Origin of the sequence: Veillonella sp. S13054-11 (genome assembly GCF_002959795.1) — a bacterium.
GTDB lineage: Bacteria > Bacillota > Negativicutes > Veillonellales > Veillonellaceae > Veillonella > Veillonella parvula_E.
In genome coordinates, this window is record NZ_PPCY01000002.1 from 173,015 (window position 1) to 288,357 (window position 115,343).

The 115,343-nt window shown below is 38.7% G+C and carries 103 protein-coding genes and 2 tRNA genes (2 of these 105 running past the window's edge); 7 read left to right on the forward strand and 98 right to left on the reverse strand.

Translation table 11 applies throughout. The annotated features are described in order from the left end of the window. The 44 genes from clpP to thiT form a co-directional block, all read right to left on the reverse strand. Positions 1 to 268: the 5' portion of an ATP-dependent Clp endopeptidase proteolytic subunit ClpP gene (gene clpP, locus VPHSUH08_RS02840; protein WP_004696517.1), read on the reverse strand. It extends 326 nt beyond the left edge of the window; the window shows 268 of its 594 coding nt (coding positions 1-268); the start codon lies at positions 266 to 268; its stop codon lies beyond the left edge, outside the window. A 36-nt stretch (positions 269 to 304) separates the two neighbouring features. Continuing rightward, positions 305 to 1,609, reverse strand: coding sequence for a trigger factor (tig, locus tag VPHSUH08_RS02845; RefSeq protein WP_105086670.1), 1,305 nt, complete (start codon positions 1,607 to 1,609; stop codon positions 305 to 307). A 163-nt stretch (positions 1,610 to 1,772) separates the two neighbouring features. Continuing rightward, a complete protein-coding gene (locus tag VPHSUH08_RS02850) occupies positions 1,773 to 2,228 on the reverse strand; it encodes a CBS domain-containing protein (protein WP_004696521.1) in 456 nt (151 codons plus the stop codon). Between the two features lie 111 nt (positions 2,229 to 2,339). Beyond that, positions 2,340 to 2,819 carry a 23S rRNA (pseudouridine(1915)-N(3))-methyltransferase RlmH gene (rlmH, locus tag VPHSUH08_RS02855; protein WP_004698704.1) on the reverse strand — a complete coding sequence of 160 codons (480 nt, stop codon included), beginning with the start codon at positions 2,817 to 2,819 and terminating at the stop codon, positions 2,340 to 2,342. A 2-nt stretch (positions 2,820 to 2,821) separates the two neighbouring features. Beyond that, positions 2,822 to 3,628, reverse strand: a complete 807-nt coding sequence (locus tag VPHSUH08_RS02860; RefSeq protein WP_105086671.1) for an MBL fold metallo-hydrolase — start codon at positions 3,626 to 3,628, stop codon at positions 2,822 to 2,824. A gap of 105 nt (positions 3,629 to 3,733) precedes the next feature. Next, positions 3,734 to 4,921, reverse strand: coding sequence for a RuBisCO large subunit C-terminal-like domain-containing protein (locus tag VPHSUH08_RS02865; protein WP_105086672.1), 1,188 nt, complete (start codon positions 4,919 to 4,921; stop codon positions 3,734 to 3,736). A gap of 204 nt (positions 4,922 to 5,125) precedes the next feature. Next, positions 5,126 to 6,511 carry a nucleobase:cation symporter-2 family protein gene (locus VPHSUH08_RS02870; RefSeq protein ID WP_004698561.1) on the reverse strand — a complete coding sequence of 462 codons (1,386 nt, stop codon included), beginning with the start codon at positions 6,509 to 6,511 and terminating at the stop codon, positions 5,126 to 5,128. 145 nt (positions 6,512 to 6,656) lie between these two features. Beyond that, positions 6,657 to 9,206, reverse strand: coding sequence for a selenium-dependent xanthine dehydrogenase (gene xdh / locus VPHSUH08_RS02875; RefSeq protein WP_105086673.1), 2,550 nt, complete (start codon positions 9,204 to 9,206; stop codon positions 6,657 to 6,659). Between the two features lie 17 nt (positions 9,207 to 9,223). Next, positions 9,224 to 10,573, reverse strand: a complete 1,350-nt coding sequence (gene hydA, locus VPHSUH08_RS02880; protein WP_105086674.1) for a dihydropyrimidinase — start codon at positions 10,571 to 10,573, stop codon at positions 9,224 to 9,226. Further along, complete coding sequence (locus VPHSUH08_RS02885) at positions 10,570 to 12,261, reverse strand: selenate reductase (protein WP_105086675.1); 1,692 nt, start codon at positions 12,259 to 12,261, stop codon at positions 10,570 to 10,572. Before VPHSUH08_RS02885 ends, hydA begins: the two co-directional genes overlap by 4 nt. Before the next feature lie 28 nt (positions 12,262 to 12,289). Beyond that, a complete protein-coding gene (gene ssnA, locus VPHSUH08_RS02890; protein WP_105086676.1) occupies positions 12,290 to 13,618 on the reverse strand; it encodes a putative aminohydrolase SsnA in 1,329 nt (442 codons plus the stop codon). A 54-nt stretch (positions 13,619 to 13,672) separates the two neighbouring features. After that, a complete protein-coding gene (gene arcC / locus VPHSUH08_RS02895; RefSeq protein ID WP_004696535.1) occupies positions 13,673 to 14,608 on the reverse strand; it encodes a carbamate kinase in 936 nt (311 codons plus the stop codon). A 68-nt stretch (positions 14,609 to 14,676) separates the two neighbouring features. Next, complete coding sequence (gene ygeW / locus VPHSUH08_RS02900; protein ID WP_105086677.1) at positions 14,677 to 15,870, reverse strand: knotted carbamoyltransferase YgeW; 1,194 nt, start codon at positions 15,868 to 15,870, stop codon at positions 14,677 to 14,679. A gap of 152 nt (positions 15,871 to 16,022) precedes the next feature. Further along, positions 16,023 to 17,333 (reverse strand): YgeY family selenium metabolism-linked hydrolase, encoded by a 1,311-nt coding sequence (locus tag VPHSUH08_RS02905; RefSeq protein WP_105086678.1) that lies wholly within the window; start codon positions 17,331 to 17,333, stop codon positions 16,023 to 16,025. Between the two features lie 12 nt (positions 17,334 to 17,345). Beyond that, positions 17,346 to 18,557 (reverse strand): diaminopropionate ammonia-lyase, encoded by a 1,212-nt coding sequence (dpaL, locus tag VPHSUH08_RS02910; RefSeq protein ID WP_012864621.1) that lies wholly within the window; start codon positions 18,555 to 18,557, stop codon positions 17,346 to 17,348. Positions 18,558 to 18,566: 9 nt separating this feature from the next. After that, positions 18,567 to 19,199, reverse strand: coding sequence for a transcriptional regulator (locus VPHSUH08_RS02915; RefSeq protein ID WP_012864622.1), 633 nt, complete (start codon positions 19,197 to 19,199; stop codon positions 18,567 to 18,569). Positions 19,200 to 19,597: 398 nt separating this feature from the next. Next, the gene (locus tag VPHSUH08_RS02920) at positions 19,598 to 20,017 is read right to left on the reverse strand and encodes a flavodoxin (protein ID WP_004696544.1); all 420 of its coding nucleotides are present in this window, start codon (positions 20,015 to 20,017) and stop codon (positions 19,598 to 19,600) included. Between the two features lie 10 nt (positions 20,018 to 20,027). Beyond that, entirely contained in the window at positions 20,028 to 20,615 is a 588-nt protein-coding gene (locus VPHSUH08_RS02925; protein WP_008601461.1) for a DUF3793 family protein, read from the reverse strand. Between the two features lie 104 nt (positions 20,616 to 20,719). Beyond that, a complete protein-coding gene (locus tag VPHSUH08_RS02930) occupies positions 20,720 to 21,352 on the reverse strand; it encodes a hypothetical protein (RefSeq protein ID WP_004698726.1) in 633 nt (210 codons plus the stop codon). Positions 21,353 to 21,542: 190 nt separating this feature from the next. After that, a complete protein-coding gene (locus tag VPHSUH08_RS02935; protein ID WP_105086679.1) occupies positions 21,543 to 23,231 on the reverse strand; it encodes a glutamine--tRNA ligase/YqeY domain fusion protein in 1,689 nt (562 codons plus the stop codon). Between the two features lie 82 nt (positions 23,232 to 23,313). Then, a complete protein-coding gene (locus VPHSUH08_RS02940; RefSeq protein ID WP_077708594.1) occupies positions 23,314 to 24,363 on the reverse strand; it encodes a D-glycerate dehydrogenase in 1,050 nt (349 codons plus the stop codon). A gap of 123 nt (positions 24,364 to 24,486) precedes the next feature. Further along, a complete protein-coding gene (mscL, locus tag VPHSUH08_RS02945; protein WP_105086680.1) occupies positions 24,487 to 24,954 on the reverse strand; it encodes a large conductance mechanosensitive channel protein MscL in 468 nt (155 codons plus the stop codon). Between the two features lie 284 nt (positions 24,955 to 25,238). Continuing rightward, a complete protein-coding gene (locus VPHSUH08_RS02950; protein ID WP_105086681.1) occupies positions 25,239 to 26,906 on the reverse strand; it encodes an ATP-dependent endonuclease in 1,668 nt (555 codons plus the stop codon). A gap of 172 nt (positions 26,907 to 27,078) precedes the next feature. Next, entirely contained in the window at positions 27,079 to 27,966 is an 888-nt protein-coding gene (locus tag VPHSUH08_RS02955) for a DMT family transporter (RefSeq protein ID WP_008601469.1), read from the reverse strand. A gap of 210 nt (positions 27,967 to 28,176) precedes the next feature. Then, positions 28,177 to 29,676, reverse strand: coding sequence for a threonine synthase (thrC, locus tag VPHSUH08_RS02960; protein ID WP_012864628.1), 1,500 nt, complete (start codon positions 29,674 to 29,676; stop codon positions 28,177 to 28,179). Positions 29,677 to 29,858: 182 nt separating this feature from the next. Beyond that, positions 29,859 to 30,800: a Dyp-type peroxidase gene (locus VPHSUH08_RS02965; RefSeq protein WP_105086682.1), complete on the reverse strand. Its 942-nt coding sequence runs from the start codon at positions 30,798 to 30,800 to the stop codon at positions 29,859 to 29,861. A gap of 282 nt (positions 30,801 to 31,082) precedes the next feature. Then, a tRNA-Lys gene (locus VPHSUH08_RS02970) sits at positions 31,083 to 31,158 on the reverse strand. Between the two features lie 83 nt (positions 31,159 to 31,241). After that, entirely contained in the window at positions 31,242 to 31,544 is a 303-nt protein-coding gene (locus tag VPHSUH08_RS02975; protein WP_008601476.1) for a hypothetical protein, read from the reverse strand. Between the two features lies 1 nt (position 31,545). Next, positions 31,546 to 32,511, reverse strand: coding sequence for a GTP 3',8-cyclase MoaA (gene moaA / locus VPHSUH08_RS02980; RefSeq protein WP_105086683.1), 966 nt, complete (start codon positions 32,509 to 32,511; stop codon positions 31,546 to 31,548). A gap of 26 nt (positions 32,512 to 32,537) precedes the next feature. Continuing rightward, positions 32,538 to 32,978 (reverse strand): MOSC domain-containing protein, encoded by a 441-nt coding sequence (locus tag VPHSUH08_RS02985; protein ID WP_105086684.1) that lies wholly within the window; start codon positions 32,976 to 32,978, stop codon positions 32,538 to 32,540. A gap of 214 nt (positions 32,979 to 33,192) precedes the next feature. Next, positions 33,193 to 34,521, reverse strand: a complete 1,329-nt coding sequence (locus VPHSUH08_RS02990; RefSeq protein WP_105086685.1) for a nucleobase:cation symporter-2 family protein — start codon at positions 34,519 to 34,521, stop codon at positions 33,193 to 33,195. A gap of 181 nt (positions 34,522 to 34,702) precedes the next feature. After that, the gene (locus tag VPHSUH08_RS02995) at positions 34,703 to 35,320 is read right to left on the reverse strand and encodes a cyclodeaminase/cyclohydrolase family protein (RefSeq protein ID WP_105086686.1); all 618 of its coding nucleotides are present in this window, start codon (positions 35,318 to 35,320) and stop codon (positions 34,703 to 34,705) included. Positions 35,321 to 35,478: 158 nt separating this feature from the next. Beyond that, the gene (locus VPHSUH08_RS03000; protein WP_105086687.1) at positions 35,479 to 37,149 is read right to left on the reverse strand and encodes a formate--tetrahydrofolate ligase; all 1,671 of its coding nucleotides are present in this window, start codon (positions 37,147 to 37,149) and stop codon (positions 35,479 to 35,481) included. Between the two features lie 392 nt (positions 37,150 to 37,541). Continuing rightward, the gene (locus VPHSUH08_RS03005; RefSeq protein WP_077708600.1) at positions 37,542 to 38,816 is read right to left on the reverse strand and encodes an SLC13 family permease; all 1,275 of its coding nucleotides are present in this window, start codon (positions 38,814 to 38,816) and stop codon (positions 37,542 to 37,544) included. 165 nt (positions 38,817 to 38,981) lie between these two features. Further along, on the reverse strand, positions 38,982 to 39,593 hold the full coding sequence (gene ttdB, locus VPHSUH08_RS03010) for a L(+)-tartrate dehydratase subunit beta (protein ID WP_105086688.1): 612 nt from the start codon (positions 39,591 to 39,593) through the stop codon (positions 38,982 to 38,984). After that, on the reverse strand, positions 39,593 to 40,495 hold the full coding sequence (ttdA, locus tag VPHSUH08_RS03015; protein ID WP_012864637.1) for a L(+)-tartrate dehydratase subunit alpha: 903 nt from the start codon (positions 40,493 to 40,495) through the stop codon (positions 39,593 to 39,595). Before ttdA ends, ttdB begins: the two co-directional genes overlap by 1 nt. Before the next feature lie 383 nt (positions 40,496 to 40,878). Then, positions 40,879 to 41,907, reverse strand: a complete 1,029-nt coding sequence (locus VPHSUH08_RS03020; RefSeq protein ID WP_038150581.1) for an AraC family transcriptional regulator — start codon at positions 41,905 to 41,907, stop codon at positions 40,879 to 40,881. A 192-nt stretch (positions 41,908 to 42,099) separates the two neighbouring features. Then, positions 42,100 to 42,366: a SemiSWEET family transporter gene (locus VPHSUH08_RS03025; RefSeq protein WP_004698672.1), complete on the reverse strand. Its 267-nt coding sequence runs from the start codon at positions 42,364 to 42,366 to the stop codon at positions 42,100 to 42,102. Positions 42,367 to 42,765: 399 nt separating this feature from the next. Beyond that, a complete protein-coding gene (locus VPHSUH08_RS03030; RefSeq protein WP_101928829.1) occupies positions 42,766 to 43,788 on the reverse strand; it encodes an AraC family transcriptional regulator in 1,023 nt (340 codons plus the stop codon). A gap of 14 nt (positions 43,789 to 43,802) precedes the next feature. After that, positions 43,803 to 44,126, reverse strand: a complete 324-nt coding sequence (locus tag VPHSUH08_RS03035; RefSeq protein WP_314051296.1) for a zeta toxin family protein — start codon at positions 44,124 to 44,126, stop codon at positions 43,803 to 43,805. A gap of 4 nt (positions 44,127 to 44,130) precedes the next feature. Further along, the gene (locus VPHSUH08_RS03040; protein WP_021148395.1) at positions 44,131 to 44,466 is read right to left on the reverse strand and encodes a cupin domain-containing protein; all 336 of its coding nucleotides are present in this window, start codon (positions 44,464 to 44,466) and stop codon (positions 44,131 to 44,133) included. Between the two features lie 377 nt (positions 44,467 to 44,843). Continuing rightward, complete coding sequence (locus VPHSUH08_RS03045; protein WP_105086689.1) at positions 44,844 to 46,079, reverse strand: molybdopterin molybdotransferase MoeA; 1,236 nt, start codon at positions 46,077 to 46,079, stop codon at positions 44,844 to 44,846. After that, a complete protein-coding gene (mobB, locus tag VPHSUH08_RS03050) occupies positions 46,060 to 47,184 on the reverse strand; it encodes a molybdopterin-guanine dinucleotide biosynthesis protein B (RefSeq protein ID WP_105086690.1) in 1,125 nt (374 codons plus the stop codon). The genes VPHSUH08_RS03045 and mobB overlap by 20 nt, the downstream gene beginning before the upstream one ends. Further along, positions 47,177 to 47,707: an energy-coupled thiamine transporter ThiT gene (thiT, locus tag VPHSUH08_RS03055; protein WP_105086691.1), complete on the reverse strand. Its 531-nt coding sequence runs from the start codon at positions 47,705 to 47,707 to the stop codon at positions 47,177 to 47,179. The genes mobB and thiT overlap by 8 nt, the downstream gene beginning before the upstream one ends. A gap of 183 nt (positions 47,708 to 47,890) precedes the next feature. On the opposite strand from thiT, the gene VPHSUH08_RS03060 reads away from it, so the two are divergent. Next, the gene (locus VPHSUH08_RS03060; protein WP_004696596.1) at positions 47,891 to 48,877 is read left to right on the forward strand and encodes a GMP reductase; all 987 of its coding nucleotides are present in this window, start codon (positions 47,891 to 47,893) and stop codon (positions 48,875 to 48,877) included. 137 nt (positions 48,878 to 49,014) lie between these two features. Here VPHSUH08_RS03060 and VPHSUH08_RS03065 read toward each other — a convergent pair whose 3' ends face one another. The 13 genes from VPHSUH08_RS03065 to ilvB all read right to left on the reverse strand — a co-directional run bounded on the left by VPHSUH08_RS03065 (position 49,015) and on the right by ilvB (position 62,648). Continuing rightward, positions 49,015 to 50,208, reverse strand: a complete 1,194-nt coding sequence (locus VPHSUH08_RS03065; protein WP_105086692.1) for an MFS transporter — start codon at positions 50,206 to 50,208, stop codon at positions 49,015 to 49,017. 168 nt (positions 50,209 to 50,376) lie between these two features. Further along, positions 50,377 to 51,555, reverse strand: a complete 1,179-nt coding sequence (locus VPHSUH08_RS03070; protein WP_105086693.1) for a M20 family metallopeptidase — start codon at positions 51,553 to 51,555, stop codon at positions 50,377 to 50,379. A 190-nt stretch (positions 51,556 to 51,745) separates the two neighbouring features. Then, a complete protein-coding gene (locus tag VPHSUH08_RS03075) occupies positions 51,746 to 51,928 on the reverse strand; it encodes a hypothetical protein (protein ID WP_004696604.1) in 183 nt (60 codons plus the stop codon). Between the two features lie 137 nt (positions 51,929 to 52,065). Continuing rightward, positions 52,066 to 53,253 carry an aspartate aminotransferase family protein gene (locus VPHSUH08_RS03080; RefSeq protein ID WP_105086694.1) on the reverse strand — a complete coding sequence of 396 codons (1,188 nt, stop codon included), beginning with the start codon at positions 53,251 to 53,253 and terminating at the stop codon, positions 52,066 to 52,068. Positions 53,254 to 53,338: 85 nt separating this feature from the next. Further along, positions 53,339 to 54,196: an acetylglutamate kinase gene (gene argB / locus VPHSUH08_RS03085; RefSeq protein ID WP_105086695.1), complete on the reverse strand. Its 858-nt coding sequence runs from the start codon at positions 54,194 to 54,196 to the stop codon at positions 53,339 to 53,341. Positions 54,197 to 54,206: 10 nt separating this feature from the next. Then, complete coding sequence (argC, locus tag VPHSUH08_RS03090) at positions 54,207 to 55,157, reverse strand: N-acetyl-gamma-glutamyl-phosphate reductase (protein WP_101928821.1); 951 nt, start codon at positions 55,155 to 55,157, stop codon at positions 54,207 to 54,209. A 110-nt stretch (positions 55,158 to 55,267) separates the two neighbouring features. Further along, on the reverse strand, positions 55,268 to 56,278 hold the full coding sequence (gene argF, locus VPHSUH08_RS03095) for an ornithine carbamoyltransferase (RefSeq protein WP_105086696.1): 1,011 nt from the start codon (positions 56,276 to 56,278) through the stop codon (positions 55,268 to 55,270). 31 nt (positions 56,279 to 56,309) lie between these two features. Beyond that, entirely contained in the window at positions 56,310 to 57,494 is a 1,185-nt protein-coding gene (locus tag VPHSUH08_RS03100; protein ID WP_105086697.1) for a M20 family metallopeptidase, read from the reverse strand. 228 nt (positions 57,495 to 57,722) lie between these two features. Further along, a complete protein-coding gene (locus tag VPHSUH08_RS03105) occupies positions 57,723 to 59,045 on the reverse strand; it encodes a fibronectin type III domain-containing protein (RefSeq protein WP_105086698.1) in 1,323 nt (440 codons plus the stop codon). Between the two features lie 92 nt (positions 59,046 to 59,137). Continuing rightward, positions 59,138 to 59,596: a hypothetical protein gene (locus VPHSUH08_RS03110; protein WP_105086699.1), complete on the reverse strand. Its 459-nt coding sequence runs from the start codon at positions 59,594 to 59,596 to the stop codon at positions 59,138 to 59,140. A 31-nt stretch (positions 59,597 to 59,627) separates the two neighbouring features. Then, on the reverse strand, positions 59,628 to 60,215 hold the full coding sequence (locus VPHSUH08_RS03115) for a carbonic anhydrase (RefSeq protein WP_105086700.1): 588 nt from the start codon (positions 60,213 to 60,215) through the stop codon (positions 59,628 to 59,630). A 184-nt stretch (positions 60,216 to 60,399) separates the two neighbouring features. Continuing rightward, the gene (ilvN, locus tag VPHSUH08_RS03120; protein WP_004698541.1) at positions 60,400 to 60,912 is read right to left on the reverse strand and encodes an acetolactate synthase small subunit; all 513 of its coding nucleotides are present in this window, start codon (positions 60,910 to 60,912) and stop codon (positions 60,400 to 60,402) included. 8 nt (positions 60,913 to 60,920) lie between these two features. Next, positions 60,921 to 62,648: a biosynthetic-type acetolactate synthase large subunit gene (gene ilvB / locus VPHSUH08_RS03125; protein WP_004698611.1), complete on the reverse strand. Its 1,728-nt coding sequence runs from the start codon at positions 62,646 to 62,648 to the stop codon at positions 60,921 to 60,923. 192 nt (positions 62,649 to 62,840) lie between these two features. Between ilvB and VPHSUH08_RS03130 the strand changes: the two genes are divergently transcribed. Beyond that, positions 62,841 to 63,119: a hypothetical protein gene (locus VPHSUH08_RS03130; RefSeq protein ID WP_004696628.1), complete on the forward strand. Its 279-nt coding sequence runs from the start codon at positions 62,841 to 62,843 to the stop codon at positions 63,117 to 63,119. Between the two features lie 77 nt (positions 63,120 to 63,196). Here VPHSUH08_RS03130 and VPHSUH08_RS03135 read toward each other — a convergent pair whose 3' ends face one another. From VPHSUH08_RS03135 to moaC, 13 genes are all read right to left on the reverse strand, one after another. Then, entirely contained in the window at positions 63,197 to 63,697 is a 501-nt protein-coding gene (locus VPHSUH08_RS03135; protein ID WP_004696629.1) for a folate family ECF transporter S component, read from the reverse strand. Beyond that, a complete protein-coding gene (locus VPHSUH08_RS03140; protein ID WP_004696632.1) occupies positions 63,687 to 64,034 on the reverse strand; it encodes a nitrous oxide-stimulated promoter family protein in 348 nt (115 codons plus the stop codon). Before VPHSUH08_RS03140 ends, VPHSUH08_RS03135 begins: the two co-directional genes overlap by 11 nt. Before the next feature lie 9 nt (positions 64,035 to 64,043). After that, positions 64,044 to 64,859: a class I SAM-dependent methyltransferase gene (locus VPHSUH08_RS03145; RefSeq protein WP_004696635.1), complete on the reverse strand. Its 816-nt coding sequence runs from the start codon at positions 64,857 to 64,859 to the stop codon at positions 64,044 to 64,046. A gap of 371 nt (positions 64,860 to 65,230) precedes the next feature. Continuing rightward, a tRNA-Arg gene (locus tag VPHSUH08_RS03150) sits at positions 65,231 to 65,305 on the reverse strand. 107 nt (positions 65,306 to 65,412) lie between these two features. Continuing rightward, a complete protein-coding gene (locus VPHSUH08_RS03155) occupies positions 65,413 to 65,871 on the reverse strand; it encodes a low molecular weight protein-tyrosine-phosphatase (RefSeq protein WP_004696636.1) in 459 nt (152 codons plus the stop codon). A gap of 98 nt (positions 65,872 to 65,969) precedes the next feature. Beyond that, positions 65,970 to 68,213, reverse strand: coding sequence for an autotransporter outer membrane beta-barrel domain-containing protein (locus tag VPHSUH08_RS03160; RefSeq protein WP_105086701.1), 2,244 nt, complete (start codon positions 68,211 to 68,213; stop codon positions 65,970 to 65,972). 146 nt (positions 68,214 to 68,359) lie between these two features. Next, the gene (locus VPHSUH08_RS03165; RefSeq protein WP_004696641.1) at positions 68,360 to 69,079 is read right to left on the reverse strand and encodes a DUF4198 domain-containing protein; all 720 of its coding nucleotides are present in this window, start codon (positions 69,077 to 69,079) and stop codon (positions 68,360 to 68,362) included. A gap of 267 nt (positions 69,080 to 69,346) precedes the next feature. After that, entirely contained in the window at positions 69,347 to 71,158 is a 1,812-nt protein-coding gene (gene typA, locus VPHSUH08_RS03170; protein ID WP_105086702.1) for a translational GTPase TypA, read from the reverse strand. 197 nt (positions 71,159 to 71,355) lie between these two features. Next, positions 71,356 to 72,303 carry an epoxyqueuosine reductase gene (locus tag VPHSUH08_RS03175; protein WP_105086703.1) on the reverse strand — a complete coding sequence of 316 codons (948 nt, stop codon included), beginning with the start codon at positions 72,301 to 72,303 and terminating at the stop codon, positions 71,356 to 71,358. A 138-nt stretch (positions 72,304 to 72,441) separates the two neighbouring features. After that, positions 72,442 to 73,371, reverse strand: a complete 930-nt coding sequence (gene murB / locus VPHSUH08_RS03180) for a UDP-N-acetylmuramate dehydrogenase (protein WP_105086704.1) — start codon at positions 73,369 to 73,371, stop codon at positions 72,442 to 72,444. Beyond that, on the reverse strand, positions 73,346 to 73,711 hold the full coding sequence (locus tag VPHSUH08_RS03185; protein ID WP_105086705.1) for a YlbF family regulator: 366 nt from the start codon (positions 73,709 to 73,711) through the stop codon (positions 73,346 to 73,348). The genes murB and VPHSUH08_RS03185 overlap by 26 nt, the downstream gene beginning before the upstream one ends. Before the next feature lie 105 nt (positions 73,712 to 73,816). After that, entirely contained in the window at positions 73,817 to 74,302 is a 486-nt protein-coding gene (gene trmL / locus VPHSUH08_RS03190) for a tRNA (uridine(34)/cytosine(34)/5-carboxymethylaminomethyluridine(34)-2'-O)-methyltransferase TrmL (protein WP_004696651.1), read from the reverse strand. Positions 74,303 to 74,330: 28 nt separating this feature from the next. Further along, on the reverse strand, positions 74,331 to 74,843 hold the full coding sequence (gene moaC, locus VPHSUH08_RS03195; RefSeq protein WP_004696653.1) for a cyclic pyranopterin monophosphate synthase MoaC: 513 nt from the start codon (positions 74,841 to 74,843) through the stop codon (positions 74,331 to 74,333). A 108-nt stretch (positions 74,844 to 74,951) separates the two neighbouring features. On the opposite strand from moaC, the gene VPHSUH08_RS03200 reads away from it, so the two are divergent. Further along, positions 74,952 to 75,629 (forward strand): metal-dependent hydrolase, encoded by a 678-nt coding sequence (locus VPHSUH08_RS03200; protein ID WP_105086706.1) that lies wholly within the window; start codon positions 74,952 to 74,954, stop codon positions 75,627 to 75,629. A gap of 105 nt (positions 75,630 to 75,734) precedes the next feature. Here the strand turns inward: VPHSUH08_RS03200 and VPHSUH08_RS03205 are convergent, their stop codons facing one another. The 18 genes from VPHSUH08_RS03205 to VPHSUH08_RS03290 form a co-directional block, all read right to left on the reverse strand. Continuing rightward, positions 75,735 to 77,378, reverse strand: coding sequence for a VWA-like domain-containing protein (locus VPHSUH08_RS03205; protein ID WP_105086707.1), 1,644 nt, complete (start codon positions 77,376 to 77,378; stop codon positions 75,735 to 75,737). A 135-nt stretch (positions 77,379 to 77,513) separates the two neighbouring features. Further along, positions 77,514 to 78,614, reverse strand: coding sequence for an AAA family ATPase (locus tag VPHSUH08_RS03210; protein ID WP_105086708.1), 1,101 nt, complete (start codon positions 78,612 to 78,614; stop codon positions 77,514 to 77,516). Positions 78,615 to 78,626: 12 nt separating this feature from the next. Beyond that, positions 78,627 to 79,433 carry a hypothetical protein gene (locus tag VPHSUH08_RS03215; RefSeq protein WP_105086709.1) on the reverse strand — a complete coding sequence of 269 codons (807 nt, stop codon included), beginning with the start codon at positions 79,431 to 79,433 and terminating at the stop codon, positions 78,627 to 78,629. Between the two features lie 112 nt (positions 79,434 to 79,545). Then, positions 79,546 to 80,196, reverse strand: coding sequence for a TrkA family potassium uptake protein (locus VPHSUH08_RS03220; RefSeq protein WP_008714417.1), 651 nt, complete (start codon positions 80,194 to 80,196; stop codon positions 79,546 to 79,548). Between the two features lie 35 nt (positions 80,197 to 80,231). Continuing rightward, positions 80,232 to 81,593 (reverse strand): TrkH family potassium uptake protein, encoded by a 1,362-nt coding sequence (locus VPHSUH08_RS03225; RefSeq protein ID WP_008601570.1) that lies wholly within the window; start codon positions 81,591 to 81,593, stop codon positions 80,232 to 80,234. 6 nt (positions 81,594 to 81,599) lie between these two features. Then, positions 81,600 to 82,604 (reverse strand): carbohydrate kinase family protein, encoded by a 1,005-nt coding sequence (locus VPHSUH08_RS03230; RefSeq protein WP_105086710.1) that lies wholly within the window; start codon positions 82,602 to 82,604, stop codon positions 81,600 to 81,602. Positions 82,605 to 82,927: 323 nt separating this feature from the next. After that, positions 82,928 to 84,568 carry a heme anaerobic degradation radical SAM methyltransferase ChuW/HutW gene (hutW, locus tag VPHSUH08_RS03235; RefSeq protein ID WP_008601575.1) on the reverse strand — a complete coding sequence of 547 codons (1,641 nt, stop codon included), beginning with the start codon at positions 84,566 to 84,568 and terminating at the stop codon, positions 82,928 to 82,930. A 21-nt stretch (positions 84,569 to 84,589) separates the two neighbouring features. Then, complete coding sequence (locus VPHSUH08_RS03240; RefSeq protein ID WP_021148425.1) at positions 84,590 to 85,108, reverse strand: flavodoxin family protein; 519 nt, start codon at positions 85,106 to 85,108, stop codon at positions 84,590 to 84,592. A gap of 28 nt (positions 85,109 to 85,136) precedes the next feature. Then, positions 85,137 to 85,940, reverse strand: a complete 804-nt coding sequence (locus VPHSUH08_RS03245; RefSeq protein WP_004696671.1) for an energy transducer TonB — start codon at positions 85,938 to 85,940, stop codon at positions 85,137 to 85,139. Positions 85,941 to 85,942: 2 nt separating this feature from the next. Continuing rightward, on the reverse strand, positions 85,943 to 86,350 hold the full coding sequence (locus VPHSUH08_RS03250; protein ID WP_004698605.1) for a biopolymer transporter ExbD: 408 nt from the start codon (positions 86,348 to 86,350) through the stop codon (positions 85,943 to 85,945). Positions 86,351 to 86,352: 2 nt separating this feature from the next. Next, positions 86,353 to 86,970, reverse strand: a complete 618-nt coding sequence (locus tag VPHSUH08_RS03255) for a MotA/TolQ/ExbB proton channel family protein (RefSeq protein ID WP_004696674.1) — start codon at positions 86,968 to 86,970, stop codon at positions 86,353 to 86,355. Positions 86,971 to 87,005: 35 nt separating this feature from the next. Further along, positions 87,006 to 92,084: a TonB-dependent siderophore receptor gene (locus tag VPHSUH08_RS03260; protein ID WP_105086711.1), complete on the reverse strand. Its 5,079-nt coding sequence runs from the start codon at positions 92,082 to 92,084 to the stop codon at positions 87,006 to 87,008. Positions 92,085 to 92,269: 185 nt separating this feature from the next. Then, positions 92,270 to 97,291, reverse strand: a complete 5,022-nt coding sequence (locus VPHSUH08_RS03265; RefSeq protein WP_199176053.1) for a TonB-dependent siderophore receptor — start codon at positions 97,289 to 97,291, stop codon at positions 92,270 to 92,272. A 232-nt stretch (positions 97,292 to 97,523) separates the two neighbouring features. After that, positions 97,524 to 98,414: a helix-turn-helix transcriptional regulator gene (locus tag VPHSUH08_RS03270; RefSeq protein WP_105086712.1), complete on the reverse strand. Its 891-nt coding sequence runs from the start codon at positions 98,412 to 98,414 to the stop codon at positions 97,524 to 97,526. A 242-nt stretch (positions 98,415 to 98,656) separates the two neighbouring features. Next, a complete protein-coding gene (locus VPHSUH08_RS03275) occupies positions 98,657 to 99,067 on the reverse strand; it encodes a YbaN family protein (protein ID WP_105086713.1) in 411 nt (136 codons plus the stop codon). Beyond that, positions 99,067 to 100,434: a PTS ascorbate transporter subunit IIC gene (locus VPHSUH08_RS03280; protein ID WP_105086714.1), complete on the reverse strand. Its 1,368-nt coding sequence runs from the start codon at positions 100,432 to 100,434 to the stop codon at positions 99,067 to 99,069. Before VPHSUH08_RS03280 ends, VPHSUH08_RS03275 begins: the two co-directional genes overlap by 1 nt. Positions 100,435 to 100,465: 31 nt before the next feature. Beyond that, complete coding sequence (locus VPHSUH08_RS03285) at positions 100,466 to 100,741, reverse strand: PTS sugar transporter subunit IIB (RefSeq protein ID WP_199176054.1); 276 nt, start codon at positions 100,739 to 100,741, stop codon at positions 100,466 to 100,468. A 20-nt stretch (positions 100,742 to 100,761) separates the two neighbouring features. After that, a complete protein-coding gene (locus VPHSUH08_RS03290) occupies positions 100,762 to 101,217 on the reverse strand; it encodes a PTS sugar transporter subunit IIA (RefSeq protein WP_021148434.1) in 456 nt (151 codons plus the stop codon). A gap of 251 nt (positions 101,218 to 101,468) precedes the next feature. Here VPHSUH08_RS03290 and VPHSUH08_RS03295 point away from each other — a divergent pair, with 251 nt between their 5' ends. The 3 genes from VPHSUH08_RS03295 to VPHSUH08_RS03305 are packed head-to-tail and all read left to right on the forward strand — an operon-like array spanning position 101,469 to position 104,275. Continuing rightward, positions 101,469 to 102,476, forward strand: a complete 1,008-nt coding sequence (locus VPHSUH08_RS03295; protein WP_105086715.1) for an iron ABC transporter permease — start codon at positions 101,469 to 101,471, stop codon at positions 102,474 to 102,476. Positions 102,477 to 102,502: 26 nt separating this feature from the next. Next, entirely contained in the window at positions 102,503 to 103,249 is a 747-nt protein-coding gene (locus VPHSUH08_RS03300; RefSeq protein WP_105086716.1) for an ABC transporter ATP-binding protein, read from the forward strand. 21 nt (positions 103,250 to 103,270) lie between these two features. Continuing rightward, complete coding sequence (locus VPHSUH08_RS03305; RefSeq protein ID WP_105086717.1) at positions 103,271 to 104,275, forward strand: ABC transporter substrate-binding protein; 1,005 nt, start codon at positions 103,271 to 103,273, stop codon at positions 104,273 to 104,275. A gap of 231 nt (positions 104,276 to 104,506) precedes the next feature. On the opposite strand, the gene VPHSUH08_RS09545 is transcribed toward VPHSUH08_RS03305, so the two are convergent. From VPHSUH08_RS09545 to VPHSUH08_RS03325, 5 genes are all read right to left on the reverse strand, one after another. Beyond that, the gene (locus tag VPHSUH08_RS09545) at positions 104,507 to 104,680 is read right to left on the reverse strand and encodes a hypothetical protein (RefSeq protein WP_004697552.1); all 174 of its coding nucleotides are present in this window, start codon (positions 104,678 to 104,680) and stop codon (positions 104,507 to 104,509) included. A 429-nt stretch (positions 104,681 to 105,109) separates the two neighbouring features. After that, complete coding sequence (locus VPHSUH08_RS03310; RefSeq protein ID WP_008601598.1) at positions 105,110 to 106,108, reverse strand: inorganic phosphate transporter; 999 nt, start codon at positions 106,106 to 106,108, stop codon at positions 105,110 to 105,112. Then, a complete protein-coding gene (locus VPHSUH08_RS03315; protein ID WP_004697557.1) occupies positions 106,101 to 106,730 on the reverse strand; it encodes a DUF47 domain-containing protein in 630 nt (209 codons plus the stop codon). Before VPHSUH08_RS03315 ends, VPHSUH08_RS03310 begins: the two co-directional genes overlap by 8 nt. Before the next feature lie 230 nt (positions 106,731 to 106,960). Further along, positions 106,961 to 108,430, reverse strand: a complete 1,470-nt coding sequence (locus VPHSUH08_RS03320; RefSeq protein WP_008714435.1) for a [FeFe] hydrogenase, group A — start codon at positions 108,428 to 108,430, stop codon at positions 106,961 to 106,963. A gap of 132 nt (positions 108,431 to 108,562) precedes the next feature. Beyond that, on the reverse strand, positions 108,563 to 110,578 hold the full coding sequence (locus tag VPHSUH08_RS03325; protein ID WP_105086718.1) for an ABC-F family ATP-binding cassette domain-containing protein: 2,016 nt from the start codon (positions 110,576 to 110,578) through the stop codon (positions 108,563 to 108,565). Positions 110,579 to 110,690: 112 nt separating this feature from the next. Between VPHSUH08_RS03325 and VPHSUH08_RS03330 the strand changes: the two genes are divergently transcribed. Further along, positions 110,691 to 111,011 (forward strand): hypothetical protein, encoded by a 321-nt coding sequence (locus VPHSUH08_RS03330; RefSeq protein ID WP_008714437.1) that lies wholly within the window; start codon positions 110,691 to 110,693, stop codon positions 111,009 to 111,011. Positions 111,012 to 111,054: 43 nt separating this feature from the next. Here the strand turns inward: VPHSUH08_RS03330 and VPHSUH08_RS03335 are convergent, their stop codons facing one another. From VPHSUH08_RS03335 to mfd, 5 genes are all read right to left on the reverse strand, one after another. Next, positions 111,055 to 112,209 (reverse strand): glycosyltransferase, encoded by a 1,155-nt coding sequence (locus VPHSUH08_RS03335; RefSeq protein WP_008714438.1) that lies wholly within the window; start codon positions 112,207 to 112,209, stop codon positions 111,055 to 111,057. Positions 112,210 to 112,291: 82 nt separating this feature from the next. Further along, entirely contained in the window at positions 112,292 to 112,591 is a 300-nt protein-coding gene (locus tag VPHSUH08_RS03340; protein WP_004696710.1) for an HU family DNA-binding protein, read from the reverse strand. Positions 112,592 to 112,642: 51 nt separating this feature from the next. After that, on the reverse strand, positions 112,643 to 113,413 hold the full coding sequence (gene mazG, locus VPHSUH08_RS03345) for a nucleoside triphosphate pyrophosphohydrolase (protein ID WP_008601616.1): 771 nt from the start codon (positions 113,411 to 113,413) through the stop codon (positions 112,643 to 112,645). Continuing rightward, positions 113,397 to 115,004 (reverse strand): polysaccharide biosynthesis protein, encoded by a 1,608-nt coding sequence (locus tag VPHSUH08_RS03350; RefSeq protein ID WP_008601619.1) that lies wholly within the window; start codon positions 115,002 to 115,004, stop codon positions 113,397 to 113,399. Before VPHSUH08_RS03350 ends, mazG begins: the two co-directional genes overlap by 17 nt. Further along, positions 115,001 to 115,343 carry the 3' end of a transcription-repair coupling factor gene (gene mfd, locus VPHSUH08_RS03355; RefSeq protein WP_105086719.1) on the reverse strand. Its footprint extends 2,954 nt past the window's final position, so the window shows 343 of its 3,297 coding nt (coding positions 2,955-3,297); the start codon falls outside the window, past its right edge — the gene reads right to left on this strand; it ends in the stop codon at positions 115,001 to 115,003. The genes VPHSUH08_RS03350 and mfd overlap by 4 nt, the downstream gene beginning before the upstream one ends.

Below are 115,343 nucleotides of genomic sequence, written 5' to 3' on the forward strand. Positions count from 1 at the left end.
TAGTAGACACATCTGGTTTGATATATTGCATTGTATCATAAATAGCCATACCTGCGGTTACAACACCGCCAGGGCTATTGATATACAAATGGATATCCTTATCAGGATCCTCTGCTTCCAAGAATAACATTTGCGCAATAACCGCATTTGCCACATTATCATCGATGGGCCCACCAAGGAAAATAATGCGATCCTTTAACAAGCGAGAGTAAATATCATAGGAACGCTCTCCGCGTTCACCTTGTTCAACTACGATTGGTACATACATGTAATCACCTTTTCATGTACCTAGTTGAGCAAACTATTATTCTGCAGATTCAGCGCCTTTTGCATTATCAATAATGAATCGAGCTGCTTTTTTGCGAGCTACAGAGCCTGCCAACATAGCTACACGACCTTCTTTTGCAATAATATCCCAAACTTCTTTAGGATCTGCCCCAAAGTTTTGAGCCATAATGAAGATTTCACGGTTCATATCATCTGGAGTTACTTCGATACCTTCAGCAGTTGCAATAGCATCCAATACTAAATCAGCACGTACGTTTTCAGCTGCGGAATCTTTGTATTCAGAGCGTAAATCTTCGATAGTTTTATTGGAGAATTTCAAGTAGTCATCAAGTTTCAAGCCACGGCCTTCCATATTCATAGCCAATTCTTGAATCATTTGTTCTACGCGATCTTTAATCATTACTTCTGGGATTTCTACAGTTGCATTTTTAACAGCTGTTTGAATCAAGTCCGCATTGTAAGTATCGATTGCACGACGGGAAGCTTCTTCTTCCATTTTAGTGCGAAGATCTTTTTTCAATTCTTCAATAGTTTCGTAAGAGCTTGCTTCTTTTGCGAATTCATCATTTAATTCAGGCAATTCTTTACGTTTAATATCATGAATATGAGTTTTGAATTCTGCTTCTTTACCAGCAAGTTCTGCTACGAAGTAGTCTTCAGGGAATGTTACTTTTACAGTTACATCATCACCAGCTTTAGCGCCAATCAATTGATCTTCGAAGCCAGGAATGAAGCTACCAGAACCGATCTGTAATGGGTAGGATTTACCTTCACCACCATCAAAAGGTTTACCATCAACGGAACCAGCAAAGTCGATTACTGCGAAGTCATCTTTTTGAATTGTAGCGCCTTCTTCAGCAACAACCATTTTTGCTTGTTGTTCACGAATATTGTTCAACTGTTCTTCGATTTGTTCATCAGATACTGTAGCATCTTGTTTTTCTGCTTCTAAACCTTTGTAATCGCCAAGTTTAACTTCAGGGCGTTTAGTTACAGTAGCTTTGAAAATCAAATCTTTGCCTTCTTCGAATTGTTCGCGTTCGATTTCAGGTTCAGATACAGGCACGATATCATTTTCACGAAGTGCAGCACTATAGTTTTGGCTAGCCAATACTTCAAACGCTTCTTCCAAGATAGCTTCTTTACCGAAGTTCATTTCCAAAATACGGCGAGGCGCATGTCCTTTGCGGAAGCCAGGGATGTTCACTTGACCTGCAATGCGTTTTACAGCTTGTTTAATGCCCTTATCTACTTCTGCTGCAGGTACTTCAATAGTTAACGTTACTACGTGTTGATCAACAGGATTTACAGTTGCTTTCATTTAAAATATGTCCTCCTCGAAGGGCAATATGCCCAAATTTCTGTAGTATATTATGCACTCCTAATAATAACATAAATGCAAGGTCAATGCAATTCTTCTCAATATACACTAAAAGACCACCCCAAAACGGGTGGTCTTTACATATTTTACATAATTATGCTAATTAGTTATCTTTAGCAATCAATTTGATAATGTCCCGACGAGACAAAATTCCAATCAAACGGTACTCTTTATCTACAACTGGCACATTTTTCAAATGTTGATCAAGCATAACAGATACAATTTCTTCTACATCTTTATCCGGTGTGGTTGTAATTACTTCATCAGTCATCAACTCATGAACGTGAGATGCCAATAATTTTTTAAATTGAGCATTGTATTCACCGATGCCATTGTAATAGATGCTAGCGCCTAATACATTAACATAATGAGGCACATGAGGACGTACTTTTTTATAAAGTAAATCACCTTCAGAGATAATACCTAACAGCTTATTATCATCATCCACTACGGACACAGCTGTTAAATTATATTTAACCAATAAATCAGCTACATCAGAAATCGGCGCATCTTTGCCAACAGTAACAGGGTATTTATTCATTACTTCTTGGATTTTCATAGTGAATTCCTCCTTATAAATACATCTTGCTTTATTATACTATTCGCCACAGTATAATAAAACTCCTTTTTTCTGAAAGTATTATACAAATAATTTTTAGGTCTACGACTTCTACCAATGATAAGGTTCATTGCGATTGATTTTTGATGCTCGATAAATTTGTTCTACAAGTAGCAATCGAACCATTTGATGAGTAAAAGTCATAGGGCTAAAAGATAATTTATAATTTGCAGTCTGACGTAATGTATCACTCACCCCAAAGGCACCGCCAATAATAAAGGCCATATCGCTCACACCATCCACCTCAAGTTTAGATACCGTCTTAGCGAGTTCTTCAGAGGACATCGTTTTGCCATACACATCAAGTAATACGGTATAAGCATTTTTAGGAACCGCTTTTAATAAACGGTCTCCTTCTTCGGCAACAACTTGTTTGCGATCCGCATCACTCGGCTTATCTCCAATTTTACTTTCATTCAACTCTGTAATTGTAATACCACCATAGGGACGCATACGTTTCACAAACTCTGCTACACCCTCACGTAAATAAGCATCTTTTAATTTACCAATACAGACTATATAAAATCTCATTTTTACCTCTTCACAGATTGGATGGACACGATTTCATTAGGTTGACCATGTTGCAGCTTCATTTCAGGTCCAATACGAACACCACCATCCACAAGCATTTTACCAATAGTTTGAGTAACAAGGACAGCGTTATTATTATTTTCAGATCGATGAGCCAATATAACTTGCATAAAATTAGGACGCTTCATCATGAGTAGAGCTTGTGCAGCCATTTCATTACTCAAATGACCTTCATCACTAGCCACACGTTGTTTTAAAAACGGCTGATAGGGTCCGAAACGCAACATATGCGGATCATAATTTGCCTCTAGCACTAACAGCGTCGTATCATCAAGCCTGCGTAAAATATCATCTGAAATCACACCTGTATCAGTAACAACAGTTGCCTTATCGTTCCCAGTAAACACATTTATTCCAATTGGATCAGCCGCATCATGACTTACCGAAAACGGCTCTACGGTGAGACCGCCCAACGTTAAACTGCCCTTTGTAAGCTCAATCAATCGATTCTTCGGTACGATTAACTTATCTTGAATTTCACGCCATGTGCCCTGCTTCGTATACACAGGAAGATCAAATCGTTTTAGTAATTGTTGTAGTCCCGCAATATGATCACTATGTTCATGACTGACGAATATGCCCTCCACCTGAGCCATGTCTATATGCAATTCTTTTAACCCATTGACAATGCGCCGGCAACTAATGCCTACATCATGCAATATGACAGAGTTCCCTTTTTTTATTACTGTACAATTGCCCTTGCTACCACTGGCAAGGACATGGACCTCCAACGGTGATGATTCACTCATCAAAACACTCCATATACTTAATCATAAATCTATTATTTCTGTAAAAGTCAATAGCTTAGTTATTTAGTTAAACATTGTATTAACTCATTTAAATTCAAGCTATTATTACGTTCTTTCAGATAATTTAGTCAAACGCTCTACAAAGTACGACATATTAGCCTCAATATCTGGTCCTCGACGGAACATGTCACCGCCAACGAGGAACATAGTATCATTTCCGTACAGCTCAACGAGTTCATTAAGACGAGCATCTGTAACACCACCACCCGGTGCCGGGCAAGCTGCTTTCATCAAGCCCATTGGTCGTTTAATGTAAGAGGAAATTCTCTTGCATTGTTCCTCTGTAAAAGTAAAGCGTCCACCATAAGATACGAAAATTGGCATATCAGCCCCAAAGATACGAGGTAATAAACCTAGTTGTAAATAGTCAGCTACTCCAGATACACCAGGGCTTACAAATCCACCAGAATAAGCTGGATGATGAATAATGGGCAATCGTAAGTTTTCATCAGTAGCTAATTTGTGTAACCAACCGAAACCAACGAGACCTGAGGCCACCATGAGAGCTGTAGCACCAGCCTCTTTGGCAAAATAAGCGCGTTCTAACACATCTGTACCATCACCTGATACGTTTGCAGCATATAAAGTATGTGTACCATGTACAGCATTCATTTCCTGTACCATAGCAGCACATCGTTTTACACGATCTTTATATTGAGAGAAGGACTGATTAGAAATACCATGATCATCCTTTATGACATCTGCACCACCACGTGTGTAAGCGCCACACATACGAGCCAATTCTACATTCGGTGTGCCCATCGGCTTTACAACGGCTTGAATCATTGGACGCGTCGGGGTTTCCACTAATCGACGAATTCCTTGTAAGCCAAATCGTGGTCCCTTAAACACATCGTAAAGTGTTGGACATAGTTCAATATCTACTACCCAAATGTGTGGCTGTAACGAAGAATTACCAAAGACAACATTTAAAAATTGTGTAGCCTCTAAGGCCGTGGTATCTACGTGATATGAAATACGAGCCAAATAGTAACGAGAGGTGTCAATTACAGCATTTAGCATCACACCTACATTGATATAAGGAGAGTCTTCTACTATAGGTTCAAGAGATTCTAGTCGACCAGTAATAGTTTCTTTAATGTATGTATCCGTTACAAACTCATAAGGAAATTCTATAGTTTGCTCCACTTGAACAGCCCAAGCAATTGATTTTGCTTCTTCATATGTACTCGCTTCTATTCTATATGTAACTATAAATCGCTCGTCTTTCATAATGCGTCTCCTTTGCAATAATATTATTTAATTATATACCAAAGTAGTATACGATTCCATAAAAAAAGACCTCACTCCAAATCAGAGTGAGATCTTTTTAACAAACAAAAACATATATATTGATGTTTTACCTATACTAACAAGGTTTCTACTGTGAGAGACAATACATATAATCGCATGAGAGTAAACTCGTCTAACTATATCTTATTGGTAGAAATGTTTAGGATAACCTTTGAATCGTGTGAAGTGGCGATATTTACGAGTCGCACGATTAGGTTCGTTAACAGTTTTATAACCAAAACCATTAAACATTACATTTAAAATAACAGCTACTATACTACCAGCTGTGATACCAGATTTCAAAAGAATTTGAGCCCATGCTGGAAAGTGTGTATAGAATTGAGGTGCTGCAAGAGGAATCATGGATACCCCAATACTAATGGCAACTAGCATCAGGTTATAGTTACCATCGAAACTAACTTTACCAAGAGAACGAATCCCACTGGCGATAATCATGCCGAACATAGCAATCCCTGCGCCCCCTAGTACAGCATTTGGAATACAAGCTACGATAGCGGCTAATTTAGGGAAAAGGCCTAATAAAATTAAAATTACACCAGATGCTGCTACAACGAAACGACTCTTAACACGTGTTACAGCAATAAGACCTACGTTTTGAGCAAATGCTGTATACGGAAAACTATTAAGGATACCACCAATAATAGTAGACAAGCCATCCGCGCGAAGTACCGCAGCCAATTCATTTTGACCAATAGGTTTATCTACAATTTCACCTACCGCAATACTATCACCAGTTGTTTCTACCATAACTACGAGCATTACAATAATCATAGATACAATAGAAGCAAAGTCAAAGGTTGGAAGACCAAAATAGAATGGTGTTACAACAGAAATCCATTGAGAACGTCCTACCTCTGAAAAATCTGTAATACCAACAATCATAGCTAAGGCTGTACCAAGAATAAGGCCAACTAAGATTGCCAAATTACCAAGGAAACCTTTACCAAATCGATAAGTTAATATAACGAGAACAAATGTAGCTACACCAAGAGCTATGTATAGTGGATCGCCAAAGTTTTTATTGCCTACGCCACCCCCCATCCAGTTAACAGCTACTGGCATCAAGTTGATACCAATAATAGTAATGATAGTACCTGTTACTACAGGTGGGAATAGCCGAATCAAACGACTGAAAAATGGTGCCACAAGGAATGTAAAGAGACCAGCTACGATAATCGCACCGTAAATCGTATTGATATCATGCTGTTGACCAATCATAATCATAGGGCCTACAGAAGCAAATGTAACACCTTGAATAAGAGGAATACGCCCGCCAACAGGTCCGAATCCTAATGTTTGAATCAATGTAGCTACACCACATGTAAATAAGTCAGCTGTAATCAAACGAATTAAATCTTCAATTGGCAAATGCATAGCTTGTGCAATAATAATTGGTACAGCTACTGCCCCAGCATACATAGCCAGAACGTGCTGTAAACCATAAGCGAATAACTGCGGGATTGGCAGCATACCATCTACATGGTCGACACCAGATGCACCTTTACTCATAAGAATCACCTCATATCTTACGTTTTAGTTACTAGTTAAACAATATAGTCATACTATCGTACATGATAGAGTTTAGAAATCTCATCGACTTCACGTGGGAACCTTGATGGCTAGGGGCAAAAGCCCCTACCATTAAGCAAATATTCTATTTTTTATAACCTGTATGTTTAATCGGCAAGGACCTACGTGGTTCTCCGTCGATACGACGATACGCATTTGCAATAGCCGGTGCAATCGGAATGCTAGAGATTTCGCCAATACCTTTAGCTCCGTATGCATATTGTTCTGGTGTCCCTTTTTCGATAAGACTTACATGAATTGGAGGACATTGGGTAGCTCTAAGAAGTCCTAGCGTACCGTATTTAGATGTTACATACCCTTCTTTATAAGGGAAGTCTTCTGTAACTGCATAACCCATTCCCATAATGGCGCCACCTTCGGCCTGACCCGTACAGGATTGAGGGTTCACTACACGACCTACATCGTATGCTACATGTAAATTAGCAATCTTATTGTCTTCACCAATTGTTGCTACACATGCACCATAACCATAGGCAACGTGATTTTTTGGATGCGATTTATCAGAATTAAATGGATCTGTTTCACCGAGGAACTCTTCATAAATCTCTACGCCATTCAGTTCTTCTAATGTTTTAGTATTTAACATTTCTTTTAAGCGAAGACTTGCTTTGCGCGTTGCTTCACCGGTAAAGAGTGTTTGGCGAGATGCAGTAGTTGTACCAGAATCTGGTGTGCGTACTGTATCAGGACGTTCTACAAATACTTTATCCGCCGTTAAGCCTGTTGTTTCACAAAGTACTTGTGTTGCCATAGTAGCCATGCCTTGACCAATACAAGCAGCACCCGTACGAATACGAACTTTACCATCACGTACTTCTAAAATAACACGACCCGTATCAGGTAGTCCTACACCAATACCACTATTTTTCAAACATACCGCAAGACCAGTACGATCAGAGGCATAATATGCATCTTTTACAGCTTCCAAACATTCTACTAAAGCGGTTTCTTTGGAACAAATTTGGCCGTTTGGTAATGAGTCACCAGGGCGTACAACATTTTTATAGCGGAATTCCCAAGGATCCATGCCTACCAACGCAGCTAATTCATCAATATTTTGCTCTTGACCAAAGATAGTTTGTGTTACGCCAAACCCACGGAATGCACCACCAGGAACAGTATTTGTATAAACACATACACCATCAAAGGCAAAATTATCAAAGTGATAAGGGCCACAAGAATGAGTACCAGCACGTTGAAGTACAGGACCACCTAAAGATGCATACGCGCCACAATTAGAAACGATATTTACCTTACTTGCTACCAGATTACCTTCTGCATCACAAGCTGTTGTAATATCCATTTCCATCGCATGACGTTTAGTATGGATATTAAGACTTTCTTGACGAGAGAATAGAACCTTAGTTGGTTTACCTGTAAGCCAAGCTACGAGAGATGCATGATGCTGTACGGTCATATCCTCTTTACCACCAAAGCCACCACCTACGAGCATGCTATGAACCTTTACAGATTCATTTGGAATGCCAAGCATACGAGCAACTTCACGCCGATCATCATAAACATTTTGGCTACCTGAATACAGATGAATTTCGTCTCCCTCACGATATGCAACGGCACATTCTGGTTCCATAAATGCATGGTCGGTTTGAGGCGTGGAATAATGATTTGTTACTACAAAAGCAGCCTCTGCAATAGCCTTATCTACATCGCCACGAGATAATGTTTGACGAGATAATACATTTCCGTCTGGATGTAACTGAGGAGCATCTGGTTTTAGTGCTTCCAATGGATCTAGTACGGGTTCTAATTCAGTATAATCAACTTCAACTAGAGCCAATACTTCGTCTAAATATTTCTTTTCTGTAGTTGCAACAAGTGCAACTGCATCGCCTACATAACGTGTAATATCACCTTCTGCGATAAGTACATCCCAATCCGGCACTAAATGACCAGTCTTATTGAATGGTACATCCTTAGCGGTCAATGCCGTTACACACGCTGGATGTTCAAGAGCTTTAGATACATCAACACGATCAACTCTAGCTCGTGGGTATTTAGAACGCAATGCTTTGGCATAAATCATGCCATCCATATAGATATCATCAGCATATTGTCCAGTACCTAATGCTTTTTCCTCAGCATCTACACGGTGTAAACGAGCGCCTACATTACCATTTGTATCCTTTTCTGGAACTGGTAAGTTCTCACGGAACATTTTTGCAGCTAACATAATGCCCTCTTCAATTTTTACATAGCCTGTACAACGGCAAATATTACCTAATATCGCCTTTTTAACATCGTCAGGTGTAGGGTCATTATTTTCGTCAATCAATACTTTTGCACTAATAATCATACCTGGTATACAGAAACCACACTGCACCGCTCCGCATTCACCAAAAGCATAGGTGTATACAGCTTTTTCCCTATCAGTTAATCCCTCAATCGTTACAATTGATTTGCCATCTAATTGGGATAATTTACTAACACAAGCTTTTGCCTTTTTCCCGTCTATAATTACTGTACACGTACCACATGCACCAGCACTACAACCTTCTTTAGTGCCCGTCAACTTTAAATCAGCTCGCAAGAAATCAATTAAACGTTGATCCTCTTGAACCTCATATTGGGTGCCATTCACTTGAAAGCGGTACATATATAGCCCTCCTCTCATTAAGGAATACATTCACCAAGATATGATTCTGTTAAGGATCCATCTTGTACCACATGGTGACCTCTAAGGATAACATCTCGAACCTTGCCAGTTACAGATATTCCTTCGTAAGGTATATAGTCAGCCTTTGTATGGGCGGACTCTTTTGAAAGCACATGTTCTATATGCTTATCTACAATTGTTATATCCCCATCACTACCTACAGCTAATGTACCCTTCTTGGGATACATGCCATATAGCTTTGCTGGGTTTTCACTAACTAATTTCATAAAATCTACAGCGCTCATATTGCATTGGTTAACCAACACATCATAAGCAATGATACCCCGTTCTTCGGCTCCAGGAATACCTCCAGGAATTCGGGTAAAGTCATACCGACTCTTTAATTTTTGATCATTAAAGGTAAAGCTACAATGGTCGGAACCAATGGTTTGAAAAACACCATTTACTAGTGCATCCTTCAATGCCATTTGATCTCGTATCGTTCTAAGTGGAGGACTCATCACAAATTTAACCCCTTCAAAATCAGGTAATTTATATCGTGATTCATCAAGCACCAAATACTGTGGACATGTTTCACAAGTGACTTGATGTCCTAATGCCCGCTCACGTAGAACTTCATCTACACCTTCTTTAGAACTTACATGCACAATATGCACGGGATACTCTAATGCAGCACCAATTGTACTAAATCGCTTAATCGCTTCCGATTCAATCATGGCCGGTCTTGTGAGTGGATGATTGTCTACATCTAATTCACCACGTTTACGTTTATCTGCTACAAAGGCATCGATAAGATCACCGTTTTCACAGTGAGCCCCTACAAGCGCCCCCGTTGGTTTTATAGCTTCAATAGCATCATAAATTTCTCGATCTGTTAAACGGAAGCCATACGCTAGGTACACTTTAAAAGACGATACACCAGCTTCTACAACCTTTGGTATTTCATGAGATACCTCTTCATTCATTTCTACAAGCTCCATATGGAATTTGTAGTCACAGGAGCAATGCCCTAAGGCACGCTCCTTGTGAACTTCTAAACCTTTACAAAGGGATCCTTCCTCAGGAGAAGCAAAGTTAATAATTGATGTTGTCCCACCAAGAATAGCGGCTTTTGTACCACTATCAAAATCATCCGCAGTAGACGCTAATGCATTTGTCATCTGAAAGTGTGTATGAGGATCTATGAATCCTGGGAACACATAACAACCTTTTGCATCAATTACTTTAGCCCCGTCTGGAACAGGAATGTGTTCATCGATGGCGACAATTTTGTCGCTATCAATTAGTAAATCTCCGGTAAGGATTCGATCAGTTAAGACCAAGTCCCCTTGTTGTATGATAATCATGATACATAGTACACATGCTCTTTACAGAAGGCATGTACAACTCCTTTCAATTCTTCAGGTAATGCATCAATGTCACATACGGCTTCTTCACCTTTAAAGCGATAACCACAGCTAGTACCTTTGATGTAGAAACCATCATTTGTACTATCTGCTAAAGCTTCAGCATTGTGGAAGAATGTAATGCGATCCTTGTATGGTTGACAAGGTTCTACGCAATGACATGCACAGTTACCACACTCATTACAGCTTTGATCAACATGGACGATCAATTTAGCATCATTTACAGTAACGACTTCATTACATCTATTAGGACATACGCGAACACAAGCACCACACACTACGCGGCAGTGGTAGTCAGAGCTATGTGTACCAGGGAAGGATGGCATTGCTTCGCGTTTTTTCTTCATAGCATCGCTCTTCTTGAAGATTTTGTTCTCAGCGATGTCTTTAGCGAGTTTAGCTATAAGTTCTTTATGAACTTTTAAAGCAGCATTGTAATCAGTAGATTCCACTTCGTCTGCTAAGCCTTTGAAAGTATTGTAACCTTCACCTTGTAGAAGAATTGTACATACTGTTACAGGCCAAATACCACAATCAAAGATAGCTTTGATATTTTGTTTTACAGCACCACCACTATAAGACATAGGTAAACGTTCGCCAAATTGAGCACTTAGGAGCTCAGCCACACCAATTGTTACAGGTAACAAGGATTTACCAGACATATACATTTGCTCGCCTGGCAATTCATTGTTGTGAATTTGTACAGGGAATGTATTTGTCAATTTAACACCGAAAATCTTATTGTGTTTTTCACCAAGAGCGATAAGACGCTCTAACATCGGAACAGCTTTGTCAAATTGAAGGTCAACTTCAAACTGGTGATCTTCAAAGTCAATGTACTCAAAGCCAGCGTTATCCAATAATTCTCTAATGCGTTTTGGACCTAACAATGTAGGGTTGCATTTTAAGTATAGGTGAAGACCTTTTTCACTGATAAGGTAAGAACAAATGGATTCGATTTCTTCTGCTGGACAACCGTGCATTGTGGACAATGTGATTGCTTGACAAAGTTCATCACCAATGGAGTTGATGAAATCAGCATCGATATGTTCAAATTCATCTACGTGGTCAAGGCACCATTGTTTGCAAGTATCCCACATTGGAGATTGAGATGCACTGCGCATTGTGTTGATGAATTTATCAACCATAGGGCTCTTGATACCAGCCAAGTTGTAGCCAACACTCATGATGAATAAGAATCCATCTGGATCGCCTAATCCTAATTCTTTAGAGATTAATTTTAATGCGAACCAAGCTTTAATGTATTCATCAGCAGCTTCATCACAGCTATATTCAGAAGACCATTCTACATTATATGCTTCATCTACAGAGTAGATACAAGGTCTAGGAATACCTAGTTCTTCACCGTACATGATTTGTACGGTTTTTAATTCAATGCAACGAGCACCAGCTACATAAGATGCCACAATATTTTGTGCCAACTGTGTATTAGGACCAGCTGCTGGACCTACAGGATTTTCAATGGATTTACCAAAGATAGATAAGCGTTGATCATGATTCGTACGATGAATTTTATTTACATTGTAAATGCGATTGTACATCTTGTACTCAGTTATAATGTGGTTCATCAAATTTCCGAAACTTACCGGATACATAATGTCACTCATAATGTCACACTCCTTTAAAGCGCTTGCGTTATGGGTTTAGTCGTTTCCATAAACCTTTAGATGTTGCTAAAACTTCGTCCATTACTTCAGCTTTATCAATGCCTTGTAATTTACGATCAATCATGCGTAGTACACCATCACTAATAGTTGTTACCACATACATACCATTAGCACCGAATAGTAAGTGACCATTGATGTTGTTTTCATCAAGTGGTGTTGGTGCTGCGTAATCAAGAACAATTACGTCAGCTGCGGCACCTTTTTTAAGGATGCCTACCGTAGTATCGAAGAATTCATTAGCCATTTTGCGGTTGTTTTCAAATAGCATATAAGGTACTTCTCCCCAGCCTACATATGGTTTATGTTGCTCATGTTTCACAAGACAATTCGCTACTTTATAAGATTCGAGCATATCATTTGTATAACCATCTGTACCAAGACCAACAGTGATTCCTGCATCTAATAGTTTCAAGATATCTGTCGTGCCTACTGCATTACCCATGTTACTTTCTGGGTTATGTACGACCTTAGCTTGAGATTTTTTCAATAATGCCACATCTTCGTCAGTTACGTGTACACAGTGACCAGCGATGCTCTTAGGGCCTAAAATACCTGCCTCTACGAGACGTCTAACAGGTGTCATCCCATACTTTTCTTTACTATCTGCCACATCTTCAGGACCTTCTGCAACATGAACATGATATCCCAACTGATCCTCATTATGAGCTTTCACATAATCTAATGTTTCCGTGCTCAATGTGAAAGATGCATGCAAGCCCATCATCGCCGCCAGTCTGGATGGATCTTGTTTTGCTTCTTTACCAAAACGTACGTTTTCTGCAACAGCGGCTTTCATTTGGTCTACGCCATTGCGGTCGGATACTTCATAGCATAAACATGAGCGAACGCCGAATTGTTTAGCTACATCTGCAATGATGGATAAGCTGTTAGGAACTTCACCATAACTTGCATGGTGGTCAAAAATAGTAGTTACACCATTTTCGATACAGCCTAAATACGTAAGTAATGCACTTGCTTTTACATCTGGAGCCGTCAATTTATTATCTAAGTAGAACCAAAGTCCTTCCAAGATTTCACCGAAGTTAGTCGGTGCTGGACCTGGCAACGATAAGCCTCGTGCAAGAGCGGAGTAAATATGATGATGTGCATTAATGAAACCTGGCATAATTAGGCCACCATGAGCATCAATAATTTCTGCGTTTGCATAAGCTTTGCATAATTCATCATATTTACCAATATCAACAATTTGAGTCCCGTCGATAGCAACAGCACCATCATAAATGATAGGTCTATCAGCGTCGCGAGTAATAACAGTACCTTTTCCTAATATAATCATGTGGGCACCTCCTCAACGATTCGTTGAAATGCATACTTATAAACTTATATATTATTATAATACGATACGTGTGCCTGTTTTTCCTGCTATACCATCTTTAGATTTCTCTAATAATGTGATAATTGAGACACGGCCTTTTTTGGATTCTGCAAATGCTATAGCGGCTTCTACCTTTGGTTTCATCGAGCCTTCTGCAAACTCACCAGCTGATACATATTCTTTAGCTTGTGTAACGGTTATTTCATCAAGCCATTTTTCATTTTCTTTACCAAAGTTAATAGCAACCTTTTCAACAGCTGTTAAAATAACGAGAACATCAGCATCAATTTCTTGGGCCAATAAACTACTAGTCCAGTCTTTATCGATAACAGCAGCTGCACCATGAAGTTCATTGCCTTCTTTAGTTACTGGGATACCTCCCCCGCCACAAGCAACAATTAATTGTTTACCTACTAAACCTTTAATTGCTTCTAGTTCAATGATTTCTTTTGGTGCTGGAGATGCCACCACACGACGATAACCACGACCCGCATCTTCTTTTACCACATAATCGTAATTCTTTTCTGCGTATTCAGCTTCTTCCTGAGTCATAAAATGACCAATTGGTTTTGTAGGATTTTGAAAAGCTGGGTCATTTTGATCAACAAGTACTTGTGTAACCATAGTCATTGTTGGCAAATCTTTAATACCACGATTTAAGAGCTCTTCGTGAAGAGCATTTTGTAAGTCATAACCAATATAAGCTTGGCTCATTGCTACACATACAGATAATGGAGTGTTTGGTTGACCTTCTACTTCACGAGTCAATGCAGCCATCGCATTGTTGATCATACCAATTTGAGGTCCATTACCATGTGTTACCACTACATCACAATCAGCTTCTACTAAATCAATAATTGTTTTAGCTGTACTTTTTACAGCAATTTTCTGTTCTGGTAAGGAATTGCCTAATGCATTTCCCCCTAATGCTACTACAACTCTCTTTTTCATGTTATGCCTCATAACAAACTATTAAGAATAAAAGGAGCCATCAATACGGATGGCCCCTAAACTTTACTTTACGGTTGAACTCGTTCGGTTCCCTTCCGTTCTAATTCTTTTAAGGTTTCTACAGGATTTTTAAATTTGCTAAGGAAAATCATAGCTGCAATAACATATGGTTTGTAGCTTGCTTCCTTATAAAGAGGTATGCGATAGCGATCAAATACTGTTGCATCTACTTCGCCTTCTTCACAACTTACACCTGTAATATCTGCTGGTAAGCAATGTAAGTAAAGAGCTTTGCCGTCCTTTGTGAGACTCATCATCTCTTCCGTACATGCCCAATCTTTATGTTTACCATTTTCTTCAAGAAGAACTTTTTCTAATGCTTTAATACCTTCATGATCATTTTCACCATACAGTTTTGTACGTTTTTCCATTGCACCGAATGGAGCCCAGCTCTTAGGATATACGATGTCTGCATCTTTGAAAGCATCCTTCATGTCGTTAGTTCTACGGAATGAACCGCCGCTAGCTTCAGCTTGTTTCTTAGCGATTTCTTCAACTTCCGGCATTACTTCATACCCTTCTGGATGGGCTAATACAACTTCCATACCGAGACGAGTGAATAAACCAATAGCACCTTGAGGTACGGATAAAGGTTTACCATAAGATGGGGAGTATGCCCAAGTCATAGCAATCTTTTTGCCTTTAAGGTTTTCTACACCGCCGAATTCTTTGATGATATGAGCTGTATCAGCCATGATTTGTGTAGGATGGTCGATATCACATTGGAGGTTTACAAGTGTTGGGCGTTGCTCTAGTACACCATCTTCGTGACCTTCTTTAACTGCATCGGAAACTTGATGCATATAAGCATTACCTTTACCGATATACATATCATCACGAATACCAATAACATCTGCCATAAAGGAAATCATATTAGCTGTTTCACGAACTGTTTCACCGTGAGCGATTTGAGATTTTCCTTCATCTAAATCTTGAACTTCAAGACCTAGCAAATTACAAGCGGAAGCAAAGGAGAAACGAGTTCTTGTAGAGTTATCGCGGAATAAGGAAATGCCAAGACCACTGTCAAATACTTTAGTGGAGATATTGCGTTCTCTAAGAGCACGTAATGCATCAGCTACTGCCCAAACACCTTTTAATTCGTCATCAGATTTTTCCCAAGTTAGGAAGAAATCTTCGCCGTACATTTTACTAACGTCTAATTTTTGTAAAGTTTCAATACTTTTATTGAAGTCTGTCATCTGTAAGTCCTCTCTTTCAATTCCCTAAAGGGCTACTTAGGATCTAACTTTATACGATGCCTCATCAAATAGTGAGGCACTATATGAAATTCTAAATATCAACTATTTCCAGTTATTCCGTTTATATTAAATCTAATTCAATGTATGTGATATTAATTTTTGCAATATACGGATGGTAATAATGCATATACAGCAGCACATGTTACAAGATCTTGTTTCCATGTAATTTCGTTAGGTGCATGTGCTTGTGCTTCTGCACCAGGACCGAAGCCAATGCATGGAATGCCATTACGGCCCATGATAGATACACCATTTGTGGAGAATGTCCATTTATCAGTTAATGGGCGAGCTTTACGCATTTCAACTGTATCTTCTGCACCAATACGTTCATTGCCATATAAGCTAGTGTATGCTTCTTCCAAAGCTTCTGTTACTTTATGATCTTTAGGAATTACCCATGTTGGGAAGTAGCATTCGATTGGATAGGTTAAACCAGTCCAAGATGGACGAGCATATTCGTACATGGATACTTTCGCACCATATTCTTTAACATGTGGCAACGCTTCGATTTCTGCCAAACAACTTTGCCAAGTTTCACCAGCAGTCATACGACGATCCAAGGAAATAGCACAGGAGTCAGCTACTGCACAACGGCTTGGAGAAGTATAGAAAATTTGGGAAGTAGTTACTGTACCGCGACCTAAGAAGCGAGCTTCTTCGTAATGGTCAGGGTTGAATTTAGGGTCAAGCATTTTAACAAGACCTTTAATTGCTGTGCTTTCATCGGCAGAATTAGCATTCAAATCACGAATGTCTTGAAGAATATCTGCCATTTTATAGATAGCGTTGTCACCGCGTTCCGGCGCAGAACCATGGCAAGATACGCCTTGTACGTCTACGCGGATTTCCATGCGACCACGTTGACCGCGGTAGATACCGCCATCAGTTGGCTCAGTGGATACTACGAATTCAGGACGGATATTGCGTTCTTTAATCATGTATTCCCAGCAAAGGCCATCGCAGTCCTCTTCTTGTACGGTGCCTACAACAAGTACACGATATTTATCACTTAGAAGTCCTAAATCTTTCATAATCTTAGCGCCGTATACAGCGGATACAATACCACCCAATTGATCAGATACGCCACGGCCACCAATTTTAGTTTCGTCTTCGAAACCATCATATGGATCAAAATCCCAATTGTCACGATTGCCAATACCAACTGTATCAATATGTCCATCAAAAGCAATGAGAGTTTTCCCTGTGCCCATATATCCGAGAATATTCCCCATAGGATCTACTTCAACTTCATCGAATCCTAGGTTTTTCATTTCTTGTTCTATACGTTTTACATGATCTTTTTCTTCAGCACTTTCTCCTGGAAATGCTACGATCTCACGTAAAAACTTTGTCATCGCTGGGCCATAAGTTGCCGCTGCTTGTTTAATTGCTTGTAAATCCATAATTAATGCCTCCTAACGATCTTCACCATACCACATAATGTTTTTATATCTTTCAGGATCCGTATCACCTTCAGTGGAGAAACAGAGTACCTTTGAAGACGCATCTAATTCTAACTCTTTTCGTAAGTCTTCATATTCCGGCATCGTCATAATTGCCATTACAAGACCTAATGGAACTGCACCAGACTCACCAGTAGTAATTGGAGTATCGCCTTTAATTGGTGCACCACCAACGCGCATGCCTAAACGTGCCACCCAGTCAGGCGCAGAAACGAATACATCTGCATGATTTCTTAAAATATCCCAAGAAACCGTGTTCGGTTCACCACAAGCTAAACCTGCCATGATTGTTTCTAAATCACCTTCTACGATACGAGGTTTACCATCATCAGCTACAGCTCCTTTGTATAAACAAGCTGCTGCTGCCGCTTCTACAACCACTAATTTAGGTTTTTTAGCCACATTGCTGTATAGATTAGTGAAGTAACCCACTACAGAACCGGCAAGGGAACCTACACCAGCTTGTACAAATACATGTGTAGGAACTTTACAATTATCAGCTTCTAATTGATTTGCTGTTTCCATAGCCATTGTGCCATAGCCTTGCATAATCCAGTTTGGAATTTCTTCATAACCTTCCCATGCAGTATCTTGAACTACAACACCGTTAGGAACTTCTTTAGACTTTTTAGTTGCTAAGCGTACACACTCATCGTAATTGAAGTCTTCGATTGTTACGGTAGCGCCTTCATTTTCGATTTGTTTTCTGCGGTATTCTGTAGAGCCCTTTGGCATAAATACTACAGATTTTTGACCTAATTTATTGGCTGCCCATGCTACACCGCGACCGTGGTTACCATCAGTTGCAGTAAAGAATGTAGCTTGACCAAACTCTTCTTTTAATTTTGCAGATGTTAATACATCATATGGTACATCCTCAACAGCTTTACCAGTTTGTTGCGCCACATATTTTGCCATCGCATAGGAACCGCCTAATACCTTAAATGCATTAAGGCCAAATCGGTAAGATTCATCTTTTACAAAGAGTGCATCAACACCGATATAAGACGCTAAATTCTTAAGCGATACAAGTGGAGTAATGCTATATTGTGGAAAACTTTCATGAAACGCTTTAGCTTTCTTAACCTCTCTAACATCCATAACGGACAAAAACTTGTCACTTGATGGTGCCATCGTATTACGCTTCCACTGAATTCGTTCCATATTTGCCTCCTAGGATTCTTCCTTTATAGTATTTAAATCACTATAAAGAGTAAACTTAGAAATATTAAAATACTCTGCTATCTTCTCAGAAGACTTCGAGATAAGAAAAGCCCCTTTTTCGTTTAAGTAGGTTATAGCTTTTAAGCGTTCCACCTTATTCATCAATGGTCCTGGTTTACCAACTATACGTTCTATATCTAGTAATAAATCATCTAATAGCTCCGATACACTTGTCGTAATTTTTTCAACAGATCCTGCATCTTCCTGACCTGTATTGACCAGACTATCCAAAAGTCGATGCATCAAAACAAACTCTGTTATATCTTGGTTAATCCCCAACAAGTATGCTATACGACCTGTATCATCACGAATATACATGGTAGAAGATTTTAATATTCGGCCATCTTTAGTTTTTGTGAGATAACCAAATCTACCCTCGCTACCATCGTCATGACTCAGCACATCTAAAACCACATGCGATGGACCATCACCAACATGTCGATTAGTTATAGTTCCATTCTCAATATATACAAGAGACGAATTGATATCCCCTTTTAAATCATGAATCAATACTTCACAGGATGGGCCAAATTGCGCCGCTAATCCATGGGCTATGACTTTTATTCGCTCTAATGTACTCATTGAAATAACCCCTCTTCCAATGTCATTAATTAACCTTTCCAATTTAAATTACGCCAGCCCGATTAATAGCTAATATAAAATTAACCCTAACTATTTTTGTATTAACCTAAATTTTTGTTAGGTTCTTTAACTAAATTATAGGACTATGTGTACAAAAATGCAATATAATTATGCATTAAAGTTATTTATAATTATACGCTTATATACACGAATAGAGATAAAGATAAATAAATATTATGATTTTCATCACATTTACTTAATGATATTAAAATTTTTAATGACCTATGCTTCATCCTATCAATCATAAATACATACAAAAAAGGCTGTAATAACGACTTATCGTCATTACAGCCTTTTTATTATTAACTATTAGTATTTATTTAGTAGTTGAAATCAAATTAAGCATTTGCTAATGTTTTACCTAATTCTTGGCATTGTGCATTACCATCATCATCAGGTTCGCCCAAGATTGCTACGCCATCAGCCACTAATTCGCCACCAGCATCTTTAATTCGAGTGCCCCAGTCTTCCAACCAAGTGCCACCCCAACCATAGGAGCCAAAGATCGCTATTTTTTTACCACTCAACTTGCCTTCTAGTTCAGTGTAGAATGGTTCAAATTCGCCTTCTTCTAATTGTTCTGCACCCATATCAGCACAGCCAAGAGCTAATTTTTCATAAGCTGCTGCTTCATCAACAGATACTTCAGAAACGGATTTTACTTCAACTTCTTGACCTGCAGCTTTAATACCTTCAGCTACTTCATAAGCCATGCGTTCTGTATTGCCTGTACCGGACCAAAAAATTACACCAATCATCTTGTACCTCCTAGGCCGTTCTTGCGACCAATGAACTAAATGTTTTTCCCAACATCAATTGAGTTTGACAAAATTCACGACATGCTTTGTAACACAAGAAAGAGCGTTGCGCATTTACCACATCATGGTAAACCTTCCACTCTCCGCACATTCGGTATCCTCCACCACGATAAGAAATAAAACATTTCACATCCTTTAATGGGTAACCTAAAAAAATGCCGATTTCATGTGGAAACTCAATGCTTACTTCCATACGATATCTAAGATGTTCAAGCATCTCCATAATGCTCATTTGATCATGATAACCGTAGGCTTTCAAAAATAACATCACCGCAGGTTGGCGTACATAGTCTCTTAATTGCTTCTCACGGAATACCAATAATAGTCTTCGCGCTTTACAACGACATAATTCAAAGAAGAACAATCCTTTTTCATTGAACGCTTTATTATACTCTATCAATACAAATTGGATTTGTTCATTCATGTCCCGTGGAATAGAAACCAAGTTCGATAGCTTAATACCTCGAATTGCCGGTGCACAATGATATCCAATGATATGGTCAATTGAATTCATCATAATAGTACCTGCCTGTTGCACATCGTTAGAATTACCTCTAATGAGAATAATTCCTATAGGCTCATAGTACTCTTGATGAGAAAAATTGTCAAGAATAATTGATATATATTTTCAATAATTATTTATTATTTGGTATGTAATAAACCTTTAACTTTAGGGAATACAACACTATCATTAGCTTCATCAACAGCGATTAAATGAGCATTTGGTCCTGTATATTTATCTTCAGAAATACTAATATGTAATATCTCATTATAAGAATTATTATTAGCTACACTTTTATATTTCAATGTACCTTCATAGGCATTGCCTTGTTTTACTAATGGATTTATTACCGTAAAAGTGCCAAGCGCAGGGCTCTCACCCTTGTTAATAGCAGCGGCCAATGCACCAATTGAGGAAGAATCTGTATTCATATGTTTTGCTTCACTCATACGACCAGATAATTGTTTACCTAATACAACATTAGCATAAACAGCATATCGCATTTCGTTTTCTGTTTTAATATTTAATGTATATACATCTGCAGAAGATACACCTGCTTCAAGAAGTACAGATTTAACGTCTTGTTTCCCTTCCCCTGCAAATAATGCTTTAGGATTGTTTTGATACATAGTAACACCTTCAGGCAATTTAACACCTTGATATGTTACAGTTTGACTTCTATTTAAAATGGACTTGATATTTGCTGCAGAACCAGTAGCTGGCACAGATGCCAACACAGCCGCTGCCGTAGCAAGTAATACTAATTTCTTCATGTTTTTCCTCATCAAAGCTTTAATATAATAAGCTAGCAATACAACATCTAGAGATTAAAGCCAAACAATGGCTTAGGCTATTCTAAATATCTATTGTCATTAAAGTATTTATAGTAATAACCCAGTGTTAAAGAACCGCCCACCAAGGAGCGGTTCTTTAACATTATAGTAATATAAAATAAGCGTTATATTATTTCTTTTGTGCCTTAGCCCAACTATCGCGTAAACCAACAATACGGTTCATCACAATATGGTCTGAAGTACTGTCTTTATCAGTTACAAAGTAACCTTGACGCAAGAATTGGAAATGATCACCTGGTACAGTATTAGCAAGACATGCTTCCCCTTTACTATGGAATACTTGTAAGGAGTCATGGTTGAAATCGCCCAAGAAGTCTTTACCATCCGAATCTTCTTTAAGTAAATAATCATATAAGCGAGATTCAATATCTACTGCAGTAGATGCTTCAACCCAGTGCAATGTCCCTTTTACCTTACGAGTGCAACCGCTACCACTCTTAGTTTCTGGATCATATGTACAGTGTATTTCTGTAATATTGCCATTTTCATCTTTAATAACATCAGTACATGTAATGAAGTATGCACCTTTTAAGCGTACTTCTTTACCTGGTGCCAAGCGGAAAAATTTCTTAACTGGTTCTTCCATAAAGTCATTGCGTTCAATGTAGATTTCACGACCGAATACAACTTCACGGTTACCCAACTCTTCATTTTCTGGATTGTTTTCAACTGTGCAAAGTTCAGTTTGACCTTCTGGATAGTTCGTAATAACAACTTTCACAGGATCAATAACTACCATAGGGCGTGTAGCTTTGAGTTTCAAATCTTCACGGATACAGAACTCAAGCAAAGCAATATCAACAACGCTATCCGCCTTCGCTACACCAATGCGATCACAGAAATCACGAATAGATTCCGGTGTATAACCACGGCGGCGCAAACCTGAAATTGTCGGCATACGGGGATCATCCCAACCAGCTACAAGGCCTGCCTCAACAAGAGCACGCAATTTACGTTTGGACATAACCATTTTAGTTACATTCAAGCGAGCAAACTCAATTTGTTGAGGAATTTCAGTATCATCCCATTCCTCTAACACCCAATCATATAATGGCCGGTGAACTTCAAATTCCAATGTACAAATAGAATGCGTAATGCGTTCAATAGCATCTTCAATAGGATGGGCAAAATCATACATAGGGTAAATTTTCCACTCATTACCCGTATTATGATGCTCTGTATTTACAATACGATAAATAACAGGATCACGCATTACGATATTAGGATGCGCCATATCGATTTTTGCACGCAATACCTTTTCCCCATCTTTATACTTGCCAGCCTTCATTTCTTCGAAGAGTGCCAAGTTTTCTTCTACACTACGCTCACGGTATGGACTATTGACACCAGGAGTAGAGAAATCGCCGCGATTTTGTTTAATTTCATCTGCACTTTGATCATCTACATAAGCCTTGCCAAGGGTGATTAATTTCTTAGCATACTCATACATTTGGTCAAAATAATCAGATGCATAGCGTGGTTGTTCATTCCAATCAAATCCAAGCCATTTAACGTCTTCCATGATGGAGTTTACATATTCGACATCTTCTTTTACAGGATTTGTATCATCAAAGCGAAGATTTGTTAAGCCATTGTATTGTTTACCAATACCAAAGTTGAGGCAAATAGATTTAGCATGTCCAATATGCAAGTAACCATTTGGTTCTGGTGGAAAGCGAGTCAATACACGGCCACCGTATTTGCCAGTTTCGTTATCTTTGTTGATAATAGCTTCAATAAAGTTAACAGATACAACTTCTTCAGGAGCTACATCTTTTTCAATGTCTTTATGTTCCAACGTTCTTACCTCCATAGGAAAAATATTCTTTTATTTTACCATATTTTGTATAAAACCGCATATCTTTTAATGTCTTCCACTTTTAGTCGAAATCAGTTAAATCAACGCCAGCCTTTTTAAGCTCTTCTAGCGCAGACTCTACATCCATTTGAGGTTTCTTATAATTTACTTCTTCATTTACACATGTTTTTAAAGGTTTCTTATGAACGCCGGCAATAATATTATCCGCTGTCAAAATAGACATGTCATAACGAGTTCTATCTGTGTAAGAGCCAATATGCGGTACAATAAGGCAGTTTTCTACATCTAACAATGGATGATCCGCTGGTAATGGTTCTGGATCCGTTACATCGAGGGCAGCATAATCGATTTCACCCGTTTTAAGAGCATTGATAAGTGCATCAGTATCTACGATAGGTCCACGACCAACATTAACAAATAAAGCTGTATTCTTCATCTTCTTGAAAAACGCTTCATCACACATATGATATGTTTCATCTGTCAATGGAGCCATAACGCATACTACATCACTAATGGCTAATAAATCATCTAACTCCATATAAGTAGTCTTATGAATCTTATCATCCAAACGTTGATTACGATTATGATACACAACAGTCATACCAAACGCACGGGCACGTCGAGAAATGGATACGCCGATAGCCCCCATGCCAATGATACCAAGAGTGCGACGACTTAAATCAAAACCTTTAATATTAGAAGGTCTTTGAGCCCAACGACCGTCTTTTACAAAGTTAGCATTTTCTATAATACGACGACTAGCCGTGGCAATCAACGTAAATGCAAGTTCTGCTACCGTTTCATTGAGAACACCTGGCGTATTGCCATAAGGAATACCTGCCGCTGTTAGTTCATCAATATTTACATTATCATAACCTACGGCCGCTTGTGCTATAACCTTTAAATTTGGCGCATTCTTTACAAGATCACCATCTACATCTAAAGGTCGTACACACCACAAACCATCCGCATCAATGAGCCATTCCTTCAGTACCTCACGAGGCATCACTGTTTTTTCAGTCCATTGGCGCACATCTACATGCTCTTTTAAATATGCAATCGCATCTTTGCGAACCAGTCCATTTACTACTACTAGAGGTTTCTTTTCCATGTATATCCCTCCCTAAAAAATTCTATATATTATAATTATATTTTATACTAGAAAGCTAACGTAATACAACAAAAAGGAGTAAGGTCAAAACCTCACTCCTTTTATGTATAATTTAAATTTGAACTAGTTCAAATCTGCAGTACAGTTAGGGCATTTAACTGCATTGATATTGATTTCAGATTTACAGAATTGACATTCTTTCGTTGCAGGTGCTTCTGCAACTTCCTCTTCTTTCGCAGATTTCATCATTTTAGCCAAACCACGAACCATCAAGAATACAACAAATGCCAAAATCAAGAATTGAATCAAATCAGTAATAAATGTACCATATGGCAATACAGATCCAGCTGCACGAGCTGTAGCAATATCAGCACCAGACATGAATGCATCTTTAGAACCTGTGCTCAATGGCAAGTACAAATTACTAAAATCAATACCACCTGTGAATACACTGAGAACAGGCATGAATAGGTTGTTTACAACAGAATTAACCAATGCTGTGAAAGCAGCACCAATAATCATACCAATAGCTAGGTCCATCATATTGCCTTTGAAAGCAAATGCTTTAAAGTCATTTAAAAAGTCTTTCATTTTCATACTCCTAGATACGTTTAATTGAGAATGCATTAATAACAGTACTAATCATAAAATAAAGATAAAAAGATGTCAAGAAATTTCGATGTAGTTTTTAAAATTTAGTTAATATAGTTTTTCATAATTCTATCTATTATTGTAATAAATCACTTATTATGCGTATTTTTTACACCATATTTCCTATGCCTACACTCTAAAATGCTATATTACCTTCGAAAAAATAGAGTCTAACCAAACTTTGGTCAGACTCTATTAATTAGAAGTAGTAATGTATTACTCCATTAACCTAAGCCTAGCGAAAGAAGTTTAGCACGCTCTATTACTGCAATAAATGCAGGTGGTATCATGGAAGCATCTAAAAATTGACTAATACGTCGCCCTACAATTACTCCTTTATTAGCAAAGAACCAAGAGAAGTAATAGATATGTAAATCATCCAACTTACGATCCGAAATATTTGGTAAACATCGTTGTACAATTTGGCTTTTAGTAATACCTAATTTAGCATAACCACGCCGCGCCATATCCTTTGTTACCATCGGACGAGCGTCATCAATAATGTCCTTGATGATGGCATCCATTATGGAACGCTTGTGCATCGCAAGCAAATATGATACAAAATCCATTTCAAAACAAATTTCCTGTGTGTAAAATATATTGCTATGTGCTTTTGCATATTTTCCCTCTACATCGCGATCATAGAGCGCTACTGTAGGAATAGAGAATCTATTAAACAATTTTTGCAATTTACTGATAGAGGACTCGCCCCGAGCATTGATAAGACAGATTCCAAAATAGTCAAAGTCCACGCCTAATTTTTTACCAAAGCCTGTAAAGCTACCGTACTCAGTCTCCCCTTCTACGATGATAATACACCGAGCGTATAGAGCCTCTTTTGCCTCAGGAAAATGCATAATCAAGTGTTTCTCTACCTCTTTAGGGAAATTGAAAGTAACTCCACACGCTGCACAGACCATATTATTTTCATCCCGATAAAGCCGAATAATATGACGATAATCGTCAACTAGTGCATCCGTACTGTGAGTAACCACAAAGAGCTGTCCTAATAATCCATCTATTTTAAAAATATCTCGCAGCAATGCTAAAAACTCTTCATTTTCATTAGTTGCAATTTGACGGTAATAATTGAGCACAGCCCGTTGCAAATACGGACTTAAATGTAGCTCAGGCTCATCCACACTTATAAAGATTGGTAAAAACTTGTATCCCTTTGCATCATATACAAGTAAAGATTCTAAATTTGTAGTTGCACTACTCACTTTCATATAAATTTGAGCCAAAATCTTGAGAGCCACAGCCATAATCAATCGTACATTATCAGCAGAATACTTACGTTCCATAGCGGAGGATGTAGACAATACCTCTACAAGATGTTGAATATTGAGCATACAGTAAGGATCTAAATCCTTACGTAAACTAACAATTTCACGCTGAAAATCATCAGTAGGCATTTCTAATCGAGACACATAAGCTTGTAATAGCTGTCCTAATTCTACATATATAGAGGACGGTATAGAAAACAGTTCCTGCTCTGAGGTGTCGCGATGACACACATATAAAGCATGGCGAATCATAGACAACGGCATAGGCTCAATCTCTGCATCAGTGACTCTGTATAATCGTGGATATACTTCTTGTACAACTTGTTCAAGTCGTAAACGGTAGGTAGGTCCCTCATCAGCAGTATACATGCTTTTATAATTTAACTCACCTAAAGATATTTCAAAATCAATGCGGATAGGCTTGTTTACATCCGTGAAATCACTTTCAATGAACCCATGGCAATCCATGATAATTTCTAAGAGATCTAGAAAATTAGACTTACCTACCGCATTTTCACCGACAAAGTAATTAATATCATTGTGAAAGCTTAGCGTTACATCGGCTAAGTTCCTATAGTTTTCAATATGCATCCATTTTATATACATAGCTCCTCCGTCTGTAGCTACTTTCAAAATGAAAAAGCTCTAGTATATTTCATTACAATAAATCACTAACTAATACCCCTGTATTTTATCTTTTATGTAAAAAGGTGCCAATCACGAATGTAATCAGCACCCCCACTGTCATATACAGTCTGATACTGTATATATTCGACATTTATTTAATTTTATCCTCTATAACCTTGCCCTCTCTTAATGGACCACTCTGTTCTTTAAGACGCGCCAACATGACAGAGGATATAAACATAGCAATACCAGCTCCTACTGTTGCTATGGATAAGCTTTCACCAAAGATCAAGAACCCATAGAAGGAACTAATAAATACGCCAACGTATTGCAAGAATTGAGCCACTACAGCATTGGTCGTAACAAAGGCGCCAGTCAAGAAAAACTGAGCCACTACACTAATACCACCGATAGCGAAGATAATGAGCCAATCTGTACCTTGAGGCATAACGAGCTTATCAGTAGTGACGAGGCCCGCAATCATGCCAGTAATCATGAAATAGGCCATGATTTCAAAATTACTATGTTTTCCGCGTTTACTAATAGTTCGTATCGTCGTATAGGCCGCCGCAGCTAAAGCAGCACCTAAAATTGCTACCAATGCATACCAAGAAAATGATTCATAACTAAAAGGATTTACCATTACTAAGACAGCAATCAAAATGACTCCAAGCCATTTGCCAGCCCCTTTAGGTATCGATTCCTTCAGAAACAGAGCACTAAAGATAAAAACAAATATTCCTGTCGTCTGAAATAGAATTGTTGCATCAGATAATTTTATGTGTACCAATGCTATGAAATTACATACCATACCAAAACCGCCGTATAAGCCACGCATGACGAGGAGCCCCCGATCCTCTTTTGAAAAACGGATGCCCTTCACATACATAATAATGAGCACCGCAACAGTCCCAAAGAACCCACGGGCAAAAGCGATCTCCCCAGGTGGAATATTTGTCCCTAACAGTTTTACAAATACATTCATCGTACTAAATAAAAGTGCGGATAACAATGCATATATAAGGCCCTTTTTAGCCATAGCCCCTCCTATAATTATATTTCTCTATATAATTATAAACCCATATTTCTATAAATAATGAATACATCAATACATACTAACAAAATTCCATATCATATGATGAATGTTAATTTAATGAGAAAATGAATTTAATTGGTTAATCAATAAAAAATGATTACTCAATAAAAAACATATAGATATGCCGCCCTTCTAAGGAAAGGCGGCATTGTATTATTTAGAGAATGTATCTACAAAATCTAAGATTTCTTGTTTCATATTCTCTTTGTCGATTGCTTTTGTAAAGCGCAATGGTTTGGATTGTAAGGCTTCCAATTGTTTAGGGAAGGCAACACCCGTTACAGCAGAGATATTATCTAAGCTTTCATAAGGAGTCTCGCCCACCTTGATATCCAATGCCTCACAGATTGGTGTAGGAAATTTAAATGGATGTGCTGTAGATGCAATCACTGTATGACGAGCGCCATCTTCAGGATGCTTCTCCAACTCCTTCATATACGCCCCCATAGCAACTGCCGTATGAGGATCCATTACATAACCGTAAGAATTATATACTTGTTCAATGATTGCTTTTGTTTCTTCATCATCAACGTAGGCACCAGCAAAATCAGTCTTAACACGTTTGAACTCTTCTTCATTAACAGTTAATTTGCCTGTTGTTTTAAGATCTTTCATCCATCCTACTGTACGTTCGCTATCTTCACCAGAAATATAATATAAGAATCGTTCAAAGTTAGAGGATTCAAGAATATCCATAGATGGAGAAATCGTCGTATAGAATGGGCGGTTCATATCGTAGGTACCGTTTTCAAAGAAGTCAGTAAGTACGTTATTTTGATTAGATGCACAAATCAATTTGCCGATAGGAATCCCCATTTTTTTAGCATAGTAAGCAGCCAAGATATTACCGAAGTTACCTGTTGGAACTACAACGTTGAAAGCTTCGTCTTCATGGATTGCACCTTGTGCAACCAGTTCAGCATAGGCATTTACATAGTAAACTACTTGTGGAGCTAAGCGACCAATATTGATAGAGTTCGCACTGGAGAACATAACCCCTTTTTCAGCAACCTCTTCAGCAGTCGCTTTATCAACAAAGAGGCGTTTCAAGAATTGTTGAGCATCGTCAAAATTGCCATGAATAGCCGTAACATTAACATTCTCCCCTTCTTGTTTTTGCATTTGTTCCGCTTGCATAGGACTAACGCCATCAGTCGGGTAGAATACTTGAATATGAGTTCCCGGTACATCCTTGAAGCCCTCAAGAGCCGCCTTACCAGTATCACCAGAGGTAGCAGTTAAGATAAGTACTTCTTTTTTCTCGCCCTCAGCCTCCTTAGCAGCTACTAAAAGGTATGGAAATAAGGATAATGCCATATCTTTGAAAGCTTGTGTGCGGCCATGGAATAGTTCCAATACGGAAACCTTTTCCAATAAAGAGTGTAATGGTGCAATATCGCGGGTGCTGAAATTAGCATCGCAGTAAGCAGAATTAATCATTTCATTTAAATGAGCTTCGGAAAAGCATGGAAACAACTTTGCTAAAACAACGGCTGCTACTTCTTGGTAATTTTTATCTTTCACATCATTGTAAGTTAAGCAGTTTGTAGGAAATAAAGATGGTACATATAGACCACCATCCTCTGCTAAGCCGTGCAACAATGCATATGTTTCATTTACCGCAACGGTACCTCGGGTGCTAGTATAATTCATGGAATACCTCATTCATAACTACAATGGATTTTTACGAGTTTAATAGATTTATTATAGCATAAAAGCGCCCACTTGGGGCGCTTTCTATAGAATTATATAATAAATTTTAATCTGATAGATAAAACTAAACATTACTAACTAATTAGATAAATGTTTAGTCTCCACTAACAATCAGAAATCCCTTATAATTCACCTTCTGCAATAGCATCCAATATATCAAGAGACGGAATAAAAAATAGCATGCCCGTAATAGGCTTGGAATAATCAAGCAATTTATCATTTTGTGTAAACATATTGGTAAGCATAGTTTTAGTCACATCCCAGTAACGAGCATAACCTATAAAGTATGTACCTCGGACACCTTGACCAGGTTGAGCAAATGGAACATTCATACGAACGATCTTATGTTCTTCATCATCACGATTATCTTGAGCCACTACATTGTGAGCTGCCGGATCTTTTTCATCATCCTCTAATTCAATATCGCTAAATTTACGACGACCAATGAATTTTTCTTGCATTTCTGTAGGAAGTGCACGCCATGCATCAAGATCATGTTCATATTTTTGAGCAAATGCATAAGAGCCGTTAGTGAATTCAGGATCTTCATCACCAATAACGCCCCACTCTACAGCCTCTTGGCCAACAGGGTTTTCCGTACCATCAACGAAATCAATAATCGCACGACCTTGTTCGTAGTGGAAGCCATGGGTTTCATCTACAACAGATGTAATAGGGCGTAAGAACTCCATAATTTGATCTACTACAGTATACGTAACAGATTCATCATTAGAGCGGACATGCAAAAATAAGTCAGCTGCTACAGCTGGTACATCTTGTTTATCACCTTTTATGCCTTGGAAGTCTTCTAACTCTTTTGGTACCGGTGCATTAGGGAACAAATAATCCCATGCCTTACGGCTAAAGCCAAAGGCAATGCCCAAACCTTCCCCATTAGCGCGAATACTAACAGAACGTTTAATGGCTTGAATACGATCTGCCATATCTTGAATCACTTCAAGCTCTGCCTCATGATCTTTACGGTTTAACAACAAAGTGGTGAAGTTGACACTTTGGCCAGCATCTTTATACACATCTTGTGTTCTAGAAACATCTACTGCCATTTGGTACCTCCTAATGAGAAAAACTATTATACAACCATCATAAGCTATTATAATTTTACTGTCTATAAAATATATTATATTGTATCAATACTATATTCCATTAATGTTAAAGTTTATAAACTTAATTGAATCAATGACTACTCGTTTGAGAAAAATAGGATTAAACCACAACGTATTTTAACCATGTAAATAACTATATAAAGGCTAAAAAGATATGCAAAAAGCTAAAAGAAAAATATTTACACAAAAAAAGAACTCACACAAAATGTGAGTTCTTTACTCTGGTGGACCACCAGGGGTTCGAACCCTGGACACCCTGATTAAGAGTCAGGTGCTCTGCCAGCTGAGCTAGTGGTCCATGACATGAATAATTATATGCTTATTTTATAGGAATGTAAAGAAAATTTATTACACTCCTATAAAATATCAACATTCATATTATTAATATTGTAATACCCAATCCTTCATAATATTACAGGCCTCAGTAGGGAGTAAATCACTAGTCCCTACGCAGTTTTCACCACTATATAGTTGAAGCACACTATGAGTGCGGCTTACTTCTTTAACAATAATATTCGTTAAATTAGACTTAGGAACGCTAAACTGTAACCCATAACGACCAAAATAGGTAAAAACAGACTCTTGTGTATCGTATTCTATATGGACTTGAAGCATCTTGCCTCCAGGCCAGCATGATTCAATATTTTCCTTTGATCTTGGTTTTAAAAAATCAAAAAATCCCATACTACCCTCCGATTCGCCACATTGGTCGTTCTGGTTGCTCCATGCCTATACCATCATGTCGTTCTTGTTTTCGTTGCAAAGCACGTTCGATATGCTTGGCTAAAGCCTCTTCTGAGGCACCATTGCGCACGAGCGATACAAGATCAGCCTCATCATCTCGCAACAAGCACAATCGCATTTGACCATCAGATGTAAGGCGCACACGATTGCATGTATCACAATAACTATGAGACATAGAAAAAATAAAGCCTACCGCCTTACCACTAGGTAGTGCCAAATATGTAGCTGGACCAAAGCCATAAACAGAATGAACCTCTATGAGAGATCCGCCACTAACACGTTCTAATTGTTCCTTCCATTCATCAAAGGTAGGGCCATGGAATGCGTCACCTTGAAATGGCATGTATTCAATGAACCGCCATATAACAGGCCATTTCTCTACATACTGCAACAAAGCCTTAACTTCATCATCAGACCAATAACGAGATAAAACGGTATTAATCTTAACGGATTTAAAGTTAGCATTAATAGCACTACGTATGCCATCTAGCACAGCCCCAAGTTGACCATCTTTACCTACACAGGTAGCAAAGGCTTCACTTTCAAGAGAGTCCAAACTGATATTTACACGATTCAAGCCAAGTTTTTTTAACCGTTGCGCTCGAGAGGCTAATAGACTGCCATTGGTAGTCATAGAGATATCTTCAAACCAATCTGATTCTTTGATACGACTTAGTAGCTCTTCAATATGAGGATAGAGTAATGGCTCACCACCTGTAAGGCGTACTGCTTTCACACCAATATGATGGAAAGCTCCTAATATTTTTATCCACTCATCAACAGACAATAGTTGTGTTTGACTTTGAGGAGTAATTTCTGCAGGTCGGCAGTAGGGACAACAAAAATTACACGCATCTGTCAACGACAGACGTACATATTCAATTGTACGACCCCATGCGTCTTTCATAACACACCTCATTTACTAATACGAAATTATTTAATAATAGATACTTCATCACCTACATGAATCGTACCAGTTTTAAGAACTTTACCAAAGATACCTTGTGTAGGCATAATGCAGGAACCAACTTGTTTCATAATTTCACAACCTTGATGACATTCCTTGCCAATTTGAGTAATTTCAAGAATCACATCATCACCTACTTGTAAGTGAGTCCCTACAGCTAATTCATAAAGAACCATGCCTTCTACTGTAATGTTTTCAGCGAAATCACCAGGTTTGACATCTGCACCTTGTGCCCTCATGTGATCAATACTCGCAATACCAAGCAAGCTGATTTGGCGATGCCAATTTCCTGCATGAGCATCCCCCTCCATCCCATGATCAACAATGAGATTGGCGGATTCAATATTATGTTTTTTTTGCCCTTTTTTCTCACTTATGGAGATAGCAATAATCTTTCCGTCTGCCACGTGTCCCTTCCCTTCTTATGGGAACATTCCATATACATAACTTTTTATAAACACTTAATTATAAATCCAGACTGTATTCCTATTTTATGAAAGTATCACAAAATAGTTCTACAATTATCTATATATTATAGCATAGTATTCATACATTTTCCCTGTGAATTTAATCACTAAAAAGAACTCTATTCTATAGGAATAGAGTTCTCGTATGTATTATTTAGCGACGACCCATTTCTTGAATTTCATCGCCATGATTAACACCATTGAGTAATAAGTTAAGCAAGATTGCCGTAATACTACCAAAGGTAATACCAGATTTTAAAATAATTTGTGCCCAATCAGGGAAATTAGCATAAAAGTTGGGTGCCGCAATAGGAATCATAGCCACTCCAATGCTAATAGCAACAAGCATCAAGTTATGATTACCATCAAAGCTAACCTTACCAAGAGAGCGAATACCACTGGCAACAATCATGCCAAACATAGCAATGCCAGCACCACCGAGTACTGCATTTGGAATACTAGCAACTATAGCAGCTAGTTTAGGAAATAAACCTAACAAAATTAAGATTACTCCAGATGCAGCTACTACAAAGCGACTTTTAACACCTGTAACCGCAATAAGTCCTACATTTTGAGCAAAGGCTGTATATGGAAAGCTATTGAGGATTCCCCCTATTAAAGTAGAAATACCATCGGCACGAATAACAGAAGCCAATTCTTTTCGACCTATTGGCTTATCCACAATTTCACCAATAGCAATACTATCACCTGTCGTCTCTACCATAACAACGAGCATGACGATAATCATAGATAGTACAGAAGCCCAGTCAAAGGTTGGCAAACCAAAATAGAATGGTTCAATAAAAGCAACCCATTGAGAACGACCAACTTCATCAAAATTAGCAACCCCCATTGCAAAGGCAATTGCTGTGCCTGCGATCAAACCTATTAATACAGAAAGATTACTTAAGAAACCTTTAGCAAACTTGTATACAAAGACAACAATTAAAAACGTAAGAAATCCAAGTCCTATGTTTGTATAGCTTCCAAATTCTGGATTTCCTACGCCGCCTCCCATCCAATTAATGGCAACTGGCATCAAATTAATCCCAATAAGAGTAATTATGGTTCCCGTTACAACCGGTGGGAACAGTCGAATTAAACGGCTAAAGAATGGAGCTACTATAAAAGTAAATAGACCTGCTACAATAATGGCACCGTAAATGGCAGTCATACCATGCTGTGCCCCAATCATAGTCATAGGTCCGACAGATGCAAAGGTAACACCTTGAATCATAGGGATACGCCCACCTATATTACCAAAGCCTAATGTTTGGATTAAGGTCGCAATGCCACAGGTAAACAAGTCGGCTGTAATAAGGCGAATCAAATCCTCTACCGGTAAATTCATCGCCTGTGCCACAATAATCGGTACCGCAACAGCTCCAGCATACATGGCAAGTACATGCTGTAAACCAAAGGCAAAGAGCTGTGGTATGGGCAACATACTATCGACTGTATTTATTGGGTTCTGCTCTGTCATAATGTCTCCTACATAAAACCTCGAAATATTACCCATTTATTTTACACTATCGTTCGGATTTTAACAATAGAAAAAAGAGAACCTATTATACTTATATATACTAACAGGATCTCTTTTTATTATTTCCCGAACTTTTATAATTCGATCGGTTATATTATTCGATTTATATTATAATGTTTTATCATTTATATAACCCTATGATAGCCGACTCTTTATCATCAAGATCTTTTTCAATGGCATACATCTTAGATATTAGTTCTGCTACAAAACTTTCATCTTTAATGCCAGATAAATTAATACGCACATTCAAAAAGGCCGATTTCACCGCAGCACGAGCATTAATAGCAGCAATAATACCATCTGTAATAAGATTTTGATTACCCTTACGAGAGGCTAGTTCTGCTAAATCAAATATTTGATTCGCTAATTCTCCAATTTCAAAAGGTACCATAGCCGCATCTTTGTAAGCTTGTTGAATAGCAGCTGTACGCGCAGCCTTTTCTTCATCTGTATTCTTTGGCAATCCTAAGGCGTTCATAAAGATATTAAATACATCTGCATCAGCTTGAGATAATTCGAGCATACGATTGCGAATCTCTTCTGCTTTAGCTTGAAGCACTTCCATTTCAGTCTGAACCGCTTCATAGCCTTTTTTACCAAATGTAAGGTTTGCCACCATTTCTGCTAAAGCCGCTCCCGTCGCGGCAGTCAATGCCGCAATAGCACCACCACCTGGCGTTGGCTCTTTAGATGCAGTAGCAGCCACAAAATCTATCACTCGTTGTTCCACTAATTTCATAACAAGGCCTCATGTAAAAGCGATAACAAGATATGTCTTGTTATCGCTTTGTAATTACTATAAAAATCTACAAATATTAAACACAATAAAAATATAACTAATTATAGCAGACATTATAAATCTCCAGTTAAGAAACGTTCTACTATAAACAATATCTATTAAAATAAGCCTTTAATTGTGCCGTCTGCTTCAATATCCATATTAAGAGCAGCAGGACGTTTAGGAAGGCCTGGCATTACCATTACATCACCTGTACGACATACAATAAAGCCTGCCCCATTGGCAACACGAATATCGGATACAGTAATAGTGAATCCTGTTGGAGCCCCTAATAATGTTGGATTATCAGATAAGGAATATTGCGTTTTCGCCATACATACAGGCAAACGATCAAGACCCCAATCTGCTAATTGTTTAATTTGCTTTTTAGCTTTGTCCGTAAAGATAACTCCATCGCCACCATAAATAGTTTTAACGATTTTATTAACTTTATCCTCTAAACTATCTTCCAAATCATATACGAATTTAGGTGTTGGCTTAGGACCTTCAAGTAACTCTACGACTTTTTTTGCCATATCAGTGCCGCCTTCGCCGCCCTTTTCCCAACATTCATTAAGCTCTACAGGCACGCCAAACTCATCACATAGGCGAGTCAACTCAGCAATTTCTGCATCTGTATCGCTAGCAAATTTATTGATTGCCACTAATACAGGCACATTGAAATAACGCATGTTTTCAATTGCTTTTTGTAAGTTGCTGAAACCTTTAGTTACGGCTTCAACATTTTCTGTATTCAACTCTTGTTTTGGTACACCACCATGCATTTTAAGAGCTCGTAATGTAGCTACGATAACGATTGCATCAGGGAAAATATCGCCGTATCGGCATTTAATATCAAGGAACTTTTCAGCACCCAAGTCAGCGCCAAAGCCCGCTTCCGTAACTACGATATCACCAAGCTTAAGTCCTAGTTTTGTAGCTACAATGGAGTTACAACCATGAGCGATATTTGCAAAGGGACCACCGTGAACAATAGCTGGTGTATGTTCCAATGTTTGTACGAGATTTGGCTTGATAGCATCTTTCATGAGAAGCGCCATTGCCCCTTGGCAACCAAGTTGATGAACATAAACAGGATCACCTGCTAAGTTACAACCGATAACGATGCGACCAAAACGTTCTTTCAAATCTTCTAAATCCTTAGCTAAGCAAAGAATAGCCATGATTTCAGAAGCAACGGTAATCATAAAATGATCTTCCCGAGGGAATCCACATACTTTGCCACCAAGTGCAACTGTCACATTGCGAAGAGCACGATCATTCATATCTAAAACACGTGTCCAAGATAGTTGACGCAAATCGATTTGCAATTCATTTCCTTGATGGATATGGTTATCGATCATAGCGGATAATAAATTGTTAGCCGCTGTAATAGCATGCATATCACCTGTAAAGTGAAGATTGATGTCATCCATAGGTACAACTTGAGCATAACCACCACCTGCTGCACCACCTTTAATCCCAAAAACAGGTCCTAAGGATGGCTCACGTAATGTAGCAATTGCATTTTTACCGATTTTTTGTAGCCCCTGTACGAGACCAATGCTCGTTGTAGACTTACCTTCCCCGGCTGGTGTTGGCGTAATCGCTGTGACTAGCACTAACTTACCATCTGGCTTAGATTCTAAACGACGAATAGCATCAAAAGAAATTTTAGCTTTATAATGACCATATTGTTCAATGTCATCAGGTGTTAAAGCACATTTATTGGCAATAACCTGAATCTTTTCCATTCTATTCTGTTGGGCAATCTCAATATCGCTTAACATAAAGCCTCCTCGGCACTAAGGCCATCTATAAACTATATAACAACTATAACCTTACTCTCTAATATTCAATATTTAATATTAACTGTCTACTGTAGGTGTATATTTGTGCAACTACAGTAATCTATTATATATGAAAGTAGACCATATGTCTAATCAATTCTTGCCTATCTCTATATTATATTAACTTATTACCAAAATATTTTCTCCAAATAAGAAATAAGGGGCTGTAACAAAACAACCCTAGGTGCGTCTAAAAACAAAAAATACCAAGAAAACCTAGGATGTTACAAACTTAATTTTCTTGGTATTTTTTATATTATAAAGGGACTGCAACTAGAATGTGGTACAACCACATCCTGTTACAGCCCCTTGTATGACTAACCTTAATATAATTATGGGTTAAACGGGAACAAAATCGGTAACAATACTAAAGATACAATTGCAGATACTACAATCAACGGTACGCCGGCTTTCACATAGTCCTTAAAACTATAACCAGCTACATTATATACCATAGTATTCGCAGGCATCCCTATAGGTGTACCATACGCAAGAGAGCTAGAAATTACGATTGCAACAAGAATCGCCTTAGGATCAAAACCTAATTGAGATGCTAAAGACAATCCGATTGGAGCTAGCAATGCAACATCTGCTGTATTGGACATAAAGTTTGTCATAAATACAGATAGGAAGAAAAGTACCGCTAATAATGCCAATGGATTAGGTGTATCCCCCAAAGCATCAACAATAAGATTTGCAATATATGCACCTGCCCCAGATTTTACCATTGCTGTACCAAGAGCTAAGGAACCTACAAATAGTAGAATTGTCTTCATATCAATAGACTTAACTGCTTCGTTTTCGGTAATAACTCCTGTCGCTACGATAACAAGTGCACCTACCCAAGCACTAACCGCTAAGGATACGCCAATTTGTTTTTCAAAAATCATAGCAGCGATAGTCAACACCAATACCAAACCAGCTACCCATTTTTTCCAAACTGGAACATGACTAAAATCAGCATTTTTTTGATAGTTTGGATCAGGTTCACGCGTTGGAACCTCAGGTAAGAATCTTTTACCAATGAATGCATAGAATAAAGTACCTACGATAAGCATAGGTAAACCTACTTCACCATAAGCAAAGAAACTAAAGGATCCAAGGCCGGCTTCTTGCAAATTAGAATTTGCAATCATATTACCAGGAGAGCCAATCATAGAAATATTCCCCCCCATAGCAGCGGCAAATACGATTGGCATTAAGAATTTAGTTTGGTTAAAACCACCCTTTTTGCAAATACCAATAACAACAGGAATCATAACCGCTGCAGTACCTGTATTAGATAAGAAGCCAGACATAATACCTGTAAGCATCATAATAGCAATAATAAGGATAGTTTCATTTTTAGCAAATTTATTAACAACGTTACCAACATCAACAGCTACACCTGTTTCAAAGAAAGCAGCGCCGATAATAAACATAGCAATAAACAAAATAACATTAGAGTCAACGAAACCTTTAAAAGCTTCCGCTGCAGTTAATACACCAGAAAGATGTAATCCAACGGCCACAATCATAGCCGTAATAGACAATGGAATTTTCTCCAATGCAAACATTACGATTGCAAATACAAGAAATCCCAGTGTAATAGCAATACTATAATCCATGAGAATTCCTTTCATGGTAGTCATACTCTTATAGTATATCTATATGAAGATACGCTGTAAATCACAAAACAATATTATTAATAATTATTTCTCATATAGATATATTTACAAGTTATGAAGTTATGAAGTTATTCATAATATAAAGAAATCGCTATTCTTATCTTATTATTTGATGAAACCTACGTGTTTATATATTTCGTCTAATATTTCATCTTTTTTCTTATTATATTCTATTTTCTTTTCTTCAAAGTAGTTATTACCGTCTGCATCAATGGATACGATAAGCGGACCAAATTCTTTAACCTTAAAAGTCCACAAAGTCTCACACATACCTAATTCACGCCAATTAGCAGATTCTACTTTTTCGACTTCTGTAGCAGCAAGAACCGCATTACCTGCAGGGAACACACAGTGTAGTGCACCAAAATCTTTGCAGGCACGTGCTGTTTCAGGACCCATGCCACCTTTACCTACAATGAGACGTACACCTGTCTTTTTAACAAATTCATATTCGTATTTTTCCATCCTCATAGATGTAGTAGGTCCTACAGATACAACTTCAAATTCATTATCGCTTATAGTACGAATAATTGGACCTGCATGAAGTATAGCCCCATCTTTAACATCAACCGGTAACGTTTTACCTTCTTCTACCACACGACGATGCCCCATATCACGACAGGTTGTAATATGCCCAGTCAAATAAATCATATCGCCTGGCTTAATGCCTGCTAAATCAGATTGTTGAATAGGTGTAGTTAATATTTTCTTAGCCATTATAATGTCACTCCTTTATGAGATTTAACTGTGCAATTACCATCCTTGTCAAATACGAGATCGCCGCGACGATGATTCCAACAACCTACACTAACAGCACAAGAAATAACAGATGGATGACGTGTACCATGTTCAATATTCACACCTAAAACAGTTTTATCCCCACCCATACCTTGAGGTCCAATACCAATCTTATTAATTCCATCTTCTAACAATTGTTCCATATAAGCCGCTTTTTCATTAGGTGCTTTTGAAGATACAGGGCGCATTAATGCTTTTTTAGATAATCCAGCAGCGGTATCAATAGTTGTAGCAATCCCTACACCTACCAATAGTGGAGGACACGCATTCAATCCATAACTTGTCATCAAATCAAGAACAAACTTAGCAACACCTTCATAGCCTTCGCCTGGCATCAATGTTTTACCTGACCCTGGCAAGGAACACCCGCCACCAGCCATATAAGGGAAGATTTCTACATCATCGCAACCAGGAATGATATCCCAGTGAATATAAGGTGCAGTGAGGCCAATATTTTTACCAGTATTAAACTCATCAAAAGTTTCTACACAGTTCAATCGTAATGGAGCCTCTTGTGTAGCCTTATAAGTTGCTTCTCTTAGAATATCTTCTAATTCTCCTAGTAAGGGATAATTAGATCCAACCTTTACCCAAAATTGTAATACACCAGTATCTTGACAAGAAGGACGATTAAGCTGAGCTGCTAAATCCATATTATGTTGCATTGTTTCATAAATAGATTTGGCCATAGGATTTTTTTCATCCTGTGCCAATTCATGAATTTTTTCTTGTACATCATCAGGCAATACCTTTGCCATATAAGAAATGAAATTAGCTATCTTATTTGTCATTTCTTGTACTTGTTGTTCCTTCGTACTCATCGCAAACCTCCAAAAAGACTTCAATATTTAAGACGTGATTATTTCTGTTTCGGAACCTTAGCTCCTTTCGATGATTCTATTCTACTCTTTTTTCAGTATATAACTATCCAATTTACAAGTTGATTTTTATTGGTGAAAGTCTGTCAAACACATACAAAATTTCCTTAATTATTTTCTTTTAACCCATTAAAAATATACAATTTCACCTATATGATTATAAAAAAAAGAGCACTACCATCAGAACGTAGTGCTCTTTCACCATATATTTTAATAGGATTAACAAATATACAAAATCACCTATACCTAATAATTGTATATCCACCTAATTTAATTTTCAAAATCATGAAATTATAGCTAATTACAAGTTATTATAAGAATGAAAATTATGATTGTAATCTTTTTACAACCATCTCAAGTTGGTCTCTAACATCCTGTAACTTTTGATTAGCCTCATCTAATCTATTCTTATCGATAGAGACATCTTGATAGGGTAAGTAAGTTTGTAAAATGTCTATAATATCTTCTTCCTGAGTAGAAATAATTTCCTTCCAATCATGTAATTTTGTCTTACGCCCCATCTCTTTTGCTTGCTTTCTATATTCAGATGGTGTTGTATGGAAATGTTTCTTGAAGGCCACATTAAAGGCTTTAATATCTGCAAAGCCACAACTACTCGCAATATGTGCTACTCCATCTTCAGAGTTAGCTAAACGAACTGTAGCCTCTCGTAATCTCAACCGTAACAAATACTCTAAAAAGGAAACCCCTAATTGGCGTTTAAAAAATTGAGATGTATAGTTCACATTATAACCGCCTATTTTAGCAATATCTTCTAACTCTATCTTCTGCTTATAGTTTTCATCAATATAGGCAATCATTTTATCAAAGGTAGCTACAGTCATATCAGCAGGCTTTGTATGTATAGGGATAGTCTTAACCGCATCAATTTCACGATATATATCACTCGTCATGGCTAAAAAGTGACTCTCCAACCATAATTGACGATCAGGACTTTCACTATTCACCATTAACAACATCATTTGTGCCGCAAGATAACGTAAGGACGTAAAGAATTCATTATCCCTATTAGTTTTATCTGAGCGCAATACAAATTGGTACATGCCGAAGTTAGGATCAAAGTATTGGAAAAACTCCTTACTTACATGAATAACAAGAGCTGTTGTATCCTCCTCTAAGGCCAACGTAGCATGACCTACTTGAGGGGAAATAATAATGGTATCAAGAGGTTCCATTGTAAAAACCTCACTATTACAACTCATGTCGATTCTGCCCTTTAACAAGATCAAGACTTCAACGCCACTGTGCCAGTTGTAATGATATGTACTAACCTTATATATATCACTATTGAAATCTATATGATTGTGTTTATAGGTATAGTGAAAGTAGTCCATAACAACGTAACCCCCCTCATAAAATCAAATAAATACCTCTCAATTATTTACATAAAAAATGCACCCCTTATTAATCAAAGGGATGCATTCATTATGATATATATAATTAATAACGGTCAACAGTAATCTTATTTTATATATTAATAAATTATAGTTTTATGCTTCTATAGCATTATATATCTATTCTTAAAATTACATAACCGCTGTAATAGCCGCTGCTAAACCAAAGAAGATACCTGGTGCATTGGCTAATGCTACTGGAATATCTCTATGTTCTTTAAACAAACCATACGCTACCCATAATGTACAGTTGATTGCAGCTACAAGTGGTTGAATCCAATCACCAGTACCTGGGTGTGCAAGGTTATGCATGATTTGTGGGAAATAAGATACATACATAGCTACAGCAGTAACAGTTGCAACTTTACCTACGTTTTCCATAAATTTTACTTGATTCATATATCCTCCAAAATTATAACTTACTAATTTTTTTACTCCTGATGAGATATATTCTACTCAGTTTAGTGAATATAACTATCCAAATTAAAAGGTAATTTTTATATTAAAATCAACGAAAAAAGATAGATTTCTCTCGATTTATTGTATTTTGGGACTATAACAATATATAAATTCACCCGGAAAATACATATAAAAAAGCACTACTTATCAGCAGTAGTGCTTTTTCAATAACTTTATAGGGTTTCTTGATATAGAAATTTACCCAATTCTAATCTTTCTATATGTGTCATAAATTTATCAAAATAATTTGCTTACCAAACTCTTATCACAAGAATATAGCTACTATAAGAATTAGTTACTATAAGAATCTAGTTGCAATAGAGATATAACAAAATACCTTTATAAATCCTTTACTACATCTGCTAACTTTTCTTTCAAAGATTCCAATTTTTTGCTCATAAATTCCAATTCGCTCTTAGCTCGGGAATCATCTTCATACGACAAGAATGAATGCAATACATCAAGAACATCTTGATTGTCTACAGAAATAATTTCTTTCCAATCTTGTAAGACGGTTTTACGCCCAATGCTTTTGACTTGCTTACGATATTCTGTGGGGGTCATATTAAAGTGTTTTTTAAAAGCCACATTAAAGGCTTTCACATCTGCAAATCCACAATCACTTGCAATTCTTGCGACAGCCTCATCCGTACTAGCTAAGCGAACAGTAGCGTCACGGATTCTTAACCTCAATACATACTCAACAAATGAAATCCCCATTTGCCGTTTAAAAAACTGCGATGTATAGGCAATATTATAGCCTCCAATTTTAGCAATATCTTCTAACTCTATTTTCTGTTCATAATGCTCATCAATATAGACGATCATTTTATCAAAAGATGCTGGTTTTATATCGCCAGGTCTAGCATTTTCGTGAACCTTTTTAATCGGATCAAACTCTCTAAATACATCACCGGCCAAAGCTAAGTAATGATGTTCTATCCACATTCGATGTACTGGGCTTTCACCTTTAGTCATCAACAACATCGTCATAGCAGCATGATGGCGTAAGGTTGTAAAGAATTCGTTATGACGCGTACTATCATCTGAACGCAAAACAAATTGGTACGATCCAAAATCCGGATCATACTGTTGATAGAACTCGTTACCTACATGAATAACAAAGGCTATAGCATCCTCTTCGAGGGCTAATGTTGCATGCCCTACTTGAGGAGAGATAATCACGACATCAAGAGGTTTCAACGTAAACACCTCACCATTGCAACTCATCTCAACACTACCTTTTAACAAGATAAAAATCTCTGTTTCTGCATGCCAGTTGTAATGATATGTATTAACCCTATATATGTTACTGCTAAACTCTATATATTTATGTTTATATGAATAGTCAAAATAGTCCATTACACTTTTGCTCCCTAAGGTAATTTCGCTCTTAACGCCAGTTCTTGTGCTTTACCTACATTTAACAAATCAGTTTCATCCTGTGTCCAAGTACCAAATAACACGTTCTCTACAATAGTGCCAACTGGTTCGGTACATTGTTTGGAATTATACACTTGTACTAAATTCCATTTATATACTTGAATACTTTCAAATAATCCACTTTGTTCTAATTCATTAATATTAGATACCAAAGATTTCACAATTTCATCGTGATGCTCTTTAGGTGTAGCTCTGGCTTGTAAAGAATACATATAAAATGCACCCCTTATTGATATAAGGGATGCATTTATTATGATATATTTATTTAACTACGGTCAACAGCATCTTAAAGCTTTCTCTTGCATCTAGGCTATGAGGTACTTCCGATGGCATAATCAAAGTTTCACCAGCCTTCACATTGTGCTCCGTATCACCAACAACGATGTGCGCCTCACCATCGAGGATTTGCACAATCGCATCGCCTACCGTTACATGCGTAGAGATTTCTTCGCCTTTAGGCAGCGCAAATAATGTAATGCTGAGTCGCTCATTTTGAGCAATTGTAATACTAATCACTTGCCCCTCTTTATACTCCAGGTGTTCGCCTAGATGTAAAATTTCGTTTACTGGGATATTTTTTGTGAAAGTCTTACTCATAGAAATCACTCCTTATATAGCTATATAATAGTAAAAGTAAATAAAAAGTAGATTAAAACAATTTTATCAAAACCAATTGATATAACTAAAAAAATATTCTTCCCTTAATTTTATTATAATTTAATTGAGATTTAATTTCAGTATATTTGGTAACAAAATTAAAATTATTTTGGATAAACGAAATGTTTTGAATAAACGCAAAGACGAGGCCTCCTAAGAAACCTCGTCTTTTTACATTATGATTAGCTATAAATATTATAGTTTTTTAACTAGTATATTTATATTTATATCTATAACTCTAAAACTCTATAACTCTAAAACTCTATAACTCTAAAAAATCTAACGCCTTAAAGTAAGAATCTAAAAATCAAAAGGGTCTAAACTGCAGGCAGCAAGTCTAATAGATACACATTAAATGTATCACCAGGATGTACTTCATGAATCCCTCGTGGAATACATGCCAACGCATTCACAGTATATAGGCCTAACATACTACTACTATTAAAGTGACGATTAGCCACAAAACGTGGCGCTCCACCCCCAAATATAACTTTCCCTTGTACATAACGATCAAAGGCATTACGTTTGAAGATTTCTGTATCCATTACACAAGCCACCACTGGAGTCGTCCAATTAGCCAACCCTTTATAACGCTTCAAGGTAGGTGCTACGATTAAATGCCACCCATTAAAGGCAGCCCCTGGATTACCGGACAAACCAAAGATAATCTGACCTTTTGGGGTAACCGCACCATAAGATGCTGCCCCCGGTCGCATTTGAATACGGGCATAGATAGATTTTGCCCCTAGTTTTTCATAAATAAGAGGCATCGTATCAAAAAGGCCTACCGATACACCACCAGAACTGATAATAATATCTGCTTCTTCACTAAGTTTCAAAACATGATTGATTTCAGAATCTAGCTCCTCCGGAGCATCACTTACATGATAGTGTGTTATCTTGTGAAACCCTAAATCTTCCAAGAGCCCACAAATCATAGCTCGATTAGAGTTATAAATTTTACCAGGTGTTAAACTTTCACCAGGTTCAATAACCTCGTGACCAGAGGTAAGAACTAACACGCGAGGCATGGCATTAACAGATATCTCAATAATACCGAGTCCCGTCAAAATGGTTTGTACTGTAGATGTTACCTCTGTACCACGTGGAATCACAATGGTGCCGGCAACACACTCCTCACCTTGTGGAATAATATGATCACCACAATGATATTTGCCTTGAATCGTAATTGTAGTTTGTGGTTCACCAGTGCCAACCACTTGTTCTTGCATGATGACAGTATCACATGTGTCTGGTACCGGTGCACCAGTCATAATACGCACCGCATGACCAACGTCTACGGGATGTTCCCATACAACACCAGCACCAATAATACCGTCAACGATATATTCATTACGACCTTCTTCGTAGGCGATGGCATAACCATCCATAGCAGATTTTGGGAATGCAGGTACGTCTGTCGGTGCAATAATGTCCTCTGCTAACACGTACCCCTTCGCAGCCTTAACATCTATTGTTTCAACTTTATGAACTTGCGTTTGTAAGGCTTCATCCCATAATTGGAGAGCCTTCTCAACAGTAACGACGGCCATTTAAACTCCTCATCATTTCCTGTATGTGGCGTACCAATTCAGGTACGTCTTGATTCAATTTGCCAATTTCTATCGTCGCCACTCGGTCCATCGGATCCGAGATTAGCTCTTCCGTATATCCCTCTTGAGTAACCTCTATAATTGGGGCAATCCCTTGGGATCTCGTTTCTAGTATAACTATATCTACAGGCATAAACTGTGATATTTCATACAGGTTTGATTGTTCTTTTGTACGTATGCGAATCGCTGTTTCAGTAGGCCCTGCAATAGCAACCGCATCAGCCCCAGCTTTATAAGCAAGATCTGTGTCTGTTCCCTCATGATCCATCTGAAAGCCATGTTTATCGCTTTTGACAACACCAACAGATAAACCGATTTTTTGTAACTCAGACACAAGACGCGTTACAACAGTTGTCTTACCTGTTTTACGTTTCGATGCGACCACACTAATTAAAGGTACACGGCGGAATTCATTTTCCGCTAAAGCTCGCGCCCATTGATAGTCTTCAAATCGATTAATATTGCTTAGCTCCCAACTAAAATCAGTAGCATCAATAGATTCTACATGACCAATAACATCGAGGGCATGATGCAACGATACATTTTCGCCAACAAGAATAGATTGAATTAAGGACGCAATATATGGCCTATAAATACCGGCCATCGGCTCAGACTTACCACTTTCACTATATGGGACAATGGCATTCCAATCATTATGATCTACTTGATAGAGCCAATCATAATACAAATCCATTTCCATGAATGGCATATCTACTGCCATTACTGCATAAGCAGAACTAGTAGCAACCGCTAGAGTGCTATACAGCCCACCTAAAGGTCCGCATCGCCCAACAGAATCCCGAACAATAGAAACCTTATTTTTCTCATCGTTCGATAATGTATCTATAATATGAGTCTGTATAGCAAGTCCTAATTGCTCGTCATCACCGATGGAGATAAGAATATCTTGAATATCTGCATCTAAGCCCTTACGAAGGGCATGAGATATAAGACTTTCACCATTAATCCAAGGCAACAAAGCTTTAGGTTGCCCCATTCTAGTGCTGAGTCCTCCAGCCAAAATAATTAAACCTAATTTATCCACGACGTTGTAAACCTCGTTTAACACCTTGGTAAATGAATAGTAAAACTGCAATATTTAAAAGGCCATCTGGCACCATATAGGATGCATTATAAATCATAGAATAAACCCAAGGATTCTGCCCTTGCGGAGCATAGCTAGCAAAGACCACAGCACCGCTCGTAACAGATGCCCCCCAACGCAATACAATACCTACGATGGATCCAGTGATAAGTCCAGAAAGAGAATCTTTAAAGTAACCACAAACGCCAATAGCACCGTAAGCAACCAAGTAGTCTAATACAATACTTAAATAATGAACAGATGATTTAAAGCCTAAAATAAAGTGTAATATACCATATACAACACCTACGAAGATACCTCGTGTTCCGCCCCAACGATATGCGTAAATCATGAGTGGTACCAAAGCTGCCGCCTTAATAGAGCCCCCCTGTGGCATATGAAAAATCGTAATAAATGACAACACTTGAGCAATGGCAATTGCTACGCCAGCTTCAGCAAGCATACGGGTTTTAGACTGTTCCACATTAATCAACCTCCTTTTACCATATATCTATAAATGAATATATTATTTATACAATCTACTTGTATTGTACTACAGTTTATCCCTTACACCAAACAAAATATTCGGAACGTATTGAAAATTTTATGAGTCTCTTGTATAATGGTACAGGTTCAATATGTAATACTCGAAGGAGATATAGAAACTATGATTAATACAACTAACATCTTTGATTATGAAGACGTGCAATTGATTCCTAACAAATGTATTGTCTCCAGTCGTAGCGAATGTGATACACATGTAAAATTAGGTAAACGCACATTCCGCTTGCCAGTAGTACCTGCTAATATGCAAACTATTATCGACGAAGAGTTGGCTGAAAAATTAGCTCGTGAAGGGTATTTCTATATCATGCATCGTTTTCAACCAGAACGTCGTATGGACTTTGTAAAACGTATGCACGACCTTAACCTATATTCTTCTATTTCTATCGGCGTAAAAGCTGAAGAATTTGCTTTAGTTGATGAATTTAAGAAAGCAAACTTAACCCCAGAATATATCACTATTGATATTGCACATGGTCATTCCAATGCGGTCATCGAAATGATCCAATACATAAAAAAGAACTTACCTGAAACCTTCATTATCGCTGGTAATGTAGGCACTCCAGAAGCAGTTCGTGAACTAGAAAATGCTGGTGCTGATGCGACTAAAGTAGGCATCGGTCCTGGTAAAGTATGTATCACAAAATTGAAAACCGGCTTTGGTACTGGTGGCTGGCAATTGGCTGCTGTTCGCTGGTGCGCAAAAGCAGCTACTAAACCTATCATCGCTGACGGCGGTATTCGTGACCATGGCGACATCGCAAAATCCATTCGCTTTGGTGCTACCATGGTTATGATTGGCTCCCTATTTGCTGGTCATGAAGAATCTCCAGGGGAAGAAAAAATCGTTGACGGTAAAGCTGTAAAAGAATACTTTGGTTCTGCTTCTGAGTTCCAAAAAGGGGAACGCAAAAACGTAGAAGGTAAAAAAATCTTCATCGATTCCAAAGGTTCTATCTTCGATACATTAACTGAAATGGAACAAGATTTACAATCCGCTATTTCTTACGCTGGCGGTACGACTCTACAAGCCATTCGCAAAGTAGACTATGTGCTTGTTAAAAACTCCATCTTCAATGGCGATCGCTAATCTAATCAATATATAATGATAGTTCTAAAAGCCACAGGTTCTAGACCTGTGGCTTTTTAATGCGAGAAATACATAAAATATAAAAATATGAAAAAGGAGCTACGATACGAAAATCGTAGCTCCTTAATTATAGGCTATTAAATTTGTTCTTCACTAAGACCACAGTCTTTACTCATTAAATGGTATGCGTATTTACCAATACCTGCACTTACAACAAGCAATGTAGTCAATACGATAAATGCTACTGTAAGACTTGTACCGTGCGCAATGAAACCAATTAAGGCAGGTCCCATCAAAATACCCATATAACCGAGCATTGTGGATGTTGCGACCGCTTGTGTCATAGGAATGACATTTTGTTCCCCCATTGCAGAGAATAGGTTTGGTACTATCATAGCTAATGAAATACCCAATAATAAGTAAGTATACATGGATGCATGACCTGGCAAGAACACGATAAGCCCCATCGCAATAGAGCCAAGTAAGTAGCCACCAACAACAACTTGCTTTGATGTTAAGTGTTTACCTAATCTATTACCAAGCAAACGGCCTATACACATAGTACCATTAAAGAGCATTACACCCATGACAGCCTCTTCGATAAGAATCCCTTTATCTTCAAATAAATATAATGCACTCCAATCCCCTACAGCACCTTCTACCAAGTAAGAAACAAAGGACAATAAACCAAAAATAAGAGCGATTGGATGAAAGGACAATGGGCTTTTAGATTTTTTAGTAACCTTTGCATTTGGATCACTACCAAAGGTCAACATAAATTGGCTAACTACAACCATCGCAATAAATAGTACGATGAGAAGTCCCCAAATACTTTGATTAACAGGCAGCGATAAGATTTTTAAAAGCACGAGCAAAACACCGGCACCAGCAAAACCACCTAAGCTCCAGCCACCGTGATAGGCGCCCATTAAATGTTTTTTGCTCACCTTTTCTGTTAGGATAGCTTGTAAATTAGCAGAAGCACCACTAAGGCCTACACCAATACCAAAAAAGAACAGGGCTACTGTTGTTGTAGCAATAGTAGGACACATAGTAACGATGGCAAGAGATACCATACCAATAAAGCTAGCTAACAAAACGACTCTCTTACACCCAAAGCTTTCTACAAGCTTACCTGCTATAGCCATGGATAAACAAGAACCTACACCGAGCAACAAAATCATGGAACCTAATACATCTTCACCAATACTAAGCTTTGCTTTTAAATATGGCACAAAACCAGCCCATAAAGCTGTGTACATGCCGGGGATAAAAAATGCCCCAAAAGCACCACGAATATTTGCTGTTGAAATAGAAACTTGATCGTTCATTACATCCTTTCTGGCTTCTAGAACCGTCCGGCGAAGAAAGGCCCTTTTTATCCGCATTGCGCCAAAACTTGCATCATTGCAGGAAACCATTTTAATTACATATGATTTAATATTGGAATATAATAAACCCCTTTACGAAAAATGTAAAGAGGTTTATCGGATTAAAATTTATTTATTTTCTTGTAACCAAGCAATAGCATATTCCGCATACACCGCAGATGCTGCAGATAATACGGTATCATCCATATTAAATCTATTATTATGATGATCGTATGTAGCTTCTACTTCAGGGTTTTGAATACCAATAAAAGCAAAGCATCCTGGTTTATCTTGTAAATACCATGCAAAATCTTCTCCAGGCATTACTTTACGCATCTTAGAAAGCTTGTCTTTACCTAATGTATCAATAACAACACGTTCTGCTAGTTCACTGGATTCAGGATCATTAATAGTAGGTGGTACTTTTTTTACATATTCTAATGTAGCAGTCGCGCCATAGGCTTCAGCCGTATGTTCTACTACGCGGCGTATGGATTCAACATAATACTCTTCTTGACCCGGATCAAAGAATCGAATGGTCCCCCCCATTTTAGCTTCACCAGGGATAACATTCCATTCAGAGCCAGAATGAATATTCCCAATAGTTAGTACAAGAGAGTCTAACGCGCTAACATTACGAGACACTACGGTTTGCAAATTCATAACGATGGCACTAGCCACCACGATAGCATCGACCGCTTGGTGTGGCTGTGCACCATGACCTTGTTTTCCTTTTACGTTAATAGTAATCTGGCTACTCGCAGCCATACGAGGGCCTTCCTCAACAGATACGAGACCGGCAGGCAAATCAATCCACACATGACCACCAAAGATAGCGTCCACCTTATCATACCAGTCACCAAACTTGATGAAATCCGGAGCCCCTGCGCCAGTTTCTTCAGCAGGTTGGAATGCTAAATACACATCGCCTTCAATACGGTCTTTCATAGACATTAGCATCTTAGCCGCACCTAATAAAATAGCCATATGTCCATCATGACCGCAAGCATGCATTTTACCCTCTACTTCAGATTTATAGTCCACTGTATTATGTTCATGAACAGGCAGTGCATCGATGTCGGCGCGCAATGCGATAGCCTTTCCAGGCTTAGCACCATGGATAATACCGATTAAGCCTATACCACGTTCTGTGTCTACATGAACCTCTACGCCCATCGATCCTAATTCTTTAGCGAGTGTATTTGTCGTTTCAAACTCTTCATTGCTGAGCTCTGGATGTTTATGAAAATATCTACGCCAATCTTGAACGTAGCCTTTATATTGCTCTATTAAATCGCGACTATGCATCGTATCGCCTCCTCTAATATCAGTATATCAATTGCATATCAATATGCATCGCTAATATATAACGATTATACAGTCTACGAATTTATTAATACACAACCTACTTGCACCAAGAAAAGCCCCTTATTTAGGGGAATAACAGGATAAATGTAAAAGAAAACGACAGGCAGCGCCATGTCGTTTTCTCAGTTTCTTATCGGTTGCGCAATACTGCTTGTACCGCTAAGGATACAACAGCTGTTGCAACTGTCACAGCAGCGGTGATTTTCGCCGTTGTGATAATTTCTTCTTTTGTAGGTTTTGCTTTTGCAGCAATGTCCAACGTTTTTGCTACCGCCGGAACCAATACTTCATTACGTAAGGATTCTGTATTCATATTTACTCCTCCAATATAGACTGTTTCTTCTAGGGTAACACGAATACGGACTAAAGTCTATATAATCATCGGTTTATTTCCATAGTTCAATGTTACATAACTATAGTAAACGATATTTATGAAAGCTAGACGAATTCTTATTTTGCAGCTAATTCTTCAATCACTTCAGCCAAAATACGTATCGCCTTTTCTAATTGTTCTTGTGGAATATTAAGGGCTGGTAAAAGTCGTACCTTATTTTTAGCAGATAAGCATACTACACCCTTTTCTAAACATTTTGCAATGACAGCTTTTGCATCTACTGTAGTCTCAATACCGAGCATGAGCCCCATACCACTAACACCAATGACACCAGGTTTACCAGTTAAGGTAGATTTTACGTATTCCCCTTTTACTTTTACAGAATCGAGAAATTCAGGAGTTAACCGACTAATAATAGTGTTCCCTGCAGCCGCGCAGATTGGATTTCCCCCAAAGGTAGTAGCGTGGGCACCAGCATTTAAAACGTACTGCATCTTTTCATTGAACAAAGTAGCCCCCATTGGTAGACCTCCCGCCAAGCCTTTTGCAGTAGATACCACATCTGGTTCGATGCCAAATTGTTGGTATGCATATAAGCTGCCAGTCCGACCATTACCAGTTTGTACCTCATCGATGAGTACCAGTTGATCGTGTTCATGCGCATATTTTGTTACCGCTTGGACAAACTCTTTATCTAAGGGCATAACCCCACCTTCACCTTGGATAGGTTCCATCATTATGGCACAAACAGCTGGATTAGCAAGGACTTTCAAAGCCGCATCAATATCATTGGCTAGGGTATGAATAAAGCCTTCCGTAAATGGGAAGAAATGTTGATGGAATACATCTTGTCCTGTCGCAGACAAGGTGGTAATAGTACGACCGTGGAAACTATTGACTAAGGTAACAATTATATGACGCCCTTCGCCGTATTTATCATGGCTATATTTACGAGCTGCCTTAATAGCACATTCGTTAGACTCCGCACCAGAGTTAGAGAAAAACACCTTTTTCATTCCCGTTTTCGCGCAGAGCTGTTTCGCTAGTTCAATCTGTGGCAAAGAATAGTATAAATTAGAAATATGATTCAACGCATGAGACTGCTTAGTAACAGCGTCAGTCCACTCATCATCGTCAACACCAAAAGCCGTTACACCAATACCAGAGCCAAGGTCAATGTATTCTTTACCCTCTACATCCCACAAGAGAGAACCCTTCCCTTTTTGAAAGCATACGTTGAACCGACCATACGTATTGGCTATATATTCTTTATCTTGTTGTTCGAAATCGATTGCATTACTCATTATATCCTCCAAATGTACGGTCATGCCGTCGTCTATCTATGTAAAAGATACCCAATAGATGATTACCAGTATTATGTTTACTATATTAAGCAACAAACATTGTGCCAAGGCCTTCATCGGTTAATAACTCGATAAGAATGGCATGTGGAATTTCACCATTGATGATAAATACCTTTTGTGCCCCAGCTTCTATGGCCTCTAAGCAGCAATCTACCTTTGGAATCATACCGCCTGCAATGACACCATCCGCTTTTAACTGAGCGGCCTCGGCCATCGTAATTTTAGAAATTAAAGAATCTGGATCATGCACATCTCGCAGTACACCATCAATATTGGTCATAGCCACCATTGTTTCCGCCTTGAGAGCGCCCGCAATTTTCGCGGCTACCGTATCCGCATTAATATTATATGTCTTGCCATCGGCTCCCATGCCGATAGAAGAAATAACTGGAATATAGCCACGGCTAATTACGTCATGGATAATACTCGTATCAATGGTATCAATATAACCTACGTAACCAAGTTCTTCGTTTTGTTTATGAACTTGAATCATGTTGCCATCTACGCCACAAAGGCCAACAGCTTTGCCACCAAGATCCGTTAAATCCGCCACGAGCCCTTTATTCACCTTGCCGGCTAGCACCATTTGTACAACATCCATTGTTGCTTCATCGGTAACTCGTAGACCATTAGCAAAATGTGATTTAATTTGCATCGCCTCTAAAGTACTATTAATAGCTGGGCCACCGCCATGAACAAGGACTACTTTGACCCCCACTAATTGAAGTAATAGTAAATCCTTCATAACAGATTTCTTTAACTCTTCATCCACCATGGCATTGCCACCGTATTTAACGACAACGTACTGATCTGTGTATTGTTTTATATATGGAACGGCCGCCGTTAAGATATGCGCCCGCATTGCATTTGTTACATTCTTCATAGATTCCTCTCTAACCTAATACTAAACCAGTATCCTCTGGTAAACCCAATGCAATATTCATACATTGAACGGCGGCACCCGATGCACCTTTACCTAAATTATCGAAAATGGCGTGAACCATGATGCGTTCATCGTTACCAGTGACATAGATTTTCATACTGTCCGTATTGCTCAATTGATTAGCGTTTAACATACCGCTATTACTATTTTCAGTAAATGGTGCAACCGTAACGATTGTACTATCTTTGTAAAAGTATTCTAACGTTTGTTGTACCTTATCAATACAAACAGGTTTATGACATAAACGACTATGAATACCTACGGTAACCTCCATTCCAGAGTAGTAATCATCAACAATTGGCATAAAAATTGGAGCTTCACTAAGGCCGCATACATGTTGTACTTCGGGTAAATGTTTATGTTCTTGACCAAGCCCATATTGACGAGGCGCATAAAGGAAATAGTCCTTAGGACTGCTTTCATATTGACCAATCATCTTCTTACCACCACCGCTATAGCCTGTTAAGGATGTAATGGTGAAAGGATAATCCGCTGGCACGAGCCCTGCTTTTACAAGAGGCGCTATACAAGCTATCATACCACTCGCATGGCAGCCAGGATTTGCAATATGTTTTTTAGTAGCAATAGCTGTCTTATAATTAGTACCAAGCTCTGGGAAACCATAGGCCCAATCAGAATCAGTTCTAAAAGCAGTAGATGTATCGATTACCTTGCACGGCAAGTCACCGATAACCGCCATAATATCTTTAGATGCCGCATCAGGTAAGCAAAGAAATACGATGTCTGCCTTTTTTGCAACCACTTTAATGGCCTCTACATTTTTGCGATCCTCATCAGCAGTCGCTAAGAGTTCTATATCTTTTCGATCGGATAATCGTTCATGAATTCTAAGACCCGTTGTGCCTTCATGACCGACAATAAATACTCTATGGGGTGTCATAATAAACCTCAATTCTCACCTATTGGTGACTCACACCTATTTATATAGCCCTTTATCCAATATAAATAGAAAACAAACGATACCATACATCACCATTTAGGAAGATGAACTTATTTCAATGGATAATTTCCAAAGGTAGAAACCATAACTGCCTTAATCGTGTGGAGACGATTTTCTGCTTCTTGGAACGCCAATGAGTTTGGACCTTCGAATACCTCTTCGGTTACCTCAATGCCATCCATGCCAAACCGTTCGTAAATATCTTTACCTACTTGTGTTTCTGTGTTGTGGAACGCAGGTAAACAATGGCAGAACTTAGTATTTGGATTGCCAGTTAATGCCATCATTTCTGCATTTACTTGGAATGGTTTAAAGGTATTGATACGTTCCTCCCACATATCATATGTATCGCCCATCGTTACCCACACACCAGTGTAAATAACATCTAAGCCTTTAACGCCTTCAGCTACATCATCTGTGCAAGTAATAGTAGCACCCGTTTCTTTGGCCACTTTTAAGCACTCTTCGTAGAACGGACCAGCTGGCCAGTATTGTTTAGGACCAATGAGTCTGAAATCCATGCCCATTTTAACGGCACCACTCATCAAAGCATTGCACATATTTGATTGACCATGTCCAACATAGGCAAAGGAAATTTCATTCAACGGTTTGTCGATATTTTCTTGAAGTGTTAAGAAATTAGCTAATGTTTGTGTCGGATGATCCATATCGGTAAGTCCATTCCAAACTGGTACACCAGAGTATTCCGCCAATGTATCTACATCCTCTTGGTCAAAGCCTCTAAACTCGATGGCATCGTACATGGAGCCAAGAACACGAGCCGTATCCTTTAAGGATTCTTTCTTATTCATTTGAGAACCTGTAGGACCAAGATATGTTGTAAAAGCCCCTTGATCAGCAGCCCCGACTTCAAAGGCACAACGTGTCCGTGTGGAATCCTTTTCAAAAATTAATGCAAAGTTTTTACCCACCAATGTTTTGATTTCTTTACCTGCTTTTTTATCAGCTTTTAATTTTTTTGCTAACTCCAAGAAGTATTTAATTTCCTCTGGTGTATATTGAAGCATTGTTTTAAATGATGTATGTTGTAAACTTTTCATGATAACCTCTTATTTCAAACTATGTGTTTAACTACTTTTCTTGTAAATATTCGGCGGCCAACGCTGCCATCATTGTGATACCTGGTTCAAGGATACTTTCATCGATGGTGAAAGCTGCATTATGCAAAGCCGGATTGCCTTCAAAGCCAGTGCCTAACCAAAGGAACGCACCTTTGATTTTATGAAGATAGGCGGAGAAGTCTTCTGCTGCCATAGATGGGAACTCAGGATGTACCACTGCGTCTTTACCAAGATATTTCTCTACAATGGATGTGGCATAATCAATGGCCTCTGGATTATTGATAGTTGCACCATGTCCCCTTTTATAATCCAAAGTACTTTCCGTTTTAAACAACACATCGAGGGCCTGTAAACTTTCACCTAATCGTCGTTCAATATAATCACGTTTCTCTGGTTCATAGGTACGACAAGTACCTTCAAGATACACATCGCCACAGCCCACATTGTATCGGTCACCACCATTAATCACTCCAATTGTGCATACAAGATTTTCCATCGGGTTAGTTTCACGAGCGACCATGGACTCCACATTTACAATCCAGTTCGCTGCGGCCACAATAGCATCAACCCCATTGTGAGGCTCCGCACCATGGGTTGATTTGCCCTTAATATGTACAAGGAAGTGGTCTGATGCAGCCATCAAATTACCTTTTTTTAGGCCTACCGCACCAACTGGAAGTTGAGGCCATACATGGAGACCATATATCTCGTCTACATCATCGAGGATACCACTATCGACAATACCTTGTGCTCCTGGGAATAAAGCTTCCTCTTCGGAAGGCTGGAATACAAGCTTTACAGTGCCGTGCAATTGATCTTTAATAGACTGTAAAATCGCTGCTGCACCAAGCAAGATTGCCATGTGGCTATCATGACCACAAGCATGCATAACGCCTTCATTTTGTGAAGCAAAGGGCAATCCTGTTATTTCATGTATGGGTAATGCATCCATATCGGCACGCAATGCAATAACAGGGCCTGTATGAGCACCTTCTATCTTACCGATAACGGCATAATCAGAAACATCGTTTACAAAAGGGATTCCTAGTTCACCAAGAACCTTTTGAATAAATAAAGATGTATTTTTTTCTTCACCAGATAACTCTGGATGGCTATGAATATGTCGGCGCCATTCCACAACTTGTTCTTTATATTGGGAGGCATATTTCTTAATTAAATCTTGTAATGTGTTCATTACTCTATCTCCTTTATACACTGTATGTATATTTTATACATATTTTGTGTATTTTTATAATCTATACACGTATTATAATACTACACACCACAATTAGCAAGTATTTATACAAATCCATTGTATTTTTATTTGTTGTATTGTAAATCAATTTTACTCATAGATTCTTGCAACCTTTGATTAGAGAAAAATAGACAAAAAAAGACACCTTCCAAAAAAGGCGTCTTTTTCTTATTTTTCAATGACTGATTCGTCAAGCTGAGTACCATCAGGTAAAAATGATTTTACAATCAGCTTATTCGGTGTCACTGTCATAGACATATAATTATTTGTTTCAGGCTGAGGTGCTACATATACATCTAGAGGATGTTGCTTCCACTTAGGACGTCGTGCATCACCAGCTATCCCTGTAAGGATATATAACGGACCAGATGGGTCTCGATTAAAGTTTCGTACATGACCACGGTTGCGGTATGTATGTAAATGAGCAGATAATACTAAATCTACATTAAACTCATCGAAGATAGGCATAAATAGTACTCCCTCATCATCGAAACCTACATCTCGACTTGCACCTGGTCGATCAAAGGCATATCGGAATGGATCTCGATGCATTAGAACGACAGTCCATTTCTTCGTATTAGCTGCTAAATCTTGACGTAGCCACTGAACCTCTACATCGTACAAATCAGGATGATGCGTATCATGATTGTCCTCATGATTACTTTCATATAACATCGTATCTAATACAACGTAATGTACATCGCCAAAATCATAGGAATAATAACGACGATTAAAGGTTTCATTCCCATTAGGTGGTACTGCAAAGTAATTCAAATACGCATAAGGCTCGCGCATTTTCCAATCTAATGTATACATCTCATGATTGCCTAAGGTCGTTGCTAAGGGCACAGTAGCACTCAATGGTCTGATGGAATTCAACCAAGTGCGCCATTGATAGTCTTGTTCCCCATTATCTACAAGGTCACCCATGCTAATATACAGGGCTGTCCTTGGATTGCGATGTGCAGAATCCTTAACAATCTGCTCCCACGCAGAATAATCACCAGATTGAGAATCTGGATAGATAAGAACATCATATACACTGGAGCCAGCAGTTTCCAACGAATACCAATCACTGCGACGATCATTGCCATAACCAACGCGATATTCGTATTTAGTATTAGGCATCAAACCAGTTACTGTACCCTCATGGATATAGGTGGTATTGCCATCATCGGTAAAAGCTTTGTCTGTAGCTCTTATCGTTTGAGTCGTATCGGATCCAACAAGACGATACTCTATGACCGCATCAGCTTCGCTGCTATCTGATTGCCACATAATAGTACGACTCGTGCTGTTATCTTGAGCTACAATTTGCCGAATATAACGACTTTCGGAATCAAGGAGTGGCTTAATTTCTTGTCCACTTACAACGGCGGCAGTTCTAGCTATACGACTCTGTATGGCATCCTTATATACATAGCCCCCTATAATTAATACAGCCAAAACAAAAATGGCTATAGTTGTTTTTAACAATTTACTTTTATTCATATAGTTCCTTTATGTAAATATCTATTAAGTACTAATATGAACACATTACAAAACTTAAACTTAACTTTAAGTCAAATAAGATTTTTCTATACTTATTCAACATCTACTTTTCTATATCTAGCAGAAATACATCCCAACATATTTAATTGTGGTATGTTCCATTCATTGGGTAAATATATATCACAGGTAAGCTCATCGCCTATAGAGTTATTAGCTATAAATTGATAGCGCCCTAACTCTTCATTGCTACATACTCTTTCAATTTGATTTAAAGTAGTGTCACCCCAAAACCGACTAAATTCCGTCCAAATAGTTTCTGCATCAATTTGAGATAACTCAACTAGTAGACTATATTTTATGCCAACTTTACAGCGTTTTTTTAAGCCCTTTTCGTCAGCACTACAGACCTTAGTGGAACCTTTATCAAATAACCATTCTTGATCATCTAATGATTGAACTTGGGTGGAAATGAGATTTTTAAAATTTGAAAGATCCGTAAGAAGCTGTTTACACGCTACCTCAAATGTATCTAATCTATCTATATTGCTCAATTCACAATACCTCTATTAAAGAATTTACCTACTATTTTTCGTAATATTGTTTCATTTGTGTATAGCCATTAACGATGACTTCGATTTCACCCGTTCTAGGATGGAAGATAAGACCGTGAATAGGCACATCTTTAGGAATCAAAGGATTCATACGCAATTCGTCTACTGTATCCTCTACATTTTCAGCAGGATGTGTAAAGCCATCAGCCCAGCGTTCCATTTCTTTACGGATCATATGAATCGCTTCTGGTGCAATACCACGAGCCAACATTTTTTCTGTTAGATCTTTTGCCGTAGTTTTTGCCATACCACATTCGTGATGACCAATGATAAAGATTTCGTTAACGCCTAGCTCATAAATACAAACAAGTAAACTACGTACAACGCCATCAAAGGGACCTGTAATACAGTTACCTGCAGTCTTTACGATTTTCGCTTCACCGCGCCCAATATCCATGGAATCTTCTAAGAAGTTAACAAGACGTGTATCCATACATGTAACAATTGCCATTTCACGACTAGGCATTTTACTACACTTTGTATCTGTATCTACATAACCTGTATTTTGATCTTCTACATATTCTCGATTATGGGCTAAAATATCATCTAATAAGCTCATAGTACCTCCTATATAAAATGACTTTGGCATACAACCAAGGTCTCTATATCAATAATGCTCGATATACATATTATATCATATTAAGTTGTACACGCTTTAAGCCACAAAAAATAGGTCTATTCAAATACATGTATTATATATTTGAATAGACCTAAATCGCTTTTAAAGTGCTAGAGTACACACCTTATCTATCAGGTGTAGATAATGCTTCGATAGCTACGCTACCACCGCGTACAACTTCAATACGATTGACGAACATATCTTTAAATAAGGCAATCATGTCATTATTTTTAGATACGGTCTTTACACATTGTACTAGTACAGATTTACGATTATAATCCACAACTAATAGATCAAAGGTTTGGGCAATGCGGAAGATTTCTTGTTTATCCGCTTCTTTACAGCTATTGACCTTGATAAATAGTAATTCTTTTTTCGTAATTCGCATGTCCGTAAAGTCGATAACCTTAATCACCTCTACACTGCGATTAAGCTGTTTAATGATTTGTTCATATGTCAAATCGTCACAAGTAAGATCAATCGTCATACGAGACATGGTAGAATCTTCAGTTTCCCCTACAGTCAATGTATCAAGATTATAATTTTTGCCTGCGAAGAGGCCTGAAATCTTAGCTAGTACACCGATTTGGTTTTCTACATACGCTGAAATACAGCGTTTTTTCATATGTACTTCCATAGCGCCTCCTATTTTTTATCCTTCAACAACATATCACTTAAAGACTTACCTGCTGGTACCATTGGCAACACATTGAGTTCTGTTGGAATGATAAACTCAAGTAATGTAGGGCCATCTTTGAAAGTATCCGCCAATTGGAATCCTTTTTCGATGTCCTCTACCTTTGTAATACGCATTGCCTTTGCGCCATAAGCTTCTGCCAATTTCACAAAATCGGGTACATATTCAAACTCATCATTGTCGATTATGTCTCGCGTAACAATGGCACTTTCATCCATCATCAAGTTCGTACAAGCGTAACGTTTATCGTAGAATAATTGTTGCCATTGGCGTACATTTCCGAGGAAACCATTATTTAAAATAATTAGCGTCACAGGCAAACGGTAGTGCATAGCAGTGGCAAACTCTTGGATATTCATTTGCACGCCACCATCACCACAGATGGCAAATACACGCTTATCTGGATTTCCCATTTGCGCCCCTAATGCAGCAGGGAAACCATAGCCCATAGTCCCTAAGCCACCAGACGTCAACATTTGATATTGACCTTTCACATCAAGGAACTGGGTAGTCCACAATTGATTTTGACCCACATCGGTTGTAACGATAGGATGTTCATAATGATGATTGATGTACTCGATAACAGTTTGAGGTGTTAACCCCTCTTCGTCAGCTTGAGTGACAGGGCGCTCTGCCTTAAGTTGCTGTAATTGTTTTGGCCAGTCGCCAAGATCGTGAGGTTCAATATATTCTAAGATTTTTTCTATAGCCAATTTAGCATCTGCTACGATTGGAATATCAACCTTAATATTTTTAGAAATAGACGCCGCATCTACATCAATATGGATAATCTTACAATTTTGTGCAAAGGTACTTAGTTTACCAGTAATACGATCATTAAAGCGCGTACCAATAGAAATCATCACGTCACAATCAGTTATGGCTACATTAGGCGCATAGCCACCATGAATCCCTACATTACCAAGATACAATGGATGACGGCTATCAATAGCACCTTTCCCCATCAATGTTGTTACTACAGGAATCCCTGTTTTTTTAACCAACTCCATCATAAGGTCGTTAGCACCACTAATGCTTACCCCACCGCCTAATAGGAATAGAGGCCTTTTAGCTTTACTAATAATAGAACAGGCCTTTTTAACTTGACCTACGTGAACAGTGGTATTTGGTTTGTAACCGCGAATATTAACCTCAGTAGGATACTCATCAGAGCCCATAGCCTTTTGAATATTTTTAGGAATATCCACAACCACAGGACCTGGTCGACCTGTGCGAGCAATATAAAAGGCTTCTTTCAAAATACGACCAAGCTCTTTACGATCACGAACGGTAACAGCATATTTACAGATATTGCGTACAATGCCAACAGTATCTACTTCTTGGAACGCATCATTGCCCATCAGACCCAAGTCAACTTGACCTGTAATACAAACGAGAGGAACACTATCAGAATAAGCAGTAGCAATACCAGTCACAAGATTTGTAGCACCAGGTCCAGAGGTTACCATACAAACCCCTACTTTACCGGTACTACGAGCATATCCATCTGCCGCATGGGCCAATGCTTGCTCATGACGCGGCAAAATCACTTTTACCTTATCTTGCTTATATAATTCATCCATGATATCAATAGTAGCCGCCCCAGGATAGTTAAATAAAAACTCTACCTGCTCCTCTTGAAGGGCTTTTACCAGATACTGTGCGCCTGAAATCATAGGTATCTCCTTATTTATATAATGCATGCATATCGAATTCTCAATATTCACATCTGATATATCTAAAAAATTGAATATCTTATATAGATATGTTATACTCAGTAGTGTACCATATGTTGTGGTACATGAATATGTATAAAATCTCAAATTATAGAAATATATGTAGATTCTATTTTGAAAGGACTGAATATCATGAAAGAAATATTAGGTTTCCATTTAAACGGTTGCCCTTATTGCGCTAATGCATTCCGTGCTATCGATGAACTCGTTGCAGAAAATCCTGCATACGCAGATATTCATATCAACTGGGTTGAAGATCAAGATGCTCATGAGCTCTTCAAAACTCACCCATATGAATACTATCCGAACTTATGGTTCGACCTCGACAAACAATACGAGGCACAACCTGGTGAAAGCTATGCCCAAACAAAATCTTTAATCAAAACTGTATTGGACAAAGCACTCGCGTAAAACGCTATATTTACAAATAATAATGCACCCCTAACATATAATCTAATGTTAGGGGTGCATTTTAGTATACTGTAAGATTATGGCTTTTTTTGTACCATAAACTTACTGACTGCTTTATACACAATTAAAATCAATGCAATTTCTAAAGGGAAACAAATGATATTTTTAATAAGACGTCCAATAAATATAGCAGATACTGCTTTGTTATAAAATATTGTGAGCCATATTGTATTTAATATCAGATGTATACATACAGTAACAATCGTCTCCGGTAAAAGTAATTGTTTAAATGTAACATTACGTCCGTGTAAAAAATACCCATACACATAGCCTACAAGAAATTCAGATATGATAAAGCCGGGAAAGAATACCCCTTGTCCAAATAAAGACATACCTATAAAACAGGCAATAGCAGCCATTATACCTGCTGCCATAGGCCCATAAAGAATACCAAATATAGCGGTTGATAAAAATCCAAAGGTAATATGTATAAATGTAGTATGAATAGCAAATATATAAGATAGTAAAACCGTCAATGCTACAAACATTCCTGTCTTTACAATCATATCAGTTTTCATAAGAAGTACGACTCCTTTTTCTATCCTTCCACTCTAAATACATATGGCGAATAACTTGAATTGGTGATATAAATAACATTCTAGGTCCACCATAGCGCATGATTTCACGTATTTTTTCACGATACGTAGGCGCATAGCAATGCGTTTTACACACGCTGCAGAAGGTCTTGCTTTCCATATGAGGACATACATCTATACGATGTTCAGCATATTGCCAAACTTTTTGACACTCCTCACAGAGTTGTCCTTTAGGAGTGTGGTGCTTATTATGACAATAGATGCCAATAATCTGGTACATAGTTTTTAGTTCTAACTTACGTTTCTCATCAACTGTCATGTTTCTCTCCTATTTCACAGACCATGAAACCCAAGCCACCTTATCAACAGTCTTATTATGGATTTCTCCATCAATAGCTAGTGGCTCAATGAGATTTCTAATCTCTTCTTTCATGTCTTCCATGTCTCCCCATCCATTATTATGAAGTCGCATGGTAAAATAATTAACTGCCTTTTCAAGAGACATAACCTCTGTTTCAGGAACCGTTTTATAAATTACTTTTACATTATGCCCCATCTCATGGATAGTATCTAAACACTCTTTCATCTTACCATCCCATGGAAAAGAATCACGTCCAAAGAAATGTTCAGATAACATATCTACCATTTCGTCGCTCCGTTCGCTAAATGCAATCCATAAACATTTATCATTACTTGCATCGTGCATGGCGCGAATATTTTCTACATCAAACATAATCGGGCAGAAGATACTATATGCCAAGTCAAAGCTTTTATCCCAACCTAATTCTCGACGAGTTTCATCAGACCAAGGTCCAATATATAAGCTAAGATCTAAACCTTCTGACTCTGCCAATTGTTTAGCACCGCGAATCATACCATCAGATAAATCGATACCAGTCGCCTTATAGCCTTCCCGAGCTAACCCAAGTGCGTAGTCACAAACACCACAGCCTACATCAAGTGTACGACCATTCGATGAAGGTAATAAATTTTCATCCTTTAAGAAGGCTAAAAAATCAGTGACCTGTGCCTTGCGATCCTCGCGATTGTGCATTTCTACAAAGTACTCGGAACGATGATTCCATGCGTCTTGCTCATCACGCCAAACTTCGTTGACGGTAAGCTCTTGTATTTTATTTGTCATATTATCCCCTCTAAATAGCCACATCCCTAAATGGATGGGCTATTGATACATATATAAGTAATATTCACTTAGTTAAATTCACTACGTAATTTAACGCTCCCCTACATGTCCTAGTGTTCCGGCTAGGATGTTCAGATTTTCATATAGCTATCCTTATTGTACATCATTCTCAAAACAAAATGTGTTACCCAAATCACATTTATTATGTTATTTCGATATTATTAAATATAAAACTCTATATCGAAATCTTATCAGCACCTCAGCTCATGTATTTATCTATCTCTAACTAATTCATGCATATATCGCCATGTATTTCTCTCCCCTTAATACATACAAAAAAGGCCTCTCGAAATTTCGAGAAGCCTTTTATTTGGTGCGCCTAGCAGGATTCGAACCTGCGCACCCGGTTCCGGAGACCGGCGCTCTATCCCCTGAGCTATAGGCGCATGAATACCTAAAAATTATACCATATTACGCTATGGTTCGATAGTATAAAGTATGGGTACTAGGTTTATACATAAAAGCCCCTAATATTAAGTTGTATATCAACTTATTACAGCCTCTCTTTAATTAATTTTAGTAGAGCATCACAGCTACGACTTACATCATCATAAGTTTCGTCAAAGTTTCCCGTATACCAAGGATCCTTTACATCACGACTTTCACCAACGAAAGACATTGCCTTGTAAACCTTAGCATCTACGTCATCCCCAATGATACGCTTTAAATTACGCGCATTATTTTCATCCATAATAACAAGGTAATCAAAGTTATGATAGTCATCAACCGTCACTTGACGTGCCTTGCGACGAGTATAGGGAATACCCATTTCATCTAATTTCTCTTTAGTCCCATAATGAGTGTCGTTCCCTATCTCCTCACGAGATGTAGCTGCAGACTCAATATAAATAGAATCACTTAGTCCAGCCTGCTCAACGATATGCTTCATATAAAACTCTGCCATCGTAGAACGGCAAATATTGCCATGACAGATGAATAAAATATTAACCATTATAACTCCTAATGAATAGAAACTTAATCATAAAAAACTCCTTATATACTAATGGTCCTTACAGCATACGCTATAAGGACCATTAATGCAATATTCAATTAAAAATTATGCCGTATCCCAGCATCAATGCGCCATGTATTTTCTACGATAGCACCAAAGTTTTTAGTGAATGTACCATATAGATATGTACTAGGACGGACACTCCAAGACCCACCAATTTCAGCATCGAGCCATGTATCCTTCAAATCTACTGTTGTTTGTACTGTTGGATTGCCTGGTGCGGAATATGTTGTATTTACCTTACCAGAGAATTCATGCGCTAATGCTAATTTAGCGAAGATATTGGATTTTTCTGTTTCTTTCCCAATGCCAATACCAAATCTGCCTACAGCAGAGTTCACAGCATCAGCTTTCACATGCATAGAACCACCACCGACAACAGAAGCATCATAGGATACACCATTCAAACGGCCTACAATAAATTCTACACTAGGATCGATGTAGAAGCCATTTTCCTTCTTAATACGTTTACCATATTCAGCGCTTAAGGATGTGCCATATGTATGGTAATCACCGTTCACACGTTGTCCACCTACGGAGTAGAGCTTATAATCATTGGATAATCTATTACCACGTGCAATGATATCTAAATAACGACCATCATCATGTTTTTTTGTACCATACAAGGCGATGCCGCCAAGTTTGCCATCACCACTACCGTTGGCATATGAATTACTAGATGTACTGTAATCAATAGCGCCGCCAAAAATCCAACCATTAGAAGCCTTATGATCGTAGCCGACTTGTACCCCATTATACGTCATATGTGCATCAGCACCGTCTGTGATTTTAGATTTACCGCCTATATATTTTGCCCATACACCTTGGTTTGTATTAGCTAAACGAAGATCTCCTAAACGGCGTTGTAAATCATTGGTATTACTCTTCCATGCCATAGCAGTCGATGTAAGAGCAGATTTTGAACCACTCACTAAGGATGATTCATTAGCACGATTAATCTTTGTTGTATCATTTACAACAAGACGCCCCTGCGAGTCAAAATGATCTGCACCTAGTTCTGCAACAGCACCTGGACGAGTAATCCCTTCATTGATTTGAACTGTTGTGCTCAGTTTTTTATCATTGCCAGTATATTGTAATTTATCAGCTAAGGCTTGTATTTCCTTTCGGTAGCTATCATCATTAGTCAAATTAGCTCCATCGCCTTGCAAGGTAATATGGCTATTATCTGCAGCATGTTCAACAACAATATTCCCCTTTCCTTTTTCACTAGCTGGAACACCGGCCTTATAAACAGCATTCACATAGCCGCTATAATTTTGAATTGTAATAGGCCGTGCATCGATAGGATGAAGGATACCGGCTGCCGCTGGATTTGATCCACCTACGAGATTACGAACCTTACTGCCCTTGTATAGATATGCTGCATTATCCCCAGATGGACGTTCTCTTTTAGGGGTAGGCCGCTCCATACCAATCCATTCATTATTCCAAGTCCCTCCATTTTGTAAGTAAATATCAGCACCAGAATTATGAGGGTTCTTATTGCTTTCAGCATATTCATTTAATACAGCACCCGTAAGTTTAGAATTAGGTGTTGTAAAAGCTAATGCTATATTCGTTGGCATTTCGTTATGATTTGGATCACGTCCATAATCCTTATTAATTAACCCTACATTCCCAACAGCGACCAATTCTTTAGACCCTGGATGTTTACCATCAGAGCCAGTATTAACGTATACATCACCCTCTTCTGCCACCACAGAGTAAGTATCAGAAGTTTCTAAAGGATGCGTGATGATACGTCCACCACCATCAACAATAATATGACCACGTTGATTAGCTTGTAAACCGACACCGATAGCATCGATATCTACATTGCCTTTGACGTGAATATTAGTATCTCCATAATCTCTATCAGGATTGTCCTTGCTGAGTCTTGGCACTTTACCACCGTAACCAGCATACACAGCGCTCATATAGTAATGACCGAGTTCCCTTTTTGAGGCTGGTGCATCATTTTTAAGGCGTACAATCAAATCTTTATCCACCGTCAATTGTGATCCAAATCCATTATAAATACCTGATACATTTTTAGTTTTACCTGTATCTGTTAAGCTTTTACCATGCACATTAACCGTCAAGGTATCTTCTATATGCTTAACTTCTGGTTGTGTTTGTACCGGTGACCCCATTGTTAATCCAAGCAATTCCTCCGCTTTATCACTTGTGGCATTAATTTCTGTAGCAAATGCAGAGCAGGTCATTCCAGTTAATACCAACGCAGCCATCACAGCCGATACATTTCGTTGTAATTTCATAAAAATCTCTCTTTCTTACCCCGCTTAATACGAGGCTCTCACAGAACGCATTTATACGTACACCCTAAAAATATAAAAAGACCCCCTAAGTCCAACTTAGGAGGTCTTGTTTATTTCACACACTTAGTAAATAGTTATATCCTATATTATTCAGGATTGATGATGAAGGACAATGCACTGAAGTATTTATTTTGCTCACCTTTAGTTTGAGTTGGGAAGCCCACTTCAACGCCTACTACGTTAAGGCCGTTAGCACTTACAGTAACAGTTGCTTTACCATTAGCATCTGCTTGGCTTTCATTAGTAAGATCATTAATTACGTCTTTAATAAGAGGTGCATTTGCATATGGTTTACCGTCTTTCAAGACTTGGATTTCATATGTATCACCTTTTCTAAGAGTTAATGGGTTAACAGATGGAATGATTTGAATGAAAGCATCTTTATTATTGAAAGGTTTTGCTTCTGCATTCCAGTAGTGAACGTCATATTTAATGGCATGTGTACTTTTTTGAGCACCTGGTACTTCAGAGATTGGTTTATGAACAGTTTTACCATCTTTGTCTTTTGTCCAATAACCATAGTCAAAGTCAGTTACTGTAATACCCAATTTATCATTTGGTACAACTACTACATTTTTTTCATGTTTAATAACTTGTACAGGAATTACCATGCCATTGTTATCTAAGCCAATGATGCTTTTTACCATTTCTGGGCTATACGCATCATCAACAGGGCCTTCGCCAAGTACTAGCGCCTTTTCATCTAAGCGGTTAGCAAAGAATACGCCATGCGCATCAACGGAAGAGCACACACAACCTGCAGCTAAACCTACTGCAAATAAAGAAGCTAAGATTTTCTTATTCATAAGAACCTCCATAATCAATAACTTTTTCAATAAACTTGTTATTATTATACAGCGTTACAAATATTTCGTATATACCAATACCCCTATCAGCAAGTTATTATGCGTATTTAGTATATTAACTTATTTTTATACCCAATAATCATAAATGATAAAATTATCACCTATTTTCATGAATATATGACTTGTAAGAATATGTTAGATAAATACTTATAGATTAGATAAAAAAGGCGCTCCTTAAGGAGCGCCTTTATATATCTGCATAAGATATTATTTTTTATTCTTTGCTGCTTTCGCACGTGCGTTACGATCAAGAATCGTTTTACGCATACGAATGCTTTCAGGTGTCACTTCAACAAGTTCATCATCGTTGATCCACTCAAGAGCTTGTTCCAAGGAGAAGATACGAGGTGGAGTCAAGCGTACCGCTTCATCAGAGGAACTGGAACGCATGTTGGTAACATGTTTTTTCTTACATGGGTTAACATCCATATCAAGTTCACGTGTATTTTCACCAATAACTTGGCCTGCATACACGTCTTGGTTAGGGCCAACGAACAATGTACCACGATCTTGAACGGAGTTCAAACCATATGGAGTAGTTTCGCCATTTTCGAATGCTACCAAAGCACCACGTGTACGGGAAGGAATTTCACCTTTATATGGTGCATAACCATGGAATACATGGTTCATGATGCCATTACCTTTTGTAGCTGTTAAGAATTGTGCACGGAAACCGATCAAGCCACGAGCCGGAACTACGAATTCCATACGAAGATAACCGGCCAATTCAACCATATTAGTCAACTCAGCTTTACGTTGACCAAGATTTTCCATTACGGTACCCATAAATTCCTGAGGTACGTCGATGGTCAATGCTTCGAGCGGTTCACACAATTGGTCGTTAATAGTTTTGAAAATTACACGAGGTTTACCTACTTGTAATTCGTAGCCTTCACGACGCATAGTTTCAATCAATACTGCCAAATGCAATTCACCACGACCAGATACTTTGAACGCATCTGCAGAATCAGTTTCTTCTACTTTCATAGAAACGTTAGTTTCTACTTCACGGAACAAACGATCACGCAAGTGACGGGATGTAACAAATTCACCTTCGCGGCCTGCGAATGGAGAGTTATTTACGGAAAACACCATAGACAATGTTGGTTCGTCGATGGAGATGGATGGTAATGCTTCAGGATTTTCAGCATCCGCTACTGTTTCGCCGATGTTAATATCGTCGATACCTGCAAAAGCAATGATATCACCCATTTCAGCTTCGTCAGTTTCAACGCGGTTCAAGCCATTGTATGTGTACACACGACCAATTTTCGCTTTACGAGTACTTTCACCATTCATGATAGCCACTTGTTGGTTGGTTTTCATTTTACCGCGAACGATACGACCTACGGCGATTTTACCGATGAAGTTATCGTAATCAAGTGTAGTTACCATGAATTGAAGAGGGCCTTCCATATCACCTTGTGGTGCAGGAATTTCGTCGATCAATGCCTTGAATAACGGTTCCATATTTACAGCTTCGTCATCCCAATTGGTTTTGGAAACACCGGAACGGGCAGATGCGTAAACTACAGGGAAATCGAGTTGATCATCGTCAGCTTCAAGTTCCATAAACAATTCAAGGACTTCATCCTCAACCTCTTTAACACGTTGGTCAGGACGGTCGATTTTATTGATAACTACGATTGGTTTCAATTTTTGCTCTAATGCTTTACGCAAAACGTATTTAGTTTGAGGCATTGGACCTTCGTAAGCATCTACGAGAAGCAATACGCCATCAACCATGTTAAGTACGCGTTCCACTTCGCCGCCGAAATCAGCATGGCCTGGAGTATCAACGATGTTGATTTTGATGCCATCATGCATAACAGCAGTGTTTTTAGACAAAATAGTAATACCGCGTTCACGTTCCAAGTCGTTGGAGTCCATTACGCGTTCTGCTACCTTTTCATTCTCACGGAACACATGGCTTTGTTTTAATAATGCGTCCACCAAAGTAGTTTTACCATGGTCAACGTGGGCGATAATCGCTACATTACGAAGATTTTCGCGAATCATAAGATCCTCCCTTTAATTCTTTCAGTATATTCTATATCACATAGCCTCTGTGAAAGAAGCTATGTAGGTATATTTTCCAAAAATGGCAACAGTTAATTATAACGCAGTCTATAGAAAAAAGTCAAAATAGTACACCTATTCTAATCATGGCAATTTCAACATTTGATTATACTTTTGACTCATCTTAAGACAAAAACCTATTTACGCGCTATCGCCCGCTTAGCAGATTTACGCAACAACGGAATTTGTTTATCTGTTAAATGGAAACAAAATTTAGGAATCAGCTTTTTTATAATCTCCACATCAGAGGCTTTCAAAATATATTCTGGCTGTAGCAACGGCTCTAATTCATCAAGTCCGGGATAATCCAGCCCTATGCTCCAGTCATGGTCTGCATTAAAAGGGCATGCATCCTGGCAGTTATCACAACCTAATATCCACGCCTCCAGCATATCGTCTGTGACACCATCCGGTAACTTACCATCACCGAATGTATTAATAAAAGATACACAGGTTAACGGATTCATAGTAAACGGTGCAGATAAGGATTTTGTCCTACACCCTTGCTGACATAAATTACAAGAATCCGGACATGGTGGTATCTCTAACTGTTGAATATACTCACAGGACTCATCAATTAAATAGCCTACCAGTTCATAGCTAGAACCTTTAGGTCCATAAAAAAAATTATTTTTTCGATAAATGCCTAAACCAGCTGCTACCGAAGCGGGCCGCAACGGAATAATTCCGGCAGGTTTCGCCGTTTCACCGCCAATATATCGTATTCTATTTTCACCAAGCCAGACTTCAAAAGATTGCCGTCGTTTAAACTCATCACTGTGAGGAATATTTGACAAAGATAACAACAACCCTTTTGCATATCGGTTTCGAAGAGATACAGGAAACTTATAATCACCAAAATATTCAGTACAAACCACTATGGATTGTGCCCAAGGATACTTTTCTTTTAATGCTAAAAAATCTTTACTATGCGCATATACCTCTTTACTTTCAGGTACATCTTCTAAACGCTTTATCAACCGTTCTTTATAAAAATCAAGTGCATCAAGAGGCACTATACCACAATTGTCATACCCACACGCTAGCGCTTTATCATAAATCTCCTGGGCCAACAAAGTATTCATATCATCGCCTCCAAAATATGAACTAACTATAAACCTATCATACTCTTTTAAAAACTATAAAAAAAGATTTCTTATGAATCCGTCATCCTTAAAAGAGTAACATTACATAAGAAATCTTATATTAGTATTTAATTTGTATTAATCTTCACCAATCATGCGTACTTCTGGTTCGAGATGTACACCATGTTGATCATACACACGACGTTGTACCTCACTAATCAGGTCAAGTACATCCTTCGCACTTGCACTACCTGTATTGATTACAAAGCCAGCATGCTTATGAGATACTTGCGCATCACCTACAGACAAACCTTTTAGGCCTGTTTGTTCAATCAATGTACCTGCAAAGTACCCTGGTGGGCGCTTAAAGGTTGAACCTGCACTGGCATATTCCAAAGGTTGCTTTGATTCACGTTTTTCTGTTAACTCATCCATACGTGCCTTGATGGCATCCTTGTCGCCTGGTTTGAGTGTCATAATGACTTCCCCAATAACTTCATGATTATCGTGGAATACACTATGACGATAAGCAAAGTCCAGGTGAGATGCGTCATACTCTTTAATATTTCCTTGGAAATCCACGGCTCTCACTGCAGTAACTACATGGCTCATTTCCCCGTCATAAGCACCTGCATTCATAAATACGGCACCACCAAGTGTGCCTGGAATACCAATAGCAAATTCAAGACCAGATAAACTATTCTCCCAAGCAAATTCAGAAGCATCTTTTAACATATACCCGGAACCAATGCACAATGTGTTTTCGTTACAGTCCATAATTTGAGTCATATGTCGAACTGATACGACAGCACCGCGGATACCTCCGTCTTTCACCAAAATATTAGATCCACAACCAATAATAGTTACAGGCACATCTAATTCGTGAATGGTACGAAGCGTAAAACTAAGTTCTGCCATCGTAGTAGGTTCAATAAATAAATCCGCAGGTCCTCCAATTTTGAATGTCGTATGATGACAAAGGAGCTCCTGCTCGCGTACACGTGTACTTGGTAATTTTTCTAATAAAGCGGTTTGTAATACCTTAATGTTGTAGTTGTTGTTCGCCATGATCTAACACTTTCATCCCCTCAGTGATTGGTTCGCTAATGATTTTGTAAATATCATTAGAAATCTGGCTCCAACGCATTTGCGCTTGCAAATAAGCAGTCGCTGCAGCATTTTCTTGAATTTGAGGCATCAATTCCTCTTGCTTCTTTTGCAACTCATCTGCTTCAGGAGCACCAGACAACTTAGCATATTCCCATTGCATTTGTTGTGCCATAAATGTGCGAACCAACCCCGTTGCTACTGCATCTGCTTTCACTGCTTCCTGAGCAGCCATTAACTCTTTGTACTCTTCGGATTCACGCATTGCGTGAGCTAAATCATGAGCTTTATCGTAGTTCATAATATCCTCCTCCAAACAACACCGTTAAAATCGCTACCGGTCATATAGATTTGGTAGGTCTCCTAACACATAAGTATAATATATTCCTCAATTGTAAAAGTCTATTTATTTTGATTGAATCCAATTGCCTTCAGCCTTAAGGTCTGGATAATCAAGTTGGCGCATACCTTCATAAGCTATGATTGCCACCGCATTAGAAAGGTTCAGAGAGCGTGCTTCATCTACCATGGGTATACGAATGCATGTATCCTCTTTACCATCTAATAAACTTTCAGGCAATCCTCTTGTTTCAGGGCCAAAAACGAGCATATCACCAATTTCATATTTCACCTCGGAATGAGTATGCTTTGCTTTGGTAGTAGCATAGAAATATCTACGATCAGGATATTTCTCATATAATTCTTGAATATTTTCATGTACCTGTACATCTACCAAGTGCCAGTAATCAAGGCCAGCCCGTTTTACATGCTTGTCATCAATAGAAAAGCCAAGGGGTTTGATCAGATGTAAGGTCATATGATTGGCGGCGCATAAACGCGCTATATTTCCTGTATTACCTGGAATTTCAGGCTCATAAAGTACTATTTCCATTTTCAATCCCCTATTCTTTATATCTATATTATTCTACAAAGGAACGGACAAAATGTCCACTTTTCCCGCCTTCTTTTTCTACAAGATATGTAGGACCTATAATCATCCCTTTATCAATAGCTTTGCACATATCGTAGACTGTTAAAAGTCCTACTTGAACCGCTGTAAGTGCTTCCATTTCAACACCTGTCTTTCCCGTCGTTTTTACGGTAGCCCGAACCTTAACAGCACGATTATGTGTAGCATCCGTACAGGCAGGACTTTCACCATCAACAAGAGTACAATGCACCTCTACCTTAGTCAATGCTAACGGATGACAAAGGGGAATTAGATTACTCGTCTGTTTCGCCCCCATAATAGCTGCCAATTGAGCCACACTAAGAACATCCCCCTTTTTTATTGTTCCCGCCTCGATACGCTCATAAATGGCATCATTAATAGCAATAAAGCCTTCTGCCACGGCAGTACGAGTTGTAATATCCTTATCTGATACATCTACCATCCAAGCATTTCCATCTTGATCAAAATGTGTTAAATCCATAATACATCCTTACTAATTATGTATAAATTATCACCAATAGTTTTATTTTCATTTATTATATTATACAATAGAATTAAGAATTGTATGTACAAGGAAGGAAGTGTTCCTATGAAAACAAAACTAACTTATTTTGGTCACGCTTGCTTTATGCTCACACATGGCGATGTATCCATGATTTTTGATCCATTTTTAACCGGCAATACATGGAATATCGCTAAAAGAGAAGATATCAAATGCCAATATATCTTTGTCAGTCATGGTCATGATGATCACTATGGCGATACAGATTTTATTGCCAAAGCAAATGATGCACTCGTTATTTCTACTGCTGAGGTGGCGGGTAAAGCGGCAGCGGCCGGTTGTCGTACGCACGCCATGCATTTAGGAGGCAAGTTCGACTTTGAATTCGGTTCTGTTCGAATGGTTCCTGCCTTCCACGGCTCTGGCATCCCTGGCGGTCACGCTGCAGGTTGTATCGTAGATTTCTACGGGGATATCCTATACTTCGCTGGTGATACAGCACTCTTTAGCGATATGAAATTATTAAATCGTTTTGGTGAAATTGATTACGCCCTTCTTCCTATCGGTGATAATTACACAATGGGGGTTGAAGATGCAGCTCTTGCTGCTTCTTATGTAAAAGCACGTATTTCCATTCCAATTCACTACAAAACATGGCCTGTTATCGACCGCGAACCAGGTGTATTTACAAGCCTAGTAGAGGGCAAGTATAACCAAACAGCACTCATTATCGATCCAGGTTCCTCTATTGAGCTTAATAGCTAATACAAAATCTACAGACCTAAAAATGACGCAATCCAAAGGATTGCGTCATTTTTGTATATCGTCTTGGTTCAAAATCAAACCCATAAAAAATTGCATTCTAATAGACTAAATCTCTTGATTTGCCATAGAAAAGCCCCCACGGTTAGCCATGCGTACAAACTCATCAATATCTTGAGTTTCATCAATACCAACATAGCCGAGTTCACGAACCAGGCCGTATGGGGTATGCAAAGATAGTTGTGGGTTCTCACCGGTCAACACCCACAGCACCTTATAGCCTCTTGGCGCCTCTCGTAGTCGCTCTTCCCCTTCGCCATCTGTAAAGTATACAAGTAAATCTACACGGTTTTGATTAGCCAGAGAGAATACAGGGGTAAAGGCTGTTGCACCACGCACATCAAGGCGCGGCTTCACATCCTTCACGGATTCCATCGTATAGGTGCGGCGCACCTCATTATCACATTCTACAACGGTAATGCGATGGTTATAGGCATGCACGATTTGTAACACTTGCTCTAAGGCATTCGTAAACTCCACATCAGTTATACTACCACTCATATCGAGAGCAACCCATACATTTGCCTTATGTTGGCGCAATGTACCTGACAACTCCAAGCGCTCAGGCTGACGACGATTACGACGCATCGTCGTTTTTTTATATCCACTCGCTACCTTGCCCATCAACTTTTTGAGATAAAAATACCATGGCAAGGCGCGGCGTGTCTTTTGGAATGTATCGATAAGACTTTTCACATAGCCTTCCATATCACCCTTTGAAGCTTCGTTGATATAGCGCTCTGTGATTTGGTCCATCGTGTCTGTATCAATAGAATCAGATTCATCCCAAATATCATGGCTAGTTTGAGGGTCAAACTTCATAGCAATCGCCGTATCTGCGTTATCGATAGGCACAAAGAGGTCTGTTTTTTCTTTCATAACATTATCAATAGCCTTCGCATAGTATTCAATGGTACGGAAACGCTTTAATAACAAACCAAAGCGCGCATTTACATTGGCTACCGTTACTGCATCACGGTCTACATGTTCAAGGTAATCGTTTACGACCATGTCCATAGCCATATGGACTGCTGTTTTGTGAAAGCCTTGGCTCAGTGCTTTTACCCGCATCAAATGAGCAGAAATGATATGAAGAACTTCACGCTTAATACCATCCTTCATCACATCAGGTGATTGGCGTAACAAGATAAAGGGATTTACATATAATACATATCCGCCCTGTTTAAGATTAATACCAAAAGCACTGGCCATATCAAAGCGAATGCGATGAGTCATTTGTAAGTAAAAGTAACCAAAGAATTGGTCCTCTTCAAGGAGCAGACTGTTTACATCATGTAATATGTTCCACAACCGTTGCTCATAGGCAGGTGTCATTATCGCTTGCTGCATAACGGAAAGGTCTGTCCCCTCCACTTGTACGTCTTCAAGAGCACGACCGATGGTACCTATATGGCTATCCGACATATTATGGTTCATAAGATCGGCCGCTATGCGTTCAGGCGCCATGCTATGATGTTGTTCTTCATAGCTATCTACATAGGCCTCATAGGATGCGTATATTTGCGTATACAAAGCCTCTGCTTCGCGATGTATGCGCTCTCGTTTCGCATGCCATCGATCAAGAGCCTCGATAGCCTCCGCATCATAAGAACCCGTTTTTTCCCAGCCATCGATATGAGTCAGTAAATCCGACGCATCACGTATATCGTCCTTATCTAAGTTTCGTTGCATATTTACACCTCCTTTTCTTTAGAAAACAAATTTAATATATGTCATATGCCATATATCAATTAGCATAATAATTAATAATTTACTACAGTCGATTATCTATATATAGCTTCGATTTGGTTAACTACGCACATAAAATTATTTTTGCGCGTCAAAGAAAGTATCTACAAAAAGGTCATCTTCAATAGCATAAGCGTAAACACGCTCATACGTATTACGAAGATCTTTCATAACCGCTACGCGCAAATCCCCTGGATACAAAGTTAAAAACTCCACAAAGTGATGTACTTCCTGCGCATTGCTATTGCGATTTAAACGATGCAACATATTTTTTGCTGCTACATAAAGGCGAGTTGGGCTTTCACCTTTAACCTGCTCAGCCATAGACATAATAGCACCTGGTTTTTGAACCGCCGCCAATACATCATCAAAGGTAATAAGAGGTTCTTGGTCGGACTCGATAAAGTTTACAAAAGCCTCCGCAATGAGTTTACCTACGTTACCGCGGATAACATTCATAAATACGTCACGACTATAGCTTGTGCCCTCTTGATTCTTATAAATTCTATATAGACCGGACACGCGTTCAAAGGAACGAGGTGTGGCATCGATATCGTCTTCGTGACGTTGATTTAAATATTCTGGATAGGAAGAAATAAATTCAATAACCTTTTCTTCAATACCAGCACCAATAGCCCAGTCAATCCATTGCATATAATCAGCATTCATATAAAGCCATACAAAACGGTTTTGCTGTGCCGGGTCCATGTCAATCGTTTGGTAATCAAAGGAATCCTCAGGGTTCATAGCGGCGATGATGCGCACTTGATCACTTAAAGAAAAGCCATTAATTTCACGGTTTAGAATAAGGTTCATCAATTCTTGTTGAACTGCATGTTCTGCGCGGTTAATTTCGTCGATAAACAGTAATACTTGGCGCCCTTTATCTACGGCTTGTGCCACATGTTCCAATGTATGATGCACAGCGTATACTGTAGTTTTTACATCCCGTGTATTGCCATGACCATCCGTATGAGTCACCGTTTCTACTGTAGGCAAGCCACCAATTTCACCTTCTTTTAAAAGGTTTCCGTCAATAGTTACTAATTCCCAATTATGTACCTCTGCAACGCGCGCTGCGAGAGAGGTTTTACCTATACCCGTCTCACCGACGAGCAAGGGTACTTGATTAGCAGCAAGCACTAACTCAACGCTTGCCATTGTATCTATAAAGTTCATTGTATCTCCGTTCTAATATCTCAAATATTCGCCTACTGCAATTTTCTTAACAGTTCTAGTACCATACCTATCAATAAGTGACAATATATCAATAGGCCATTTGGATTGACGTCCACCGATAGCTTTATTGTTGATTAACTCGCGTACATAGTCTTCATCAACGGTATCGCTAGAAATGGCATCTAGAATTATATCTTTGATTTCGTCTACCGTAACGCTCAATGTATTAGGTATATAACCGACGATAGCCGCACTTACCTTAAATAAATGCAAGGCCAAGTTCTTAGTGAGGTTTGTAATCTGACGCATTGCCTGTGGATCTTGCTTTACTGCTGCTTCTAGTACAGCTACGCTAGGCTCATCAATGTAGCGCAAGGCTAAGTAACTCTCTTGCACGGCTTGTAACTGCACAGCTTCGCTTGGAGCATTGATATATTGTAAGGCATCATAATTCGCCTTCACCGCCTCTAATTGCAATTCTTCAGATGGGTTCGCAATATAGCGAATAGCCCAACCTGATTGAGCTAACGCACTTTTTATTAATGTATCAGACGGATTGTCGATATATTCTAAAACCGCCCAATCTTTTTCCACTAAGGCTTTTAACAATTCTTCTGTAGGATTTTCAACGAATTGTATAGCTCGTGGTGCTTGTGAAAGCGCCGTTTCAATAACCTTTTGAGTAGGTTCTTTAATATATTGTAACAACATGCCGTTTTGTCCCACACATGTAAGTTGCATAGCTTCTGTAGGATTTGGAATATTTCGAATCCCATGTGGGTTATTGGTCAGCGCCGTTATATATTGTTCCTCTGTCATAATAACCTTCATTTCTATATTAAAAGGCCATACGAATACGTATGGCCTATACTGAATTCTATCTTATTATATCATATTTTTTCGATATATTTATATCTCTTTCGTATACTTACTACACTGTTAATGCATCTAAATCAGAATTATTTCCTATGATTAATAGTTTATCCTCTGCTGAAAGAATCGTAAACGGATTAGGAGGGACTTCTAAATCCTCCCCACGCCTGATTCCTACAGCATTAAGATTATATTTCTCACGCAGATTAGAATCTTTCAAGCAAGTGCCTACCAAAAATTTTGGCATATCTACTTCAATAAGGCTAATACTTTTAGATAGCTGTAGGTAATCCATTACATGTTCTCGTGTCAACGATTGAGCTAATCGTTGTGCCACATCGTATTCTGGATAGATAACCATATCTACCCCCATCTTCTTGAGCATCTTACCTTGGAGTGCATTTTCAGCTTTCGAAACCACATGAGGCATTTTCATTTCTTTCAATAACATCGAAGTCATAAGATTTGCCTGGATATTATCCCCAATAGCAACAATAACTATATCAAATTGGCTCAAAGCTAAGGCTTTAATAGCCTCTTCATCAGTAGTATCTGCTACGATAGCATGTGTGACATAGGGGGAAACCTTTTGTACAATTTCTGGATTAATATCTACACCCAAAACCTCATGATTCATAGAGGCTAACATCTTGGCGATGGTCGTACCAAATTGTCCAAGACCAATGACAGCTATTGTTTTATATTTCATGCTATATCTCCTGATAGGCTAACTATTCTACTCAATTACAACAATACATTCTCTTCTGCATACCCAATTGGCTTCGTTGGTGACGTCCTAAGAGCCCATGTACCAATAACGGTCATAACACCCACACGACCTGTAAACATAACAAGCATCAGCACCCATTTACTGCTTTCAGATAAATCGGGCGTAATTCCCGTTGTAAGGCCTACAGTCCCAAAGGCAGACGTAACCTCAAATAGCAATCGAATAAAATCATAAGGCTCATCCCAAGCCAGATAACATGTGGCTATTAAAATGAGAAGAAGCGATAAAAATATAATCCCATTGGCTTTAAGCACGGTTACTAATGAAATACGACGTTCAAAAATCTCTGTATCTGGACGGTTATTAAACAAGGTACGCGATGCAAGTATGGTTACTGCTACGGTGCTAATTTTAACGCCTCCACCGGTAGAGTTTGGGCCAGCACCAATAAACATGAGAATAATAGTAACAAACAAGGTAATTGGATGTAATGCATTATAGTCAACCGTTGCAATCCCCGCTGTACGCGGCGTAATCGCTTGAAATAAAGAGGCCATTATTTTATTCCAAATCGGTAATGACCCAAAGGTTTTTGGATTTGACCATTCCACACCTAAAAAAATGATAGTTCCTAATAAGATAAGAATCGCTGTGCCTACTAACATAATCTTAGTGTGAAGTTTTAAGTCAACAAATCGTCTCACCTTACGGTGTGACCATATGTCAAAGGCCGCTAAATAGCCAAAACCACCGATCACAATTAGCACGGCCGTATTGATATTAAATAATATGTCCCCTACCATGGCATACGGTAGATCATTATCAAAAAATACAAATCCAGCGTTACAAAAGGTGGAAATAGCTTGCATGATACCTGTATATAATGCAGCCTGTCCAATATAAGGATATAGCTGAATCGTATAGATTATGCCTCCTACAATTTCAATAGCAAAGGTATAAAGCGTTAACTTTTTCGTAATATGTAGTAATCCAGTCATACCATCCTGTCCGACATCCTCGGACAAAAGCACACGATTTTTAAGGCCTACTCGTTTACCTAGAAGCAAAGCAATTATGGTTGTGAAAGATACAATTCCTAACCCACCTAACTGAATAAGGATAACCATTACAATCTTACCAAATAAAGACCAATGATAATAAGTATCTACAGTGGCCAGCCCTGTTACCGAAACACAAGATACGGCTGTAAAAGCGGCATCTACAAGAGCCGTCGTTTGCCCCTGAGCACTCGCCATCGGTAACATAAGCAATATGGTACCTATAATCATGACGCCTAGAAAGCTAAACGCTAATAATCGATAGGGATTTTGTTGCATGTACCGTTGTACATGAGAATGGGAAATATCGTGCCACATACTGATTTACTCCAATCCCATTAATTTATGTACAACTTGTAAACTTGGTAAAGGGCTACGGCCACCAATCCCTTGCGTATTTAAAGCTGCTACAGCGGACGCAAAAATAGCAGCCCTTTCTAGATCAGAATGTCCACAATATTGTAATAAATCTATACCATATGTAGAGGTCTTTAACCCTTCCACTGGAGCTAACTCATTCAATAATGTAACAAGCTTTGAAAGAAATGCACCATGAAAACTATCTCCAGCCCCCGTTGTATCAACTACATGTTCTTGAGGAAATGCTTGGCAGCGATAGAAAGTTCCATCAGGCCATACGAAATAACTACCATTAGCGCCATCCGTAACCCCTGCAATAAGTGCGCCACGTTCATGAATGATATGGCAGGCCTCTTCTAAATCAGTAGTGCCCGTATACTTCTCAGCATAATCACGGGCAACGATAACGATATGACTATCTTCAGTGATTGGTTTCATATCTTCATCGTAGCGTTGTGCTCCACCATCAAGAGAGATGATTGTCCCCACCTCTTTTGCAACATCCATGGCAGAACGCATTAAGTTTCTATGACGACCGTTGATATGCAAAATAAAAGTTTCTGCCATTAATTGTTTATGAGAATCTAAAAACGCTGGTTCTGGCGCAGTAGAACGTTCAAAAAATACGGCACGCTCGCCAGTACTATGCTTTACGAGGATTGTAGCGACACCACTTTTTGCCTGTCCCTCAATATGAATAGAATCGGTATTAACATTATATTTTTTGAAATCATCTAAAATATGCTGCCCTACCATATCGTCACCGATACTATCAATCATGGCCGTACGTGCACCATATTTACCTGCAACGGCCAAGGCAGTTGCTACAGGTCCACCACCATCGTTGGTCGAGGATAAAACTTGCTGCACCTCACGACCTGTTGGATAATGATCAACCACGATAAAACGGTCTAATGTACTAGCTCCAATACCTAATATATCTATCTTTTTTTGAGGAAATGTACTCATACTAACCCCCTAAGCCTACAATTAGCTATATAAGCAATATTACTTTACATCTTATAGATTCAATATCTTTCTTATCAATTTATGATTTTAACAGTAATCAGTTTTTATAGCCTTATAGGTTTGTATATCTATTCTTATACTGTTTAAAGCCCTTTAAGTCTTATATCTACAGAATACCTTTCGCGCTATAAAAAGTAAACCCCAGACCAAAGGCTGGGGTTACTTTGTACTACAAAGAGCACCTATATGTTACGTATTATGTCTTGTTTATTATAAATTAGTTATTCCCAGAGGTTGTTAGAATTGAGGTGTAACATAATAGTTTAGGACATCATACGTTCCATCATATATTCAATTTCGTCAGCGCTCAAATTGTACATAGCTTGCACCATTCGTTCTGCAGACTCTCCAGAAGCACCGCTCTTGGAAATTTCAGCTTTCGCCTTAGTAATAAGAGCCTCTTTACGTTGTGTCTCAGAATCCTCATCCGTTGGCACAGAGATATTCGCTTTTCCTTGACCAATGCCACGTACTTGTTGATTAGGATTCTCTTTAGAAGTTGTTTTTGTATCCTGAGCCGCTACTGCTTCTACAGCGAAGGAGTTCTTACCAGTCAAGATATATTCAACAGCTTCTAATGTACTTTGTGTAAGATTTACAGTCCAGAACTCACCGGCTGCAGTCAATTTGTAAAGTAAACCATTATAAACAACAAGGCCTCGTTCTTCCCATAATTTATAGAGCCAGTTCAATTCATCTAATCTTGAATCCATCTTTACTAAGCTCATAATATTGAGGAAACCTTGTTCTAGTTGGCTTACTACTTGATTAACGATAGGTTGTAATTCACTTTGTTTCATTAGTGCCATAAACGGTTTTTCACCACGGCTTACCATATCTTCATATGGTTTTAATGCGCGATGTAACATCATGCCATAGCCATCGACGTTACCACCTGCACCACTACCAAATGGGAACATTGGGACACCCGATTTAGCTAGAGTGTTATATAGGCTACGCTCACGATTATTAGCACTCCAATGTGCGGCACTCAATCGGCGATAAGATCGCGCATCTAGGTATTGTCGACCGAATTCGAACATATCCCCTTGCATCGCTGTTGTTGCTGCAGCAGGAACCTTCCCATTTTCAATGTCTTTATTGAGATCACTACCATCAAATACATTTAATTGATATAGGTCTGCACCATCAACGCCAGAACTTACCAAATCAGCTAAATCTTGTTCCCACACCTCCATAGTTTGACCAGGCAAGCCATAGATTAAGTCAATAACGACAGAGCATTGACCATAAGCTTTTAAAGCAGCTAGCCGTTCTAATACAGTTTCTTTTGTATCTAAACGACCTACCATTTGACGCACTTCTGTGTTGAAAGATTGTACGCCGATGGACATACGGTTAACGCCGTTTGCCATCCAAACTTCAAGATTTTCAGGAATCAAATCGTGAATACGACCCTCTAAGGTAAGCTCATAATCGTTTGCCAATGGCAAGTACTCTTTAATGGCTTTGAGCAATCTTTCAGAGTTTGTCGGTGATAAAGATGTTGGTGTGCCACCGCCGATAAACACGGCATGGATCAAACCATCTTTTAATCTCGGACGTTCACTTGCGAGCTTTAATTCGCTAATTAGACCATCAATATATTGGTCTTCAACACTTTGACTCGTACCGTTTTGGAAGAAGCCACAATATGTGCATTTTGTCTTACAAAACGGAATATGAATGTAAGCGCATTGCATTTCACCCTTTTTAGGAACACCATTCATCAATGTATCCCAAACAGATTGTGTTTCTTTCGGAGAAACGAGCGTACCATTAAGGCCTGCATGAACAACCCGTTTATGAGGAAATGCACCACTCATCGGATTATCGCATTTGAAACCTAATTGTAGATTTCGTTGTTTCTCCGGAATGGATTCAAAAAAACTTGCTAAACTCATACTCCAATCCCCTTTCAGAAATTAGGCTTGTAACTTTGCAAGTACAGATTTAGTAAATTCTTTTGCATTTGCAAAGTCTTGTTCATCTGGATGAGTTTCCGCCGCTTTATGTAACGCATCGCGCTCTGGGCTTTGCCCATGTGCAGATCCAGGTGGGAACATTTTATACATCATTTCGATTACTTTAGGATCGATTTTACCTTGGCATACGAAGCCATCTACAAGAGCTTCTTTGTTAGGCAACAATTCAGATGCTTTCTCGATACTTTCACGAGCATGATCAGAATCAGCATACATTCCTAGTGTGGCAAAGAATACCACATTAGGATTTTTTAAAGTTTCAATCAATTTTGCTGCTTCTTTATTCGCTGTACCGCGATCCACCCAGAAACCTACGAATACTGTATCATAATCAGCTAAATTTTCAGGTGCATCTTTTACAGAAACGCAAGGTGTTCCCTCAGGCATAACGGAAGCCATTGCTTCCGCTACACTTTTAGTATTTCCCGTAAGGGAAGAATATAAAATAATAGATTTCATATTTATCTCCTTTATTACTTAGATATATTTATTCTTCTTCATCTTCGCCATCGGCCTGTACTACAAAGTGTACAGGAACTTCTACTGGTTGTATATCCCCTGTTTCATTTGGATACGGAGTCGCTCGTCGCACTGCATCAAGAGCCGCTTCTACAAATATCTCATCGCCACCACTAGTTGGATATACGTCTATTAAATTACCATTAGTATCTAATTTAGCCATTACATTAATTGTAACATCTACGTTCATTTTACGCTTAATAGCCGCATAAGGAATTTGTTTTTGGCTATCTACAGCTGCATAAAAGCCCTCTACATTGAACGCTGCTTTACCTGTACCATGACCATCACCTTCACCGGTACCATCACCTGTACCAGTACCATGGCCTCTACCATCACCAACGCCAGTACCTTCGCCGGTACCATGACCACCACCAGAACCGCCACCAGATCCAGGGCCTGTGCCACCAACAGCGGAATTATCACCGGATGTATTGCCTTTATTTTCGCTTGCTTTAGCTGCCACATCTACTGCATCAGGAATATCTGTTGCGGTAGATGGTTCAACATTTGCTACAACAGCCTTTGTTCTTGCCGCTACTTCATCTGCTGACAATGGTTTAGGGAACAGATCGGCTCTGTTGCCTCCGCCACCACCAGCATGTCCACTGCCACCATCATCGAGCACACTTTGTGTGAGATCGATTTCATAGGTATCCATTTCTTGAATGGCTGGAACCACTACAAAAAAGATTACAGCAATAAAGAGAGCAATAAGATGAACTACGGCGGATATAATGGCTGCTTTTTTCCATGATATGCCTAGTCCCATAGTTATCCTTTCTGTTCAGCTGCAATAGCTAAGCGTTTAACGCCAGATTGTTTTAACATGTCCATGATTGCTACTACTTGACCATGAGCCGCTCGTTTATCAGCTTGTAAGATAACACTAGCATTAGGGTTTTCTTGGATACGTTGTTTTACCATTGCCTCAGCATCGTCAATGCTCATTGGCTTGTTATCAATCGTAATATGACCCTCTGCATCTAATGTTAGAACCACTGGTAATTGAGCCGGTGCAGAAGCACTAGTAGCCTGTGGTAATTGTACAGACAAGGCTTTTTGAGCCACTGTTTGCAAGCTGTTCATCATGAAGAATACCAACAAGAAGAAAATGATATCAATCATTGGAATAATCATGAATTCCGGCTTAGTTTTCATACGAAAGCTTTGCAAGTTCATAACTATTTCCACCCTTCTCGTTTAGCTGTAACAATATTTACACACATATTTTCAATTTGGTTAATAATGGAATCCAAACGATGACTAAAGATTGTGTATACGATAAATGCCATTATGGCTACACATAAACCAGATGCTGTAGCGATAAGAGCCTCACCTACACCACCAGTAATGGCAGATGCACCGGCACCGGAGTCAAGGATACTGAAAGAACCTATCATACCTGTTACCGTACCAAGCAATCCCAATAATGGAGAGATTGTAACTGTTGCACTTAAGTAGTCCATATATTTTCGGAAGCCAACTGCATCAACCCCCATTTGATCAGCAAAGGCTGTCTTCATTGCTTCTTCGCTAGAATCATTTTTTAAACCTGCTTCCGCAATACGACTTGCAATAGAAGGGTTCTCTTTAATGACTTTATCGATTTCATCCCAACGTTGTAGTTTTGCAAATTCATTTACTGCATGAGTTACAACAAATGTTTTGCCTGCATACTTACGATAGAAGAAAGCACGTTCTGCAGCTATAGCGATAACCATGAAAGACAAGAGTAACAATGGATACATTACATACCCACCACTATGAAATAAGTGAATGACATAATTTAAATTTTCCATATTTGTAACCTTTCTGCCTGTTTACAGACTGAGCATTAGAACCTATAGGTCCCTTGAATTCGTGTATAATCGCCTAACTTAAAGCTTTCACTACCATATAAAGTATCTCGTTTATTAGTGCCCTTCGCATCAAATGTATAGAATGCTTCAAGAAGCAAGTCCTTACGCGGTACATAACCGGCACCAAATGTAAAGCTACGAACACCATCTAAATAACGATCAGGTACTGCGCCCGTACCATTGCCACCGAAGAAGGAACCATGTTCAAAGTATTTGTAATCGATGAACGCATTCCAAGATTTCGGAACATCTAGATCAGCACGCCCAATATCTAGACGAGCCATCCAGAAGTGTGGTGTGCCGCCCATTTGGTGACCTTTTAGAGTAAAGTCTGCTGTGCCACGTTCATGTTGATATATGGTATTACCATTGAGGTAACGTCCTAGGTTAGAACGGTTTTGACCATAATCAACCGTAACAGCTGCATTAGCACCAAGTTGATACTTAGCACCGATACCAAATACATGAGCTACATTGGAGAAGCTGTATTCATCATTACTGTTTCCATTAGCATTTAAATATGTATGTGTTTTACCGCCAAAGGAACGTAAGTACCAAGCTTGTAAACCAAGACGAGCACCAATTTGTTTCTTGTATTGAATAAATGCGGCCTTATCGATGGCTGGTACAGTATCTTTTTCAAGAACTACACCTTCTGTTCTAATCAAGTTGCCAATGACCTTACCGATTGCTTCGCGTGGTAATTTATTTTCAGACTCTGCATCATGTACAACATTTTCAAGATTATACATATAGTTATACATAGCATTTGGCATGCCCCAACCATAATAAGAACCACCTTCACCATAATCGTTATAGGACATTGTAAAGTTCTTCTTATATAAGGCCTCTTTAGCATCATAATCGCTAAATACGTATTTACCACTATCATATTTATAAGTCTTAGCCCCTAAGAAACCAGTAAATTCGTAATCACTAGATGGTTGACCATAGTAATCATAAGATCTCTTAAATGTACCATCAGCTTGTTTTACCCAAACCTCATCAAGCGAACCATTATTATAATTCTTCCAATTATCTGTGGCATTATATTTAGCAATTTCTGAAATGGATTGATTAATCTCATTACCATGCTTATCAACATAACCCTTTGGATTCAACAAAGCTTCTTTATTATCAGTAGGTACGATTAGACCTTTTGCCTTATCTTTTAGATATTCAGGGTATAACGGAGAGTTCACATTATACATAAGCTCACCAGTCTTATAGAGTTTTTCCCCTGTTTTCTTATTAGTAATTTCGTACATTGTATATCCACCAGATGGAATATCGAGGGAGAATTTTTTCTCAGCCATCTCTTTAGGATATGCTTTTGTAAGAATATCTTGTAAACGACTCATAACTTGAGCTTGTTTTTGTTGTGTTTCTGCTAACTTAGCATTAGCCTTTTCAATTTCTTGATCGCGGTTTGGATTACTCCAATTTAGATTTAATGTAGCCTTATAAGCTTCATATTCATCTTGCAAATCTTTAAGCTGTTGATAGAAATAAAGGCTATTAGTCTTGCCTTTATAAGTCGAATCATAAATGCCATTAGGACTATCTGGTGCTGCCGGAGCATCAGAATCTTTTCTTTCACCGTCTGAACCAGATTTTGTAGCACTGTTGATATCATATGGATAATCATCGCGATTGATACCAATCAATTCAGCTGCTGTTGGTGGTCTAAAGATAACTTTATGCACTGCATGTGTATATGCAGAATCAGTGATACCTGTACTATGTTTGAAAGTACCAACACCAATACGAACTTGAGAATCATGGCCATTCCAAACAGCACGAACGCCATCATAAGATTGACCAAACCAGTAGCCACTAGCGCCCATAGGCTCAGTTAAACGCCCTACGGATACGTCCCATTTCTTAACGCGTCTTGTAAGATCAACTGTATCGAGTCGTTGATGGTTGAGACCTTTGGAATCAGATTTTGTCCAGCTTGTATCTACTCCACTCATGCCACTCATGCTACCGATAACTTTGAGGTTAGTGAACTCATTGAGTCGAGCATCAAAGCCAAGGCGTAAGCGTTGTTCAAAACTATGACGATTAGCATCGTACATATTGGCTTTTGCAGAACCGATGGCAGAGTTTGCTCTAAATGGAGATTGCGGTCTATTAGAACCATCATGTGCCATCCAACGCGCTCTATAGTCGCCAACCATTGTAATACCACGTTCTTTAGTAGTATCAAAATCAGAACGAATAAAGTCAGTTAAACGAACTACATCAGCTACGTTTTGTACACTAGATTCAGAATTTACCACTTCACCATTAGCTATATTAGCACCTGTAGCATTAACGTTTGCACCATTCTTAGTTTTGCCGATGGCCGTAGTTTTACTACCATCGCCACCACCAAATTTAAGGTTAACACCCATGCGGTATACGCGTTCTTGTGTAGCACGATCATCATCGCGATGGTTAAAGATATTGTTGATACCGAAATACATCATGGCATTTTTATTGAAACGTTTTTGAATCATTACATTCCAAATGCCAAATGTTTTCTTTTCATACATTTGTTTCTTATAAACGCCTGCATCACCAGACAAGATATCTGGCCAGTAGTTACCGCCGTTATTAAGAGTATTACTATCAAGCATATTGATATAGTAATCACCCCAGATGGAGCCATTCCAACCGGATTTAGGATTATCATAAGTAATGCCAATATCAACTTTGTGCATTGGTTTATCCAATAATTGACGTGGCATAGATGGATCGCTTTTGTTAATGGCGTGTAAATATGTATAACCTAATTTACCAGACCAATATTTGCCGAATTTTTGTTGTACTTCCGCTTGCAACCCTGTAATTTCAGCTTTACCAATATTTTTAAAGCTGTAAATCATATCCGGTGCACGTTGGTATTTCGCATCACCCTTAAGATATGGTGCGAAGTCCATAAAATCACCAGTGAAGTATACAGACATATAGTTCTTAATACGGTTATGGAATACACCTACGCGTGCATATGTATTTTTATTTTCACCTTCCAAGCTCATGTCGAAATTGACTGATTTTTCTGGTTTCAAATTAGGATTGCCAGCCCAATACCAACCGAGTTTTGCTACCCCAATCCCTACAGGGTTAGAAGCATACATTTCCCAGTTATACCACAATTCGCCCATACCAGGTTCTGTATAACCAGTACCTACATTGGCTTTAAATCTGCGATGTGTATTACCCTTAACGTTATATGTCATCCCCAAGGATGCAGATACGTTAGAACCAAACAAGCTACTATTATCAAAACGCACAATTGGAGACAATGTTAAATTCTTATTGACTTGCCATGTATCAGAAATATAAGCGTTTATTTTACGAATCGTACCACTACCAGTAGTCAAGCGTTGGTCGCGATTACGGTACTCTTCCAAGAAAGCCTTACCATTTAGCTTAGGCGCTTTCTTACGCATTTCTGGATCGTTAGACTCACCATATTTAAAATAGTCGCCTACGATATTTGCACGATGCGCCGCCATTTCAGGATTTTCCGATTTCAACCGATTTTCCAAAGCATAATATCGCTTCTTGAATTCATCCGTTACGGGCTGATTATTCGGCGATGTGCTTGACCATTCACTGAGTCTGCTTTCAGATAAACCATAATTCACATAATCATCATATGTAATCCCCGGTTTTTGCGCATCATTCGCTGCACCATAATATTCATAATCCATATCCCATTGCGGCATGCCGCCACCGGAATTAATGAATTTATAATCATGGATGTGAGAGTAAACTTTAATACTGTTATCGCCTTTACGTCGCACGAGACGATCAAGGCGGTCTACTAACAAGCTTTTATCGTAATCCCAAGGATCAATGTACATCGTACTTGTATTAGGAGAACTCTTTAAGCGACTACCAGAGCCTTCTTCACGAGCATAGCTAACACCATAGCTTAGCAAATGATTTTTATTGACTTGCGTATTTGCATTGACTCGAATATCTAATTGACGATGATCGATGTTATCGATATAACGCAACTCATTAGAGCCTTCATAAGCGGAACGACCTGTATAGTTAATGAGGGCTACGTCATTTTCTTTAATACGAGAGTAATTAGTTTCTACCGTCCAGTCACTCTTTCCAGCTCTAGAGGACCATTGCAAGTTAGCTGTATTACGATCTGCGGTACGTTTGAAGTGTTGTTGTGGCTCTAAGTCGGAGTCGGAATGCTTAACATCGCGCACAAGATCTTCTGTGTACCGATTAAGTCGCAATTCCACCTTGTTTTTATCATTTGCCTCGTAGGTCGCTACAAGACCGATATCTGCCGCATCACCATAGTAACGAAGTACATTTGGCTTGAAGTTATGTTTTGCATAATCAAAGGCCATCCCAGAGGCACGACGTTTAACAGATGCTAGAACAGGCATAAGATCTCGTTTACTACCTGATAAACCAACCTTTAACTTGCCCATTTGACCAGAATCGGCACGAATGAAGAAGTTTTGGAACGGAAACACATCGCCATCGCTCTTACGACGCATGCCTTCAGCATTAAATTGTACGGATGGTTTCTTTTGTGCTTTTTTAGTGATGATATTAACTACACCACCTACTGCATCGGATCCGTATTTAGCACTAGCTGCACCTTGAATAACTTCAATTCTCTCTACGTTCTCTGTGCCCAAACGTTGTACTTCATCTGCCGCACCAGAGTACTTATCAAAATCACCTAGCACTGGTTGACCATCTACGAGGATGAGAGTGTGACGCGCTTCTGCACCGCGAATGGACACGCCAACACGTCCCATAGCATCAACTGTTCTAGATACACCTGTTTGCGTAAAAATAATATCTTCGACGGACTTCGCCTGTTTCTTTTCAATCTCTTTCTTGGTAATGATTTGCACTTGCTGTGAGTTCAATTTTGCTTCTTCTTCTGCCCATGTGCCTTTCACATGAACAACATCTGTAGTGACAGTCGCATTATCTGCCCAAACCACTAGAGGCGCGCTAAGCCACAAGGCAACTGCACTAGACAGGATTATGGTACGCTTTGTATGTCCCCACCGGTTCATTGTGCCCTCCTAAACTTATAACTAAACATATATCTTGTATCTTACACACAAACTAAAAAAGATACACTTCACTAACATATAATGACATTGAATATCATTCACATTTTAATGTTAGCAAAGTGTATCTTGTATATCTACTCCGAATAGACCAAAAATATACGTTTCGGACAAATCGGACATAATTTTTAGAATTTATACGTCATTTGGAAACGAGTATAATTCCCAAGTTTGAAGTTTTCAGATCCATATAAGGTATCTCGTTTATTAATCCCTTTAGCATCAAATGTATAGAATGCTTGTAAAAGAAGATCTTTAGTTGGCACATAGCCACCACCAAAGGTAAAGCTCTTAATACCATCCAAGTAACGGTCAGGCACAGCCTCTGTGCCATTGCCGCCGAAGAAGGAGCCATGAGCAAAGTATTTATAGTCCACATAGGCATTCCAAGAGCCAGGTTTATTCATATCGGCACGACCAACATCAAAGCGCAATGCCCAGAAATGAGGTACACCACCTATATCACGACCCTTGATATCGAATTGAGCAGATCCAGCCTTATGTTCATAATGAGTATTGCCATTCATGAAGCGACCAAAGTCACTACGGTTTTGTCCATAGTCGAAGGAAATACTTACATTATGATTTAATTGATACTTAGCTCCAACACCGAAAATATTAGCCATATTGTTGAATTCATGCGCTTCTGTAGCATTACCATTCGCCGTATAGAAGCGATAGTCACTACCGCCAAAGGAGCGCAAGTACCATGCAGCTAAGCCAAGTCGAGGTGTTACCATATGTTTAACTTGAACATAGGCAGCCTTTTCAATTGGTGGAATTGTATCCCGCTCCAATACGACACCTATTGAAGGAATAACAGCACCTGTATATTTTCCTAATGCCTCTCTCGGCAAACGACTGTTGCCGTCCGCTTTTTCAAGCATTCGAGCCAAGCTATTAAAGTACGAAGCTATCATAGAAGGATAATAGGCACTTCCTTTTACGTTAATAAGACCGGACGTGCCAGAGTCGTTAATATCAACGACATTTGCCTTATAAATAGACTCGTCCAGCCCGTCAAAGGCATTATCTTCAAATTTCATCGTATATGGATTATTACCGAAACTATAGGTTGCTATATCTTTCGCCTTGGCACGATACGCCTCTACGATAGCCGCCTTATTCTGATTGTACCAATTTGAAATAAACGGTTTTCCGCCCTTAGCAAGAACAGAGGTATCACTCAACTTCATTTCAAACAATGGGTTTTTCTTATCAAGCCCAATCGTTCCCGGTGCTATTTTCTGAGTGAAAGTACGTTCATCTTCATACCATTGTTCATCATCTTCATCATAGTATCGCGATTTATAAGAATACGTTACTGACACATCCGGCATCTTAATCGATACAGTCTGTTTAGCCGCATCCGCACCATAAGCTTTCACCGCGATTTCCTGCATCCGGCGCAACACATCAAACTGCGCAGCTCGCAACGGTTCCCGTTCTTTCGCCACACGAGCTTCCACATCCGGCAAAGATGCTTCCAACTTTGCCAGCTCCGCTTTTAATGGAGCCAGTTGATCCGCGGACATGCCGTCAATAAATTCTTTAGACCAGATATCGGAAGTCATATCATCGATTTTCTTCTTTAATGTACCTACCTCCGCATCTAAGGTGCCTTCCTTATCGCGCAAGGCTTTTAATTGCTGATAGAAATTAATAGTATTCCCTGCATTTGGTACGATGAGTTCCTTATTGGCACCGTCCGAATCCATAGTAACACCTAAGAATTCCTCTACCGTTGGAACCCGTTTAAAATGCGTATAAATAGCATGAGTATAAGCACTATCGCTAATTCCCGTACTATGTTTAAAGGTTCCCACACCGATACGGACTTGAGTATTCTTATTCGTCCAAACACTACGAAGACCGTCATATTCTTTATTAAACCAATAACCTGTAACCCCCATAGATTCAGTAATACGACCAACACTATGATCCCATTTAGAACCGTGATGTGTTACATCTACTTCTTCGAGACGTTGATGATTAAAGCCTTTAGAGCCTTCTGTTTCATGACTGCTATCTACACCAGCTTGGCCAGAAGCACTGCCTACAACACGTATATTCGTATTATCGTTAATGCGAGCATCGACACCGACACGTATACGTTGATTCAAGCCGTGTTCCTTCCGATCCGCCAGATTCTTTGCCGCCTCGTCGGATACGTAACTAGTAGTCGTCACCCGCGTAGCAGGACGATCGGATCCAAGATGACTATCATTACGTACACGATAGTCACCTACCAATTCCGTACCTCGTTTTCTGTCTGTATCGAAAGGACGCGTAATAAAATCTTGCAGCATAACCGGAGGTAACGATTCAAACTGCTCCTTCGTAAGTTTCGTTTTACTTTCACATGAACCGAAACCGAATTTCATATTTAATCCAATACGATATACTCGAGCCGATAAAGCCCGATCATCATCACGATGGTTAAAGAGATTATCAATACCGAAATAGATTCGTGAATCCTTATCAATCTTCTTTTGAATCATCAAATTCCATATGCCGTAAGTTTTATGTTCATACATATCGGCGGTTCTTCTATTATTCAAATTATATCTGATAACGGAACGATCGGAATTATTAGGATCAATATAAGATACCATATAATTACCGCCACCAGACAAGGAGTTACTATCCAGCATATGAATATAATAATCTCCCCACAGACTACCGCTCCATCCGCTAGCCTTATCCTCAAAATCCACACCGATATCCACTTTATGACGAGGTTTATCCAGTAATTCACGAGGCATATCTTTATCGCTCTTATTAAGCGCTCGTAAATACGTATATCCCAAACGGGCCTTCCAGTGTTTATTCAAAGTTTGTTTAACTTCAAATTGAAGTCCCGTAATTTGGGCCTTGCCGATATTACGGAAACTGTAAATCATATCTGGTGCATGAGCAAATTTCGCCGCTCCATATGTGGTAGATTCATCATACTGAGGATAAAAATCCATCAAATATCCCGTATTGTAAATCGACATATAATTCCGAATATTATTATGGAATACGGTTACTTTACCATAGGTATTTTTATTTTCCCCTTCCAAAGAGAGGTCGAAATTCATGGATTTCTCTGGTTTAAGGTTCGGATTTCCGACCCAATACCAACCTAATCGGGCTTCACCGCCACCGATTGTGGCATTTGTAATATTTGGGCCATACATTTCCCAGTTATAATACAGCTCGCCCATACCAGGTTCCGTATAACTGGTACCCACATTAGCCTTTAATCTGCGGTGTACATTTCCATGTACATTATGAGTCATACCGAAATTAAACGACCAGTTGGAGCCGAATAAATCACTATGATCCAGTCTTATAATTGGTGATAAAGTAGTATTTTTATTAACCTGCCACGTATCCTGAATAAAGAAATTCTGTTTCTTGATCTCCGCACGTCCTGCGGTCTGTTGATTAACGCGTTTTAAATACTCTTCTTTAAAATAAGCTCCGTTTAATTTCAACTTCGTAGAATCAAAATCCGGTACGGCGCCATAGTAAAAGCTCGGTAAATAGGCATCATAAAGTGCTGGATAATACTTACCGTTTTCATCTTTTCGGCCCTCCTTATTAAAATGATAGTCTTCAATAAATTCTTTATTCTCCGCTAATAAACGTTTAGCAAACTGCTGATATCGCGCATAAGCTTCAGGATTCCGTTTTTTCAGCGTACGCTCCGTCACGGGGCCGTCCACAAGCCCCATTGCGGCCGCTGAATCAATCCCCGCCTGCGGATCCAAATATTGAAGATATTCTTCGTAAGTAAATTCCGGCAATGTGTTTGGCTTGCTTTTATCTCCGTTATACCATTCTTTCTCCTTATTCCACTGCTCTACACCGGCCTCGTTTTTTCTGAAAGAATGGTCATAAATTGTGGATGAAGGAACACCGTTTTTTACCGCTAGACTTTTATCGTAATCCCAGGGATCGATATGCCGTTTATAGGTATGAGGCGCATTTTTAAGTCTGCTACCTTCGCCTGTCTCCCGTATAAACCCAATACCATAAGACAAGAGATGTTTCTTATTGACTTGCGTATCTGCCCCGAGTGTTACGCTCCATTGACGATGATCTACATTATCCACATAGTTTAATGTATTTTTCCCTTCATAGGTACTGTTCCCGTAGTCACTGGTTAATGTTACATCATCTTCTTTGGTCCGCGTATAATTCAGTTCCGCTTTCCACGAACTCTTATTATCCTGACCAGTATACGTCAAATTGAGATTATTCCTGTCTAAATCCCGTTTGTAATGAACCTGAGGTTCCAAATAAGAAGTACTGCGCTTTACATACCGTTCTAAGTCCTCATTATACCGATCGATGCGAATTCCCAGAGACTGCTTATCATTAATATCATACGTAGCGGCCAAACCTATATTAGAATTTGTACCGTAATACCGTAGGGAATTCTTTAAAAAGCCATGGTCTTCATCATTGGTCATAGCGCTGATACGACGCTGCTCACTGGCATAAATAGGCATAATGTCACGTTTACTACCGTGAATATTAACTTTTAACTTACCTAATGAGCCAGAATCAGCGCGCATAAAGAAATTGGAAAACGGTACGATATCACCGTCGCCTTTAGTTCTACGACCTTCCGCATTAAACTGAAGGCCAGCGGTTTTACGCGGTTTATTGGTAATAACATTGATAACACCACCGATGGCATCGGATCCGTATTTAGCACTAGCTGCACCTTGGATAATTTCTATACGTTCCACATTTTCTGTACCGAGACGTTGTAATTCATCACCAGCACCTTGATATTTGGCAAGGTCGCCCATCACAGGCTGTCCATCCACAAGAATCAAGGTATGACGAGGATCCGCTCCACGGATAGATACGCCGACGCGCCCCATCGAATCGACGGTTCTAGATACGCCAGTTTCGGAAAATACAATATCTTCTACGGATTTTGCCTGCTTTTTGACAATATCCTTCTTCGTGATAATCGTCGTCTGTTGAGACTCTTGTTTTGCCTGCTCTTCAGCCCATGTACCGCGAACATGGACCACATCGGTTGTTACAGTCGCATTGTCCGCCATAACCACCGGCATTTGCAACCAGCACGCTACTGCGCAGGATAGTATGACATATCTCCTTGCCCGCACCCAACTCCTATTCATTAAATTTCCTCCACACATATATTTAACCATGCATATAAAAATACACTTTACCACTACAATCAAATGACATTGAAAATCATTTACAGGTTTAATAGTAGCAAAGTGTATTATACATATCTACTCCGAATAGACCAAAAATATACGTTTAGGACAATATTTAATTTTCATAGGCTATCAAACCTAGCATAAAGCACAAAAATTTTTAGCTAGGATAATATAAGGTCCAAATTATTTAGACCTTACGATAAGCACTTGGCGTTACACCAGTAGCCTCTTTGAATGCACTAGTAAACTTACTACCATTCTCATACCCTACCGCATTAGCGATTTCTAAAATAGACTGATCTGAGTCCTGAAGCAATCGCTTTGCCGCATTAATACGACATTCTTTTAGATACTGATGTATAGTTGTACCAAATACACCTTTAAAGCAACGTTTCAGGGTAGATGTAGGAATATCAAACTGTTCAGACAAGGAGTCAATAGTAATACGCTTCATAAACTGTGTCGATACATATTCACTTACAGCTTTTACAATATCTACCTGTTGCTTTCTATAGGTACTTCTCTTTTCAGGATTGGCTGTAGAGATAACAGATAATAATAAAAAGATTTCAATCACTTTTAATTTAAAATAGTGCTCTTTTATTTGATCTGGCACATTATATAAACTGGAAAAAATGTGACGAACAGTTTCCGTTTCTTCCATCATCATACCAAAATCAGAATGCTCACAAAACCGATTGGCCAACTCAGTCAAATCAATTCGAGAATCACTAACAAGTGCATCTACTACGGGTTGAGCTTTTTCAACATCTACTAATAATACAATTCCTTTAAATAATTTTGTAGGAAAGTAATTTTCATGTTGATAATCAGCGCGTATATGCCAACCTAACGACATATCCCCTGGCCCCATATATAAATACTCACCAGATGAAAACTTGCACTCTATGCGCCCCTCTTCACAGTGATTTATAGCAAACGTCTTGGTATGTGATTTAGCATAAAATTGAATCGTCTCTTGCTTCACATCTAGAAACATTAGATCGATACCGTCAAACACCGTATACCTTGACATAGATGTTCCAGCATGTGAAACCGCATGATTATGTGGATTCATACTATCACCATATACACAAATACTATAAACATAAATTAATAATATTATATTATAGTATACTTATTGATAGTCATTGTCAACTTCTAATTAATAATAATTCATTTTAGATTTAAAAACACAAGCTAGTTCGTTTTAGTAATATAAAACAATTAAGATCTTCGTTGAGAGTTATTCTAGTGTACTATAAAATAAGCCTCATGAATTAAACTACAACAATTTAATTCATGAGGCTATATTCAAAACTAAGGATATAAGTTCCTATTTTTTGTTTTAATAATAAAAGCTAATGCTATGACATGCGCTACCCATATAATGCCCATAACCATTAGAGCAATAGGCATATCTTGACTAAAATAGGCACCAACCGCCATTATGGCACTAACGGATACGAGAATGGACAACTTTGCCCGCAAGGTCAACGCTTTATCGCGTTCATAAGCAGCAACAGTCTTTTGATATAAACTAGATTCCAAAAACATTTTATGGAATCGTTCAGACCCTCGAGCTAAACAAAATAAAGTTAGCATATAAAAAGGAACTGTTGGCAATAGTGGTAGTACGATACCTGCTGTACCAAGGGCAAAACTTATGGCCCCAATAGTCAGGAATACATATCGAACAACTACATTACGATGTTGCTCAGTTGTTTTCATTAATCCTCTTCTACGTAGTTAATAACTTTACCCTTTGTTTTAATAAAGTTAGGAACGATGAGTACTAAAGCGGCAATAGCTACAATGCCATAGATACCAGCCATACCTACCCATTCATAAGCATTACCTAATACTAGACCCATTACGGCAAAGTCCGCATCACCAAAGGTTGTATTTTGGAAGCCTAATTGACCAAGAACTGGCAACGCCAAAGCTGGCAAGAATGTAATAGCCAAACCATTTAGGAAAGCACCTACCGCTGCGCCACGACGACCACCAGTAGCATTGCCATAAATACCTGCTGTAGCACCACAGAAGAAGTGTGGCACAAGACCAGGAATGATTAATACGCCACCTACAGCACCAAGGATAAGCATACCGATGATACCACCGATGAAGGAACTAAGGAAGCCTAATACAACCGCAGTTGGAGCATAGGTGAAGAATACGGCACAGTCTACAGCTGGAATTGCATTAGGAATAATTTTTGTAGCAATCCCTTGGAATGCAGGAATCAAATCACCTAAGATCATACGCACACCTGAGTATACGATTGTTACACCAACAGCAAAATTCATAGCACTCATAACAGCGTATAAATATGGGCTCATATCACCTGATAAAGTAGCGACAAATTCGGAACCTGCTGCAAATGCCGCAATTAGGTAAAATACGATCATAGTTAATGCTGTAGATAATGTTGAGTCTCGTAAGAAACCCCATTTTTCTGGTATTTCAATATCTTCTGTGCTATCTTCAGCTTTCCCAACATATTTAGCAACACAAGCCGATAAATAGTAGCCTAAACTACCGAAATGACCAATGGCAATTTCATCACCATCTGTCACTTTGGATGTATAACTTTGACCAATAGCTGGAGAAATGGCAGACCAAGCTCCCATTAAGAAACCACCTACAAGTATGAGTTCCATACCAGATAAACCTGCTGTACCAAGTACGGCAGACATAAGGCATGCCATAAATAAGCTGTGATGACCTGTTAAGAACACATACTTAAACTTGGTGAAACGTGCAATACATAAGTTCATCAATAAGCCTACAACAAGAATAGACATTGTTTCAACGCCAAGTACCTTTTGTGCAACAGCTACGATAGCTTCATTATTTGGCACTACACCAGTAATATGAAATCCATGTTCAATCATTTTCCCCAATGGGTCAAGATTGCTAACGATAACACCCGCACCTGCAGCTAACATTAAATACCCAAGAATAGGTTTTAATGTGCCCGTCATTATTTTATGAAACGGACGTTTCAAGGCAATCAAGCCTATACATGACATAATACCAATCAAAAGTGCCGGTTGAGACAGCACATCACGCAAGAACTCTAATACCATTTCCATGGCACTACCTCCTATATATAATTGTTACATATTATTGAGCGGCTTGTTTTAATGCTTCAAGAACATCTTCTGTAATCTTCTTTTTATTAATATAGCTACAAACAATAGCAACATTTTTATCGTCAAATTGTTCAGCCAATTCTTTTACAGTTACGATAAGGTCAGCCTTACGACCTTGAGCCGCGTTAAAATCGATAGATTCAACTTGTGCATCGATACCATTTTCAGCACAAATTTCTTCAATTTTCATTTTTAACATCAAGCTAGAACCAATACCATTACCACATACAGTTAATACAGAAATCATACTTGCCTCCTTATAAATGTTTATTGCTCGTCTAAATGCTCTGCCAAGAATGCTTGTACGTCGTCAATACTTTCAAAGTCAACGGCCGCATCTAAGAATTCTTCATCCTCAAATAATGTAGCGATATCTGTTAACAATTGAATATGCTCATCTTTATTGGGAGCACATAAGAATAATGCGACAGATACAGGGTCATTATCAGGACTGCCAAAATTCAATGGTTTTTCCAATGTCACTAAAGCTGTCCCTACACGCTTTGCACCATGTTCTGGGCGAGCATGTGGCATAGCAAGACCTGGAGCCAATACGATATATGGGCCCATTTCGCGAACTACTTCAACCATAGCCTCTGTATAAGATGGCTCCGTAAAACCCGCATCAACCATCAGTTGGCCACCATGACGAATAACATCCTCCCACGTCTCAGCGGGATAATGAAAGGATACATTATCCTCAGATAATAAATCTTGTATCAAACTAACACCTCCTAAACGTACTTCTGTACATATAGTTCTATTATAGCTATTCTGATAAATTTTTCATATATCAAAATAACAATGACCTTATAAAAATGAATAAAACCAACATAAGATTTTGCTATTTATAATTTAATGAATCCTCATACTTATAATACCTATACAGGTATTAATATTGTATATATATTGAAAATTCTCTATACTTAGATAAGACTTAGACTACCTAAATAAAAATAGAATAAGGAGATTTTATGCAGACTTCGGTAAAAGTATTTATACTCTGTCTAATCCTCTGTATTTCGTTAGTAACAGCTTTACAGTTTGGAGCTAAATTCGTTTCTCTAGACCAAATTATTTCGGCTCTTATATCTATGATCGATGCAAATACTAAAGCATCTATGACTAATACGATTATTACAGATATCCGCTTACCACGACTTATTTACTCTGTTCTAACAGGTATAGGTCTATCACTTGTAGGTCTATTAATGCAAACTGTCACGCGCAATGCCCTCGCAGATCCCTATGTATTAGGGGTTTCTTCTGGCGCAAGCACAGGTGCCGTTTTCGCTATTATCATGGGTGGGCTTCCATTCTTAGGCCAGTACAATACGCCTATTTTTGCGGCCCTAGGCGCAGCACTTTCAATTATATTAGTCCTCTTATGTGTTGGTAAAAGCAACAGCCCCGTAAAACTTATCCTCATAGGTATGGGTATGACTGGTGTATTCTCAGCCTTAACGATGATGATTATTTACGGAGCCAAACACGAAGCTCAAGTGCGAAGTGCCATGTTCTGGCTACTTGGCAGCTTTGCAGGCATACAATGGGGTGATTTACCATTAACAGCAATCATTGTAACCTTGTTTATGCTATATATCTATATGTTCAACCAAGACCTTGATGTGTTGCTACTCGGTAATCATGAAGCAGCACAAATGGGCCTTTCCGTTAAGCAGTTACAATTAAGCATCGTTATCATATCCTCTATTGTGATTGCCACACTAGTATCAAAGGTTGGTGTAGTTGGCTTTATCGGCCTTATCATCCCTCACCTTGCTCGGATTATAGGCGGACCTAAACATAAACATACATTAGTATTCAGTGCACTCATCGGTAGTATCGTTATGATTTGGTCAGACGTATTATCGAGAGCACTCTACAGTCCAGAAGAAATCCCTATTGGTGTACTTACATCCTTATTGGGGGCTCCACTCTTTATTTGGATTATCATGAATCGTTATAAACACAATGGTTAGTGTATATCATATCTATAGGAGATACTATGTATCAAATTAATCAGCTGTCTTTTTCTTATGAAACCAAAGAAGTGTTAAAGAATATTTCTGTAACATTTCCTACCAATAAAATAACAGCCATAATTGGACCGAATGGATGTGGTAAGTCTACGCTACTTAGCCATCTATATCGACTTCATCCATCAAAAAACAAAATCACATTAAACGAAAAACCTTTAGAGTCTTATAAAGGTCGCGAATTTGCTCAATTGGTAGCAGTCTTAACACAATCTAGAGATGCTATGATCGATGATTTTCTCGTAAAAGATATCGTTCTCATGGGACGGTATCCGTACAAACAACACTTTGGCACCTATAGTTCTGAGGATGTTAAAATTGCAGAGCATTATATGAATGAAGTAGGAATCACCCATTTAGCAGACGAAGAAATTCATCATTTATCAGGTGGTGAGAAGCAACGCGTATTCATTGCTAAAGCCTTAACCCAGAAACCTCAAATACTTCTTTTAGATGAACCTACTAATCATTTAGATATGAAGTATAAAGTGGCACTAATGAAACAATTACGTGATTTTAAAGGCACTACGATCGTAGTCCTTCACGACTTAAATCTAGCGGCTCAATATTGCGATCATATTGTCATCATGAACAGCGGAACTATCCTAAAAGAAGGTTCCCCTACCGAGGTGCTCACACCTGAAATTCTTGAACCAATTTTTGAAGTTTCTTTCAAAACCTCTTGGGATGAAGGGCGCTATCATTTATATTATTAATTAGTAAAGAAAGGACTTATTATGTTTCAAAAATTAAGAAAATCAAAAAAATTATTTTTAATCGCTATGACATGTGCTACATTCGCTATTGCTGGTTGTGGTTCTGATACTACAAAAACTACAGCGGATAATGGAACCTCTGTAACATGGAGTGAAACATTTGACGGTACAAAAACAGACTTTGCCGTAAAATCCGCCCCTACTCATGCAGTGTCCATGTCGCAAGCAACAACGGAAATGATGTTACAATTAGGCCTTGAAGACAAAATGGCTGGGACGGCTTTCAAAGAAGAAGAAATCTACCCACCTTTACAAGCGGCTTACGACAAAGTAAAAGTATTATCTGATAAATGGCCTTCCTATGAAGTATTCATGTCCGTAAAGCCTGACTTCGCTACGGGATGGCCTGATTCTTTCAGCAAACGAGCTATACCTGCAGATAAAATGATTTCCCAAAAGGTTAATATTTGGATCCCTGAATCCATGTTATCTACTAAAGCTGACCTAGAAACCAACTTCAGCGACATGATTAAATTGGGTGAGATTTTCGGCGTAAAACTTAAGGCAGAAGAATGGGTTGCAGGTCAACGTAAAACATTGGCAGCTATCCAGGATAAACTAAAAGACTTACCTCGTAAACGCGTTTTCATTTATGACTCTGAAGACGGTCAACCATTCACAGCATTCGAAGGTTATACTACTAACATCTTAAAACTTATCGGTGCTGATAATGTAATGAGCGGCTTAGGCGTTGATAAAACATGGGCTAAAGGTTCTTGGGAAACAGTAATTGCGCAAAATCCTGACTATATTATTATCGCTGACTATGGCAATTCTATTCGCAACGATGATGATTTCCAACAAAAAATTGAAAAGATTAAGGCTAACCCTCAACTTCAAGATATCACAGCCGTTAAAGAAGGTCACTTCATTCGTGTAAAACTTTCTGAAATCACTCCTGGGGTACGTACCGTTGATGCTCTAAAACGTTTAGCTGAAGAAATTCACGGCATCAAAGTAGACTAATTTAATATAACAAAATATAGAGTAATATGTAATATGTATTGTATATTATATATAACGAAGAAGGTCCCAATTCAAATGAATTGGGACCTTTTCGTACTGCTTGTATTGCACACAGCATATTGTTTTAGAGAGTAAAGATGTGTTGTAGTTGAAAGATTTAGAAATAATGAATTATTGTAAAATAGATTTAAAATGTATTAAATTGTATATGCTGTGACAATGCCTGATTATTTATACTTCTCGGCTATATTGTTGCCTATATCGTTTATCATTATTTGCCTTAATAGCCATGATCAATGGCTTTAGCGAAAGAAACTCTTCATCACTAAGTCGAAAGGTTCTACCAATACGTTTAATAGGATTACGTGGGCGCCCGGCACCGCGTCTAGATCCACCCCATGCCATATACATACCTCACTTTTCACTTGAAAAACTCCTTCTACCGATAGTATAACCTCCGATACATAAGTATGCAATAGCCATTCACTTTAAACAACCTCTTAACAGCCTATAAACAAGTAATAAACTTCATTTATTAGTAAAATGCATAATCAATAAAACACATATTTATAAGTATTTTCCCCTATTCAACTTGAATTGTAACATTAATGTTGCCAAATATAGATAAATCTCTTTTATAGAATATAGTATTTACAAATCAGTTTATTTCTATATTTTTAGATTATTTAGAAACTATCACGTACATATATAATAAATAGAATTTTAAAATAGAAAAGCAAATTATTTATAAATATGACAATATAGGAAGAATATTTTGACAAACAAAAAAGACTGCGTTTGCAGTCTTTTTTACTGTAATAAAAAGTATATGAATTAGCCAAATAGTAAGTGACCTACTTCATAAGCAATAGCGGCAACGATGCCAGATAATGGAATCGTTACAAACCAAGCCATAACCATAGATCTTGCTACGCCCCAGTTAACGGCTTTAATGCGTTTAGAAGAGCCTACACCTAGTAAAGAACCACTTACTACGTGTGTAGTACTTACAGGCAAATGTAAGAATGTAGCTGTAAAAATAGTAATCGCCGAGTTTAAATCAGCAGCGAACCCATTAATAGTTTCTAGTTTGAAAATCTTGGTACCCATTGTAGAGATAATTTTCCAACCGCCTACAGCAGTCCCCATAGCCATTGCAGTAGCACAACAAAGTTTTACCCAAATCGGTACATCTAATGTATCGATGAAACCACCGCTAAGTAAGGTTAATGTGATTATCCCCATCGCTTTTTGTGCATCATTAGAGCCATGAGAAAATGCCATCATAATAGCTGATACAATTTGCATGGATCTAAATCGATCATTTAAAGCAATTGGAGAAAATCTACCGAAAATAAGCAACAATACTTTCATCACAATATAGCCACCAATCATGGCTACAATCGGAGATAAAATAAGAGACAAAAAGATTTTTAAAATCCCCGCCTCATTCAAAGCGTCAAATCCTACAGACCAGCCCACAGCACCGATGATACCACCAATCAAAGCATGGGATGAGGAACTTGGGATTCCCCAATACCAGGTTAAAAGATTCCATGTGATAGCACCGATAAGGGCTGCAGAAATAATACCACTATCGATAAGGGATGGCGACATTACTATATCACCACCGATAGTCTTTGCAACACCTGTACTAACCATTGCACCCAAAAAATTGAGAGCAGCGGTCATCATAATTGCCTTTTTAGGCTCAATAGCTCGTGTAGAAACGGATGTGGCAATGGCATTCGCCGTATCATGAAAGCCATTGATATAGTCAAAGGCTAATGCTAAAAATACAACTAGCCATACTAAATAATGAGCATCAAGCATACTTCAATACTACCCGGCGGAATGTACCAACCAAATCTTCGCAGCCATCGATTACATCTTCCATAGCGCTAAGGATTTCCTTCCATTTGATAATTTCAATTGGATCTGTACACTCTGTAAAGAGCTTAGCCATTTCTTCATGATAAATATTATCCGCTTCAGACTCAAGTTTCAATACTTGGTGAACACGCCCCTCTACCTTCACATGATCCTTTTTAAGACTACCCATATAACCAATGGATTTGTTGATATGCTTAACGCATTTAACAACAATTTCACTCATGCGAATAGCACCATCACTTGGTTTTCCAACGTGATACATAACCATTTTATCCATGATTTCTTTGATATTATCCAATGTAGTATCCAGTTGGTCAATCAAAAGCTGAATATCCTCACGATCCATTGGAGTGATAAATGTTTTACGTAAACGCTCTACAGTTTCATTTACTAATTCATCGGCAGCTTTTTCCTTTGTATCAATTTCAAGAAATGCCTCTTCCTTAGAGATATCCCCCTTAAACACGCGTTCCATCATTTCCGCACTTTCATAAGTTAGTGCAGCATGCTTTTCCAAAATACTGAAAAATTTTTCTTCTTTTCCTTTTAATTTAAAAGCCATGAAGATCCTCCCGAACCAGTATTGATTGCTTCTATAATAACAATTTAATTATAGCATACTACAGGTAATTCCTAAACCAATTTACCAATCTCTATATTTTAACCCCTATGCGTATATGGCATATATAGAATCTACATCTGTGAAAGCTTTTATTGACTATATTTCCACTATATAAAATAGATAAAAAAGCAGATAGCTGACTAACATATCAACTATCTGCTATATATTTCTTAGCTATTAGCTTCCGCTGCCGCTTTAGCCGCCTCTGCCGCCTTTTTCAAATTAGGCACGGATGTAGGGCATGTAGCAGGCGTACAAGCGCCATTAGGGCCTAAATCTTCAGAACGATTTACAAAGGTAGTATGTAACATGTGATGTGCTTTGTGGCTCATAGGTTTGCCATCAAAGAACTCAGCATACAATTTTTGGATATCTGGATTATCACAAGCAGCTTTTACAGTTACTTCTGCATCGCGAGTATACAAGGAAGCAATGCGAGCTTCACGAGCTTTGTCAGCCATCGGCAATTTAACGCGTGGTTGTCCACCACCACCGATACAGCCACCACGACAAGCCATTACTTCGATAAAGTCATAATGGATATTTTCTGCACGCATGTGTTCGATGAACTTACGCAAGTTACCTGTACCATGAACTGCCGCTACGTGTAATGTTTTATCCCCAATCACTACGTCTGCTTCGCGAGCACCATCCATGCCGCGAATAGCTTCAAATGGAATCAATGTTTGAGGTGCATCTTCACCTGTCGCCATCTTGTAAGCCGCACGCATAGCCGCTTCCATAACGCCACCAGTGTTACCGAAAATGATACCACCACCAGAAGCTTCACCCATCAATGGGTCAAAAGCAGAATCTTCAAGATCATCAAAGTTGATTTCTTCTGCGCGCAACCATTTTGCAAGTTCCCGTGTAGTAATACAGTAGTCTGTATCGCGCATTTCTGGTGTATCCCAGTATTCCGCAGAGGAATTCATTTCATCGCGACGAATCTCAAACTTCTTAGCTGTACATGGTGTTACTGCAACGGCAACAATTTGTTTTGCATCAAGGCCCATTTTTTCAGCAAAATATGTTTTTTGTGTAGGCGCTTGCATAGCAATTGGGCTCTTAGCCGTAGATAGGTTTGGCAAGAATTCTGGATAGAATGTTTCCGCAAACTTAACCCAAGCAGGACAACAAGATGTGAATTGAGGCAATACTGCATCACTATTAATAACGCGTTCTAATAACTCAGATGCTTCTTCCATGATAGTCATGTCCGCACCAAAGTTTGTATCAAGAATATAGTCGCCACCCAATTTACGAAGAGCAGCCACCATTTTACCTTCTACAAACGTACCAGCCTCAAGGCCAAATTCCTCGCCTAAACCAACACGTACGGCAGGCGCAGTTTGGAAAATGACGATTTTATTAGGGTCAGCAATAGCTGCTTTTACTTCATCAATTTCAGAGCGCTCATTAATGGAATCAAATGGGCAAATAGACGCACATTGACCACAATGAATACAAATTGGATGATCCCCATTTGTTGTTAAATCATAATAATCAAATACACCCATGTCTACAGCACAAGCTTTACGACATAAGGAGCAGTTTTTACATTTAGTTAAATCTTGTACTAATGCAATATTTCCGTCTTCAATTGGCACGCGACGGTCTAAAAATTGGTACTTACTCATGAGTTCCTCCTACTTAGGTAACGTTGTTATCGTTAATCGTAGAAATTATACTATACATTGTGAGTTTTATCAATAAACTTACACGTAATTCCTTTGCATAACAGATATTAAAAAATAGCATGATAAAAGGAATTATAGGCGTTCCTCTAATTCCATCCACCGTTCAGTGAGCGCATCTATTTGAGTCTGTGTTTCTTCTCGTTCCTCCATCAGTGACTGCATTTTTTCATAATCAGTAGCCACTTGGCTTATCATAACATCGAGGCCCTTCACTAAATGTTCTAGCTTAGGCAATTCATCCATAATTTTGGCATACTCCGCTTCTTCTGCTTTATTGAGACCCTTCTTTGGTATTTCTTTGAAAGTATCTGTTTTATCACCAGCAACAACATTATCATTTCCAAGGGTATCTACCCTATTAGATTGATTATCAACAGAGTCATCGCTATCAGCCTCTCCACCTACTACAGCTCGTACCACTTTGGAATTAGCCGGTATATTATCATTTGGCATATAGAATGGGCGCTTGCTGCCACTACTTTCATCAAGAGCATCTTTGTAGTCAGAATACGAGCCATGAACGATTTCAATATGTCCATCGCCGGTAAAAACAAACAGTTTATCCACTACGCGGTCTAGGAAGTACCGATCGTGGCAAACGGTGATGATGACGCCACTAAAGGAGTCAAGGAAATCCTCTAATACCTCCAATGTTGGAATATCAAGATCATTCGTCGGTTCGTCCAGCAATAATACGTTAGGGGCGCTCATCAACAATTTTAAGAGGTATAAACGACGACGTTCCCCGCCAGAGAGTTTTCGAATCGGTACACCATGTAATTCTGGGGTAAAAAGGAATCGCTCAAGGATTTGTCCTGCGCTCAATGTAGATCCATCACCGAGCACCATATAAGAGTGGTCCTCACGAATATAATCGAGAACGCGCATATCTTCATCAAATTCAGGTAGCTCTTGTTTAAAATGAGCAATACGAACGGTCTCACCTTTACCAATAGTACCTCTCGTCGCTTCGTAGGTGCCATCAAGGATATTCATAAAGGTAGACTTACCAACACCATTGGGCCCTACTATACCGATACGATCATGGCGTACCACGTGATAGGTAAAGTCCTTAATCATAGGACGTTCATCAAAATAAAACTCTAAATGCTCAATATCAAAGATGGTTTTTCCTAAACGTGTCTTCAGCGCAATAGGATCCATTTGATCCGGACGACGGGTTTTCTCCATATTCTTTAATTTTTCGTAACGGTCAAGACGAGCCTTTTGTTTTGTAGTTCTTGCCAGAGCACCACGACGTACCCATTCGATTTCCCGCTTTAAAAATTGACGTCGTTTTTCTTCCGTAGCAGCTTCACGAGCCTCTCGATCAGCTTTCAAGGCAATAAATTCTTCATAATTGCCATCGTATTGATACATATGACGATTTGATAGCTCTAAAATACCATTACATACGGAATCGAGGAAATATCTATCATGGGTACTGATTAATAATCCTCCTTGACGTACACTCAAATACGACTCTAGCCAATCAATACTATCTTCATCCAAATGGTTAGTCGGCTCATCTAGTAATAAAAGATCACATGGATATAGCAATGCTTGCCCCAATGCAAGACGACGCTTTTGCCCTCCTGATAACATAGCTACCTTTTGCTCCACATCAGGAAAGCCCAATTTAGATAAAATAATGCGCGCCTCTTGCTCTACTTGCCACCCGTCTTGCTGATCCATTTGCTCCAGTGCATTCATATAGTTGCGAGATATTTTAGCATCGTCTTTACCAGACTCTTGCATTTGGCGATACTCACGACTAATACGTTCAAAGACTTTTACCATTTGCAACCGAGGATGATTTCCATCAAGAACGGCCTCAAGCAAAGTAGCTTCCGCATCAAAATCAGGTGTCTGCGCTAAGTAATAAATGCTAGCCTTACCATTACGCTCAATGGTGCCTTTATCAGCTTCCATTTGTCCTGCTAATATTTTTAGAAATGTAGACTTACCCGTTCCGTTGATGCCCACAAGACCTAATCGTTTTTCCGTGGTAAAAGTCATACTCACCTCTTTAAACAGTAGCCTTGTGCCATATGATTTCTCTATGTTCTGTAAACTAATAACGTTCATATTCCGCTCCTATTTTGTAATTCTGTTATTTATTATACTACACATTACCATTGACAGTAACAGGCGCCCTCAGTAGAATAAACGTAACATATATATTCATGAGGAGGTCCACATGGCGACGGATATGGTTTTAGACTTTTATGAAAGTATCAACTTTGAACTTATCGACATTGATGGGTATGACACATTATTTACTGAGCTCTTAGAGGATGGCACGTATGCAACTGTGTCCGATGATGACGGCTATATGCCAGAGGACTTAGAGACACCAGTCGTATTCAATGTGTACGACGATAACGACTCCTTCCAATGGAGTGTTACCCTTGATGACTCTTACCAATTAAAAGATCTATTGGATGGTGCAGAAAGTACGGATGCTTTCTTAGTTACATTACAAAAACTTCGAAAAGAACATATTGAACAGTATCAATAGAAAAAAGCGATGGCCCTTTAGGTCATCGCTTTTTCTATATTGGTTAGCTAATTGCCTCTTGAGCTTTCACAAGCTCATCTTGTGCACTAGCATCTAAAATTTCAATGAGACTATTTACGATATCAGCAGCCCCATCCACATGCCATTCGCGAGCACGTTCAGACATTTGTTGAAGTCGCGGAGAATTAATTAACAGTGCAGTTACCACATCTTCTAAGTTGTGAATATCGCGAGCCCAACGAGCACATCCCCGTTGCTCTAACAATTCTGCATTTGCCTCTTCCTGCCCTGGGATAGCATTAAAGAATACCATTGGCAATCCGATTGTAACAGCCTCCATACAGGTCAATGCACCAGGTTTTGTGACGAGCAAAGACGATGATTTCATGAGCTCAGAAATATTGGTAGTATAACCATATACGGTAGTCTTCGTCTTCATAGATTCACTAAGGACAACTAACGATTCGTAAAGAGACGTATTTTGTCCAGCTACAACGGTAATTTCACCAATACCATTTACTTCATCTAGATGTTTTAAAGCCGTCTCAAGAGAGCCTAAACCCAGGCCACCACCCATAACAAGAACTTTCACAGGTTCCTCTAAGCTATACTCTTCAATAGCATCACGGAAAAAAGATCGCCGCACAGGAATGCCAGATACATGAATACGAGATTCATCGATACCTGAAGCTACCATTTCAGGTACCATAGATTCTGTTGCAACATAGTAAACATCAATCTGTGGATAGAGCCAAAACTGATGACTACTAAAGTCTGTCATAATAGCCACTAGTGGTACATCTATATGACCTTGACGTTTTAAAATCGATGCCGCCCCACAAGGAAATGGATGTGTAAAGACCATTACATCTGGCTCTTCTTGTTGTACTAGTTTAAGCATGCGGCTTTTAAGTAGGTACGACAATGCGGTTTGCATAATGGTACCTCGTTTTTCCCCTTTCGATACGCGATAAATCATATCATAGAGCATGGGGAATACGTCAATCATCTTGATATAGGTACCCTTAATTAAATGCTCTACAGACATAGTTTCTGTATCAAGAAAATCAACATGGGTAATTGATGCTTGTGGCTCTTTTTCTTTCCAATATTCTTCTATGGCTCTTGCGGCTTGCATATGTCCAGTGCCGATTGAGGCAGACACAATGAGAACCTTCCTTGATGTTTCGTTATTCATAATGCACCCTTTCTCTGTGCATTATACCATAAATAGATAAAAAAAAGAGACCTCGAAAGGTCTCTTTCACATCCAATATGGATTATTTTTTGCGTTTTTTAGCTTTTGCAGCGTTAACTTGTTCTTTCAAACCTTTACCAGCTTTGAATGCAGGGGATTTGGAAGCTGCAATTGTGATAGTTTTACCGTTTTGTGGGTTACGGCCTTCACGAGCTGCGCGTTCACGAACTTCGAAAGTACCGAAGCCGATAACTTGTACTTTGCCACCAGCTGCTAATTCTTGAGCTACTGTGTCAAATACAGCTTTTACTGCTTTTTCAGCATCTTTTTTAGTTAATTCAGTTTTTTGTGCAACACTTGCGATTAATTCTGTTTTGTTCATGACAGAACCTCCTTAAAATTACAATACCTTAGAAGTGTATAAACCTCTAGGTTACTTTTCCTGCACTTTAGCCTCCTCCCAAAAAGCATCGAGCTCAGCTAATGAAAAGTCTTCCCATGAGCGATCGCTTTGGTTAACACAAGCTTCTACATGTAAAAAACGCTGTCGGAACTTTGTGTTTGTGCGATTTAGTGCATTTTCACCGCTTATTTTATACCATCTGAATAGATTAATCAAGGAAAAAAGCACATCTCCTGCTTCTTTTTCCATATTTTCTCTATCATTTTGGTCAATAGCCTCCTTAAATTCCCCCATTTCTTCGGAAACTTTAGCCCAAACAGGATCAAGCTCGTCCCAGTCAAATCCTAGCTTTGCAGCCTTTTCTTGGAGTTTATAAGCCGCCATTAAAGCAGGTAAACTTTTCGATACACCATCCAATACAGAATTTTGAATATTTTTCTTTTCTTGTGCCTTTAATTCATCCCAAGTGTATGATTTTTCATCATTTTCTGGGCTAAAAACACGAGGATGACGACGAATCATTTTTTCAGCGACATCATTAATTACGTCTTGAAGTGTAAAATGACCAGCCTCCTCTGCCAATTGACTGTGAAAGACAACTTGCAATAATACATCACCTAACTCTTCACGAAGATTTGGCATATCTTTATTATCAATGGCATCTACTACTTCGTAAGTCTCTTCTATAAAATAGCGGCGTAAAGATTCATGCGTTTGCTTTTGATCCCAAGGACAGCCATTTGGTGCACGCAAAGTTTTCACTACATCGACTAAAGGTTGAATATCAATATTGTTCTTCATATAGCTTTGCTTCCTCCCTATTGCGTCGAGCTTGTAAGCGCTTGCCTATGATTGGGAAATGGTATATATCATCTTTTACGACAGCTTTAGTAAGCCATAACGATAAACCATATACAAAAATAGCCACTACAATTGCTGCAGCCACAGCGCCACCATTGCCTAATAAATCAACAGTGCTCACATAGATGACTTGTGTAGCACCGCCCATGGCCATGGCAGATACTATTATTTTTAATAACTCTAATGTGTTCAGTACCGAACCTACATATCTTTTTACAAAAATATAATTAATAAGCGCTGCAATAGCAAAGTTTAAATTCGTCGCCCAAGCCGCACCATTAATGCCCAACTCAACACTGCCTGTCAACTCATAATCTAAGAATGTCTTCACTAATAAGCCGATAAAAATCGATACCATAGGAATTACTGTCCTTCCTAACCCTTGTAAAACACCTGCAGTAACCTGCTGCCAACCGAGGAACACAATACTCAAGCTAATAACAGCAATAACAGGCCCTGCGTGGGGTGTTGCATATATTAATTGCGATATTGGCGTAGCTAGCACACAGAGACCAATACAGGCTGGAATCGTAAACATATTAGCAATTTTAATCGCCGTTTCCGCTCGTTTCACGATGCGATGTACATCACCTTGAGTATGGGCCTCAGATACGGCTGGTACAAGACTAGCGGCTAAGGACGTAGTTAGAATAATTGGCAACCCAATCAGCGATGTTGCCATACCCGTTAAATAGCCAAATTGTGTGGTTGCTTCATTGAGATAGTATCCAATATCCATCAATCGTTTTGGGACGATAAATGTATCAATGAGTGATACCATAGGAAGCATAATATTCGCCATAGAAACAGGTATAGCAAGGCTAAACAAGCGTTTAACTACGGTGCCATTACTTTCACAAATAGCATTAGGATTCTGTTGTGAAAGCATCTTCTCTCGAACATTACGTTGTCGGTAGTAAAAATAAATTAATACCAGTAACCCTGCCAATACGCCTGGGAATGTAGCAAAGGTCGCACCACCTGCCGCCAAATGGAGTCCACGATCAATGAAGTAGTATGCCAAACCTACCATAGAAGACACGCGAAAGATTTGTTCAAATACTTGACTCGTACCAGTAGGCACCATATACTGGAAACCTTGGAAATACCCTCTAAAACAGCTCAGGATGGTCACTACAAAAATGGCTGGAGATAATAGCTGAATAGCAATTAAAGCACGTGGATCGGTGATGATTTGATTGTCTACGAGCCATTGCGCACTACCATATAAGGCCAAACTAAATACCAGCCCTAATATAGCGAGTACCCTTAAAGATACGGAAAATACTTGTTGTACGCCTCGCATATCATCATTAGCAAGTTTCTCTGCAATCATAATAGATATGGCTACAGGAATACCTGCAGCAGAAATACTAACGATAATTTGATAGATTGGATAGGCCATCATATATAGGCCAATTCCTTCACCACCTAAAATCCGTGCAATAAGAACCTTACTAAACGCACCGATGACCTTCACGATAATACCGGCTAAGGTTAAAATCATGGCTCCTTTTAAAAATCGATTCATAGGCCCTCCTTAGTCGGTGACTTGTGGCTAAGAGCCTTTATCACCGCTTCCGTAATGGTCAAAACAGAACCTTTCATGCCATTAAGATTCACATATAATGTGGCTGGCTTGGTGTCCATAAACTTCATTTTTTTCCATAAATCTTCTCGTACAGCCCCCATGTCCCAATCGGCCATTTTAGAATCGTCATACCAATGGATGGTGAGCTGCTTATCTCTACGGACGATACTCTTAATGCCCAGTAGACGTGCTTGCTCCTTAATTTGAGCAATACGCAACAAACGGTCTACTGGGTCGGTTGGTGTACCGAAGCGGTCAATGAGCTCATCCGTCATATCG

What these genes read in the sequence shown, in the direction of transcription:
- VPHSUH08_RS02975 (WP_008601476.1), bottom strand. Translation starts at nt 31,544, where the DNA reads ATGGGATTTTTTGATTTTTTAAAACCAAGATCAAAGGAAAATATTGAA.
- hutW (WP_008601575.1), bottom strand. Translation starts at nt 84,568, where the DNA reads ATGAGTTTAGCAAGTTTTTTTGAATCCATTCCGGAGAAACAACGAAAT.
- VPHSUH08_RS03245 (WP_004696671.1), bottom strand. Translation starts at nt 85,940, where the DNA reads ATGGGACTAGGCATATCATGGAAAAAAGCAGCCATTATATCCGCCGTA.
- VPHSUH08_RS03335 (WP_008714438.1), bottom strand. Translation starts at nt 112,209, where the DNA reads ATGAATAACGAAACATCAAGGAAGGTTCTCATTGTGTCTGCCTCAATC.
- mazG (WP_008601616.1), bottom strand. Translation starts at nt 113,413, where the DNA reads ATGAAGAACAATATTGATATTCAACCTTTAGTCGATGTAGTGAAAACT.
- ygeW (WP_105086677.1), bottom strand. Translation starts at nt 15,870, where the DNA reads ATGACAGACTTCAATAAAAGTATTGAAACTTTACAAAAATTAGACGTT.
- VPHSUH08_RS03295 (WP_105086715.1), top strand. Translation starts at nt 101,469, where the DNA reads ATGCAGACTTCGGTAAAAGTATTTATACTCTGTCTAATCCTCTGTATT.
- VPHSUH08_RS03140 (WP_004696632.1), bottom strand. Translation starts at nt 64,034, where the DNA reads ATGACAGTTGATGAGAAACGTAAGTTAGAACTAAAAACTATGTACCAG.
- VPHSUH08_RS03105 (WP_105086698.1), bottom strand. Translation starts at nt 59,045, where the DNA reads ATGAATAAAAGTAAATTGTTAAAAACAACTATAGCCATTTTTGTTTTG.
- xdh (WP_105086673.1), bottom strand. Translation starts at nt 9,206, where the DNA reads ATGTACCGCTTTCAAGTGAATGGCACCCAATATGAGGTTCAAGAGGAT.
- VPHSUH08_RS03130 (WP_004696628.1), top strand. Translation starts at nt 62,841, where the DNA reads ATGAAAGAAATATTAGGTTTCCATTTAAACGGTTGCCCTTATTGCGCT.
- VPHSUH08_RS03175 (WP_105086703.1), bottom strand. Translation starts at nt 72,303, where the DNA reads ATGAATACTTTGTTGGCCCAGGAGATTTATGATAAAGCGCTAGCGTGT.
- mscL (WP_105086680.1), bottom strand. Translation starts at nt 24,954, where the DNA reads ATGAAAGACTTTTTAAATGACTTTAAAGCATTTGCTTTCAAAGGCAAT.
- VPHSUH08_RS03205 (WP_105086707.1), bottom strand. Translation starts at nt 77,378, where the DNA reads ATGCAACGAAACTTAGATAAGGACGATATACGTGATGCGTCGGATTTA.
- VPHSUH08_RS02940 (WP_077708594.1), bottom strand. Translation starts at nt 24,363, where the DNA reads ATGGAAAAGAAACCTCTAGTAGTAGTAAATGGACTGGTTCGCAAAGAT.
- dpaL (WP_012864621.1), bottom strand. Translation starts at nt 18,557, where the DNA reads ATGGAACGAATTCAGTGGAAGCGTAATACGATGGCACCATCAAGTGAC.
- argB (WP_105086695.1), bottom strand. Translation starts at nt 54,196, where the DNA reads ATGAAGAATGTAACAAATGCAATGCGGGCGCATATCTTAACGGCGGCC.
- VPHSUH08_RS03350 (WP_008601619.1), bottom strand. Translation starts at nt 115,004, where the DNA reads ATGAATCGATTTTTAAAAGGAGCCATGATTTTAACCTTAGCCGGTATT.
- ttdA (WP_012864637.1), bottom strand. Translation starts at nt 40,495, where the DNA reads ATGAGTACGAAGGAACAACAAGTACAAGAAATGACAAATAAGATAGCT.
- VPHSUH08_RS03230 (WP_105086710.1), bottom strand. Translation starts at nt 82,604, where the DNA reads ATGAGTACATTTCCTCAAAAAAAGATAGATATATTAGGTATTGGAGCT.
- VPHSUH08_RS03320 (WP_008714435.1), bottom strand. Translation starts at nt 108,430, where the DNA reads ATGAGTAAGTACCAATTTTTAGACCGTCGCGTGCCAATTGAAGACGGA.
- VPHSUH08_RS03240 (WP_021148425.1), bottom strand. Translation starts at nt 85,108, where the DNA reads ATGAAATCTATTATTTTATATTCTTCCCTTACGGGAAATACTAAAAGT.
- VPHSUH08_RS03315 (WP_004697557.1), bottom strand. Translation starts at nt 106,730, where the DNA reads ATGGCTTTTAAATTAAAAGGAAAAGAAGAAAAATTTTTCAGTATTTTG.
- VPHSUH08_RS03100 (WP_105086697.1), bottom strand. Translation starts at nt 57,494, where the DNA reads ATGAACACATTACAAGATTTAATTAAGAAATATGCCTCCCAATATAAA.
- VPHSUH08_RS03060 (WP_004696596.1), top strand. Translation starts at nt 47,891, where the DNA reads ATGATTAATACAACTAACATCTTTGATTATGAAGACGTGCAATTGATT.
- VPHSUH08_RS02860 (WP_105086671.1), bottom strand. Translation starts at nt 3,628, where the DNA reads ATGAGTGAATCATCACCGTTGGAGGTCCATGTCCTTGCCAGTGGTAGC.
- VPHSUH08_RS03340 (WP_004696710.1), bottom strand. Translation starts at nt 112,591, where the DNA reads ATGAACAAAACAGAATTAATCGCAAGTGTTGCACAAAAAACTGAATTA.
- VPHSUH08_RS03280 (WP_105086714.1), bottom strand. Translation starts at nt 100,434, where the DNA reads ATGGAAATGGTATTAGAGTTCTTGCGTGATGTGCTGTCTCAACCGGCA.
- argC (WP_101928821.1), bottom strand. Translation starts at nt 55,157, where the DNA reads ATGACACCCCATAGAGTATTTATTGTCGGTCATGAAGGCACAACGGGT.
- VPHSUH08_RS03215 (WP_105086709.1), bottom strand. Translation starts at nt 79,433, where the DNA reads ATGACAGAGGAACAATATATAACGGCGCTGACCAATAACCCACATGGG.
- VPHSUH08_RS02965 (WP_105086682.1), bottom strand. Translation starts at nt 30,800, where the DNA reads ATGGCAGTAGATGTTTCTAGAACACAAGATGTGTATAAAGATGCTGGC.
- VPHSUH08_RS03225 (WP_008601570.1), bottom strand. Translation starts at nt 81,593, where the DNA reads ATGTGGCACGATATTTCCCATTCTCATGTACAACGGTACATGCAACAA.
- argF (WP_105086696.1), bottom strand. Translation starts at nt 56,278, where the DNA reads ATGAAAAGTTTACAACATACATCATTTAAAACAATGCTTCAATATACA.
- VPHSUH08_RS03145 (WP_004696635.1), bottom strand. Translation starts at nt 64,859, where the DNA reads ATGACAAATAAAATACAAGAGCTTACCGTCAACGAAGTTTGGCGTGAT.
- VPHSUH08_RS03285 (WP_199176054.1), bottom strand. Translation starts at nt 100,741, where the DNA reads ATGATTTCTGTATTAACTGTATGTGGTAATGGTATTGGTTCTAGCTTG.
- VPHSUH08_RS03065 (WP_105086692.1), bottom strand. Translation starts at nt 50,208, where the DNA reads ATGAACGATCAAGTTTCTATTTCAACAGCAAATATTCGTGGTGCTTTT.
- VPHSUH08_RS02865 (WP_105086672.1), bottom strand. Translation starts at nt 4,921, where the DNA reads ATGAAAGACGAGCGATTTATAGTTACATATAGAATAGAAGCGAGTACA.
- VPHSUH08_RS03265 (WP_199176053.1), bottom strand. Translation starts at nt 97,291, where the DNA reads ATGAATAGGAGTTGGGTGCGGGCAAGGAGATATGTCATACTATCCTGC.
- VPHSUH08_RS03030 (WP_101928829.1), bottom strand. Translation starts at nt 43,788, where the DNA reads ATGGACTATTTTGACTATTCATATAAACATAAATATATAGAGTTTAGC.
- thrC (WP_012864628.1), bottom strand. Translation starts at nt 29,676, where the DNA reads ATGAATTATACTAGCACCCGAGGTACCGTTGCGGTAAATGAAACATAT.
- VPHSUH08_RS03005 (WP_077708600.1), bottom strand. Translation starts at nt 38,816, where the DNA reads ATGGATTATAGTATTGCTATTACACTGGGATTTCTTGTATTTGCAATC.
- VPHSUH08_RS03040 (WP_021148395.1), bottom strand. Translation starts at nt 44,466, where the DNA reads ATGAGTAAGACTTTCACAAAAAATATCCCAGTAAACGAAATTTTACAT.
- VPHSUH08_RS03310 (WP_008601598.1), bottom strand. Translation starts at nt 106,108, where the DNA reads ATGCTTGATGCTCATTATTTAGTATGGCTAGTTGTATTTTTAGCATTA.
- VPHSUH08_RS03330 (WP_008714437.1), top strand. Translation starts at nt 110,691, where the DNA reads ATGGCGACGGATATGGTTTTAGACTTTTATGAAAGTATCAACTTTGAA.
- VPHSUH08_RS03080 (WP_105086694.1), bottom strand. Translation starts at nt 53,253, where the DNA reads ATGAGTAATGCAATCGATTTCGAACAACAAGATAAAGAATATATAGCC.
- VPHSUH08_RS03220 (WP_008714417.1), bottom strand. Translation starts at nt 80,196, where the DNA reads ATGAAATATAAAACAATAGCTGTCATTGGTCTTGGACAATTTGGTACG.
- VPHSUH08_RS02850 (WP_004696521.1), bottom strand. Translation starts at nt 2,228, where the DNA reads ATGAAAATCCAAGAAGTAATGAATAAATACCCTGTTACTGTTGGCAAA.
- VPHSUH08_RS03210 (WP_105086708.1), bottom strand. Translation starts at nt 78,614, where the DNA reads ATGAACTTTATAGATACAATGGCAAGCGTTGAGTTAGTGCTTGCTGCT.
- typA (WP_105086702.1), bottom strand. Translation starts at nt 71,158, where the DNA reads ATGATTCGCGAAAATCTTCGTAATGTAGCGATTATCGCCCACGTTGAC.
- ilvB (WP_004698611.1), bottom strand. Translation starts at nt 62,648, where the DNA reads ATGATTTCAGGCGCACAGTATCTGGTAAAAGCCCTTCAAGAGGAGCAG.
- hydA (WP_105086674.1), bottom strand. Translation starts at nt 10,573, where the DNA reads ATGATTATCATACAACAAGGGGACTTGGTCTTAACTGATCGAATCCTT.
- VPHSUH08_RS02905 (WP_105086678.1), bottom strand. Translation starts at nt 17,333, where the DNA reads ATGGATTTACAAGCAATTAAACAAGCAGCGGCAACTTATGGCCCAGCG.
- VPHSUH08_RS03160 (WP_105086701.1), bottom strand. Translation starts at nt 68,213, where the DNA reads ATGAAATTACAACGAAATGTATCGGCTGTGATGGCTGCGTTGGTATTA.
- VPHSUH08_RS03255 (WP_004696674.1), bottom strand. Translation starts at nt 86,970, where the DNA reads ATGGAAAATTTAAATTATGTCATTCACTTATTTCATAGTGGTGGGTAT.
- VPHSUH08_RS02995 (WP_105086686.1), bottom strand. Translation starts at nt 35,320, where the DNA reads ATGAAATTAGTGGAACAACGAGTGATAGATTTTGTGGCTGCTACTGCA.
- VPHSUH08_RS02990 (WP_105086685.1), bottom strand. Translation starts at nt 34,521, where the DNA reads ATGACAGAGCAGAACCCAATAAATACAGTCGATAGTATGTTGCCCATA.
- trmL (WP_004696651.1), bottom strand. Translation starts at nt 74,302, where the DNA reads ATGGAAATAGTACTTTATGAGCCTGAAATTCCAGGTAATACAGGAAAT.
- VPHSUH08_RS02870 (WP_004698561.1), bottom strand. Translation starts at nt 6,511, where the DNA reads ATGAGTAAAGGTGCATCTGGTGTCGACCATGTAGATGGTATGCTGCCA.
- VPHSUH08_RS03325 (WP_105086718.1), bottom strand. Translation starts at nt 110,578, where the DNA reads ATGAACGTTATTAGTTTACAGAACATAGAGAAATCATATGGCACAAGG.
- moaC (WP_004696653.1), bottom strand. Translation starts at nt 74,843, where the DNA reads ATGGATTTAACACATTTTGATCAAGATGGAAATGCTTGGATGGTAGAT.
- ttdB (WP_105086688.1), bottom strand. Translation starts at nt 39,593, where the DNA reads ATGGCTAAGAAAATATTAACTACACCTATTCAACAATCTGATTTAGCA.
- VPHSUH08_RS03305 (WP_105086717.1), top strand. Translation starts at nt 103,271, where the DNA reads ATGTTTCAAAAATTAAGAAAATCAAAAAAATTATTTTTAATCGCTATG.
- VPHSUH08_RS03155 (WP_004696636.1), bottom strand. Translation starts at nt 65,871, where the DNA reads ATGGTTAATATTTTATTCATCTGTCATGGCAATATTTGCCGTTCTACG.
- moaA (WP_105086683.1), bottom strand. Translation starts at nt 32,511, where the DNA reads ATGAAAGACGCATGGGGTCGTACAATTGAATATGTACGTCTGTCGTTG.
- VPHSUH08_RS03115 (WP_105086700.1), bottom strand. Translation starts at nt 60,215, where the DNA reads ATGAGCTTATTAGATGATATTTTAGCCCATAATCGAGAATATGTAGAA.
- arcC (WP_004696535.1), bottom strand. Translation starts at nt 14,608, where the DNA reads ATGAAAAAGAGAGTTGTAGTAGCATTAGGGGGAAATGCATTAGGCAAT.
- VPHSUH08_RS09545 (WP_004697552.1), bottom strand. Translation starts at nt 104,680, where the DNA reads ATGGCATGGGGTGGATCTAGACGCGGTGCCGGGCGCCCACGTAATCCT.
- VPHSUH08_RS03025 (WP_004698672.1), bottom strand. Translation starts at nt 42,366, where the DNA reads ATGAATCAAGTAAAATTTATGGAAAACGTAGGTAAAGTTGCAACTGTT.
- VPHSUH08_RS03250 (WP_004698605.1), bottom strand. Translation starts at nt 86,350, where the DNA reads ATGAACTTGCAAAGCTTTCGTATGAAAACTAAGCCGGAATTCATGATT.
- ssnA (WP_105086676.1), bottom strand. Translation starts at nt 13,618, where the DNA reads ATGATTATATTAGGAAAAGGTACTGTTATTACTCGCGACGCTGATAGA.
- VPHSUH08_RS02930 (WP_004698726.1), bottom strand. Translation starts at nt 21,352, where the DNA reads ATGAAGAAATTAGTATTACTTGCTACGGCAGCGGCTGTGTTGGCATCT.
- VPHSUH08_RS02950 (WP_105086681.1), bottom strand. Translation starts at nt 26,906, where the DNA reads ATGTATATAAAATGGATGCATATTGAAAACTATAGGAACTTAGCCGAT.
- VPHSUH08_RS03020 (WP_038150581.1), bottom strand. Translation starts at nt 41,907, where the DNA reads ATGGACTACTTTCACTATACCTATAAACACAATCATATAGATTTCAAT.
- VPHSUH08_RS03070 (WP_105086693.1), bottom strand. Translation starts at nt 51,555, where the DNA reads ATGCATAGTCGCGATTTAATAGAGCAATATAAAGGCTACGTTCAAGAT.
- ilvN (WP_004698541.1), bottom strand. Translation starts at nt 60,912, where the DNA reads ATGGAAGTACATATGAAAAAACGCTGTATTTCAGCGTATGTAGAAAAC.
- VPHSUH08_RS03185 (WP_105086705.1), bottom strand. Translation starts at nt 73,711, where the DNA reads ATGAACTACGATAAAGCTCATGATTTAGCTCACGCAATGCGTGAATCC.
- VPHSUH08_RS03165 (WP_004696641.1), bottom strand. Translation starts at nt 69,079, where the DNA reads ATGAATAAGAAAATCTTAGCTTCTTTATTTGCAGTAGGTTTAGCTGCA.
- VPHSUH08_RS03270 (WP_105086712.1), bottom strand. Translation starts at nt 98,414, where the DNA reads ATGAATCCACATAATCATGCGGTTTCACATGCTGGAACATCTATGTCA.
- VPHSUH08_RS03200 (WP_105086706.1), top strand. Translation starts at nt 74,952, where the DNA reads ATGAAAACAAAACTAACTTATTTTGGTCACGCTTGCTTTATGCTCACA.
- rlmH (WP_004698704.1), bottom strand. Translation starts at nt 2,819, where the DNA reads ATGAGATTTTATATAGTCTGTATTGGTAAATTAAAAGATGCTTATTTA.
- VPHSUH08_RS03075 (WP_004696604.1), bottom strand. Translation starts at nt 51,928, where the DNA reads ATGAATACAGAATCCTTACGTAATGAAGTATTGGTTCCGGCGGTAGCA.
- VPHSUH08_RS02915 (WP_012864622.1), bottom strand. Translation starts at nt 19,199, where the DNA reads ATGAGTACATTAGAGCGAATAAAAGTCATAGCCCATGGATTAGCGGCG.
- VPHSUH08_RS03000 (WP_105086687.1), bottom strand. Translation starts at nt 37,149, where the DNA reads ATGTTAAGCGATATTGAGATTGCCCAACAGAATAGAATGGAAAAGATT.
- VPHSUH08_RS03275 (WP_105086713.1), bottom strand. Translation starts at nt 99,067, where the DNA reads ATGAAAACAACTGAGCAACATCGTAATGTAGTTGTTCGATATGTATTC.
- VPHSUH08_RS02920 (WP_004696544.1), bottom strand. Translation starts at nt 20,017, where the DNA reads ATGATTGGTGTAATTTTTTGGTCCGGTACAGGCAATACAGAACGCATG.
- VPHSUH08_RS03300 (WP_105086716.1), top strand. Translation starts at nt 102,503, where the DNA reads ATGTATCAAATTAATCAGCTGTCTTTTTCTTATGAAACCAAAGAAGTG.
- murB (WP_105086704.1), bottom strand. Translation starts at nt 73,371, where the DNA reads ATGGCGAACAACAACTACAACATTAAGGTATTACAAACCGCTTTATTA.
- VPHSUH08_RS03045 (WP_105086689.1), bottom strand. Translation starts at nt 46,079, where the DNA reads ATGGCCGTCGTTACTGTTGAGAAGGCTCTCCAATTATGGGATGAAGCC.
- VPHSUH08_RS02955 (WP_008601469.1), bottom strand. Translation starts at nt 27,966, where the DNA reads ATGGCTAAAAAGGGCCTTATATATGCATTGTTATCCGCACTTTTATTT.
- VPHSUH08_RS03135 (WP_004696629.1), bottom strand. Translation starts at nt 63,697, where the DNA reads ATGAAAACTGATATGATTGTAAAGACAGGAATGTTTGTAGCATTGACG.
- VPHSUH08_RS02885 (WP_105086675.1), bottom strand. Translation starts at nt 12,261, where the DNA reads ATGAGTGACATTATGTATCCGGTAAGTTTCGGAAATTTGATGAACCAC.
- VPHSUH08_RS03260 (WP_105086711.1), bottom strand. Translation starts at nt 92,084, where the DNA reads ATGAACCGGTGGGGACATACAAAGCGTACCATAATCCTGTCTAGTGCA.
- tig (WP_105086670.1), bottom strand. Translation starts at nt 1,609, where the DNA reads ATGAAAGCAACTGTAAATCCTGTTGATCAACACGTAGTAACGTTAACT.